General features: G+C 60.0%; 111 protein-coding genes and 1 riboswitch (2 of these 112 only partly in view). Of the genes, 69 read left to right on the top strand and 42 right to left on the bottom strand.

Annotated elements, in window-relative coordinates:
* From J5Y17_RS10955 to J5Y17_RS10910, 10 genes are all read right to left on the bottom strand, one after another.
* Positions 1-865, bottom strand: partial view of a glutamine synthetase family protein gene (locus J5Y17_RS10955; protein WP_370628922.1) — the 5' portion only. The gene continues 488 nt to the left of window position 1, outside the view; 865 of the gene's 1,353 nt are visible here — the first part of the coding sequence; it begins with the start codon at positions 863-865; its stop codon lies beyond the left edge, outside the window.
* A complete protein-coding gene (locus J5Y17_RS10950; RefSeq protein ID WP_370628920.1) occupies positions 865-1,488 on the bottom strand; it encodes a type 1 glutamine amidotransferase in 624 nt (207 codons plus the stop codon). Before J5Y17_RS10950 ends, J5Y17_RS10955 begins: the two co-directional genes overlap by 1 nt.
* 205 nt (positions 1,489-1,693) lie before the next feature.
* Entirely contained in the window at positions 1,694-3,040 is a 1,347-nt protein-coding gene (locus J5Y17_RS10945; protein ID WP_219785290.1) for a glutamine synthetase family protein, read from the bottom strand.
* Positions 3,041-3,049: 9 nt separating this feature from the next.
* Positions 3,050-3,856, bottom strand: coding sequence for an ABC transporter permease (locus J5Y17_RS10940; protein WP_219785289.1), 807 nt, complete (start codon positions 3,854-3,856; stop codon positions 3,050-3,052).
* On the bottom strand, positions 3,853-4,743 hold the full coding sequence (locus J5Y17_RS10935) for an ABC transporter permease subunit (protein WP_219785365.1): 891 nt from the start codon (positions 4,741-4,743) through the stop codon (positions 3,853-3,855). Before J5Y17_RS10935 ends, J5Y17_RS10940 begins: the two co-directional genes overlap by 4 nt.
* A gap of 76 nt (positions 4,744-4,819) precedes the next feature.
* Positions 4,820-5,539, bottom strand: a complete 720-nt coding sequence (locus J5Y17_RS10930; protein ID WP_219785288.1) for a transporter substrate-binding domain-containing protein — start codon at positions 5,537-5,539, stop codon at positions 4,820-4,822.
* 28 nt (positions 5,540-5,567) lie between these two features.
* Complete coding sequence (locus J5Y17_RS10925) at positions 5,568-6,359, bottom strand: ABC transporter ATP-binding protein (protein WP_219785287.1); 792 nt, start codon at positions 6,357-6,359, stop codon at positions 5,568-5,570.
* A gap of 224 nt (positions 6,360-6,583) precedes the next feature.
* The gene (locus J5Y17_RS10920; protein WP_219785286.1) at positions 6,584-7,024 is read right to left on the bottom strand and encodes a TerB family tellurite resistance protein; all 441 of its coding nucleotides are present in this window, start codon (positions 7,022-7,024) and stop codon (positions 6,584-6,586) included.
* Positions 7,025-7,132: 108 nt separating this feature from the next.
* Positions 7,133-8,044: a polyphosphate kinase 2 gene (ppk2, locus tag J5Y17_RS10915; protein ID WP_219785285.1), complete on the bottom strand. Its 912-nt coding sequence runs from the start codon at positions 8,042-8,044 to the stop codon at positions 7,133-7,135.
* Positions 8,045-8,125: 81 nt separating this feature from the next.
* Entirely contained in the window at positions 8,126-8,719 is a 594-nt protein-coding gene (locus J5Y17_RS10910) for a LysE family translocator (protein WP_219785284.1), read from the bottom strand.
* A gap of 83 nt (positions 8,720-8,802) precedes the next feature.
* Between J5Y17_RS10910 and J5Y17_RS10905 the strand changes: the two genes are divergently transcribed.
* The 3 genes from J5Y17_RS10905 to J5Y17_RS10895 all read left to right on the top strand — a co-directional run bounded on the left by J5Y17_RS10905 (position 8,803) and on the right by J5Y17_RS10895 (position 10,321).
* Positions 8,803-9,246 (top strand): Lrp/AsnC family transcriptional regulator, encoded by a 444-nt coding sequence (locus J5Y17_RS10905; RefSeq protein ID WP_219785283.1) that lies wholly within the window; start codon positions 8,803-8,805, stop codon positions 9,244-9,246.
* Positions 9,247-9,320: 74 nt separating this feature from the next.
* Positions 9,321-9,959, top strand: coding sequence for an FMN-binding negative transcriptional regulator (locus J5Y17_RS10900; RefSeq protein ID WP_219785282.1), 639 nt, complete (start codon positions 9,321-9,323; stop codon positions 9,957-9,959).
* Positions 9,960-10,087: 128 nt separating this feature from the next.
* Positions 10,088-10,321, top strand: a complete 234-nt coding sequence (locus J5Y17_RS10895) for a hypothetical protein (RefSeq protein WP_219785281.1) — start codon at positions 10,088-10,090, stop codon at positions 10,319-10,321.
* Positions 10,322-10,372: 51 nt separating this feature from the next.
* On the opposite strand, the gene J5Y17_RS10890 is transcribed toward J5Y17_RS10895, so the two are convergent.
* Together J5Y17_RS10890 and secG are read right to left on the bottom strand one after the other, a co-directional pair.
* The gene (locus J5Y17_RS10890) at positions 10,373-12,016 is read right to left on the bottom strand and encodes a CTP synthase (protein ID WP_219785280.1); all 1,644 of its coding nucleotides are present in this window, start codon (positions 12,014-12,016) and stop codon (positions 10,373-10,375) included.
* A gap of 260 nt (positions 12,017-12,276) precedes the next feature.
* Positions 12,277-12,639: a preprotein translocase subunit SecG gene (secG, locus tag J5Y17_RS10885; protein ID WP_219785279.1), complete on the bottom strand. Its 363-nt coding sequence runs from the start codon at positions 12,637-12,639 to the stop codon at positions 12,277-12,279.
* A 352-nt stretch (positions 12,640-12,991) separates the two neighbouring features.
* On the opposite strand from secG, the gene J5Y17_RS10880 reads away from it, so the two are divergent.
* Positions 12,992-14,287, top strand: a complete 1,296-nt coding sequence (locus J5Y17_RS10880; protein ID WP_219785278.1) for an adenylosuccinate synthase — start codon at positions 12,992-12,994, stop codon at positions 14,285-14,287.
* Between the two features lie 4 nt (positions 14,288-14,291).
* Positions 14,292-14,531, top strand: a complete 240-nt coding sequence (locus tag J5Y17_RS10875; protein WP_219785277.1) for a DUF2842 domain-containing protein — start codon at positions 14,292-14,294, stop codon at positions 14,529-14,531.
* A 68-nt stretch (positions 14,532-14,599) separates the two neighbouring features.
* On the opposite strand, the gene J5Y17_RS10870 is transcribed toward J5Y17_RS10875, so the two are convergent.
* Entirely contained in the window at positions 14,600-16,969 is a 2,370-nt protein-coding gene (locus tag J5Y17_RS10870; RefSeq protein ID WP_219785276.1) for a hypothetical protein, read from the bottom strand.
* Positions 16,970-17,101: 132 nt separating this feature from the next.
* Between J5Y17_RS10870 and J5Y17_RS10865 the strand changes: the two genes are divergently transcribed.
* Positions 17,102-17,803 (top strand): thiamine diphosphokinase, encoded by a 702-nt coding sequence (locus J5Y17_RS10865; RefSeq protein WP_219785275.1) that lies wholly within the window; start codon positions 17,102-17,104, stop codon positions 17,801-17,803.
* Here J5Y17_RS10865 and J5Y17_RS10860 read toward each other — a convergent pair.
* Both J5Y17_RS10860 and J5Y17_RS10855 read right to left on the bottom strand, forming a co-directional pair.
* The gene (locus J5Y17_RS10860) at positions 17,800-18,732 is read right to left on the bottom strand and encodes a DMT family transporter (protein WP_219785274.1); all 933 of its coding nucleotides are present in this window, start codon (positions 18,730-18,732) and stop codon (positions 17,800-17,802) included. The two genes, J5Y17_RS10865 and J5Y17_RS10860, sit on opposite strands and share 4 nt — an antisense overlap.
* A gap of 84 nt (positions 18,733-18,816) precedes the next feature.
* Entirely contained in the window at positions 18,817-19,185 is a 369-nt protein-coding gene (locus tag J5Y17_RS10855) for a YbaN family protein (protein WP_219785273.1), read from the bottom strand.
* A gap of 183 nt (positions 19,186-19,368) precedes the next feature.
* Between J5Y17_RS10855 and rpiA the strand changes: the two genes are divergently transcribed.
* From rpiA to J5Y17_RS10830, 5 genes are all read left to right on the top strand, one after another.
* Complete coding sequence (gene rpiA, locus J5Y17_RS10850) at positions 19,369-20,154, top strand: ribose-5-phosphate isomerase RpiA (RefSeq protein ID WP_219785272.1); 786 nt, start codon at positions 19,369-19,371, stop codon at positions 20,152-20,154.
* Between the two features lie 708 nt (positions 20,155-20,862).
* Entirely contained in the window at positions 20,863-22,224 is a 1,362-nt protein-coding gene (gor, locus tag J5Y17_RS10845) for a glutathione-disulfide reductase (RefSeq protein ID WP_219785271.1), read from the top strand.
* A gap of 140 nt (positions 22,225-22,364) precedes the next feature.
* Positions 22,365-23,516 carry an FtsH protease activity modulator HflK gene (gene hflK / locus J5Y17_RS10840; RefSeq protein WP_219785270.1) on the top strand — a complete coding sequence of 384 codons (1,152 nt, stop codon included), beginning with the start codon at positions 22,365-22,367 and terminating at the stop codon, positions 23,514-23,516.
* Positions 23,516-24,391 (top strand): protease modulator HflC, encoded by an 876-nt coding sequence (gene hflC, locus J5Y17_RS10835; protein WP_219785269.1) that lies wholly within the window; start codon positions 23,516-23,518, stop codon positions 24,389-24,391. Before hflK ends, hflC begins: the two co-directional genes overlap by 1 nt.
* Positions 24,392-24,764: 373 nt before the next feature.
* A complete protein-coding gene (locus tag J5Y17_RS10830) occupies positions 24,765-26,258 on the top strand; it encodes a Do family serine endopeptidase (RefSeq protein WP_219785268.1) in 1,494 nt (497 codons plus the stop codon).
* A gap of 78 nt (positions 26,259-26,336) precedes the next feature.
* Here J5Y17_RS10830 and J5Y17_RS10825 read toward each other — a convergent pair whose 3' ends face one another.
* Entirely contained in the window at positions 26,337-26,795 is a 459-nt protein-coding gene (locus tag J5Y17_RS10825; RefSeq protein ID WP_255572033.1) for a peptidoglycan-binding protein, read from the bottom strand.
* Positions 26,796-27,180: 385 nt separating this feature from the next.
* Between J5Y17_RS10825 and J5Y17_RS10820 the strand changes: the two genes are divergently transcribed.
* Positions 27,181-27,504 (top strand): 2Fe-2S iron-sulfur cluster-binding protein, encoded by a 324-nt coding sequence (locus J5Y17_RS10820; RefSeq protein WP_167602005.1) that lies wholly within the window; start codon positions 27,181-27,183, stop codon positions 27,502-27,504.
* The gene (locus tag J5Y17_RS10815) at positions 27,504-28,217 is read left to right on the top strand and encodes a VCBS repeat-containing protein (RefSeq protein WP_219785266.1); all 714 of its coding nucleotides are present in this window, start codon (positions 27,504-27,506) and stop codon (positions 28,215-28,217) included. The genes J5Y17_RS10820 and J5Y17_RS10815 overlap by 1 nt, the downstream gene beginning before the upstream one ends.
* 495 nt (positions 28,218-28,712) lie before the next feature.
* Here the strand turns inward: J5Y17_RS10815 and purD are convergent, their stop codons facing one another.
* Positions 28,713-29,978, bottom strand: a complete 1,266-nt coding sequence (purD, locus tag J5Y17_RS10810) for a phosphoribosylamine--glycine ligase (RefSeq protein ID WP_219785265.1) — start codon at positions 29,976-29,978, stop codon at positions 28,713-28,715.
* Positions 29,979-30,065: 87 nt separating this feature from the next.
* Between purD and xseA the strand changes: the two genes are divergently transcribed.
* Complete coding sequence (gene xseA, locus J5Y17_RS10805) at positions 30,066-31,637, top strand: exodeoxyribonuclease VII large subunit (protein WP_219785264.1); 1,572 nt, start codon at positions 30,066-30,068, stop codon at positions 31,635-31,637.
* Positions 31,638-31,820: 183 nt separating this feature from the next.
* On the opposite strand, the gene J5Y17_RS10800 is transcribed toward xseA, so the two are convergent.
* Positions 31,821-32,219 carry a hypothetical protein gene (locus J5Y17_RS10800; RefSeq protein ID WP_255572032.1) on the bottom strand — a complete coding sequence of 133 codons (399 nt, stop codon included), beginning with the start codon at positions 32,217-32,219 and terminating at the stop codon, positions 31,821-31,823.
* A gap of 55 nt (positions 32,220-32,274) precedes the next feature.
* Positions 32,275-33,345, bottom strand: a complete 1,071-nt coding sequence (locus tag J5Y17_RS10795) for an alkane 1-monooxygenase (protein WP_219785263.1) — start codon at positions 33,343-33,345, stop codon at positions 32,275-32,277.
* Between the two features lie 91 nt (positions 33,346-33,436).
* Here J5Y17_RS10795 and J5Y17_RS10790 point away from each other — a divergent pair, with 91 nt between their 5' ends.
* The 5 genes from J5Y17_RS10790 to J5Y17_RS10770 all read left to right on the top strand — a co-directional run bounded on the left by J5Y17_RS10790 (position 33,437) and on the right by J5Y17_RS10770 (position 37,499).
* Positions 33,437-34,072 carry a lysoplasmalogenase gene (locus tag J5Y17_RS10790; RefSeq protein ID WP_219785262.1) on the top strand — a complete coding sequence of 212 codons (636 nt, stop codon included), beginning with the start codon at positions 33,437-33,439 and terminating at the stop codon, positions 34,070-34,072.
* A 41-nt stretch (positions 34,073-34,113) separates the two neighbouring features.
* Complete coding sequence (gene ftsY / locus J5Y17_RS10785) at positions 34,114-35,472, top strand: signal recognition particle-docking protein FtsY (protein WP_219785261.1); 1,359 nt, start codon at positions 34,114-34,116, stop codon at positions 35,470-35,472.
* Complete coding sequence (locus J5Y17_RS10780) at positions 35,472-35,900, top strand: GNAT family N-acetyltransferase (protein WP_219785260.1); 429 nt, start codon at positions 35,472-35,474, stop codon at positions 35,898-35,900. The genes ftsY and J5Y17_RS10780 overlap by 1 nt, the downstream gene beginning before the upstream one ends.
* Positions 35,901-35,969: 69 nt before the next feature.
* Entirely contained in the window at positions 35,970-36,872 is a 903-nt protein-coding gene (locus tag J5Y17_RS10775) for a DMT family transporter (RefSeq protein WP_219785259.1), read from the top strand.
* A gap of 9 nt (positions 36,873-36,881) precedes the next feature.
* The gene (locus J5Y17_RS10770; RefSeq protein WP_219785258.1) at positions 36,882-37,499 is read left to right on the top strand and encodes an inner membrane-spanning protein YciB; all 618 of its coding nucleotides are present in this window, start codon (positions 36,882-36,884) and stop codon (positions 37,497-37,499) included.
* Between the two features lie 6 nt (positions 37,500-37,505).
* Here J5Y17_RS10770 and J5Y17_RS10765 read toward each other — a convergent pair whose 3' ends face one another.
* From J5Y17_RS10765 to J5Y17_RS10755, 3 genes are read right to left on the bottom strand one after another with little or no spacing between them, the layout of a single operon-like run.
* The gene (locus J5Y17_RS10765; protein WP_219785257.1) at positions 37,506-38,618 is read right to left on the bottom strand and encodes an alpha/beta fold hydrolase; all 1,113 of its coding nucleotides are present in this window, start codon (positions 38,616-38,618) and stop codon (positions 37,506-37,508) included.
* On the bottom strand, positions 38,615-39,334 hold the full coding sequence (locus J5Y17_RS10760) for a glutathione S-transferase family protein (RefSeq protein ID WP_219785256.1): 720 nt from the start codon (positions 39,332-39,334) through the stop codon (positions 38,615-38,617). The genes J5Y17_RS10765 and J5Y17_RS10760 overlap by 4 nt, the downstream gene beginning before the upstream one ends.
* Before the next feature lie 52 nt (positions 39,335-39,386).
* Positions 39,387-40,310, bottom strand: coding sequence for a DUF726 domain-containing protein (locus J5Y17_RS10755; protein ID WP_219785255.1), 924 nt, complete (start codon positions 40,308-40,310; stop codon positions 39,387-39,389).
* Between the two features lie 157 nt (positions 40,311-40,467).
* A riboswitch (SAM riboswitch) is annotated at positions 40,468-40,546 on the top strand.
* A gap of 71 nt (positions 40,547-40,617) precedes the next feature.
* Between J5Y17_RS10755 and metZ the strand changes: the two genes are divergently transcribed.
* The 4 genes from metZ to J5Y17_RS10735 all read left to right on the top strand — a co-directional run bounded on the left by metZ (position 40,618) and on the right by J5Y17_RS10735 (position 45,276).
* A complete protein-coding gene (gene metZ, locus J5Y17_RS10750; RefSeq protein WP_219785254.1) occupies positions 40,618-41,802 on the top strand; it encodes an O-succinylhomoserine sulfhydrylase in 1,185 nt (394 codons plus the stop codon).
* Between the two features lie 114 nt (positions 41,803-41,916).
* Positions 41,917-43,032 (top strand): GTP cyclohydrolase FolE2, encoded by a 1,116-nt coding sequence (gene folE2 / locus J5Y17_RS10745; RefSeq protein ID WP_219785253.1) that lies wholly within the window; start codon positions 41,917-41,919, stop codon positions 43,030-43,032.
* 69 nt (positions 43,033-43,101) lie between these two features.
* Positions 43,102-44,550 carry a TrkH family potassium uptake protein gene (locus J5Y17_RS10740; RefSeq protein WP_219785252.1) on the top strand — a complete coding sequence of 483 codons (1,449 nt, stop codon included), beginning with the start codon at positions 43,102-43,104 and terminating at the stop codon, positions 44,548-44,550.
* A gap of 3 nt (positions 44,551-44,553) precedes the next feature.
* Positions 44,554-45,276 (top strand): DUF998 domain-containing protein, encoded by a 723-nt coding sequence (locus J5Y17_RS10735; protein ID WP_219785251.1) that lies wholly within the window; start codon positions 44,554-44,556, stop codon positions 45,274-45,276.
* 60 nt (positions 45,277-45,336) lie between these two features.
* On the opposite strand, the gene J5Y17_RS10730 is transcribed toward J5Y17_RS10735, so the two are convergent.
* On the bottom strand, positions 45,337-47,100 hold the full coding sequence (locus tag J5Y17_RS10730) for a serine protease (protein WP_219785250.1): 1,764 nt from the start codon (positions 47,098-47,100) through the stop codon (positions 45,337-45,339).
* A 296-nt stretch (positions 47,101-47,396) separates the two neighbouring features.
* Between J5Y17_RS10730 and J5Y17_RS10725 the strand changes: the two genes are divergently transcribed.
* The 8 genes from J5Y17_RS10725 to glmM all read left to right on the top strand — a co-directional run bounded on the left by J5Y17_RS10725 (position 47,397) and on the right by glmM (position 58,125).
* Complete coding sequence (locus J5Y17_RS10725; protein ID WP_219785249.1) at positions 47,397-48,383, top strand: glycine--tRNA ligase subunit alpha; 987 nt, start codon at positions 47,397-47,399, stop codon at positions 48,381-48,383.
* Positions 48,380-48,907, top strand: a complete 528-nt coding sequence (locus J5Y17_RS10720; RefSeq protein ID WP_219785248.1) for a DUF6446 family protein — start codon at positions 48,380-48,382, stop codon at positions 48,905-48,907. The genes J5Y17_RS10725 and J5Y17_RS10720 overlap by 4 nt, the downstream gene beginning before the upstream one ends.
* Positions 48,908-48,909: 2 nt before the next feature.
* Positions 48,910-51,138: a glycine--tRNA ligase subunit beta gene (glyS, locus tag J5Y17_RS10715; protein WP_219785247.1), complete on the top strand. Its 2,229-nt coding sequence runs from the start codon at positions 48,910-48,912 to the stop codon at positions 51,136-51,138.
* A 120-nt stretch (positions 51,139-51,258) separates the two neighbouring features.
* Positions 51,259-53,814 (top strand): putative PEP-binding protein, encoded by a 2,556-nt coding sequence (locus tag J5Y17_RS10710; protein WP_219785246.1) that lies wholly within the window; start codon positions 51,259-51,261, stop codon positions 53,812-53,814.
* Positions 53,815-54,020: 206 nt separating this feature from the next.
* Entirely contained in the window at positions 54,021-54,701 is a 681-nt protein-coding gene (locus J5Y17_RS10705; RefSeq protein WP_219785245.1) for a cell wall hydrolase, read from the top strand.
* A gap of 149 nt (positions 54,702-54,850) precedes the next feature.
* Positions 54,851-55,756 (top strand): dihydroneopterin aldolase, encoded by a 906-nt coding sequence (locus J5Y17_RS10700; RefSeq protein ID WP_219785244.1) that lies wholly within the window; start codon positions 54,851-54,853, stop codon positions 55,754-55,756.
* A gap of 1 nt (position 55,757) precedes the next feature.
* Positions 55,758-56,789 (top strand): dihydropteroate synthase, encoded by a 1,032-nt coding sequence (gene folP / locus J5Y17_RS10695; RefSeq protein WP_219785243.1) that lies wholly within the window; start codon positions 55,758-55,760, stop codon positions 56,787-56,789.
* A complete protein-coding gene (glmM, locus tag J5Y17_RS10690; RefSeq protein ID WP_219785242.1) occupies positions 56,779-58,125 on the top strand; it encodes a phosphoglucosamine mutase in 1,347 nt (448 codons plus the stop codon). The genes folP and glmM overlap by 11 nt, the downstream gene beginning before the upstream one ends.
* Before the next feature lie 80 nt (positions 58,126-58,205).
* On the opposite strand, the gene J5Y17_RS10685 is transcribed toward glmM, so the two are convergent.
* From J5Y17_RS10685 to ilvC, 5 genes are all read right to left on the bottom strand, one after another.
* Entirely contained in the window at positions 58,206-58,670 is a 465-nt protein-coding gene (locus tag J5Y17_RS10685; protein ID WP_219785241.1) for a hypothetical protein, read from the bottom strand.
* Between the two features lie 73 nt (positions 58,671-58,743).
* The gene (locus J5Y17_RS10680; protein ID WP_219785240.1) at positions 58,744-59,151 is read right to left on the bottom strand and encodes a hypothetical protein; all 408 of its coding nucleotides are present in this window, start codon (positions 59,149-59,151) and stop codon (positions 58,744-58,746) included.
* A 49-nt stretch (positions 59,152-59,200) separates the two neighbouring features.
* Positions 59,201-60,160 (bottom strand): DMT family transporter, encoded by a 960-nt coding sequence (locus J5Y17_RS10675; protein WP_219785239.1) that lies wholly within the window; start codon positions 60,158-60,160, stop codon positions 59,201-59,203.
* Positions 60,161-60,234: 74 nt separating this feature from the next.
* Positions 60,235-61,305 carry an acyltransferase gene (locus J5Y17_RS10670; protein ID WP_219785238.1) on the bottom strand — a complete coding sequence of 357 codons (1,071 nt, stop codon included), beginning with the start codon at positions 61,303-61,305 and terminating at the stop codon, positions 60,235-60,237.
* Between the two features lie 238 nt (positions 61,306-61,543).
* Entirely contained in the window at positions 61,544-62,566 is a 1,023-nt protein-coding gene (gene ilvC, locus J5Y17_RS10665) for a ketol-acid reductoisomerase (protein ID WP_219785237.1), read from the bottom strand.
* 162 nt (positions 62,567-62,728) lie between these two features.
* Here ilvC and J5Y17_RS10660 point away from each other — a divergent pair, with 162 nt between their 5' ends.
* The 3 genes from J5Y17_RS10660 to J5Y17_RS10650 all read left to right on the top strand — a co-directional run bounded on the left by J5Y17_RS10660 (position 62,729) and on the right by J5Y17_RS10650 (position 64,549).
* Entirely contained in the window at positions 62,729-63,187 is a 459-nt protein-coding gene (locus J5Y17_RS10660; protein ID WP_219785236.1) for an Lrp/AsnC family transcriptional regulator, read from the top strand.
* The gene (locus J5Y17_RS10655; RefSeq protein WP_219785235.1) at positions 63,184-63,639 is read left to right on the top strand and encodes an Lrp/AsnC family transcriptional regulator; all 456 of its coding nucleotides are present in this window, start codon (positions 63,184-63,186) and stop codon (positions 63,637-63,639) included. The genes J5Y17_RS10660 and J5Y17_RS10655 overlap by 4 nt, the downstream gene beginning before the upstream one ends.
* Positions 63,640-63,760: 121 nt before the next feature.
* Positions 63,761-64,549 (top strand): hypothetical protein, encoded by a 789-nt coding sequence (locus tag J5Y17_RS10650; RefSeq protein WP_219785234.1) that lies wholly within the window; start codon positions 63,761-63,763, stop codon positions 64,547-64,549.
* 60 nt (positions 64,550-64,609) lie between these two features.
* On the opposite strand, the gene J5Y17_RS10645 is transcribed toward J5Y17_RS10650, so the two are convergent.
* The 3 genes from J5Y17_RS10645 to pepN all read right to left on the bottom strand — a co-directional run bounded on the left by J5Y17_RS10645 (position 64,610) and on the right by pepN (position 68,480).
* The gene (locus tag J5Y17_RS10645; RefSeq protein ID WP_219785233.1) at positions 64,610-65,206 is read right to left on the bottom strand and encodes a cytochrome b/b6 domain-containing protein; all 597 of its coding nucleotides are present in this window, start codon (positions 65,204-65,206) and stop codon (positions 64,610-64,612) included.
* Between the two features lie 17 nt (positions 65,207-65,223).
* The gene (locus tag J5Y17_RS10640) at positions 65,224-65,694 is read right to left on the bottom strand and encodes a cytochrome c (protein ID WP_219785232.1); all 471 of its coding nucleotides are present in this window, start codon (positions 65,692-65,694) and stop codon (positions 65,224-65,226) included.
* 224 nt (positions 65,695-65,918) lie between these two features.
* A complete protein-coding gene (pepN, locus tag J5Y17_RS10635) occupies positions 65,919-68,480 on the bottom strand; it encodes an aminopeptidase N (RefSeq protein WP_219785231.1) in 2,562 nt (853 codons plus the stop codon).
* Between the two features lie 188 nt (positions 68,481-68,668).
* Here pepN and J5Y17_RS10630 point away from each other — a divergent pair, with 188 nt between their 5' ends.
* The 3 genes from J5Y17_RS10630 to J5Y17_RS10620 all read left to right on the top strand — a co-directional run bounded on the left by J5Y17_RS10630 (position 68,669) and on the right by J5Y17_RS10620 (position 72,154).
* Positions 68,669-70,810 carry a malate synthase G gene (locus J5Y17_RS10630; RefSeq protein ID WP_219785230.1) on the top strand — a complete coding sequence of 714 codons (2,142 nt, stop codon included), beginning with the start codon at positions 68,669-68,671 and terminating at the stop codon, positions 70,808-70,810.
* A gap of 3 nt (positions 70,811-70,813) precedes the next feature.
* Positions 70,814-71,239 carry a heme-binding protein gene (locus J5Y17_RS10625; protein WP_219785229.1) on the top strand — a complete coding sequence of 142 codons (426 nt, stop codon included), beginning with the start codon at positions 70,814-70,816 and terminating at the stop codon, positions 71,237-71,239.
* A gap of 138 nt (positions 71,240-71,377) precedes the next feature.
* Complete coding sequence (locus J5Y17_RS10620) at positions 71,378-72,154, top strand: gamma-glutamyl-gamma-aminobutyrate hydrolase family protein (RefSeq protein WP_219785228.1); 777 nt, start codon at positions 71,378-71,380, stop codon at positions 72,152-72,154.
* 39 nt (positions 72,155-72,193) lie between these two features.
* Here the strand turns inward: J5Y17_RS10620 and J5Y17_RS10615 are convergent, their stop codons facing one another.
* The gene (locus J5Y17_RS10615) at positions 72,194-72,676 is read right to left on the bottom strand and encodes a hypothetical protein (RefSeq protein WP_219785227.1); all 483 of its coding nucleotides are present in this window, start codon (positions 72,674-72,676) and stop codon (positions 72,194-72,196) included.
* Positions 72,677-72,915: 239 nt separating this feature from the next.
* Between J5Y17_RS10615 and J5Y17_RS10610 the strand changes: the two genes are divergently transcribed.
* Positions 72,916-73,695 (top strand): SDR family NAD(P)-dependent oxidoreductase, encoded by a 780-nt coding sequence (locus J5Y17_RS10610; protein WP_219785226.1) that lies wholly within the window; start codon positions 72,916-72,918, stop codon positions 73,693-73,695.
* 34 nt (positions 73,696-73,729) lie between these two features.
* On the opposite strand, the gene J5Y17_RS10605 is transcribed toward J5Y17_RS10610, so the two are convergent.
* The gene (locus tag J5Y17_RS10605; protein ID WP_219785225.1) at positions 73,730-74,194 is read right to left on the bottom strand and encodes a GNAT family N-acetyltransferase; all 465 of its coding nucleotides are present in this window, start codon (positions 74,192-74,194) and stop codon (positions 73,730-73,732) included.
* 47 nt (positions 74,195-74,241) lie between these two features.
* On the opposite strand from J5Y17_RS10605, the gene J5Y17_RS10600 reads away from it, so the two are divergent.
* The 3 genes from J5Y17_RS10600 to J5Y17_RS10590 all read left to right on the top strand — a co-directional run bounded on the left by J5Y17_RS10600 (position 74,242) and on the right by J5Y17_RS10590 (position 77,834).
* Positions 74,242-74,709 (top strand): isoprenylcysteine carboxylmethyltransferase family protein, encoded by a 468-nt coding sequence (locus tag J5Y17_RS10600; RefSeq protein ID WP_219785224.1) that lies wholly within the window; start codon positions 74,242-74,244, stop codon positions 74,707-74,709.
* A gap of 112 nt (positions 74,710-74,821) precedes the next feature.
* On the top strand, positions 74,822-76,393 hold the full coding sequence (locus tag J5Y17_RS10595) for a Re/Si-specific NAD(P)(+) transhydrogenase subunit alpha (protein WP_219785223.1): 1,572 nt from the start codon (positions 74,822-74,824) through the stop codon (positions 76,391-76,393).
* 13 nt (positions 76,394-76,406) lie between these two features.
* Positions 76,407-77,834, top strand: a complete 1,428-nt coding sequence (locus J5Y17_RS10590; RefSeq protein WP_219785222.1) for an NAD(P)(+) transhydrogenase (Re/Si-specific) subunit beta — start codon at positions 76,407-76,409, stop codon at positions 77,832-77,834.
* 72 nt (positions 77,835-77,906) lie between these two features.
* Here J5Y17_RS10590 and J5Y17_RS10585 read toward each other — a convergent pair whose 3' ends face one another.
* Positions 77,907-78,464, bottom strand: a complete 558-nt coding sequence (locus J5Y17_RS10585; RefSeq protein ID WP_219785221.1) for a hypothetical protein — start codon at positions 78,462-78,464, stop codon at positions 77,907-77,909.
* A 186-nt stretch (positions 78,465-78,650) separates the two neighbouring features.
* Between J5Y17_RS10585 and J5Y17_RS10580 the strand changes: the two genes are divergently transcribed.
* A complete protein-coding gene (locus J5Y17_RS10580; RefSeq protein ID WP_219785220.1) occupies positions 78,651-79,847 on the top strand; it encodes an amidohydrolase in 1,197 nt (398 codons plus the stop codon).
* 155 nt (positions 79,848-80,002) lie between these two features.
* Positions 80,003-81,289, top strand: a complete 1,287-nt coding sequence (locus J5Y17_RS10575; RefSeq protein WP_219785219.1) for a DUF3422 family protein — start codon at positions 80,003-80,005, stop codon at positions 81,287-81,289.
* On the opposite strand, the gene J5Y17_RS10570 is transcribed toward J5Y17_RS10575, so the two are convergent.
* The 4 genes from J5Y17_RS10570 to J5Y17_RS10555 form a co-directional block, all read right to left on the bottom strand.
* Positions 81,222-82,286: a YeeE/YedE family protein gene (locus tag J5Y17_RS10570; protein WP_219785218.1), complete on the bottom strand. Its 1,065-nt coding sequence runs from the start codon at positions 82,284-82,286 to the stop codon at positions 81,222-81,224. The two genes, J5Y17_RS10575 and J5Y17_RS10570, sit on opposite strands and share 68 nt — an antisense overlap.
* 252 nt (positions 82,287-82,538) lie before the next feature.
* Positions 82,539-83,453, bottom strand: a complete 915-nt coding sequence (locus J5Y17_RS10565; RefSeq protein WP_219785217.1) for an ABC transporter permease — start codon at positions 83,451-83,453, stop codon at positions 82,539-82,541.
* 12 nt (positions 83,454-83,465) lie between these two features.
* On the bottom strand, positions 83,466-84,473 hold the full coding sequence (locus J5Y17_RS10560) for an ABC transporter permease (RefSeq protein ID WP_219785216.1): 1,008 nt from the start codon (positions 84,471-84,473) through the stop codon (positions 83,466-83,468).
* 68 nt (positions 84,474-84,541) lie between these two features.
* Positions 84,542-86,257, bottom strand: coding sequence for a peptide ABC transporter substrate-binding protein (locus J5Y17_RS10555; RefSeq protein WP_219785215.1), 1,716 nt, complete (start codon positions 86,255-86,257; stop codon positions 84,542-84,544).
* A 450-nt stretch (positions 86,258-86,707) separates the two neighbouring features.
* Here J5Y17_RS10555 and J5Y17_RS10550 point away from each other — a divergent pair, with 450 nt between their 5' ends.
* Positions 86,708-88,588: an ABC transporter ATP-binding protein gene (locus J5Y17_RS10550; RefSeq protein WP_219785214.1), complete on the top strand. Its 1,881-nt coding sequence runs from the start codon at positions 86,708-86,710 to the stop codon at positions 88,586-88,588.
* A gap of 45 nt (positions 88,589-88,633) precedes the next feature.
* Positions 88,634-89,797, top strand: a complete 1,164-nt coding sequence (locus J5Y17_RS10545; RefSeq protein ID WP_219785213.1) for a M20 aminoacylase family protein — start codon at positions 88,634-88,636, stop codon at positions 89,795-89,797.
* A 109-nt stretch (positions 89,798-89,906) separates the two neighbouring features.
* Here J5Y17_RS10545 and moaA read toward each other — a convergent pair whose 3' ends face one another.
* A complete protein-coding gene (gene moaA / locus J5Y17_RS10540) occupies positions 89,907-90,920 on the bottom strand; it encodes a GTP 3',8-cyclase MoaA (RefSeq protein WP_219785212.1) in 1,014 nt (337 codons plus the stop codon).
* Between the two features lie 41 nt (positions 90,921-90,961).
* The gene (locus tag J5Y17_RS10535) at positions 90,962-91,612 is read right to left on the bottom strand and encodes a DNA alkylation repair protein (protein WP_219785211.1); all 651 of its coding nucleotides are present in this window, start codon (positions 91,610-91,612) and stop codon (positions 90,962-90,964) included.
* A gap of 63 nt (positions 91,613-91,675) precedes the next feature.
* Between J5Y17_RS10535 and J5Y17_RS10530 the strand changes: the two genes are divergently transcribed.
* Positions 91,676-92,455, top strand: a complete 780-nt coding sequence (locus J5Y17_RS10530) for a hypothetical protein (RefSeq protein WP_219785210.1) — start codon at positions 91,676-91,678, stop codon at positions 92,453-92,455.
* A gap of 71 nt (positions 92,456-92,526) precedes the next feature.
* Here J5Y17_RS10530 and glmS read toward each other — a convergent pair whose 3' ends face one another.
* Both glmS and glmU read right to left on the bottom strand, forming a co-directional pair.
* On the bottom strand, positions 92,527-94,350 hold the full coding sequence (gene glmS / locus J5Y17_RS10525; RefSeq protein WP_219785209.1) for a glutamine--fructose-6-phosphate transaminase (isomerizing): 1,824 nt from the start codon (positions 94,348-94,350) through the stop codon (positions 92,527-92,529).
* A 2-nt stretch (positions 94,351-94,352) separates the two neighbouring features.
* Positions 94,353-95,705, bottom strand: coding sequence for a bifunctional UDP-N-acetylglucosamine diphosphorylase/glucosamine-1-phosphate N-acetyltransferase GlmU (glmU, locus tag J5Y17_RS10520; protein ID WP_219785208.1), 1,353 nt, complete (start codon positions 95,703-95,705; stop codon positions 94,353-94,355).
* A 171-nt stretch (positions 95,706-95,876) separates the two neighbouring features.
* Here glmU and J5Y17_RS10515 point away from each other — a divergent pair, with 171 nt between their 5' ends.
* The 23 genes from J5Y17_RS10515 to nuoL all read left to right on the top strand — a co-directional run.
* Positions 95,877-96,542 (top strand): HAD-IA family hydrolase, encoded by a 666-nt coding sequence (locus tag J5Y17_RS10515; protein ID WP_219785207.1) that lies wholly within the window; start codon positions 95,877-95,879, stop codon positions 96,540-96,542.
* On the top strand, positions 96,539-97,735 hold the full coding sequence (locus tag J5Y17_RS10510; protein WP_219785206.1) for a DegT/DnrJ/EryC1/StrS aminotransferase family protein: 1,197 nt from the start codon (positions 96,539-96,541) through the stop codon (positions 97,733-97,735). The genes J5Y17_RS10515 and J5Y17_RS10510 overlap by 4 nt, the downstream gene beginning before the upstream one ends.
* A gap of 270 nt (positions 97,736-98,005) precedes the next feature.
* Positions 98,006-98,371 carry an NADH-quinone oxidoreductase subunit A gene (locus J5Y17_RS10505; RefSeq protein ID WP_219785205.1) on the top strand — a complete coding sequence of 122 codons (366 nt, stop codon included), beginning with the start codon at positions 98,006-98,008 and terminating at the stop codon, positions 98,369-98,371.
* Positions 98,362-98,895 carry an NADH-quinone oxidoreductase subunit B family protein gene (locus J5Y17_RS10500; protein ID WP_167602075.1) on the top strand — a complete coding sequence of 178 codons (534 nt, stop codon included), beginning with the start codon at positions 98,362-98,364 and terminating at the stop codon, positions 98,893-98,895. Before J5Y17_RS10505 ends, J5Y17_RS10500 begins: the two co-directional genes overlap by 10 nt.
* Before the next feature lie 12 nt (positions 98,896-98,907).
* Positions 98,908-99,507 carry an NADH-quinone oxidoreductase subunit C gene (locus J5Y17_RS10495; RefSeq protein WP_219785204.1) on the top strand — a complete coding sequence of 200 codons (600 nt, stop codon included), beginning with the start codon at positions 98,908-98,910 and terminating at the stop codon, positions 99,505-99,507.
* 1 nt (position 99,508) lies between these two features.
* Positions 99,509-100,405, top strand: a complete 897-nt coding sequence (locus tag J5Y17_RS10490; RefSeq protein ID WP_219785203.1) for a sulfotransferase — start codon at positions 99,509-99,511, stop codon at positions 100,403-100,405.
* Entirely contained in the window at positions 100,406-101,650 is a 1,245-nt protein-coding gene (locus tag J5Y17_RS10485) for an NADH-quinone oxidoreductase subunit D (protein WP_219785202.1), read from the top strand.
* Positions 101,647-101,913 carry a hypothetical protein gene (locus tag J5Y17_RS10480; protein ID WP_255572028.1) on the top strand — a complete coding sequence of 89 codons (267 nt, stop codon included), beginning with the start codon at positions 101,647-101,649 and terminating at the stop codon, positions 101,911-101,913. Before J5Y17_RS10485 ends, J5Y17_RS10480 begins: the two co-directional genes overlap by 4 nt.
* Positions 101,913-103,040 (top strand): NADH-quinone oxidoreductase subunit E, encoded by a 1,128-nt coding sequence (locus tag J5Y17_RS10475; RefSeq protein WP_219785201.1) that lies wholly within the window; start codon positions 101,913-101,915, stop codon positions 103,038-103,040. Before J5Y17_RS10480 ends, J5Y17_RS10475 begins: the two co-directional genes overlap by 1 nt.
* Positions 103,041-103,112: 72 nt before the next feature.
* Positions 103,113-103,814, top strand: coding sequence for a helix-hairpin-helix domain-containing protein (locus J5Y17_RS10470; RefSeq protein WP_219785200.1), 702 nt, complete (start codon positions 103,113-103,115; stop codon positions 103,812-103,814).
* Positions 103,815-103,825: 11 nt separating this feature from the next.
* Positions 103,826-104,047 (top strand): DUF5337 domain-containing protein, encoded by a 222-nt coding sequence (locus J5Y17_RS10465; protein WP_219785199.1) that lies wholly within the window; start codon positions 103,826-103,828, stop codon positions 104,045-104,047.
* A gap of 13 nt (positions 104,048-104,060) precedes the next feature.
* Positions 104,061-105,359 carry an NADH-quinone oxidoreductase subunit NuoF gene (nuoF, locus tag J5Y17_RS10460; RefSeq protein WP_219785198.1) on the top strand — a complete coding sequence of 433 codons (1,299 nt, stop codon included), beginning with the start codon at positions 104,061-104,063 and terminating at the stop codon, positions 105,357-105,359.
* A 9-nt stretch (positions 105,360-105,368) separates the two neighbouring features.
* On the top strand, positions 105,369-105,878 hold the full coding sequence (locus J5Y17_RS10455; RefSeq protein WP_219785197.1) for a DUF3291 domain-containing protein: 510 nt from the start codon (positions 105,369-105,371) through the stop codon (positions 105,876-105,878).
* Between the two features lie 4 nt (positions 105,879-105,882).
* Entirely contained in the window at positions 105,883-106,305 is a 423-nt protein-coding gene (locus J5Y17_RS10450) for a DUF5333 domain-containing protein (protein ID WP_219785196.1), read from the top strand.
* Positions 106,302-106,697 carry a DUF5333 family protein gene (locus tag J5Y17_RS10445; protein ID WP_219785195.1) on the top strand — a complete coding sequence of 132 codons (396 nt, stop codon included), beginning with the start codon at positions 106,302-106,304 and terminating at the stop codon, positions 106,695-106,697. Before J5Y17_RS10450 ends, J5Y17_RS10445 begins: the two co-directional genes overlap by 4 nt.
* A gap of 6 nt (positions 106,698-106,703) precedes the next feature.
* Positions 106,704-108,722: an NADH-quinone oxidoreductase subunit NuoG gene (gene nuoG / locus J5Y17_RS10440; protein ID WP_219785194.1), complete on the top strand. Its 2,019-nt coding sequence runs from the start codon at positions 106,704-106,706 to the stop codon at positions 108,720-108,722.
* The gene (locus tag J5Y17_RS10435; protein WP_219785193.1) at positions 108,722-109,141 is read left to right on the top strand and encodes a hypothetical protein; all 420 of its coding nucleotides are present in this window, start codon (positions 108,722-108,724) and stop codon (positions 109,139-109,141) included. The genes nuoG and J5Y17_RS10435 overlap by 1 nt, the downstream gene beginning before the upstream one ends.
* 11 nt (positions 109,142-109,152) lie before the next feature.
* Complete coding sequence (nuoH, locus tag J5Y17_RS10430; protein WP_219785192.1) at positions 109,153-110,190, top strand: NADH-quinone oxidoreductase subunit NuoH; 1,038 nt, start codon at positions 109,153-109,155, stop codon at positions 110,188-110,190.
* Positions 110,191-110,685 (top strand): NADH-quinone oxidoreductase subunit NuoI, encoded by a 495-nt coding sequence (nuoI, locus tag J5Y17_RS10425; RefSeq protein WP_219785362.1) that lies wholly within the window; start codon positions 110,191-110,193, stop codon positions 110,683-110,685.
* A complete protein-coding gene (locus J5Y17_RS10420) occupies positions 110,682-111,089 on the top strand; it encodes a carboxymuconolactone decarboxylase family protein (RefSeq protein WP_167602088.1) in 408 nt (135 codons plus the stop codon). Before nuoI ends, J5Y17_RS10420 begins: the two co-directional genes overlap by 4 nt.
* On the top strand, positions 111,086-111,700 hold the full coding sequence (locus J5Y17_RS10415) for an NADH-quinone oxidoreductase subunit J (RefSeq protein ID WP_219785191.1): 615 nt from the start codon (positions 111,086-111,088) through the stop codon (positions 111,698-111,700). The genes J5Y17_RS10420 and J5Y17_RS10415 overlap by 4 nt, the downstream gene beginning before the upstream one ends.
* Before the next feature lie 87 nt (positions 111,701-111,787).
* Positions 111,788-112,093, top strand: a complete 306-nt coding sequence (gene nuoK / locus J5Y17_RS10410; protein WP_090056114.1) for an NADH-quinone oxidoreductase subunit NuoK — start codon at positions 111,788-111,790, stop codon at positions 112,091-112,093.
* 6 nt (positions 112,094-112,099) lie between these two features.
* Positions 112,100-112,927, top strand: partial view of an NADH-quinone oxidoreductase subunit L gene (gene nuoL / locus J5Y17_RS10405; protein ID WP_219785190.1) — the start only. 1,284 nt of this gene lie beyond the right edge of the window; the window shows 828 of its 2,112 coding nt (coding positions 1-828); the start codon lies at positions 112,100-112,102; its stop codon lies off the right edge, out of view.

The raw sequence follows: 112,927 nt of genomic DNA, 5'->3' as shown, positions 1-112,927 counted from the left end.
AATGCATAAACGCCTCGGATTCAGAGCCGTCCGGGTTGGAGAAAATATTTTCGCCCGTGTTGATGTCCACGACGGAGTGGTGGATGTGCATTGCCGAGCCCGGCTCGTCCTGGATGGGCTTTGCCATGAAGGTCGCAAAGCAATCGTGTCGGAGTGCGGCCTCGCGGATCAGACGTTTGAAGTAGAACATCTCATCGGCCAGCTTGACCGGATCGCCATGACGCAGGTTCATTTCGATCTGACCGGCGCCGCCTTCTTGCAGGATGCCGTCAATCTCAAGACCTTGCGCCTCGGCAAAGTCGTAGATGTCGTCGATGATGGGACCGTACTCGTCCACCGCCGACATGGAATAGGCCTGACGCTGGGCCGCGCGGCGACCGGTGCGGCCAATCGGGGGTTCGACCGGCTGGTTCGGGTCGACGTTGCGGGCGACGAGGAAGAATTCCATCTCCGGTGCGACAATCGGTTTCCAGCCCTGATCGTGGTAAAGCTGGACGACGCGTTTCAAGACGTTGCGCGGCGCGGTGGGGACCATCTCGCCTTGTTGATCAAGCACATCGTGGATGACCTGAAGCGTCAGATCGCCGGTCCAGGGCGCCGCTGTCGCGGTCTCGAAGTCGGGGACCAGAACCATGTCGGGCTCGGTAAAGGGCGCTTCTGCATCATCGACCCAATCGCCATTGATGGTCTGGAGGAAGATCGAGTTCGGTAGGTAGAAATGCGACTGTTTGGCGAATTTCGCGGCGGGCATAGCCTTGCCGCGCGCAATGCCGGACAGATCGGCGACGATACATTCCACCTCATCGAGCCTGCGCCCGTCGAGATATTCCAAAGCAGCTTCGGGAAGTTGGTCGAGAAACTCCATCAGATCAGGGCCTCCCGCCCTTGTTCGAGAAACGCGGCCATGAGATCCGCGAAGCGTTTGTCATCGGTCGGTTTGTCGTTTTCGTCCTTTGCCCGCGCAATCAGATCGGCGGGGTAGGTGGGGTCATTCGCGCGCGCCTTGAGGTAATCGGCGATGATTGGGGGGCGCAGTTCCGGGTGCGGTTGGATGGTCAGGATGCTGTCATCATAGACCAGCGCCGCGTTGGTGCAAAAATCATTGCCGCCCAGCACCTCGGCCCCTTCGGGCAGGCGCGTGACTTGATCCTGATGCCAAGCGTTGAGATGAATATGGCCTAGCGGCGGGATGTCATAGGCTTGCCGCCCAAGAGCCCAGCCGCCTTCGTATTTTTCGACCGTGCCGCCCAGAGCCTTGGCGATGATCTGATGGCCGAAACAGATACCCAACATCCTGCGGCCTGAGGCATGGATGTCGCGGATCAGCGCTTCGAGCGGTGCGATAAAGGGATGGTCCTCATAGGCGCCGTGTTTCGAGCCGGTCAAAAGCCAGGCGTCGGCGTCCTCGGGGCCTATCGGGAAGTCCAAATGCTCGACGTCCCAATATTCGTAGGAAAAATCCGGGCGATCAAACAGGCGTTTGAACATCAAAGTGAAATCCCCGTGAATTTGCGCGACGGGGTCAGGCGCGTGTCCGCATTGCAGAATGCCGAGTTTCATAAGTCACCAAAAGCGTTGGAATGCCCCGACGCTAGCGTTTCGCCGCAAGCCCGACAAGGGGGCAGGCGGCGAAACTCTGAAATTTGATCAAATTTCTCATGGCATGCTCAATATGCCTGCTGAATGTGCTGACTCATACCGTGTCGAGATAGAGTTCGACCTGTTCCTCGGGCGTCAGTTCGGTCCAATCGCGCAGCTCTTGGCGTTTCGTCAGCGTCAGGTTGCGCACGAGTTCGGCGGGGAAGATGCGCTTCATTAGGGGCGAGGCGGCAAAGGTGTCGATCGCTGTGCCCCAATCGCCGGGCATCTCCGGAAGGCCTTGCGCGTAGGCGTTGCCGGTGATCGGCGGCGGGGCTTTCATTTCGTCTTCCATGCCGATGAGCGCCGCACCCAGAATGGCGGCGATCATCAGATGCGGGTTCACGTCACCTCCCGACACACGGTGTTCGATCCGGCGGGCCTTGTGCGAGCCGCCCGGCACACGCACGGCGGCCGTGCGATTGTCATAGCCCCAGCAAATCCGCGTCGGCGCATGGGCGCCCGGCACGAGACGGTCGTAGGAATTGCCATGCGGCGCAAACAGAATGGTCGAGTCCGGAATCGCGGCAAGGCAACCCGCGATGGCGTGACGCATCATGTCGGTGCCAGCGGTTGAGCCATCGTCAAAGATATTGTCGCCGTTCTCATCGAGCATCGAGAAATGGGTGTGCATGCCGTTGCCGGCGTATTCGTCATAGGGTTTCGCCATGAAAGAGGCGGCAAACCCGTGTTTGCGGGCGAGGCCCTTGACCATCAGCTTGAACAGCCAAGCATCGTCAGCGGCTTTCAGCGCGTCCGGGGAATGGGCAAGGTTGATCTCGAACTGGCCAAGACCTGCCTCGGAGATCGCCGTGTCCGCGGGAATGTCCATCGCTTCACAGGCTTCGAACAGTTCCGAGAAGAAAATGTCGAAGGCGTCGAGCGCGCGCAGCGCCAGCGTTTCCGCACCGGGGCGGCGTTTGCCCGAGCGCGGCGAGCGGGGCACCCGTAGTTGACGTGAACTGTCGTCGACCAGATAGAATTCTAACTCGGTCGCGACAACCGGGGTCAGACCCTTCGCCTTGTAGCGTTCGAGAACGCGGGCCAGCGCTTGGCGCGGGTCGCCGTCAAACGGGCGGCCATCCTCAAGGAACATCCACATCGGCAAAAGTGCAGTCGGCGCGCCCTGAAGCCACGGCAGCGGCAGGAAACCGCGTTCGGTCGGCAAAAGCACCCCGTCCTGATCGCCGCTCTCGAACACGAGAGGGCTGTCCTCAATGTCTTCGCCCCAGATGTCGAGGTTTAGAACCGAAAGCGGGAACCGCGTGCCTTCGGTCTCGACCTTATCGGCAAAACGCGCCGACATGCGTTTGCCTCGGGCCTGACCGTTGAGATCAGCCGCTGCGACGCGAATGGTTTTGACGTGGGGGTTCTGGGCGAGCCAGCCGTGAGGGGAGATCATATCTGCACACTATCTGAAAATTTGCGACATAAGCCGGGGGCGACTTACTCGCGCCTGCGGCAGGTGACGGTTCAGCCGTTTTCCGATCAGGCCAAAGACGGTGATGATGCACAGCGTCACCAGCACGAAATAGCCAGCAAGGATCGGATAGGGGATGAAGGGGTTAAAGGTCTTGTCGGCAAAATAGGAGGCGTAATAAAGCGCGTCGCCCTTTTGCTGCAAGGCCGGAAAGCCGGAAAAGAACACCAGCGTGGTCGAATGAAAGATAAAGATCGCTTCGTTGGTATAGGCGGGCCAAGCGAGCCGCAGCATGGTCGGCCAGACGATGCGACGGAACCGCGGCCAGCCGGTGAAGCCATAGGCGTCGGCGCTTTCCAGGTCGCCTTTCGGCACCGCCATGAGCGCGCCAAAGAAGATCTCGGCGGAATAGGCGGTGGTGTTGAGCCAAAGAACGATGGCGGCACCCAGCCAGGCGTCCGTCAGGTTGTCAAACGTCGGGAAGGTCTGCTTGAGGCTCAGGAACAGGAAGTAGCCAAAGAAGAACTGGATGAACAAAGGCGAGCCGCGGAACACGAAGATGAACCATTCGGCGGGTTTGCGGACGGCCTTGTTCGAGGAGGCTTTCGCCAAGGCAATCGCCTGCGCCGAGAAAAAGCCCAAGAGGATCGCCAGAAGGCCGAAATAGATGTTCCAGATCATACCAGACCCGATCAGTGTGAACTGATCGCAGAGCGTTATGTCGGCAGTCGGCAGTCGGCGTTCGCCAAAGCCCAAAGAGCGAAATGCGTAATTTGTGATGGTGTCTGAACAGCTCATGCGCCTGCCCCCGCTTTGCGCATGGCTTCGCCTGCGGCGGTGGCCTGACCGTGGGAGAGCTTGCGGGTGATGCGGCTCAGGACCACTTCGGAGACTTTGGTGAACAGCAGGTAGAACACCAGAAGCCCGAAGAAATAATACATCCGCCAGTCGCCATGGGGATAATCCGTGAAGCGCGCAGTCTTGGTGCCGCCCAGCTCCTTGGCCCAATAAACAACATCCTCAACACCCAGAAGGAACAAGAGGGGCGTGGCCTTGATCAGCACCATCCAGAGGTTCGACAGACCCGGTAGAGCATAGGTCCACATCTGCGGCACCATGATGCGCCAAAAGGTCTGGCGCTTGGTCATGCCGTAGGCCTCTGCAGTCTCGATCTGGCCATGGGGCACGGCTTTGAAGGCGCCCGCGATCACATTGCCCGCGAAGGCACCAAAGACGATGGCAAAGGTCAGCACCGCAAGGGCAAAGCCGTAAATCTGGTGATAGACCTCGGGGGCGGAGTTCTGCGGCAGCTTGGCTGCTGCGCAGACGACGAAATCATTGCCCTGACGGATCGGCTGATCCCAGTCAGAACACAGAACCTGATGGCGCATCCACTCAAGACCTTGGTCGAGCGCGATGACGAAAAACAGGAAAAACGCGATGTCCGGCACGCCGCGCACGATGGCCATATAAAGGTTAGACAGCCATTTCACCGGAACAAGATGCGACCGCGATCCGGCCGCGGCGCCAAATCCAAACCCAAGCGCCAGAGGGGCGGTGACCGCCAAAAGCAAAAGCACCGTCCCGAAGGAGGCGTAGAAAGACATGTGCTTTCCGGTCGTAAGGTAACAGCTGAGCCAGGCGAGGCGGTCAAGCGTGTCAGGATCGGCGCAATAGGAAAAGATGGGACACCTGTTTGGCGGGGATCGGGAAAGGGAAGGGCGCGCGTTTGCGCCCCGCCCGAAAAGTCATGAGATGGGATTATTCGAAGACCGGGCTGTCTTCGCCCAGATATTCAAGGATCATCTCGTTGAGCGTGCCGTCTTCCTTCATGGAGGCGATGGCCGTGTCGAATTTGGCGCGCAGTTCCGGGTCGGATTTGCGGAAGCCCATGCCGATGCCGATGGACAGGGCGACGTCTTCACCCACCCACATGGCGGTGCCTTCCTCGACCACGGGTACGAGCGTGTCTTTGTCTGCAAAGACCGCATCCGCTTCGCCTGCGAGCATCGCGGCGAGGCTGTCCTCGAAGGACGGGAATTCCAGAAGGGTGGCGCCAGTGTCGACAACGTGCTGCGACTGGATCGTCGATGCCTGTGCCGCGATCACGCCGCCTTCGAGGTCCACACCGTCAGACATGGCGGCATAGGAGGAATAGGACGGCGGGGTATAGTTTTGGGAAAAGTCGATCTTTTCCTTGCGGGCGTCGGTGATCGACATGCCTGCGATGATGGCATCGTAGTTGCCGGACAGAAGGTTCGGGATGATCGAATCCCAGTCGTTGGTCACCCATTCACATTCCAGCTCGGCGCGTGCGCAAAGCTCGTCGCCCAGCACGCGCTCGAAACCAGCCACTTCTCCGTTGTCGTCAATGTAGTTGTACGGAGGGTAGGCGCCCTCGGTGCCCAGACGGATGGTGTCGGCGGAGGCAGCACCTGCCAAAAGGGCGAGGGCGGCGGCGGAAAGAAGGATGTTCTTCATGAATGTCTCCCGTAAATAGCGCTTATGATTAGGCCGGAACAGTCGCGCTGAGGAACTGTTTGAGCCGTTCGGATTTGGGGGCGCCAAAGAGGTCGGACGGTTTGCCCTCCTCCTCGATCAGCCCCTTGTGGAGGAACACGACATGGTCGGAAATATCCGCGGCCATGCGCATGTCATGGGTCACGATGATCATCGTGCGGCCCTCTTCGGCCAGCGCCTTGATCACCTTGATCACCTCTTGTTCAAGCTCCGGGTCGAGCGCGGAGGTGGGTTCGTCGAACAACAATGCCTGCGGCTCCATGCAGAGCGCGCGCGCAATCGCCGCCCGCTGTTGCTGACCGCCCGACATTTGCGCCGGATAAACGTCGCATTTGTCGCCGATGCCGACCTTGTCGAGATACATCCGGGCCTTTTCCTCGACCTCTTTGCGGTCACGTCCCATCACCGTGATCGGTGCTTCCATCACGTTTTGCAGGATGGTCATGTGGGACCAGAGGTTGAACTGCTGGAACACCATCGAGAGGTTGGTGCGGATGCGGGTGACCTGTTTGCGATCCGCAGGGCGGCGTTCGAGGCCCGTGCCCTTCCAGGCAATCGGTTCGCCATTGAACAGGATTTCGCCCTTTTGGCTGTCCTCCAACAGGTTGGCGCAGCGCAGGAGCGTGGATTTGCCCGAGCCCGACGAGCCGATGAGCGAGGTCACATGGCCGCGCGGAGCGGTCATGGAGACGCCTTTTAAAACCTCGAGGTCTCCGTAGGATTTGTGCAAATCACGGATTTCGATGACGGGCGTTTCGGAATTTGAATCTTTGGTCAGCATCGCCAAGAGTTAGGGCTAATCTTTCAGCAGATGCAACTATGAACGGCAGTTTGCCGCAGCGTCTTGCCCCGTTTTTGATCAAATTGGGGGCTCTCGCTTAGGGCTTAGGCGCGGTTTGGTGCAATTTTTGACGCGGTGTCGCGTTCTGGTTGTCAGTCAGCGGCCGCCTCCGAGCGGTGCCTTTGCCAAGCGATTCCCGTCAGAGGGTGGTGCAAATACCAGTCTTATTGACTGGCCTCGACCCTTTGCCGCGCCAGCGCGCTGTCTTGGTCTTTGACGCCCAACAGATTGGCGACCAACCGCAGCAAGGCGTCCTCATCCTGATCACGGACCCCGTCGGCCAGAACGACGGACCAGAGCCCCTCGATCACATGGATGCGCTCCTCATAGGGCACGGCGTCTTTCAGCGCGCGGGTGAAACGCACCGTGTCGGGCGCTTCCGCTTCAAGCTGTTCCGCCTCGGCACGGAGTGCGGAGGCCTCGAATGGGCCAAGTTGATAGCGGCTCATCAACAGCTTTTCGATCCGCTGCGCCTCTTCTGGGGCATAAACGCCATCGGAGCGCGCAACACGCACCAAAAGCGCGGCCATCGCACGGCGCGCGTCACTGTCTTTCAAAGGCGCAGGCGCCGGTTGCAGCAGGGTTTTGAGAAAATCGCCAAACATGCGAGAGGATATAGGGCGGGGGACGGCGTTGGGAAAGGGGCCGCTTCGATCACTTTGCCGCGCGCAAAGACAAACGCCCGCGAGGTTGCGGGCGTTCGATCATACGGCTCAGTATTTCCGCGGCACGTAGAGCTCCGGCGGCAACACGGCGCGCTCGTAGTCTTTCTTGTAAATCCGCTCAGGCAGGTGGACGTCCTCATGCGGGATCTCTTCGTAATCGAAGAGCGACAGCAGGTGGTCGATGCAATTCAGACGCGCGCGTTTCTTGTCGTTGCCTTCGACAATATACCATGGCGCCTCGGGGATGTTGGTGCGGAAGAAGGTGTCTTCCTTCGCCTTGGTGTAATCTTCCCACCGGATGCGCGATTGCAGGTCCATCGGCGACAGTTTCCACTGTTTCATCGGGTCGTGAATGCGCATGAGAAAGCGCATCTGCTGTTCTTCGTCGGTGATCGAGAACCAGTATTTGATCACCTTGATCCCGGAGCGCACCAACATGCGTTCGAATTCGGGAACGTCCTGAAAGAACTGTTCGACCTGATCCTCATCGGCAAACCCCATGACGCGCTCGACGCCCGAGCGGTTGTACCAAGAGCGGTCAAATAGCACCATTTCTCCCGCCGCCGGCAGGTGCGGCACGTAGCGCTGGAAATACCATTGCGACTTTTCACGATCAGAGGGCGCAGGCAGTGCGACGACGCGCACGACACGCGGATTGAGGCGCTGGGTGATGCGTTTGATCACGCCGCCCTTGCCCGCCGAGTCGCGGCCTTCGAACAGAACAACAACCTTTTGACCGGTTTCTTCCACCCAATCGTGCAGCTTGATCAACTCGGCCTGAAGCCGCAGCAGTTCGCGGAAATAGACCGAGCGCTCGAGCATGTCAGGATGCTCTTTTTGATATATCTTCTTGATTTCACGCGATAGGATGGAGTCCTCAAGCTCGATTTCCCATTCCTCGTCCAACGTGTCCGCGAGTTCCGCTTCCAACCAGTCCTGGGCTTCCTTGTCAAAGCTCATGATCGCTCCGTCTCCCTCTGTAAAACCGCATCGCGCAGCGCAAAATCATGGCTGCTTTAACCACTCATATATGACGGTTTCTTAATGGAAAAGGATCGGCAGTAAGGAGGCGACCAAAAGAGCGGCCATTGTCCAGTTAAACGCCACCAAACGGCGCGGATTGGTCAGAATTCGGCGCATTTCTTGACCGAGCCAGGCCCAGATGGTGATCGCAGGCACGTTCATAAGCATAAACCCGATGGCGACGATCCCCGCTGCCAGCCAGGTCGTGTCCTGCGCGTAGTTGGTCTGCGCACCGATGGCCATGATCCAGGCCTTCGGATTGACCCATTGAAAGGCTGCAGCTTGCAAAGTCGTGAGAGGCTTGCCACTCGTCTCGCCTTCTTTCGGCGCGGTGGCATGCGCGATTTTCCACGCGAGCCAGAGCATGTAGAGCACGGCGACGACCAGCATGACCTGACGCAACAGCGGAAAGGTCTCAAAGGCCTCCGCCAAGCCTAAGCCCACGATAAAGACCATCGAGGTAAACCCGAGCGTGATCCCGACCATATGCGGCAGCGTCCGGTTCAGGCCAAAATTGGCGCCCGAGGCCAGAAGCATCAGGTTGTTCGGCCCCGGCGTGACCGAGGTGACGAAAGCGAAAGCCAGAAGGGCGAAGAAAAGTGTCATGTCCATGGCGGCGAGATTACGCTTTCTCCGACGCAATGGGTGTGCAAATGTTGTGTGCAAGTGAGGGTATTTTGCAATGAAGCACGGTTATGGATCTCATTGACGAAAAGATATTGCGTGAGTTGGGGCGAGACGGGCGATTGAGCAATCTCGATCTGGCCGAGCGCATCGGGCTGTCGCCATCGGCCACCTCGCGGCGCGTGAGTGAACTTGAGCGCTCAGGCGTGATCCGGGGCTATCGGGCCGTCATTGATCGCGATCAGGTCGGCCAAGGGTTTCTGGCCTATATCACCGTCGGTCTCTCGGAGCACAATAAGGCGTCGCAGAAAGGCTTTGAGGCGGCGATGGAGACCGCCTTCGAGGTTAAGGAATGCCACAACATTGCGGGCGCGTTTGAGTATCTGCTGCGTGTCGAGGCTGCGGATTTGAACGCTTACAAACGCTTCCATACCGAGGTTTTGGGCACCGTTCCGAATGTGGCCTCGATCACGTCTTATATCGTAATGGAAAGCCCGAAAGACCTGCGCGGGTGATCCGCTTTTTTGAGTCTTTCTTGCTGCTATGAAGGGGCAGGCGTGATAGGGCCGGAGCAACAGGAGGCCGCGCCATGTATCGACCGAACAATTCCGCCATCGACGACCCCGCCACGCTGCGCCATGTGATGACGGAGATCGGCTTTGCCTCTCTTGTCACGCCGCATGACGAAGGCATCGAAATTTCTCATGTGCCTGTTGTGGTGCGCGAGGAGGCCGGCTCGACTGTGATCGAAACCCATCTGGCGCGTGCCAATGCGCATTGGAAACTGACGGGCGCGCGATCGGTTTTGATTTTTCAGGGGCCGCAAGCCTATGTCTCGCCGTCATTTTACCCCTCGAAACAGGTGGATGGCAAAGTCGTGCCAACCTGGGCCTATATCGTGGTGCATGCCCATGGCGCGTTCGAGGCGTTCAACGACCCGGAGGGGCTTGGCGCGCATCTCGAGGCGCTGACCAACCGGCACGAAGTGGGACGCGCGGAGCCATGGGCCGTGTCCGACGCTCCCGTGCCCTATGTGGCGGCGCTGAAACGTGGCATTGTGGGGGTGCGGTTCCGGGTGTCCAGGCTTGAGGGCAAATGGAAGGTGAACCAGCACAAAAGCGCTGCGGACCGGCAGGGCACTTATGCTGGGCTGATGCAGTCGGGCGAACAGGGCGTCGATCTGGCGCAGGCGCTTGGCAGCTTCCCTTCGGGCAGCGCCGCGGAGTGAGCTGTCGCAGTTATGGATTTCGCTCTGGCTGAAAGATTGTCGGGACGGATGCGTGAAATCAATTTTATCGCAATCATAACTGGTTAAACTGGGATCAAGTCGTCACGTCAAAGCGAAAGGGGCACGCCATGCTTCAGGATAAAAAATCCGACCTCGACTCTGAGAAACAGAAACGAACACTGACCCGCTTGGTCACGGCGCTGAGCGAGGCGCATCCTGAGCTTTACTACCAGTCGACAGCGGAGATCGCGATTCTGGTCAAAGAGGCCATTGATGAGGGCAAGGCGCTGAACGGTGAAGAGCGTCAGCTGATGCAGCGTCTGTCCTTGCGCGATATTGAGGTGCTTCTGAGCCTGCATTGAATGCAAAAAGGCGCCCCGAAGGGCGCCTTTTTCAAATCTCTATCGCCAGCCTCACACCAGCCGCGAATTCTCTTTCGCCGCGCGGATAAAGTCGCGGAACAGCGGCGCCGGTGCGAAGGGTTTGGACTTCAGCTCCGGGTGATATTGCACGCCGATGTACCAGGGATGATCCGTGGCTTCGACAATCTCAGGCAGGCGCCCGTCCGGCGACATGCCGGAGAAGATCAGCCCGCATTTTTCAAGCTGTTCACGGTATTTCGTGTCCACCTCATAGCGGTGACGGTGACGTTCCTCGATCTTGGTCGAACCGTAAATCTCGGCGACTTTCGAGCCCTCTTTGAGGCTCGCGGTATAGGCACCAAGACGCATGGTGCCGCCTTTGTCGTCATCGGCCTTGCGCTGGACGGTGTGATTGCCCTGCACCCATTCTTTGAGGTGGTACACCACCGGCTCGAAACGCTTTTTCCCGGCTTCATGGTCGAATTCCTCGGAGCCAGCGGTGGTGATCCCCGCGAGGTTCCGCGCCGCTTCGATCACGGCCATTTGCATGCCGAGGCAGATGCCGAGATAGGGCACTTTGCGCTCGCGGGCGAATTGCGCCGCTTTGATCTTGCCTTCGGTGCCGCGCTCGCCAAAGCCGCCGGGCACGAGGATGGCGTCGAAGCCCTCAAGATGCGGCGCTGCGTCTTCGCTGTCGAAGGTTTCCGCATCGACCCATTCCACATTGACCTTCACCCGGTTGGCCATGCCACCGTGGGTGAGTGCTTCTGCGATGGATTTATAGGCGTCTTCGAGCTGGACATATTTGCCGACGATGGCGACTTTGACCTCGCCCTCGGGGTTGAAAATCCGGTCGGCCACGTCATGCCAGACCGACAGGTCGGGCTTCGGCGCCGGCGCGATGTTGAAGGCGTCGAGCACGGCCTGATCAAGACCTTCGCGGTGATAGGCCAGCGGGGCTTCGTAAATGGATTTCAGATCGGGGGCCGCGATCACGTCCTCTTTGCGGACGTTACAGAACAGAGCGATCTTTTCGCGCTCTTTCTCAGGGATCGGATGCTCGGACCGGCACACAAGCACGTTCGGCTGGAGGCCGATGGTGCGCAACTCTTTTACGGAGTGCTGTGTCGGTTTGGTTTTCAGCTCGCCGGAAGCTGCGATGTAGGGCAGCAGCGTCAGGTGCATGAAGATACACTGGCCGCGCGGGCGGTCTTGGGCGAACTGGCGGATGGCTTCGAAAAAGGGCAGACCTTCGATGTCGCCCACGGTCCCGCCGATCTCGCAGAGCATGAAATCGACCTCATCATCGCCAACGGCGAGGAAGTCTTTGATCTCGTTGGTGACATGCGGAATCACCTGAATCGTCTTGCCGAGGTAATCGCCGCGACGCTCTTTCTCCAACACATTGGTGTAGATGCGACCGGAGGACACGGAATCGGTCGACCGGGCCGAGACGCCGGTGAAACGCTCGTAGTGACCGAGGTCAAGATCGGTCTCCGCACCATCGTCGGTGACGAAAACCTCGCCATGCTCAAACGGGCTCATCGTGCCGGGGTCGACGTTCAGGTAGGGGTCCAGCTTGCGCAACCGCACCGAATAGCCACGGGCCTGCAGCAATGCGCCCAAGGCGGCAGAGGCGAGACCTTTGCCAAGAGAAGAAACCACACCGCCGGTGATGAATACGTAGCGTGCCATGGGCTGGAGATGCTCCCGTGATAGTCCGAATTCTTGTTCTAAACGTTGCTCCAATGACCATTTGCGCCGATCTTTCGACCGGCTGGCCCCTGCTCAAAACAACGTTGTTCACGGGATTTAAGAAGTAACAGATTCGGCCACCCCGCGCAACCAAACCGCAACATGTTGAGGGGAATTTCCCCTCAACTCTCAAGGTCTTGTTAATCTTTGAGAAAGATCAGTCCGGGCGCGCGATGATCACCTGCCCGAAAGTCCCGCGCTTAGTCGGCGCGCGGCGGAGCCAGCGGTGCGTCCGAAGACGACGGCGGCAACAGATCGGACCCGGACGGCAACGCGGGCGCATCCGTGGAGGCCGGTGCCGCATCATCAAGCACAACCCCATCCATCACGGAGGAGCTTGCGGCCTCTTGGCGCGCCAGAACTGTCAAGGTGATCGACGTTGCGATAAAGCCGATGGCGAAAATCCAGGTCAGCTTGCCCAGAGCAGTCGCTGCCGCGCGGCCCGTCATGACGTCGCCGCCACCGCCCATGCCAAGGCCGCCACCTTCGGATCGCTGCAAAAGCACAATGCCAATGAGGCATAGCGCGAGGATCAGGTGGATGACGAGAATGACATTTTCCATGGATCAGGCCTTTGGGGACGTTCGATGGGGCTACTTAAGGGGTCTCATGCGATCGCGCAACCCCGAATGGAGGGCCAAAAGCCAAGGGCGTGGCTTTTGCGCGACCATCGCCCGCCTCGATCTCCAAAAGCGCCGTATATAACGTGTCACCGTAAGGCAGTTTAAGTTGTGTAAGGTCGAAGTGAGTGATGGATCAAAGCCTGGTTAAGAACGCTGCCGCTGTCCGCCCGGAAAGCGGCGGCAATTTTCTCTACGGTGGCCGGTCGTGATTGCGCGCTCGATTTAATGGTTTCATCAGCCGGTGTGGGTCGCTATACAGCGACGGGTTTTCATCCGATCATAAGGACTCACTATGGCTAACGTCGTCGTTGTCGGCGCCCAATGGGGTGACGAGGGAAAAGGCAAGATCGTGGACTGGCTCTCCGAGCGCGCAGATGTGATCGCGCGCTTTCAGGGCGGTCATAACGCGGGCCACACGCTCGTCATCGACGGCAAGGTTTACAAGCTGAACGCGCTGCCGTCTGGTGTGGTGCGCGGCGGTAAGCTGTCGGTCATCGGCAACGGTGTCGTGCTCGATCCTTGGCACCTCGTGAAAGAGATCGCCTCGATCCGCGAGCAGGGCGTCGAGATCACGCCGGAGACGCTGATGATCGCGGAGAACACGCCGCTGATCCTGCCGATCCACGGCGAATTGGACCGCGCCCGCGAAGAGGCTGCGTCGAAAGGCACCAAGATTGGCACCACCGGCCGCGGCATTGGCCCGGCTTACGAGGATAAAGTGGGCCGCCGCTCCGTGCGTGTGGCCGATCTGGCCGACGAAGAGACGTTGATCGCCCGCGTCGACCGTGCGCTTCAGCACCATGATCCGCTGCGCAAGGGTCTCGGCATCGAGCCGGTGGATCGCGAGCGTTTGATCAATGATCTCAAAGAGATCGCCAAAGAAATCCTGCCCTACGCAGCGCCCGTTTGGAAAGTGCTGAACGAAAAGCGCAAAGAGGGCAAACGCATCCTCTTCGAAGGCGCCCAAGGCGCGCTGTTGGACATCGATTTCGGCACCTATCCCTTTGTGACCTCGTCTAACGTCATCGCCGGTCAGGCGGCGACGGGCGTGGGTCTTGGCCCGAATGCGATCAACTATGTTCTGGGCATCGTCAAAGCCTACACCACCCGCGTGGGCGAGGGTCCGTTCCCGACCGAGCTGAAAGATGCGGATGGTCAGCGTCTGGGCGAGCGTGGGCATGAGTTCGGCACCGTCACCGGACGTCAGCGCCGCTGTGGCTGGTTTGACGCCGCTCTGGTGCGTCAGACCTGCGCGACCTCGGGCGTGACCGGGATTTCGTTTACGAAGCTCGACGTTCTCGACGGCTTCGAGACGCTGAAGATCTGCGTGGGCTATGAGCTGGACGGCAAGACGCTCGATTATCTGCCGACTGCCGCGGAAGAACAGGCGCGCTGCAAGCCGATCTACGAGGAAATGCCGGGCTGGTCCGAGTCGACTGAAGGCGCGCGCTCTTGGAACGATCTGCCGGCGAACGCGGTGAAATACGTCCGCCGCGTCGAAGAGCTGATCGAGTGTCCGGTGGCTTTGCTGTCCACCAGCCCCGAGCGCGAAGACACGATCCTCGTGACCGATCCCTTCGTGGATTGATCCGATGGCGCTGAGCTACAAAGCCCGGCGCCGTCTGGCGCTTTTGGTTCTGGTGCTGGGGCTGCCGGCCTATATCGTGCTGGCGGTCACGCTCGTGAACCTGTTTGAGCGCCCCTCGATCTGGGTCGAGTTTGGCATCTATGTCGGGCTTGGCGTGCTTTGGGCCTTTCCGCTCAAGGCGGTGTTCAAAGGCATCGGTCAGGCCGATCCGGACGCGCCGTCCAAGCAAGACCAAGACAGCTGAAGAGCAAAACCGCGAAAGCAAAAGGCCGCCCCAAGGGACGGCCTTTTTTGTTGTGATCGGCGCGAGGCTCAGTTCGGTTTGAACCGGGTGCTTTCGGCGACCGAGAATTGGCCGCGGCTCAGCTTGCGGATCTTGCCTTGGCGCAGGAGCTGACCGAAGGAACGCAGGCGCTCTTCGACCGGCAGCTCCTCGGGCATCGCCTCTTGTGCCAGATGCATGATCTGCGGGCGTGTCACGGTTTCGCGGCCCTGCACGAATTTGCAATAGGCGGTGGCCGCCTCCAACAGTTCCGGCAGGCTTTCGGCGCCCTGAGATTCGGCGAAATCGGCAAAGCTCGTGCCGCTCTCGGGGGCATTCGATGAGATGGCATCGGCTTCGTCGAAGTTCTCCGTCTCCTGCACGGCCAAGGCGCTGCGCGACACCCGGCGCGGGCGCACGGGGGTGATGTTTGCACCACCGGGGACCTCGGTCGGCGAGTCGATTCGCTGTTCGGAGACCAGCATCAGGGGCGGCAGGTTCCGACGGGTCTGTTGGATGCCTTCCGGACGGGTCGGGCGCACGACGCGGGCCAGATCTTCTTTGTAATCTTGGGCTTCGTCTTCCTCGACCTTTTTGTTTTTGTCCGCTTTCTCGGCGCGGATGGCGCCCACGGCGGCCTTGAGGTGCTGGATTGCGTTACGGCGGCGGGTGTTTTCGCCCTTTGCCATTTCGCGATCCGTCTCGTCCATCAGGCGCGACATGGAGGCGTCGGAGGCGTCGAACACATTGGTGGCGTCCGCTCCATCCTCTTCCGTGGTGTCCTCCGAGGTCGTGTTGTCTTCGAAGAGGGTCGTTTCCGGTTCTGCGTCGTCAGCGGTCTCGGTTTCGTCCGTCTCTGCGCCAATGGCGGAGACTTCGGCGAGCTCACGCATCAGATCGTCTTCGTCCTCAGCGTCGAGCGTGGAGGAACCCAACTCGCGGCTCAGTTCGGCGGCGAGAGCGTCGTCGGCGTCTGCTTCTGCAGCCGTTTCCACGCTGTCGATATCCGCGTCCTCTGCGTCGGCCTCAGCCTCTGCCTCGAAATCAGCGCGGCGCATTTTCACGACACGGGCGCGCACGCGGCGCAATGGGTCATTTGCACCCTCGTCTTCGACCTCGTCGGACGCCTCATCCGCCGGGCGGGTCGCCTCGGCGATGTCGGCGGCCAGATTCGGGTCCATTTCGTGCAGATCTGTATCGGCATCCTGAAACGGGGTCTCTTGCTCTTCGATCTCTTCGAAGGCCTCTTCCGGGGTCTCGTCCGTCAGCGAGGACAGAACGTTGCCGAGGGTCTCGTCTTCATCAGCTTCGGCCTCAACGGCGTCCTCTTCGATTTCTTCGAGTGCGACAGTTTCGACCTCTTCCGGTTCGTCCAGATCCTCAGCGGCGATCTCGGCATTCATTTCGGCCAGGATAGCTGCAGCCTCTTGAAACGGGGCTGCCGTGCTGGACACTTCTTCGGCTTCGGCTTCGGCTTCGGCTTCGGCTTCGGCTTCGGCTTCGGCTTCGGCTTCGGCTTCGGCTTCGGCTTCGGCTTCGGCTTCGGCTTCGGCTTCGGCTTCGGCTTCGGCTTCGGCTTCGGCCTCGGGGGCAGGGGCCTCCGGCGTGATCATGTCGACTTCAGGCTCGGCGTCCTGCGCCTCTTCGAGAGCAATCTCTTCGACGCTTTCCTCGATCTGAGGCTCTTCGATGTCAGCCTCTGCGACAACTTCCTCAGCGACATCTTCGGCAACCGCGTCTTCAATCGCCTCGAGGGAGGTTTCGACGGGGGACGCCTCTTCGATGATCTCTTCGGCCTCTTCCGCGACGTCCTGCACGGGCTCTTTGGCCAGCGGGGCGCCGAAATTCATGGAATCGCTTTGATCTTCGGCGAAATCGGCTTGGTTGCGCTGAGCGACGGCGGCGCGGATGCGCTCGAGTTTGTCGGCGATGGAACTGCCCGCAGCCAGAGAAGGCGTGGCAGAGGGAGCGGCAGGAGACGTGGGCGCGGTGCGGGGGGCGGGCTGAGCAGCAACCGGTTTCACATCTTCCTTGGGCGCTTCCTGAGGGGCCACGACGGAGGCAGCTTCAGGGGCCGGAGCCGGGGTCGGCGCGTTCTCGACAGGGGCGGATCGGACGGGGGCAGCGTGCGGCGCAGTTTCGGCACTTACCGCGCCTTGACCTTCGCCCATCTGACGCAGGACCAGACCTCCCTCTTGCACGCGGGCCTCGACCCGGCGCTGGATTTCTTTTTCCGCGATAGAACTCAGCATCTGCGGGTCCGGCGTCGGAGGCTCCGCGCCGAAGTACCGGTCGTCGGCTGCAAGATCGCGGAAATATTCCGCGATGGACCGCATCGTGTTGAAGGGATCGTCGAATCCCTCCAGCGTACAGGAGAAAGTCCCATAGGATACGGTCAGAATTTTACTGTCACTTACCATGCCTCAACTCGCTTTCTGACTTGCTCAGCAGCTCCTTGTTTACCATGAATTGGTTCCGAAATCGGAACAGAACAAGGAAATGGTCGTGATCTTTTCCTGTCCAAAATGTGGCAAAGGGGTTAACCGTTTCTTATGAAAACCATCGAACCCGTTCTAATCACTGAGAAAAACGTCACTTTGCTCGGAGGGGGCACAATTTGTGACAGGTTGCTGCATGACACGATTGTGCACGCGCCCTGTCTTGTCGCGGCGGATGGTGCGGCGGGGCGGGCTTTGGCGCTTGGCCATCGCCCTGAGCGAGTCATCGGTGATTTCGACAGTCTGACGGCTGAGACGCGCGCAAAGATCCCTGAAGAACGCCTGATTCATGTGCCCGAACAAGACAGCACGGATTTCGAAAAATGCCTGACGCGGGTGGTGGCGCCGATGATCTTTTGTGTGGGCTTTACCGGCGCACGGATTGATCATGAATTGGCGGTTTACGCAACACTGACACGGTTTCCGAACAAACGCTGCGTGATTTTGGGGGCGGAAGATGTGTGTTTCATGGCGCCGCCGGAGCTTGTGCTCAGAGTCGAGCGAGGGCAACGCGTGTCGCTCTTTCCGATGGCGGCGGTGACTGGGCGCTCTAAGGGACTGCGCTGGCCGATCAAGGGTTTGGATTTCGCGCCGGACGGTCGAATCGGCACCTCGAACGAGGCGGTTGAGACAGAAGTCCGTCTGGAATTTGACCAGCCGGGGATGATGGTGATTCTGCCGCGTGAAAATTGTGACGCGGAGCTGGTGGCGCGGCTGATCGCGGCGCCGGACTGGCCGGACGAATCCTCGCTTTAGAAGGCGGTCGGGTCGCCCGGCACGGCAGGCTTCTTCAGGTTCACCCGCTCGCGATGGATCAGGTAAAGCCCTGCGGCGACGATCACCGCGATGCCGAGCCAAACCATGGGCGACGGAAAATCGCCAAAGATCAACAACCCCGCGAGCGTCGAGAACGCCAGCTCCAGATAGGCCAAAGGCGCGACGGTGGCCGAGGGCGCGAGGGTGAGTGCGAGCGTTAGCCCCTGATGCGACAGCGTGGCGGCAATGCCGACGCCAATGAGCCAGAGCCAAAAAATGCCCTGTGGCATCACAGGGTCAAGGGGGCCGCCAGAACCATCGAAGATCACCAGCAAAGGCAGCGCGACGATAAGGGCGGCAAGCGCGGTGGTGCTTTGTAGCGCAACGGGATGATAGTGGCGCAAGGCCCGCGTCACCAACATGTAGCAAGAGAAAAAGAACCCGGCGGCGAGCGGCAAAAGTGCTGCGGAGCCGAAATTCAATAGGCCGGGGCGCACGACGATCAACACTCCGACAAAGCCGACCAAAGCGGCAAGGATACGGCGCGGGCCGACCTCTTCGCCAAACAACATCCAGCCGAGAAACAGGATGATGAAGGGCTCGACAAAAGTGATCGCCAGCGCATCGGCCAAGGGCATGATCGACACGGCCCATACAAAGGCAAAGGTCGCCGCCAGCGTGAACAGACCGCGCAGAAAAATCAGCGCCGCATCTCGGGCCGAGTGCAGCATCGGCAAACGCATCGTCAAGGCGATGGGCAACAACAGAGCGCCCTGCACCAGAAACCGCGCGGCAGTGATCTGGCCGACCGCATGTTCGGCGGCGGCGAGCTTGGCAAAGACGTCGATCACCGGCGCGACGGCGCAGTAAATCAGCATCATTGCCATGCCCAGAAGCGGGCGGTCTTGTTTGGGGCTGGTCTGTGTCATGCGCCCATTTGCCGCGCGCTTTGGGCCGGATGCAAGCGTTGTGGCTGTGCGTCTCTGGCCGTGAAGTGAGCGCGAACGCTCACCTCACGCGTCCGGTCGCGTCAAAATGTAGAGCGCACCGATGGCGATGAGAGTGGCTTGAAGCCCCAGAAAGAGCGGGGCGATGCGCAGGATCAACGTCGGGATAAAGCTCGACAGCATCATCGTGATCGAAAGCGCCTTGATCCGCCTTGGAATAGCGCCGGTCTCTTCCCACGCGCGGATGCCGGGGCCGAAATGACCGTGATCCAACAACCACTGGCGCAGGCGCGGCGAACCTTTGGTGAAAAAGAAGGCGGCAAGGATGAGAAAAATCGTGGTCGGCATCACCGGTAGGAACACGCCGATAAAGCCCAGCACCACGCAGAGCGCGCCAAGCGTCAGATGAATGAATTTCACGATCCGGTCCGTCATGGGGAGAGCCTGGCACATGTGTCTTTCGAAATCATCTACGCCAGTTGTCGCGGCTGTCCAGTGAGAGGGCGGGAGAATGGTCACGCGGGGCTTGAATTTATCTATCAAAACAAGCCGCGCGGGCCTATAACCGGCAGGAATGCGCCACAACCTTGCCGCCTGAGTTCAAATCGGAGTTTTCCCATGTCCGACACGCTGTCTCCTATCGACACCGCCAAGTTCGTCGCCGCGAAAAAGGCGATGGATTATGTCGAGGACGGGATGAAGATTGGGCTGGGCACCGGCTCGACCGCCGAGTGGATGGTGCGTTGTCTGGGCGAGCTGGTGCGCGAAGAGGGGCTCAATATCGTGGGGGTCCCGACCTCGTCGCGCACGGCGGAGCTGGCGCGTCAGCAGGGAATTAGGGTGATCTCTCTGGATGAGGCGAAATGGCTTGATCTGACGATTGACGGCGCGGACGAATTCGACGGCGAGTTGAACCTGATCAAGGGCGGAGGCGGTGCGTTGTTGCAGGAGAAAATCGTTGCGACCGCCTCGGATCAGATGATCGTCATCTCGGACGTGTCCAAACAGGTCGATACGCTGGGCGCCTTTCCTCTGCCCGTCGAGGTGATCCCCTTTGGCTGGCAGACGACGAAGGCGCTTGTGGAGGAAACATTGGTGGCGATGGAGGTTTTGGGTCATCAGTCGACGCTTCGAATGAATGGTGAAGCGGCTTATGTGACCGACGAAGGCAACCATATCATCGATCTTCATTTGCAACGGATCGGCAACGCGCGGCAACTCGCGCTCGTGCTCAATCAGATCCCCGGCGTGGTGGAAAACGGGCTCTTCATCGATATTTGCGACAAGGTGATCATTGGCCATGGTGACGGGCGGGTGACGATACGCGACATTATCTCCGGTGAGGAGAGCGAGGATCGGGTCGAATTCGAAGAGAGCGAAAATATTTTCGCTGATCTCGACTGAGACCCAAAAACTTGCCCTTTGGGAACCGGCTTTTGAGATGTTTCTAGGCAGGATTTTTGAAGCTAAAATTTACTCTGCGACCTGCGCAAGCGGGTGACATTTTAAAGGAGATGATATTGCGGTCTATACTATTTCTTGCCGCGCTCGGTTGTTTGAGCGGATGCCAAGGCGAGACCTTTAGTCGTTTCGAAGTGGTCTTGAAAGACGACGCGTTACATGAAGCAGAGGTCTACAGGGAAACCAAGGCTCAGCTTCTAGAGCAGATGCCCGAAATGGGAGGCCGTTGCTCTGTTGAGGAGCGCTCCACAATATGTCGCTTCCCGGATCAATTCGGACAGCCATCGACAGAGATTTCCGCGGAACATGGACAAAACGGTGAAGTGACCCTGAGCGTCGCGTCGACTTTTCGGAATAAAACGCCGCCGGTCGGAAGCGAGAGTGAGCGATATGATCTTCATATGCGTTTGGTGGCATGGGTGAAGACAAAATCTGTCAGTTTCTATAATTTGTAAGTATTTATAACAAGTCGCCGAAGTGATCTGTTCACCTTGGCGGTATATTGTGCAAGTTGCGCGTGTCGTGGAGGGCACTGCGTCTCATCGCCTGACCATAACCGCAAGGACCCCATGCGGCTTTCGCGGGGTTTTCCTTTGCGGGCAAACCGCCTACATCTGTCACAACTTTAGAATTGTTCAAAAGGCGGGACTGATGGATTTCGACTATGATCTCTTTGTGATCGGCGGTGGCTCTGGCGGCGTGCGCGCGGCGCGCTTGACGGCGGCTGGCGGGCAAAAGGTGGCGATGGCGGAAGAATTTCGCATGGGCGGCACCTGTGTCATTCGCGGCTGTGTGCCGAAGAAACTCATGGTCTTCGCCTCGCAATATTCCGGTCATGCGGAAGATGGTAAGAAATACGGCTGGGACATCCGCATCGGCCAGTTCGACTGGGCGCATTTCCAAGACAACCTGAAGGCTGAACTGTCGCGTCTTGAAGGCATCTATACCAAGAATGCCGGCAACGCGGGGGTCGAAATTTTGCACCAGCGCGCCACCGTCAAAGACCCGCACACGGTCGTGCTGGCCGATGGGACGGAGAAGACCGCGAAACACATCCTGATCGCTGTGGGCGGCACGCCCTTTGTGCCGGACAATGTGCCGGGGATCGAACTGGCGATCACCTCAAACGAGATTTTCGACATTCCCGAACTGCCGAAACGCATCCTGATTGTCGGCGGCGGATATATCGCTTGCGAATTCGCCTGCATCTTCAACGGTCTCGGTTCGGACGTGACGCAATATTACCGCGGAGCGCAAATCCTGCGCGGCTTTGATGACGAGGCACGCGGTCATATCGCGGAACTGATTGACGGGCAGGGCATCAACCTGCATGTCGGCACCGATGTGGAGCGTTTGGAAAAACGTGACGATGGCATCTGGGTCAAGGCCACGGATGGCCGCGAAGGCACCTTTGATGTGGTGCTCTACGCCACGGGCCGCAAGCCGGCGACGGCGGGGCTGGGCCTCGAAGACGCGGGTGTCGAGATGGGGCGCTATGGTGAGGTCAAGGTGGATGAGTATTCCCAGACCAATATCCCCTCGATCTTCGCCGTGGGCGATGTGACCGACCGTATCCAACTGACGCCGGTGGCGATCCGCGAGGCGGTGGCTTTCCACGAGACCGTGTTCAAAGGCAATCCGATGAAGCCCGACCACGCCAATGTGCCTTCCGCGATCTTCACCCAGCCGGAATATGGCGCCGTGGGTCTGACCGAAGAGCAAGCCCGCGAAGAGGGCCCTGTCGAGGTCTATTCCGCCGCCTTCCGCCCGATGCAGAACAGCTTTATCGAGAAAAATGAACGCGTGATGTTCAAACTCATCGTCTGCTCTGACACGCGCAAGGTTTTGGGCTGTCACATCATCGCGCCGCATGCGGGCGAAATGATCCAGCTTGCGGGTGTGGCGGTGAAAATGGGCGCCACGAAGGAAGATTTCGACGCCACCGTGGCGGTGCACCCGACCATGGCCGAAGAGATCGTCCTCATGAAAGAGCCGATCCGCGTTCATAAGTGAAGGATTGCGGGGATTTAAACGGGCTGCGACACCTTCGCCCCCTTGAAACCCGGCCCTAGAACGAACAGGTTACACAGGAGCCTTGGCCCGACAGGATTTTTCTGCCGGGCCAGACCCATACGAGAGAGGACTTGACCTTAATGGCCAGCAACAATGGCGGACCTTGGGGCGGCGGCGGTGGCAATCGCCCGACCGGAGGAGATAACCGTGGGGGAGACAACCGTGGCAACGGCGGCAATCGCCGTCCGGGCGACCAGCCGCAAATCCCCGAAATCGACGAAATGCTCAACAAGGGCAACGAGTACCTGAAGGTGCTGATGGGCGGCAAAGGCGGCGGCAATGGCCGCTCCGGCGGTCCCGGCGGCGAAGGTCCGGGCGTGTCCAAGGGCATGATCGGCCTCGCTGTGCTGGGCGCCATCGGTCTTTGGGCCTTTTCCTCTTTCTACACCGTGAAACCCGAAGAGCAGTCCGTTGAACTGTTCCTCGGTGATTTCTACAAAATCGGTCAGCCGGGTCTGAACTTCGCCCCCTGGCCGCTCGTGAGCTATGAAAAAGTCATCGTCACCGGCGAGCGTACAGAGAACATCGGCACCGCCGGTCAGGGCAGCTCGGGTCTGATGCTGACCACGGACGAAAACATCGTCGACATCGATTTCCAGGTGGTCTGGAACATCAACGATCCGGCGCAATATCTGTTCAATCTGGCCGACCCGCGTGCCACCGTTCAGGCTGTGTCGGAATCCTCGATGCGTGAGATCATCGCGGCTTCTGAGCTGGCACCGATCCTCAACCGGGACCGTGGCCTGATCGCCGACAACGCGATGACGCTTATCCAGAACACGCTCGACAGCTATGACAGCGGCATCAACGTGATCCGCGTCAACCTCGACAAGGCCGACCCGCCGCAAGAAGTCATCGATGATTTCCGCGACGTGCAGGCCGCCGAACAGGAACGCGACCGTCTGGTCCGTCAGGCCGACGCCTATGCCAACACCGTGCTGGCTGGCGCGCGTGGTACGGCGGCGCAAATCCTCGAAGAGGCCGAAGCCTACCGTGCGCAGGTCGTGAACGACGCCGAAGGTCAGGCCTCGCGCTTCTCCGCCGTTTTGACCGAATATCAGAACGCCCCCGATGTGACGCGCAAACGTCTCTATCTTGAGGCGATCGAAGAGGTCTATGGCGGCATGGATAAGATCATCCTCGACGACACCACCGGTAACGGGCAAGGCGTTGTACCCTATCTGCCGCTCAATGAACTGCGCCGCAGTACCACCGATGAGGGAGCGAACTGATGAAGAAACTTCCCATTTTTTTCGGCCTGATCTTTGTCGTGATCGTGCTGGTGATGTCCTCGCTCTTTATCGTGGACGAACGCCAAAAGGCGCTGGTGCTGCAATTCGGTCAGATTAAATCCGTGAAGGAAGACCCGGGTCTCGCCTTTAAAGTGCCCTTCATTCAGGAAGTCGTTTACTACGACGACCGCATCCTCTCGCTGGAAACACCAGAGATCGAGGTCACGCCTTCGGATGACCGTCGCCTTCTGGTCGATGCGTTCGCGCGCTACCGCATTTCCGATGTGGTGCGTTTCCGTCAGGCCGTGTCCACCGGCGGTATCGCGCTGGCCGAGGATCGTCTGCAGGGCATCCTGAACGCCCGTGTGCGTGAGGTGCTGGGTTCGGACAGTGTGACGTCTTCGACCATCCTCTCCGATGACCGGGCACAACTGATGGAACGCATTCGCGACTCTGCTCGTGCACAGGCTTTGTCTCTTGGTGTCGAGGTTGTGGACGTGCGTCTGAAACAAACCTTCCTGCCGGATCAGAACCTTGACGCGACCTTCGCCCGGATGAGCGCTGAGCGGGCCCGTGAAGCCGCCGACGAACGTGCGCGTGGTCAAGAGGCGGCACAGCGTGTGCGCGCGCAGGCCGACCGGACCGTGGTCGAGCTTGAATCCGACGCGCGTCGTCAGGCTGAGATCACCCGCGGTGAAGCCGATGCGGAAAAGAACCGGATTTATGCCGATGCCTATGGTGCGGACCCGGAGTTCTTTGAATTCTACCGGTCGCTGGATGCCTATCGTCAGGGCCTCAAAGGGTCGAACACGACGATGGTTCTGTCGCCGGACAGCGAGTTCTTTGATTATCTGAAGTCTGACGCGGGGCGCTAAGCCTCAAATCGGCAAAGTATTGAAAAGGGGCCTGTTTCGGGCCCCTTTTTTCTTTCGAAGGCGCCGTGATCAGGCTTTTTTTATCGGCATCGATTTTAGTGAGACGGGCCTGAATGGCGTCGAGACAATGGGCTTGCGGCCTGCGCAGATAGGCGATCCGCACAAGATCGCGTGAGGTGACCTCTGCGCCCCCGAATTCCCCGCAAAGCCACCGCCTTTCTCCTTGTCACACCCCGCTCACATGCTGTTGACTGAACGCGACCGACATTGAGTTGTGTCGATAAGCCCCTATTTGTACCCCTGAGGACAGTCGCCGCGCCGCAGATCGGGAGGAATGCTCCCCAAGGCGCATCATACGGAGGATATTTGACCTATGACACAGGCCGTGACACAGGCTCGCGCCGTCACTTTCACCCCTCAGGACACGCGCGCTGGTTTGCGCATGATGGTTATGGCGCTGATGGGCGCTCTCGCGATCATGTTCCAAACCATCGCGGCAGAGGCGCGCGGGGCGCCGGAAAGCTTTGCCGATCTCGCGGACAAGGTCAGCCCGGCCGTGGTCAACATCACCACCACCACCGTGGTTGAGGCGTCGACCAATCAACAGCCGATCGTGCCGGAAGGCTCGCCCTTTGAAGATTTCTTCCGCGATTTCATGGAGCGCAACGGCCCCGGCGGTCAGGCTCCGCGTCGTTCGCAGGCGCTGGGCTCTGGCTTTGTGATCTCTGAGGACGGCTACATCGTCACGAACAACCACGTGATCGAAGGCGCCGACGAGATCGAGATCGAATTCTTCGAAGGCTTCACTTTGCCCGCGACGCTGGTCGGCACTGACCCGAAAACCGACATCGCCGTGTTGAAAGTCGACAGCGAACAGCCGCTGAAATTTGTGCCTTTCGGCGACAGCGATGTCGCCCGTGTGGGCGATTGGGTCATGGCCATGGGCAACCCGCTGGGCCAAGGCTTTTCCGTCTCTGCCGGCATCGTGTCGCAACGCGGCCGTGCACTGTCGGGTGCCTATGACGATTACATCCAGACCGACGCCGCCATCAACCGCGGCAACTCCGGTGGCCCGCTCTTCAACATGGACGGTCAGGTGATCGGTGTGAACACCGCAATCCTGTCTCCCAATGGCGGTTCCATCGGTATCGGCTTCTCGATGGCCTCGAACGTGGTGACCAAAGTGGTCGACCAGCTCAAGGAATTCGGTGAAACCCGTCGCGGCTGGTTGGGTGTGCGCATCCAACGCGTGACCGATGACGTGGCCGAAGCCATGGGGCTCGAAGAGGTCAAAGGTGCTCTGGTTACTGACGTGCCGGAAGGCCCCTCGAAAGAGGCAGGCATCGAGAGCGGTGACGTGATCTTGTCCTTTGACGGCAAAGACGTCGAAGACGATCGTGGTCTCGTGCGCACCGTCGGCGAAACCGAGGTCGGCAAGGCCGTGCGCGTCGTCGTGTTCCGTGATGGCAAGACCAAGACGCTGATGGTCACTCTGGGGCGTCGCGAAGAGGCCGAGAACACCGCATTCCCGAGTGAAGGCGACGGCATGACGCCGCAAGCGCCCGAGACGGTGTCCATGATGGGCATGACGCTTCAGCCGCTTGACGACACCCTGCGCGAAGAACTGGGCGTGTCCGCCGGGACCACCGGTCTGGCCGTGGTCGAAGTGGACGAGGCCTCCGAGGCCTTCACCAAAGGCCTGCGCGCCGGTGACGTGATCACCGAGGCCGGTCAGCAAAAACTCACGAGCCTGTCCGATCTCGAGGCTCGCATCGAAGAGGCGCAGGAGGCCGGGCGCAAAACCGTTCTGCTTCTGGTGCGCCGCGCCGGTGAACCGCGCTTTGTGGCGCTCGGCGTGGGCGAGTAACTTCGCTTTGTGTGACATGCGAAAGGCGGCCTCTCGAGGCCGCCTTTTTCGTTTCGGGGCTGGGCAGCAGGTGCGGCGCTATTCTTCGCGCGGCACTTCCTTGAGGCCCAGTTGACGGGCCGCAGCCAAGGACAGCACATCGCTGTCTACTCCCTGTTCAAGCTGATAGGCCCGGATCGCTCGACGCGTACCTTGATCCATGCGGCCATGAGCCTGACCGTGGTATAGGTCGCGCGCGGCCAAGGCGCGTTGCACTGAGGCGATGAAGTCTGGCGTCCACTCTTCGCGGCAAAGCGTTTCGAACCACAATTCCTTGCGTTCGCGCACAATCTCTTGCCGGGTTTCGGTGCGATAGACCGCCGGGTAGGTGACGGCGCCCGAGACATCGATCTGCGGTGGTTGCACCAATACCTGTTCCGTGACGGTTTCAATGATCGCAGGCGTCACATGACGCGCGTAACAGGCATCGGGATCGGCGCCCGGTGGGGCGCCAGGGGTCTCTGAGGCGCGCAGGATTTCCTCATCCGTCGTGGCCATTTGGCAGGCCGCCAACACGGCACTCGCCAAAAAGAGCGCAATCGGCCTTCGTGAAACTCGTCCTGTCATCTGATCGCCTGTCTGCTTTTGCCCGCTTGTGATTTGCGGGTTGCGAAGGCATGTTACCCCGTTGCGCGGGTTTTCCAAGGGGCGAATGAGACGCGCAGACAAGGAGGCTGTCTGCACAAAAACTGGTCACAGAACGAGGATGCGCGCGTGACGCAGGCCGGACTACTGGTCGCGACGTAATGGCCCTTTTCTCACGCCCTCGGTCGCGCTAAAGCAGGTGTCGAAAACGGACCGGAGGGGCATGAGCCAAATCGGGTCATGTCGGACGAGAACAGGCTTTCAGCTTTAGGCGAGAGCAGCGGAAAGGAATAAGCCAATGGTCAAAATCACCTATGTCGAATTCGGCGGCACAGAGCATGTCGTGGATGTTCCCGTGGGGCGCACCGTGATGGAAGGCGCGCGCGACAATGGCATTCCGGGTATTGACGCCGATTGCGGCGGGGCCTGCGCCTGTTCTACCTGCCACGTCTATGTGGCGCCCGAATGGGTCGAGAAGCTCCCCGAGCGTGACGATATGGAAGAAGACATGCTCGATTTTGCCTTTGAGCCGGATCCCGTGCGGTCGCGCCTGACCTGTCAGATCAAGGTGACTGAGGCGCTCGAAGGTCTTCTGGTCAATATGCCTGAAAAGCAGATCTGATGCTGAAACTGGCCGCTTTGCTTTCCTTGGTGGCCAGTCCCCTTGCCGCCGCCACGATCAACGGCGCGCATTATGCGGAACCGACGGAGGTCTATGGCCACGGAGCCGTTGCGAACGGCGAATATGCCCGTCTTGTTGTCACGCTGGACGACGGCACCACGCGCGAGGCCTCTTTCAAGAAAAGCGTTTTCGAAGATACCGCGCCCCGGCTTCATGATTTCAATGGCGACGGCGCGCCGGAGGTGGTGACGGTCGTCAGCGGCTTTGTCACCGGCGCCTGGGTACAGGTCTGGTTCCTTGACGATCAAGCCCGCCTGATCCCGGCCAAGGCCAGCGCCCCCATCGGCCAACGCCACCGCTGGCTCGCGATCGCGGGCATTGCCGACTTCGATGGCGATGGGGTGGAGGAGATCGCCTATGTTGACCGTCCGCATCTCAAGAAAGAGCTGGTGCTTCTGCCGGTCGATCTGTCGCGAGAAGGCATGTTGGTGCCCTCGGCGCGGCTTTCCGGTCTGACCAACCATCATTTCGGCGCGGGGGATATTGAAGGCGGCGTGCGCTGGTGTCCTGATGAGACGCCTGTGATCCTCACAGCAGATGCAGATTGGACACAAATTGTCGAGACGCGCTGGCAAGCGGGTGAATTGGTTTCAACGCCAGTTGCCCCTTATGACGGCCCTGCGTCTTTCGCGCCGTTCCTGACCTGTCCTTAAAAGGGGCGCTGCCCCTCTGGCCTTTCAGGCCATTCACCCCGGGATATTTAAAGACAAAAGAAGCACGCGCCCTCATCCGATCAGAGGCCTTGGCGTTTCCCTCTGTCCCCTGAGCAAACTCACGAGGACAGAGGGCTTCTTCCGTCACGGTCATCGGCGTCCCCGCCTGTACCGTGTATGCAGCATGACGGGTTAAGGTTAATAGCTGGTGAATAGCGCTTCTTTTGTCTGGAAATATCCCGGGGGTGCGGGGGCTGGCCCCCAAATACGCGTCATTTCATAAGAAATACGGCAAAAGAAAAGGCGCGCCGTTCGAGCGCGCCTCTATTCTGTCGCGACAGCCGCAACCGGACTTGTGCACCGAAGTTTCGAACCGTGAGGGGGCAAACCAGATGGCCATTCGAGCCGTTGGTGCATTTCGCAACGTGGTTATGCCACGGGTAAGGTTAACACGGGCTTAACCGAAACCCGTGTCACCAGATTTATTTCGCCGTATTATTTCAGCGCACGCCAGCCGATATCGGACCGGTTGAAGCCTTCGGGCCAATCAATCTGATCTATCATGGCATAGGCACGGTCGCGCGCGTCTTGCAGGCTGTCGCCACGCGCAGTCACGTTCAGCACCCGTCCGCCGGTCGCGACAATCTGGCCGTCTTTTTCGGCCGTGCCCGCGTGGAACACCATGTTCATGCTGTCCTCGGGGAGCGCGTCCAAGCCCTTGATTGCAGAGCCTTTCTCATAGGTGCCGGGATAGCCCTTCGCCGCCATCACAACGGTCATCGCGTGATCGTCCGCCCAGTTCACCTTGGCCTGATCAAGCGTCCCTTCGGCGGTTGCCAGCATCAGATCGAGCGCCTGCGCGCCCAGACGCATCATCAGCACCTGACATTCCGGGTCGCCAAAGCGGCAGTTGTATTCGACAAGGCGCGGCTGGCCGTCTTTGATCATGAAGCCTGCATAGAGCACGCCCTGATAGGGCATGCCGCGTTTGGCCATCTCTTTGACGGTCGGTTTGACGATCTCGTCCATGGCTTTTTGGATCACGCCGTCGGTCATCACCGGCGCGGGCGAATAGGCGCCCATGCCGCCGGTGTTCAGTCCCGTGTCGCCATCACCAACGCGCTTGTGATCCTGCGCCGTGCCGATGGGCAGGACGTTTTCGCCGTCGCAGAGAATGAACCAGGAGGCCTCTTCGCCCTCCATGAATTCCTCGATCACGACCTCCGCACCCGCGCCGCCAAAGGCCCCGCCGAACATGTCGTCGATCGCGTCCAAAGCGGTCGCCTCGTCCATCGCCACGATCACGCCTTTGCCGGCCGCCAGACCGTCGGCCTTCACCACGATGGGCGCGCCTTGCGTGCGGATATAGGCCTTGGCCTTCTCCGCGTCGTCAAAGCGCGCGTAATCTGCAGTCGGCGCACCCGAGGCGTCACAAATCTCTTTGGTGAAGCCTTTCGAGGCCTCAAGCTGCGCAGCCAGTTTAGACGGTCCGAAGGTCAGAACCCCCGCCGCGCGCAGATCGTCCGCGACACCTGCGGCCAGCGGCGCTTCGGGGCCGATGACGACGAAATCAATGGCGTTTTCTTCGACAAAAGACACCACAGCCGGGCCGTCATTGATGTCGAAAGACGCGCATTCCGCGATCTTCGCGATGCCCGCATTGCCCGGCGCCACGATCAGCTTGTCGCATTTCGGGTTTTGCATCACCGCCCAGGCCAACGCATGTTCGCGCCCGCCGCTGCCGAGGATCAGAATGTTCATCAACGCTCTCCGCTTCACCTTTGCTTGCGCGCGTTCTAAGGTCACCGAGAGTTTGACACAAGCACGAGCAGCCCCCGGAGGCCAAACATGTCCGATCTTTTCGAGGACGAAAGCCCCAAATCTTCTAACGCGCCGGAATTTTCCGTCTCCGAGCTTTCGGGCGCGGTGAAGGCGATGATCGAGGGCGAATTCGGCTATGTGCGGGTGCGGGCCGAGGTGGGGCGCGTGTCGCGGCCTCGTTCGGGGCATTTGTATTTCGACCTGAAGGACGAAAAAGCGGTCATCAACGCCGTGAGCTGGAAAGGCCAGGTCGCGCGGATGGAGGTGCAGCCGGAAGAGGGGATGGAGGTCATCGCCACGGGCCGGATGACGACTTTCCCCGGCGGTTCGCGCTATCAGATCATCGTCGATAATGTCGAACCGGCCGGCGCGGGCGCGCTTATGGCGATGCTGGAAAAGCGCAAAAAAGCGCTGGCGGCCGAGGGGCTGTTCGATGCCTCCCGCAAGAAACCTCTGCCGTGGTTGCCGGAGGTGATCGGAGTGGTGACCTCGCCCTCAGGCGCGGTGATCCGCGATATTCTGCACCGGCTGAGCGACCGCTTTCCGCGTCATGTGCTGATCTGGCCGGTGGCGGTGCAGGGACAGAAAAGTGCCGCCGAAGTTGCGGCAGGCATTCGGGGATTTAACGCTCTGCCCGAAGGCGGCGCGATCCCGCGGCCTGACCTTATTATTGTCGCGCGGGGTGGTGGCTCGGTCGAGGACCTCTGGGGTTTCAACGAAGAAATCGTGGTGCGTGCGGCGGCAGACTCCGCAATTCCGCTGATCTCCGCTGTCGGCCACGAGACCGACACGACGCTGATCGATTTCGCCTCCGACAAACGTGCGCCGACACCGACCGCCGCCGCCGAACTGGCCGTACCGGTGCGGCGCGAATTGTGGGTCACCATTCAGGAATTGCGTGCCCGGATGGAGCGGGCTTTGAACAGTGGTGTCGAGCTGCGCCGTCAACGGTTGCGCGATCTGAGCCGGGCTTTGCCGCAGAAAGACCGCCTGCTCGATGGGCCGCGTCAGCGTGTCGATCAGATCGATCTGCGCCTGACGCAGGCCCTGATCAACGGCGTGCGCAACCGGCGGCTGGCGCTGTCCGAGGCGGCGACCGTGCTGCGGCCCTCGATGCTGCGAGGGCGGATGGCGGCCCAGAAGGACCGATTGTCCACTTTGTTCCTGCGGCTTGCACCCGCTTTGGCGCGCGGCGCGGGGCAACATCGGCGTGATCTTGATCGCTTGGCGGCGCGACTGTCGCCCGCAACGGTGTCGCGTACAACGGTTCAGGCCCGCCGCGATCTGACACAGCTCTCGGACCGGTTCGCACGCGCCGCTCAAGGCCAGACCCATCGCTGGCGGGCCGCATTGGATCAGCGCGCGGGCATGTTGTCGGCGCTGTCTTATGAGGAGACGTTGAAACGTGGTTATGCCGTGGTGCGCGATGCCGAGGGCGGGGTTGTCACCTCGGCCAAGGAGGCAGCGCGGATGCATGAGGTGCAATTCGCCGACGGTCGTGTGCAGATCGGTGGCGGCGTGGCATCGAAGCCTGCCAAGCCTAAGGCCAAGAAAGAGCCGGGTTCAGGTGGCGGGCCCGCTCAGGGCAGTTTGTTCTGAGAAACGACGCCATTTGATATGGTGGGGTTCCGCCTATCTGGCTGCGGTTCCGGCGCTCTGTCGGCGTTTCGTTGCTCTCACGCGTTAACCTTAATCTGGTTAACCTTAACACCGGCTAAGGTTAACGTGGGTAAGCTGTGGGGCGAGCCTGTCCTCCTGGCATGCCTGTGGGACGGGCGGTGCCTAGACCCCGACTTGAGGCCCCATACAGGCCAAGGGCCCGTCCGAGGCCCAGGCCTCATAAAGCTCCGTGCCGCTGTCGCCCTGGAACACGGCTTTGAGCTTGTCGCTTTCGACGAAAAACTGCCAGCATTGCGGCGCAAGGCCATCCTCGTAGACGAAACAAATGTCCTGTTCGCGTTCGTACCAAATGCCCTCTTTGCAAGTGTCCTGATCAAAGGCCCATCGCACGCGATTTCCCGGCAGATATTCCTCCGCGCCGTAAGGTTGTCCGTCTTCTGCGAAGGTCAGGGTTTTCCCTGTCGCGTAGGCGTCGAATTCTTCGCCAGTGAGAGGATCGGCAAAGGCCACCGTGGCGCTCAAGAGCGCGCAAGCGAGGGGGAGGATGCAGGTCTTCATCATTTGGCAACCATGACACAGGGCGACGAGTCGCTCCACTCACATTCTTAACAGCTGGTTAACCGGCGTGTTGTGAGGCTGTGGTCTCCTGTAGACGCGCCACGCGGGTGTCCATAACTTTGCGCCACAACGGCGGGATCAGCGCCAGCGTTGCCATGGCCGGAAGTGAGTGCGGCAGTTGCGGCATCTCGTCCGTAAGCTCCAGCGCAGGATAGGGTTTCATCGGATGGGCGTGGTGATCGGAATGCCGAGGGGCGTTGAGCATCAGAAAAGACGTGAACCATTGCGGGCTGTTCCAGCTATGCCCTGCGCCGACGGGTTCGAATTTTCCGGGAGTCATTTCGCGACGGCGGAGCCCGTAGTGCTGCACATAATCCGAAAGCATAAGCTGAGAGGAGGCATAGCCCGCGAGCAGCATGTATTTGAAAACGCCTGTGAAACCGCCAATGAGATAGGCCAGAGCGAGACAGACGACCGCGCCGCCGACATAAAGCACGTAAGGGTGCAGATCGGTCGATCCGGCATGCGCGCGCATCGCGTTTTCTTCGCGCAGACCGGCTCGGAACGACCCGAACCAGGCGCGGGGCAGAAAGCGGTAATAGCTCATGCCGAGAGGCGCGGAATTCGGGTCTCGGGCGGTGGCCGCATAACGGTGATGCACACGGACATGCGCAGTGGCGTGATGGCCGAATAACAGCGTGATATAGACCCATGTGCCCATACGGCGGAGCGTCCGATTGGAGCGATGCACCAGCTCGTGCGCGTTGGAGTTCGACACCTGTCCAAAGAACAATCCCATGCCGAAGAACACAAAGAGCCTTTCCCAAAATGCGAGGTGTCCATTGGAGAGCGCCCAGACGGCCAGAGGCAAAAGAGCGAAATGCGAAAGCGCCAGAACGGTTGAGAGCGCGTTGGCGTCGGGAAATTCGGCCTCCGGGTTTTCAGGATCACGGGCTAGGACGACGAGCTGATCGAGAGAATAAGCCAGAGCCGTCATATAGAGAAAACCCGCCACGGCCCAAAGCCCGCCAAACACTGCGCCCAAGGCCAAAAGCGCCACGGGCGCCAGCGTCGTGACCGCGAAAAAACGTATGATGTGGGCGGTCTTGCGCGGCGGAGTTTGTGTCATGGACGTCCCTTTAAATCTGTGCTGACTATAGGCATGAGCCTGTGGTCTGCAAAAGCGAAACCTGTGGCTCAGACGGCGGGGAGGGGTGATTTTGGACATAATTTTATGGGGCTTGGCTGGGGCGAGTGCTTTGGCCTACCTGCCTTTGACCGGGCGCGCGCCGGCGCTTTGGCGCAGCGGGATCAAGACAGTGCCATTGAGCCTCTTCGCGCTGATGGCGTTTCTTCATGGCGGGTCATCTTGGTTAATATTCGGACTGATTTTATCGGCGCTGGGCGATCTGGCGCTGTCACGTGAGGGGGATCGGGCTTTTCTCATCGGGCTTGTCAGCTTTGCGCTCGCGCATCTCTGCTACGTCTTTCTGTTTTGGACTGAGGTCGACGGCCTCTTTTGGCCGGGTGTTGTCATGCTTGCCGGTGTCGCGTTGTCGACGGAAGTTTGGCTGGCGCCCCATACAGGCGCTTTGCGCGGGCCAGTCCGCGTCTATGTTCTGCTCATTTCGGTCATGACGGTGCTGGCGCTCAGCCTGCCGGAGACCTGGCGTTTGGCCAGCCTCGGAGCTGTCTTGTTCTTGCTCTCCGATCTCATTCTGTCGCTCCAACTCTTTCGGATGAAGCCCGGAACGCAGACGGCGCGAGGCGCGGGCTATCTGCTATGGATCCTCTATATTTGCGGTCAGGGGGCGATCCTTTTGGCCTTTGTTCCACGCGTTTGGGGGCTTTCATAAAGGGCCAAGACCGATTAAGTGACGACAGGAACGGAGGCCCCATGTCGCTTTTTTCAAAACTGAAATCCCGTCTGATGAAAACCTCGTCGAAACTCGACGAAGGGTTGGAAGCCATTGTCGAGGACGGTGGCGAGGAAAGCAGCGTCGAGGAGGCCTATGTCGAAGAGGTCGCGGCTGAACCGAAAGCGCCGGAGCCGCCCGCTGCCCCGGATGTGACGCCGGAACCGTTGCCGACACCAGAATACGAGCCTGAGCCCGAGCCGCAGCCGATCCCTGAGCCGGCGCCGGAAACACCCCCCGCGCCTCTGCCGGAAGAACTGCCGACGGATGTGCCGCAAGAGCTTCCTGTCGATCTTCCGGGTGCTCCGGAGCCGGATGTCACGCCGCCGTCCGAAGTTGCCCCGCTTGAAATGCCCGTGCAGGTGCCGGTCGAAGTTCCTGTCGAGATGCCGGTTGAAATCCCGGTTGAGACCGTGATCGAAACACCCGCTCAAACTCTGTCCGAGACCGTCAAACCGGGCTTCTTGGGGCGCCTTCTGGGCCGTAAAGAGACAAAGACCGTCATCCGCCGCGCGCTGGATGACGATATGCTCGAACAGCTCGAAGAGTTGTTGATCACCGCCGATATGGGGGTCGAGACCTCGATGCGGGTGACCGCAGCCATGGCCGAGGGGCGCTATGGCAAGAAACTTTCGGTTGAAGAAATCAAGCGCCTGATGGCCCAGGAAGTCGCGCGGATCATGGAGCCGGTGGCCAAACCGATGCCGATCTACACGAAGACGCCGCAGGTTGTGCTGGTTGTCGGCGTGAACGGTTCGGGCAAGACCACCACCATCGGCAAACTCGCCAGCCAATTCCGCGCGGCCGGTAAATCCGTGGTGATCGCGGCGGGCGATACTTTCCGTGCGGCGGCTGTTGAACAGTTGCAGGTCTGGGGCGAGCGCGCCGGTGTGCCGGTTCTAACTGCGCCCGAGGGCTCCGATCCGGCAAGTCTGGCCTTTGACGCGATGACCAAGGCGCAGGAGACCGGCGCCGATCTGTTGATGATCGACACGGCGGGCCGGTTGCAGAACCGCGCCGACCTGATGGAAGAACTGGCCAAGATCGTCCGGGTGATCCGCAAAAAGGACGAAACCGCGCCGCACAACACTTTGCTTGTGCTCGACGCCACGACAGGGCAAAACGCGGTTTCTCAGGTCGAGATTTTCCAGAAGATCGCGGATGTCTCCGGCCTTGTCATGACGAAACTCGATGGGACCGCCAAGGGTGGGGTTCTGGTCAGTCTGGCCGATAAATTCGGTCTTCCGATCCATGCGATTGGCGTGGGCGAACAGATTGACGATCTCGCCCCCTTCGACCCCGAAGAATTTGCCGCGGCCCTGACGGGTCTGGAGGTTTGATGCTCGAAATTCTGCACGCCATTGGTCCCCAGAGCTGGGTCTCCTGTGGGAACCCGCTGGAACGACGCGAGGCGATTCAGGAGCTGTTTTTCGACCACCCGGTCTGCCCGGACGACACGGCCGAGGACTGGCCGGAGGACCGTGAGCTTTACGCCGAAATGGTGGTGGTTCAGGGCGAGCGTTTGGTGGGCACGGCCATGTTGGTGGTGGACCCTGACCGTGAAGACCGCCCGGCCCGCATCTGGGGCATGGGGGTTCTGCCGGAGTTCCGCACCGATTTCGTGATCCGCACGCTGGAAGAAGCGCTGATCACGGCGGGCTATCTGGACCCGGCCTATCCGTTTATCGAGGCGACCGACGGCATGCTGGTGCCGAATCCCTATTCTGATATGCCGGGGCTCACGCGCTCCGATCCGCGCGCGGCCTGAGGTATGCGCTCAGTCGCTGTGCGGTTTCTGGCTCTGGACCTTTTAGGGGGCTGGGGGTAGCAGGATCACATGAGCGACTTCATTCTTTCTCTTGAAGGCACGGAAACGGGCCACCAGGCAGCGCTGATTCTGGCGCTTATGGCCGCGTTTTTGCATGCGCTCTTCGGGGCGTTACAAAAGGGGCGGCACGATCCATGGCTGTCCCGCGGTGCGATGGATTTCTTTTACTGTATCATGGCCGCGCCTTTCGCGTTGTTCGTTGTGCCTTGGCCGGAGCCACATATGTGGTTGATTTTCCTCGGCATGTTCGTGATCCACATGGGCTATAAAGTCGCGCAGGGATACACCTACACCATGGGCGCCTACACGGTCGTCTATCCCGTGGTGCGTGGCTCGGGGCCGCTTTTTGCGGTGGTCGCGGCCGGATTCGTGTTTGGCGAACATTTCACCTTGGTGCAATGGCTCGGCGTCTTGGTGTTGATTTCCGGCATCTTCGGGCTCGCGATCTACAACCTCAGGACCATCACGGTCGGGCGTGAGACCATGGTTCCCGCCTTGATGCTGGCGGTTCTGACTGGCGCTTTCGTGGCGCTTTACACGACCTATGACGCTTACGGCATCCGCTCGACCGCCGATCCGTTCACGTTTTTGGCGTGGTTCTTCTTCCTCGACGGTTTGGTGATGCCTGTGGTGGCGTTTCTGCGCTATCGGAATATGGTCGAAAAGCCGGCGCTCGGGCCATTGGCAGTTAAGGGGTTCTTTGGCGGCATTGTGGCCTATTTTTCCTTTGGCTGTATCATGTTGGCGACCCGTCTTGATAACGTGGGCGAGGCGGCTGTGCTGCGCGAGACCTCCACCGTTTTCGCGGCCCTCATCGGCTGGATCGTGTTGGGCGAAAAGGTGGGGCCGAGAAGATTGTCCCTCATGGCCTTGATTGCCTTGGGCGCGGTCATAGTTGAGATGGGTGGATAAGGAGCGCGCATGTCAGACGAAAAGCAGATCAAGCCTTGGGTGAAACCGGTTCTCGAAATGGGGCCGATTTTGGCGTTTTTCGCGGGCTATATCGCGCTGCGGGACCATGTGTTCACTATCGGGGGCACGGAATATTCCGGGTTCATCGTGATGACGGCGGCGTTTATCCCGCTTTTGGCGCTCTCCACCCTGATCCTGTGGCGTCTAACCGGCAAGCTGTCGGCGATGCAGATCATGACGCTGGTGCTGGTGGTCGTCTTCGGGGGCCTCACGATCTGGCTCAATGACGAGCGGTTTTTCAAGATGAAGCCGACGATGATTTACATCATGTTCGGGGCCATTCTGGGCGTCGGATTGATGCGCTCGAAAAGCTATCTCTCATTGGTTCTGGGCGAGGTGATGCCCTTGGACGCCGAGGGATGGCGCAAACTCGAATTTCGCATGATGCTGTTTTTCTTCGGTCTGGCCGTCGCCAATGAGGTGATCTGGCGGACCCTCACGACCGACACTTGGGTGAAGTTCAAGACCTTTGGCTTGCCGATCGCTATGCTGTTGTTTTTCATGGCACAAAGCGGATTGATGGCGCGGCATTCGACCGAAGAGGCGGATAAGGACGCAGCGGAGTAATCGCGTCTAGGTCCCTGTGATCGTGTAGGGCAGATAGGCAATCGCCAAGGCGGCAGAGCCGGTGAGGCTCAGACCCTCGATCAGAATATCCTGTCCGGGTGCGCCGCCGACAATGCGGTCGACAAAGCTGCGCGAGGCGATGATCGATAAAAGCTCGGGCGATTGCATAAGCGCGGAATGCCCCAGCGGACCGGGACGGGGCGCGATTGTGGTGTCGACGACCAGAACGCCAAGCTGCCGCAACTCTTCGATATTTTCCGCCTCGCCAACGCGTGGATGCCCGCCCGTCAGAACAGAAGACAGTTTCAAAGCCCGATCCCGGCGCGAGGCGAAGACCGCGAGTTCGACGTCATAGGGGCGCAGATCGGTGACCTGTGAGCGAAACAAATCGATGTCAATGTCGGCTTGCACCAGAACCACACCGTTAAGCCGGTCCAGCGTCTCGCGGTCGCCTTCGAGCGCGAGACGTTTGAGCGCCTCCATCGTCAAAAGCCCGCCCATGGAATGTGCCAGAATGGTGATCTGTTCGGCCTGAGAACGCGCCAGATCATGCAGGGTCTGTGCCAGTGATTTACGGGCAAAAAGGACGGAATCTCGGTCATAGGCATAGCGGGAGATGCGTCCCGCAGATGGCCAGGAAAACAGCACCATCGGCTGATCCAGTTCAAAATCCGTCGCGATCTGCGCAGCGCGGAACACGGCGCCGGGGTAGGAGACGTTGTAGCCATGGACGAAGAGCACAACGCCGCGCTCGCCCTTGGGCTGGGCTCTGATGCGTTGGTTTAGGACATGTCGGAAATCGGGCTCTGCTTCAAAACGTTGGCTGTCCGCTACGAAAAACTGCCGCTCGGGATCGAGAGGCGTGCGGGGGAAGGAGAACTCGCCGGGGCGACGATCAGATGGCACAGAAATTTGATAGTCGCAAAAGAACCGCGTGTCGGAGCGGGCGGCTTCAAAGACCTGCTGCGGGTCCTGCGACACAACGCGGTTTGTGACGACCAGAAGGTCGCGCGTCTGCGTGGCCTGGGCCTCCGGCGGGGTGTTCATCAAGGGCACGGAACAGGCGCTCAAACTCAGCGCGCTGCTGCCCAGGATCATCTCCCGCCGGGTGAGGATCACTTTTGCGCTCCGCCCTGACCGAAGAGGATCTTCTGGGCCTCTTTGTCATGCGCCGTTTCCGTGCGTTTTTCGGCCGCCAAGGCGCGTCCGCGCTGCACGGCCGGGCGCGAAGCAATGCGTGCGATCCAGCGTTTCAGATGCGGTTTGTCATCGAGGCTTTGTTCCTGTTTTTCCCACAAAGACGCCCAGGGCCAGATCGCCATATCGGCGATGGAATAGAAATCGCCCGCGACGAATTCCTCCTCGGCCAGACGCCGGTCGAGCACGCCGTAAAGCCGGGCAACTTCGTTGCGATAGCGGTTTTTGGCATAGGGCAGGTCGTTCGGCGGCTCCATATTGGGCGCGTAGCTCAAAAAGTGATGCGCCTGTCCGGCCATGGGCCCAAGCCCGCCCATTTGCCACATCAGCCACTGATCGACGGCGACCTGATCGCGCTCGCCGCCGCCATAGAACTGACCTGATTTGCGCGCGAGATATTGTAGGATTGCGCCCGATTCAAAGATCGAAATCGGCCGCCCGCCCGGGCCTTCCGGGTCGACGATCGCGGGCATGCGGTTGTTGGGTGAGATTTTGAGAAACTCTGGCTCAAACTGCTCGCCCGCGCCGATGTTCACCAGTTTGACCTCGTATGGCAGGTCCATCTCTTCAAGCGCGATGGCGATTTTCCAGCCGTTGGGCGTCGGCCAGTAGTGGAGCGTAATGGGGGTGTCGATCATTTGCCTTATCCGTTGTTCTCTCCCATCCGCTCACGCGGGGATGGGGTTTGCCTCAGGATGACGCTTTGCGCGAAAAGGACAAGGGCGAAGCAAAGGAAAACACTGGCAAAAGATGTGAAAACCGCGGCGAGGGCGTGGCCGGCAGCGCCTTTTGTAACAAGCCCATCGGCAGGCGTTCGGGGTGACGCAGAGCGGTGCGGTAAAACTCGAACACGCCATCACGCAGATAGGGGGACCAGTGACAGATCTTCTTATCCGCTGCGGGAATGTCGTAGCCCAGACGGGCCAATGTGGCGCGCGTCGCCGCATCGTCGATCTGGATGTCACACCAGCCGCGATGCGATTGCCCCAACCCCGCGCCCAGTGAACGAGCGGGGGCATGATCGGGAACGAGCGCCATCTCAAAGAGCGCATCAAAGAGATCATTTTCGCGTGAGGTGACGTTCAGAACCTCCGCTTTGCGCCCGGCAGCGCTGTCGAGGGCCTGTTCGGCGGTGGAGCGGAACTCGGCGGCGGAGAGGAGAATCGCCCGCCGTACGGCTCCTTCGGGCAGATGCGGAAGGGCCGAGAGGATCACGCGCGCGCCCAAGGAGTGGCCCATCAGATGAACAGGCCGGTCGAGTTTCCAGATCAGTCGCGCCAAAGCCTCGCCGGTGGCGCGGGCCTCAGAATACGCCTGCCAGATCGAGCCGCGGGCCTGCCAACCGAGCGCGATGCACAACCCTTCGTCCGAGCGACCGGTGCCAAAGCCAAGCCCGCGCGGCCAGCTGAGCGCCTTGCGGCAGGTCAGGCCGGGATCAAGCGCGAGAATATGATCATGCGGGTCGTGTTGAGGCACGCGGGGCGAGAATTTGTAGCCATGAATGCAGATGATGATCGGCGCGCCCTGTGGCGTCTTCGCCAGAGCTTCGCGCAGCACCAAGGCGGTGCCTGCGGGCAGAAAGGGCCCATCTGTGTTGATCTTCAAAAGGGGCATGTTCGCCACCCTCTGTTGCACCCGATTGTCTTCCCTGCGTTTGATATGCGCGAGAAGTGTCACGATGCTGCGACAGGGGGGTGAATCTTTGTTAACGAGAGCGGGTGCATCGGTCATGAGCTTGACAGGATGTCGCAGGATTTGTACCCCGCCTATGAGATGACCACGTGGCGATTTGTTCTCCGGATTGCGGGCCACGCTAAAAACACCGCTAAAGAGGTCAGGACGAGACGCTGGGTTGGTCAGAACCCGCCGCGCCCCCGCTCTTGATCGAGAGGGGGCTTTTTTGTCGAAAGGGATCGCGCAAATGGCGAAAGACAGCTGGAAAACCCAAACCAAACTCATCCATGACGGCGTGCGCCGCTCGCAGTATGGCGAGGTCTCCGAGGCCTTGTTCCTGACGCAGGGCTTTGTCTATGACACCGCCGAGGCCGCTGAGGCGCGGTTCGTCAACCAAGGCGAAGACGAGTTCATCTACGCCCGTTACGGCAACCCGACGACCCGCATGTTCGAGGATCGGATGGCCGCGATTGAGGGCTGTGAAGACGCGTTCGCGACCGCCTCCGGCATGGCCGCCGTGGCGGGCGCTCTGATGTCCGTGCTGAAAGCGGGCGATCATCTGGTGTCTTCGAAGGCGCTCTTTGGCTCCTGTCTTTACATCGTCACCGAAGTTCTGCCAAAATTCGGCGTCGAGACCACTTTGGTCGATGGCACCAATCTGGACGAGTGGAAGGCCGCGATCCGTCCCGACACCAAAGCCGTGTTCTGCGAAAGCATTTCCAACCCGACGCTGGAGGTCATCGATCTCAAAGCCGTCTGTGATCTGGCCCATGCGGTCGGTGCGCTGGTCGTGGTCGACAACGCCATGTGCACGCCGATTTTCTCCTACGCGAAAGAGGCCGGGGCCGACCTGATCATCTATTCCACGACCAAACATGTGGATGGGCAGGGGCGCTGTCTCGGCGGTATCATCGCGGGCGACCGTGAGCTGATCCGTGGTCCCGTGGAGATGTATATCAAACACACCGGCGGGGCGATTTCGCCGTTCAACGCCTGGATTCAACTCAAATCCCTCGACACGCTCGACCTGCGCGTGCGGCGTCAGGCGGAGACGGCGATGAAGCTGTGCGAGGCTCTGGATGGCCATCCGGCGCTCAACTCCGTGCGCTACCCGTCCTACAAGTCGCACCCGCAATATGAGCTGGCCAAAACGCAATCCGAGGCCGCAGGCACGGTGATCACCGTGGACCTCAAGGGCGGCAAGGGGGCGGCGTTCAAATTCCTCAACGCGCTTGAGGTCTTCACCCTGTCGAACAATTTCGCCGATGCGAAATCCATCGCGACGCACCCCTGCACCACGACTCACAAGAACGTTCCAGTCGAGAAGCGCCCGGAATTGGGCCTGACCGACGGCCTGGTGCGGCTCTCGATGGGTCTTGAGGACGGCGAAGACATCATTGCGGATATTCTAAACGCACTCGAAGCGGTTTGATCCAGAAGCAAATCTCCTTCGTATTGGTAAAATGAGTGAAACCTCTTATATGAGGCTCAGCGTCAGGGCCGAGCTTTCACGCCAGCCTTTGGGCCAATCTGTGGGGATGTGCGGATGAACATGCAGACCAGCGATCTTGAAAAAAACAACCGGGCGGCCGCTGAGGCCGCTCTCGAGACCCTGCGCGATTGGGCCAAATCGGCGACGCCGACCGAAGTTGCGGAGCTTGATCCGGCCATCGCGCGGCTTTTGCCCGAGGCCAATGATTTCGCAAACTACCCGGCGCTGCGCCGCGCTTACCCGGAAGATTTCGAGGTCGACGAGGCCTATAAGGAAGGCCTGCCGGATTTGCAAAACGGACCGGAGAGCCTGATCAAGGGCGCCAAGCGGCAAATCCAGCACGTCGGCATCTCGAATTTCCGCCTGCCGATCCGGTTCCGCACCCGCGACAGCTTGAATGGTGGCGGCGATCTGACACTTGAGACTTCTGTTACCGGCACCGTGTCTTTGGAAGCAGAGAAGAAGGGCATCAACATGTCCCGGATCATGCGGTCGTTCTACAAACACGCCGAGCGCAGCTTTTCCTTCGACGTGATCCAAGCCGCGCTGCGCGATTATCAAAGCGATCTCGACAGTTTCGATGCGCGCATCCAGATGCGGTTTTCCTTCCCGGTGAAACGGCCGTCTCTGCGCTCCGGTCTTGAGGGTTACCAGTATTACGACATCGCGCTGGAGCTTGTGGAAGTCGCCGGTAAAATGACAGAAATCATGCATCTGGACTATGTTTATAGCTCCACGTGCCCCTGTTCTCTTGAACTTTCCGAACATGCCCGCCGCACCCGGCACCAGCTCGCGACACCGCATTCGCAACGCTCCGTGGCGCGGATTTCGGTCGAGGTGAAGAACCAGCAGGATACGCTTTGGTTCGAAGATCTCATTGACCTCTGTCGCAAAGCGGTGCCGACCGAGACGCAAGTCATGGTCAAACGTGAGGACGAACAGGCCTTCGCAGAGCTTAACGCCGCCAATCCGATTTTCGTCGAGGACGCGGCGCGTTTGTTCTCAGAAGTCTTGGAAAACGATCCGCGCATCGGAGATTTCCGCGTGGTCGCCTCCCATCAGGAAAGCCTGCATTCTCATGACGCAGTTTCGGTTTTGACCGAAGGGGAGACCTTTGCCGCGCAAAGCCTCGATCCCAAACTGTTTTCGACGCTTTTCCACGTCGGATAATGGACTGAGATGCCTCTGCCGCAAAGGCGTGCTTGACTTGCGGGCGCGGCCCCGCCAAGCCTTGGCCTCATGACGGATTTAAGACCTGTTGGATATGTGATCGGCACGCTTGTCGCCCTTTTGGGGCTGACGATGGCGATTCCCATGGCGGTGGACCTGTCTACGGGGTCAGGCGAATGGCATGTGTTCTTTCGCGCAGGCGTCATCACCTTCGTGATTGGCGCGGCTTTGACGCTCTCGACCCAGAACGGCCAGCAACAGGGCCTCTCGATCCAGCAAATGTTCCTTTTGACCACGCTGATCTGGCTCATCCTGCCGCTGTTCGGCGGCATTCCCTTTATCTTGGGCGCGACCGAGGCGAGCCTGACCGATGCGTTTTTCGAGGCGATGTCGGGCATGACCACCACCGGTTCGACGGTCTTCTCCGGGTTAGACGATCTGCCCGAAGGCATCCTCTTGTGGCGCTCGATGTTGCAATGGTTCGGGGGCGTCGGGATCATTGTGGTCGCTATGGTCTTCCTGCCCGAACTTAAAGTGGGCGGCATGCAGGTGTTCCGCTCCGAAGCCTTTGATACTGATGGCAAAGTCCTGCCGCGCGCCGGTGAGATTGCCTCGCGGATTTCGGTCATCTACGTGGCGCTGACCTTCCTCTGTTTCCTGAGCTATCTGCTGGTCGGCATGTCGGTGTTCGATGCGCTGAACCATGCGCTCACGACGCTCTCAACCGGAGGGTTTTCCACCCGTGACGCCTCTTTCGGCGCGTTCCAGGGGCCGGCGGAATATGTTTCGTCCTTCTTCATGATCCTCGCCTCGCTGCCCTTTGTCCGCTTCGTTCAGCTTATCGCAGGCACCGCAAAACCTCTCTGGCGCGACACGCAGATCCATGCCTATCTGATGATCATTTTCGGCCTGACCATCGCCTTTGCGGTCTACCGCCTTTTGGTCAACGCCGATCATTTCGAACATTCCTTCCGAGAGGGCCTGTTCAACGTCACATCGATCATTTCCGGCACTGGCTATGCCTCGACGGATTATCAACTGTGGGGCGCCTTCCCGGCTGTGGCCTTTTTCTTCATCGGCCTCATTGGCGGCTGCGCGGGCTCGACGGCCTGTTCTGTGAAAGTCTTCCGCTATCAGCTTTTGTGGGCCTCGATGAGGGCGCAAATCCGCAAAATCCATAGCCCCAATGGCGTCTTCACGCCCCGCTACCAAGGCCACCCGGTGACAGAGGATGTGCTGTCCTCCGTGATGGCGTTCTTTTCGTTTTTCATCGTCACTTTGGGCGTCACGGCGGTGCTTTTGGCAGCCACTGGGCTCGATTTCATCACCGCGATTTCGGGCGCTGCGACCGCTTTGGCCTGTGTGGGGCCGGGACTGGGCGACATCATCGGGCCGGCGGGGAACTTCGAAACGCTCAACGATCCGGCGAAATGGGTTTTGGCCATCGCCATGCTGATCGGTCGTCTCGAGGTCATGTCGGTCTTCGCGCTCTTCACCATCCGGTTCTGGCGGGGGTGATGCGTGGCGGAAGAGATGGCGGAAGAGAATGAGCACGTCCTGAGCTTTTACCGCGTGCGTCAGGCGCTGGGTCTCGTGGCGCTCATCCTGCCGTTTCTGTTGATCGGCGGCGGCTTGCCCCTCGACGATCATCTGCGCGATTCCGTGTCGAACTACTTCTTTTCGCCGCTCAGAGAGGCCTTCGTCGGGTCGCTTTTCGCCATCGGCGTGTTCCTGATTTCCTACAAAGGCTACCCGCGCCGTCGGGGCGAGACCTTTTCGGATCAGGTTCTGTCCAGCGTGGCGGGTGTCTCCGCGCTCTTGGTGGCGGTGTTTCCGTCTTTGGACGATTGCGTGGTGGTGAAAGCGAATGAGAGCGACAGCTGCATTTTGCCCGAGATCACCGTGACGCAAAAACTTGTTGGCGTCGATTTGTCCGCTTGGGTCCATAACCTCTCGGCGGTGGTGTTTTTCCTCTGCCTCGTGGTGTTCTGCCTCGTGCAATTCCCGAGAACCCAAAGCCGCGTGCGCCCCTATATCTACAAGGCCTGCGGCTACGGCATCCTCGTGGCACTGGCGATGATCGCCGGGTCTTTCGTCTACGCGCGCTGGGGCGGGGGGCAGGCGTTTGTCGCTCGCCATAATCTCGTGTTTTGGGGTGAGGCCATGGGCATCTGGATCTTCGCGCTGGCCTGGTTGACCAAGGGCAAGGCGGATCAGGCGGCGCTGGCGTTGTTCCGGGCCTGAGGCCAAAGAAAAACCCCGCCAGAGCGGGGTTTCGCATGTTTTTTGCTCTGAAAAATCAGATCAGTTCCAGCAGCTCACCAGAACCGTCATGTCACGCCCGATGGTGACCAGATCGCTGTCCGAAGCCCCCGCGGCGGCCTCAGAGGCCGACATGGTCACGCCGTTCTTGGACAGGAACCCGGCAATCTTTTCCATGTCATAGGCAAAGGCCACATCCGCTGGCAGGTCCCGGCCCTGCGTCAGCGCGGCAGAGGGGGCGAGCATGCCGATCACGGCGCCTGCGCTGTTCAGCAGCGGGCCACCCGCTTCGCCCGGAAGCGTGGTCATTGCGAGGCGCAGAATGTCCTCCTCGCCCGACAGGCCTTTGTGCTCGGCCATCAGACCGTAGTTCAACGTTGGCGCGCCAAGGCGTCCCTCATAGGCAAAGCCGGAGACGGAGACCTCGGACTGAAGCCGCGGCAATTGGCTGTCGAATTTGGCGATCTCGAGCGGGGCCAGAGCCTCAGTCGGGGTCAAAAGCGCCATGCCATCGGCGGTCGCGGTGACGGTGGCGTCATAAGTCTCGTCGAGGGTGATCTTGGCACAGCTCGCGACCAAATCGGCCTCGGTCAACACGGTGCCTTTGTCGTCGACATAGAACCCGCTGCCGGCTTTTTCCGGGCGGCGGATGTCGAGGCCGGCCATCAGGTCAATGTCCTGCGCTGCACCTTCGCCGTAGGCATCGGGCAAGACGCCGTCGGTGGGCGCGAAAGACGCCTGCATCGCCTCCAAAGCCATCTGGTGACGTTTCTCGTCGGTGGTGTTGCTGGGTGTTGGCCAGATCAGGGTCCAGCCTTTGACCACGCCATTCACCAATTTTGCTTCGGTGTGGGACGTGATCTGAGCATTGGTGCCGGTCAGGCTAAAGCTGTTCTGGTCGCGCGAGCGCGGGCCGTCCATCGGCACGATTTCGAGCGTCTGCATGATCTCGTAGAGACCGCCCAAAGTGGCAGCATCGCCGGTTTGTGAGATCAAAAGTACCTGCGCGTCTGAGCCATCTTTGGCCCCGTATTTTGCAAAAGGCGGGGTGTATTCGGAGAACTCCACAACACCTGTCGGCAGCGTGATCGCGATGCCTGCGACATCATCCACAACAGGGCGAAGGCCAAGGCTGTTCACCACGTCCTGATAGGCCGCCAGAACTTCGGCGCGTTGGCGGGTGGTCAGAACACCTGTCGGCTCATAGCCCTGAAGCGTTTGCCAGTCGGACATGGCGCGCCGCGTGCCGGGCCCAAAGGCGCCGTCGATGCCGGAATTATACACGCCCGCGAAATGCAGCGCGGTTTGCAGCGCCTCACGCGCCGGGCGATCCAATGCGCGCTCGGAGGCGCGGGCCTCTGCCGGGGTCTCGTCCAACTCGATAGGCTCCATTGCTGTCTCGATCACCTCTTCGGCAACGGCGTCCGTTGCGGGCGCGTCTGTCGGGGTCTCAATGGGCGCGAGAGTCGAGACATTCACACCGACCGGCCAAAACGCCGCTTGGAAGCGGGCGCCGTCGGTCAGGTAGCTGTCGCCGGGAATTCGTCCCTGAGCGCGCAGTGCCAGACGGGCGGCTTCGGCTTCGGCCTCCGTGGCGTAGGGGCCAAGCGCGATGGCGTGCCAGCGGCCCGGCAGGTTGAATCCCACGACATTCGGCAGCGCGTTGGCATAGCCTTGGGCCGCCTCGGTGGCCTCTGTCAGAGAGGGCTGTGCCTCGATCTGAATCCATTGTTCCGCGGAGAGAGCTGTGGAGAGAAACAGCGAAGCGGCAACGCCCAGAGGCGCAACAGCGAAAAACCTAGTCATGAGAACCCTTACTTCTTTTCGAACCGGTCCAAAGGGTGTCCTCCGGGTCCTGTTCGTCGTCATCTTGTCCGGGCGCTAAGAAAACAGGTTTGTGGCCGAGGTCAACATCTGGGCGGTGCCGTAAGGTCAGAAATGGAGGAGATGTGATCGAAATAAAGCGGATTGCGGGCTTTGCGGCGCAAGAGCCGGGGATTGCGCTATGGTGACATTGACGCCCCCGCCGGGCTTGCCTATTGAAGAGCCGCGTTCGATGCGTGACAACACGCCCATCACAAACCTCTGGCGAAAGACTTCCCATGTCCGAGACTGTAGACAAACCGCGTTCCTTTCAGGAAATCATCCTGAGGCTTCAGGCCTATTGGGCCGCGAAAGGCTGTGCCGTATTGCAGCCCTATGACATGGAAGTGGGCGCGGGGACCTTTCACCCGGCCACGACGCTGCGCTCTTTGGGCTCGAATGCTTGGGCTGCGGCCTACGTTCAACCCTCGCGCCGTCCGACCGACGGGCGCTATGGCGAGAACCCGAACCGGTTGCAGCACTACTACCAGTATCAGGTGCTGATCAAACCCTCGCCGCCGGATTTGCAGGACCTCTATCTCGGGTCGCTCAAAGCCATCGGCATCGACACCGAGCTGCATGACATTCGTTTCGTCGAAGACGACTGGGAAAGCCCGACGTTGGGGGCTTGGGGTCTCGGTTGGGAGGTTTGGTGCGACGGGATGGAAGTGTCTCAGTTCACCTATTTCCAACAGGTCGGCGGCCATGATTGCCATCCGGTCTCGGGTGAGCTGACCTACGGGCTCGAGCGTCTGGCGATGTATGTTTTGGGCGTCGATCACGTCATGAACATGCCCTACAACGACCCGCAGGCGCCGATCGCGCTGACCTATGGCGATGTGTTCAAACAGACCGAGGAAGAATATTCCCGGCACAATTTCGACGTTGCCAACACCGAGAAACTTCTGTCGGATTTCGTCAATGCCGAGAAAGAATGTCACGCCATTCTCGACCAGGAGCATATTGATCCCAAGACCGGCAAACGCATTATCATGGCACATCCGGCCTATGATCAATGCATCAAGGCCTCGCATATCTTCAACCTGTTGGATGCGCGCGGCGTGATCTCCGTCACCGAGCGTCAGGCCTATATTGGGCGTGTCCGCGCGCTGGCCAAAGCCTGTGCCGATGCCTTCGTTCTGACCGAGGCGGGCGGCTGGAAAGCGCTTGCGACACAAGCCGATGCTGCTGAAAAAGGCCTCGTGCCGAAAGATTTCGTGGAATGAATGGCAAACTGGTCGCAGGTGGTATCGTGATCTCCGCACTCGTGTTCGGCGCGGGCCTCTATTATTCGCAGGTCTACGCCTATTACAAACCGATCCCGGCCAATGCGCCGGCGGCTTCGGTCTCTGTGACCACCTTCGAGGGCCTGTCCGAAGACATTCTCGCCGAGAATTTCACCGGCATCGACGCCGACACCTCGCCGATCAAATTCCGCGCCTGTTTCACCACGCCCCTGTCCCTGCCGATGATGACGGAAACCTTTCAGCCCTATGAGGATGCGGCTCCTCTCGTGGCGCAGAAATGGTTCGACTGTTTCGACGCAGGCGCGATTGGCGCCGACATCGAGGCGGGCCGTGCCGTCGCCTTCCTCGGCGCAGAAAATTCTCCCTATGGCATCGACCGTGTGGTCGCCATCTACCCCGATGGCCGCGGCTTTGCCTGGAACCAGATCAACCGCTGTGGCGATGCCGTGTTCGACGGCGATCCCACTCCCGTGGGCTGTCCGCCCGCTCCTGAAGGAAACTGACTATGGCTGACTTGCTGATCGAGCTCTTCTCCGAAGAAATCCCCGCGCGCATGCAAAAACGTGCCGCCGAGGATCTGAAATCTCTGGTGACGAACGGTCTGGTCGAGGCCGGTCTGACCTATGCCTCCGCGGGCGCCTTCGCGACGCCGCGCCGTCTGGCTCTCTCCATCGAAGGGCTATTGGAGGCGTCGCCGACCACCGTCGAAGAGCGCAAAGGCCCGCGCGTCGATGCGCCCGAAAAAGCGCTCGAAGGGTTCCTGCGTGGTGCGGGTGTCACGAAAGACGAGTTGGAAATCCGCGACGAGAAAAAGGGCCAGGTCTATTTCGCCAAGATCACCAAGCCGGGGCGTCCGGCCGCCGAGATCGTGGCCGAGGTGCTTGAGGCCACCGTGCGCAATTTCCCCTGGCCGAAATCCATGCGCTGGGGCGCGGGGAGCCTCAAATGGGTGCGTCCGCTGCACTCCATCGTTTGCCTGATGACTCGCGAAGACGGCGCCGAGGTTGTGCCCCTCGACATCGACGGCATCACCTCCGGCAACACGGTCCGGGGGCATCGTTTCATGCCCTCCGGCAGCTTCAAGGTGACGTCTTTCGACGACTACGCGACCAAGCTGAAACAGAATTTCGTGGTGCTCGATGGGGCTGAGCGCGCCAATCACATCTGGCACGACGCCACCAATCAAGCCTTCGCGCAGGGGCTCGAAGTCGTTGAGGACAAAGGGCTTTTGGCCGAGGTTGCGGGTCTGGTCGAATGGCCGGTCGTGCTTTTAGGCGAGATCGGTGCCGATTTCCTCGATCTGCCGCCCGAGGTGTTGCAGACCTCGATGAAAGAGCATCAAAAATTCTTCTCTGTGCGCAACCCGAAGACGGGCCGCATCGAGAAATTCGTCACCGTTGCCAACCGCGAGACCAAGGACAACGGCGCGACCATCCTCGCGGGCAACCAAAAGGTGCTCTCCGCGCGTCTGTCGGATGCGAAATTCTTCTGGGAAAACGACGTGCGGACCGTCGAGCGTGACGGCATGGAGGCGATGTCCGCATCGCTCGCCAATGTCACATTCCACAACAAACTCGGCTCTCAGGCGGCCCGCATCGCGCGCATCGCATCGCTGGCCGAAGAAATCGCGCCCATCGTTGGTGCCGAGGCCGCTGAGGCCGGCGTGGCTGCGAAAGTTGCCAAAGCCGATCTGAGCTCTGAAATGGTCTACGAATTCCCGGAACTGCAAGGCATCATGGGCCGCTATTACGCTCAAAAAGCCGGGCTGTCGGATGCTGTGGCAGACGCCTGCCGCGACCACTATTCTCCGCTTGGCCCTTCCGACGATGTGCCGACCGAAGCTGTTTCCGTCTCTGTTGCTTTGGCCGACAAGCTCGACACTTTGACGGGCTTTTGGGCGATTGATGAGAAACCCACTGGCTCGAAAGACCCCTTTGCGCTTCGTCGCGCGGCTCTGGGCGTGATCCGTCTCTTGATCACCAACGATGTGCGTCTGAACCTCGACCGGTTCATCGACAGCCAGCTGTTGCTGCACAAGATTGCAGAGGCTGATGAGAATGATGGTATCATCGACACGTTGAAAGAAATCCTCGACGAGATCGCTGAACACGGCGTCTTCGGCGCGGCTTTCGATGCGATCGCCGACAAGCTCTCCGATGCTCAAAAAGACGCGGTGAAAAAGGCGGCTGGCAATGTTCCTGACACCTCCGAGGATCTGCTGTCCTTCTTCCACGACCGTCTCAAAGTCTTCCTCAAAGACGAGGGCATCCGTCATGACGTGATCGACGCTTGTCTGGCGATGGAAGGCAATGATGACATCACGCTTTTGGTTAAACGTGCCCGTGCGTTGCAGGCCATGCTCGACACCGAAGATGGCACCAACCTGATCCAAGGCTTCAAACGCGCGAACAACATCCTGACGCAGGCCGAGGAAAAAGACGGTGTCGAATACAGCTTTGGCCCCGATCTCAAATTTGCCGAAGTCGCAGAAGAAAAAGCGCTTTTTGCCACGCTCGATGCGGCGGAAGAGGCGATCAAGCCTGCGATGAAGGCTGAGGATTTCACCAAAGCGATGTCCGCTATGGCCGATATGCGCGCTTCCGTGGACGCCTTCTTCGAGGCGGTGCAGGTCAATGCCGACAACGAGATCGTGCGCCGCAATCGCCTGAACCTCTTGGGACGCATTCGTGACGTCTGTCTGTCGGTCGCCGATCTCACCCGGATCGAAAGCTGATCTTTCGCCGTTGCCGTGTTAAGCTGCAACGGTGTTTCATGAAATCTGTGCGCCGTTACGGTTAATGGTTGCGCTCACGCGGCCTTGAGGCGTAGCGTGCCGCAACAGGGAGGTGCCGCAGTGCAGCAAGAGAGCGACAGTCTCGGGTTCACCCGCATCCGCCGCGTCGCACCGATCGCGGTCGAAACCCATGGCGGACGGGCAAAATGCCTGCAACGCCTGATCCGTCTTGATCTGCCCGTGCCGGAAACTGTCGCTTTGTCCTTCGATGCAGTGCATCGCTTGGCGGAGGGGCATCGGTTTGACAAAAAAGCGCTGTTGCGGGTGTTTGGCGATGCGCCTTTGCTCTCTGTGCGGCCTTCGTCCGAGGACCCCGATTGGGGTGGCCCTGGAGCCATTCTCAACATTGGCATGAATGACGCACGCCATGCGGAGCTGACGCAGACCCTTGGTCCGGATGCGGCGGACACGTTATATTTGCGATTTGTGCAATCTTTTGCGGTCCATGTTGAGCGCCTTGATCCGGAGTTGTTCGAATTTGACACCTCTATGCCCGTGCGTGAGGCTCTGAAATCTGCACTGGACGCTCATGAAGATGAAACGGGAGAGCTGTTCCCTCAAGATCCCGCCGAGCAATTGGGCCAAGTCCTGCGCTCGATGGCGCGAGCCTGGGAGGGCACAACGGCGCGGCTCTTGCGTCAGGCCAAGGGGGCGCCGGCGGATGCAGGACTCGGGTTGATCGTGCAAGCCATGTCCTTGGGGCTGGGCCCTGGCGAAAGCGGGGCAGGGGTCCTGCAGTTGGTGGATTCGAACACCGGCGCGCCGCTTATCAAAGGCCGCTACAAACGCCAGTCGCAGGGCCGCGATGCGGTCAGCAATGGCGAATTCGACGCGGATGAAGCGCTCTACCTGACCCGAGACAAACGTGGGCCCTCGCTCGAAGAGGTGCAGCCAGAGCTGTTTAAGGCCTTGGTGGAAATGTCGAAACTCTGCCGCGTGCGTCTGCGCGAAGAGATGCAGGTCGAATTTACCATCGAGAACGGCAAGCTTTCGGTGCTGGACGCCGTGCGGGTTCAGCGCAGCTCGCGCGCAGCGCTGCGCATCGCGGTGCAGCTGGCCGAGGATGGCATCATCCCGCGCGAAGAGGCGATCACCCGTGTGCCCGCGCGGTCACTAACCGAGTTGTTGCACCAACAGGTTGATCCCAAAGGGAAACGTGACGTTGTGGCTAGAGGTATCGCGGCCTCGCCGGGCGGCGCGGTCGGACGGATCGTGTTCAATTCCAGTGTCGCACAAAGCTATGAATCGCGTGGCGAGCCCTGCATCCTTGTGCGGCGCGAGACCACGCCCGAGGACATTCGCGGCATGCATTCCTCCGTCGGCATTCTGACAGAACGCGGCGGTGTCACCTCGCACGCGGCGGTGATCGCGCGCGGGATGGGGGTGCCCTGTGTCGTTGGTGCTTCGATGCGGATCAACGCTCGCGAACGCACGCTGACGCTCTCAGATGGGCGCAAGCTCGAAGAGGGCGATATTCTGACGCTCGACGGCTCCGCGGGCGAGGCGCTGATGGGCGCTGTCAAGATGCTGCCGCCGGTGAAGGACCACTGGTATCTGCAATTGATGGAATGGGCCGATGCGATCCGTGACATCGGGGTGCGCGCCAATGCCGACACGCCGGCGGATGCCGCCATGGCGCGCGATTTCAAAGCGCAAGGCATCGGACTGTGCCGCACCGAGCATATGTTCTTTGAAGGCGACCGCCTGACTGTGATGCGCGAAATGATTTTCGCCTCGCGCCATGAAGATCGCGCCGAGGCGATTGCCAGGCTCCTTCCAATGCAGCGCTCTGATTTCACAGAGCTTTTCCGGATCATGGAGGGCCTGCCTGTCTGCATTCGCCTGTTCGATCCGCCCTTGCATGAATTCCTTCCCTCGGACCGCGAAGGCGCGAAGGAACTGGCCGAAGCGCTGGACCTGCCGCTCTCTGACGTGACCCGTCGCATCGAATGGCTGTCGGAATTCAACCCGATGCTGGGAATGCGCGGCGTGCGCCTGGGCATCACCTTCCCCGAGATTTACGAAATGCAGGCCCGTGCCATTTTTGAAGCCACGATCGAGGCCTCGAAACACGGTGCGCCGGTGGTGCCGGAGATCATGATCCCGCTGGTCTCTGCCAAACGCGAGGTCGAATTGGTCAAAACCCAGATCGACGGCGTTGCTGCGGCCGTGCGCAACGAGACGGGCGCGGATTTCACCTATCGCCTCGGCGTGATGGTTGAGACCCCGCGGGCAGCCTTGCGCGCGGGTGACATCGCGCAGAGTGCGGCTTTCCTGTCTTTCGGCACCAATGACCTGACGCAAATGGCCTACGGGCTGTCGCGCGACGATGCGGGGCGGTTCATGAACTCATATGTGCAGCAGGGCGTTTTTCCGGAAGATCCTTTCCACATGCTCGATTTTGAGGGAGTCGGCGAACTTTTGAAAATCGGGGCCGAGCGAGGGCGCAAAGCACGTCCTGAATTGACGGTCGCAGTATGCGGTGAACATGGCGGCAACCCCGAATCTATCGCCTTTTGTCGCGCTGCAGGATTCGATTACGTGTCCTGCTCCCCCTTCCGAGTGCCCGTGGCCCGCCTTGCCGCTGCGCAGCTTGTCGCCTACGATGCAAAATAGTCACACAAACGCAGCAAGATGCTGAAAATAAAGGCGGTTATGGTCTGCCTTTAAGTGTTTTTCGGCACTTTTGCGCTTATTTCTTGACTGTCTGGTTGATGCGTCGAGGGCCTCGGGGTGGACCTTTTGGGACATTTGACCTATCCCCCGCTCCGAAATCCACCCGTGAGGCCCTGCAATTTGGGGCGCAATGGAGGGGCAACCCTATGCAAATTCCAGCTAAGCTCAAGGCGCTCGCGCTTGTAGTCACGCTCGGCGCATCGACACTTCCGGGACAGTCCCGTGCAGAGGTGACGGTGAGCCACTCGAACGATCCGAACCCGGTGCTTGGGCTCGAACTGAACGCGCTGTTGAACCAAGAGCGCAATGGACTTGAAAACGTCGACGCAGATGCGATCGAGCGTCTCTTGGCGAGCTTCAAGCCGAAATCCAGCACCCCCGCGATCTCCTACTCGCGGGACTTCCTTGCGAGTCAGCCCGCCGCCAAGGGGGGGGAGCAATGGCAATGTCTCGCAGAGGCACTGTATTTCGAAGCGCGCGGTGAAAGCGTCAAAGGTCAGTTCGCCGTCGCCGAGGTCATTCTCAACCGCGTCTCCTCGTCGAAGTTTCCGAACACGGTCTGCGGCGTGGTGCATCAGGGCACGGGCAAGAAATACCAGTGCCAGTTCACCTACACCTGCGACGGCTACGCTGATGTCGTGCGCGAAAAGGGCGCTTGGGATCAGGTGGCGAAAGTTGCCAAGCTGATGATCGACGGCGCGCCGCGCACGCTGACGCAGGGCGCGACCCACTATCACACCCGCGCTGTGAACCCGCGTTGGGCGCGTGCTTTCGCGAAAACAGCGCAGATCGGCGTTCACATGTTCTACCGGATGCCGCAGGCGTAACGCCTCAGATCACGGAATTGTTTCAGGCCCTGCCGGTAAAACGGCGGGGTTTTGCCATTTCAGCGATGGACGTGTGCGCCGGGCGATTGGGTCTTGGCCCATCGCCGCCAAAGCTGTAGCAAAGGCCAAACTTGCAAAAGGGACCGTCAATGTCCGAGATTAGACAGGCTTTTGAGCACCCCGAAGCGCGCGCGCTGGCGACGTCTGACGCCGCACCGCTCGACCGGATTTCGTTGCGCGACCATGTGGTCGATGTCGAAATCGGTGCGTTTCAAGCCGAGCGCGGCGTGCGCCAGCGCGTGTCCTTCAACATCGTGGTCGAACTGACACCGGTGACCGGTCCGATCGATGACGACGTCGACCGCATCCTGTCCTATGACCGGCTGACCGAGGCAATCCATATCGAGTTGGAGGCCGAGCGTCTCAATCTGCTCGAAACCCTTGCCGAGCGCATCGCAGAGCGCATTCTCGCCGAGCCGCGCGCCTTTCGGGTCTTCGTGCGGGTCGAAAAACTCGACCGGGGTCCCGGCGCGCTTGGCGTCGAGATTGTGCGCAGCGCTGAACAGGGTGGGCGTGCAGAGGCTATGGAGGCCCCGGTGCCGCATCCGCTGATTGTGCATCTTGGGCCGGAGGCATTGGCGAGCGCGCAGCTCACCGCCTGGATCGACGCGCTTGAGGCCGATCCGCGACCTGTCATTCTGACCGTTGGTTTGCCCTCTGGCGACTGGCCCGAGGCGGGGCATAAGGCGGCGCAGCGGCGCATTGACCTCTTGGCGATTGAGCAAAACGCCTGGGTTCTGGCCGGGCGTGATGCCCGCTGTGTCGTGCGTGCGACCCGAACTGAGTTGGATTGGGCGATGAAGCAGGGGCAAATCTCCGTTTGGGCGCCGTCCAAAATGGTGCTCGACGCGGTGCATGGGCCGAAAGGCGACATCGCCGAGATGGTCGCTTGGTTGGCGCAAGAGCTCTCCGCGACAAAGGTTCTGAGCCTCGGCGCGGTGGAGATCGAAGGCGCCGAGCGCCGCGACGCGGATGCTGCAGTGGAGCTGTCCTGAAATGACCCAGCCATTCTACGATCGTCCGATCCCGAGCTGCGATCCGGCCCGGCCTGAGGGCGCGTTGACGCTTGCGGGCGGCTGGTGCTGGTTTACCCATGTCGAACGCCTGCGTCGTGACGCGCCGCCGGAGATTTTGCCGGTGTCTGCGCTCTCTGATGAAGCCCGCACGCGTTTGAACTCCGCCCGCGCCCCTATGGCGGGGCTTGATCTGATCGCGCCTTCGGTGATGAGCATTCTCAACGTCACGCCCGACAGCTTCTCCGATGGTGGCAAATTCGACCGCCCTGAGGCGGCACTGGCCGAAGTGCAGGACATGATCGCGTCCGGTGTCGACATCATCGACATCGGCGGCGAAAGCACGCGCCCGGGCGCCGATTACATTGCCATCGGCGAAGAGATAACCCGCACCGCGCCGGTGATTGCGGCGATCCGTGAGATCAGCGCCGTGCCGATCTCCATCGACACACGTAAAGCTCCGGTGGCGGAGGCCGCGCTCAAGGCTGGCGCGAGCCTTGTGAATGATGTCTATGCCTTTACTCATGATCCCGATCTGGCGCGTGTGAGCGCAGAGGCAGGCGCGCCTGTCTGTCTGATGCATGCGCAGGGCGACCCGGAGGTGATGCAGGACGATCCGCAATACGACAATGTGCTGCTCGATGTGTATGACTTCCTCGAAGACCGCATCAAAGTGGCCGAGGCGGCGGGTATTTCGCGTGCACAGATCCTCGTCGATCCCGGCATCGGCTTCGGTAAAACGGTTGAGCATAATCTGGCGCTTCTGGAGCGGATTTCCCTATTCCACGCCCTAGGCTGCGGCATCCTTTTGGGCGTCTCTCGCAAGGGTTTCATCGGCAAGATCGGCAAGGCTCCCGTGGCCCAAGACCGCGCGCCGGGAACGCTGGCTGTCACGGTGTCAGCGCTTGGGCAGGGCGTGCAAATTCACCGGGTGCATGATTTCAAAGAGGCAAAACAGGCGCTTGCCTTGTGGCAGGCGGTAATAAGTGTGGGGAGAGACAGCTATGACGCGTAAATTCTTTGGCACGGACGGGGTGCGCGGGCGCGCCAACAGCCATCCGATGACCGCCGAAATGGCGCTGAAACTCGGGGCGGCCGCGGGGCGCTATTTCCGACGTGACGGCTCGCGCGAGCATCGTGTGGTGATTGGTAAAGACACGCGTCTGTCGGGCTATATGTTCGAAACCGCCATGACGGCGGGCTTCACCTCGACCGGGATGAACGTGTTCCTTCTTGGCCCGGTGCCAACGCCGGCTGTGGGTATGCTCACCACCTCGATGCGCGCGGATGTCGGCGTGATGATTTCCGCCTCGCACAACCCCGCCGAGGACAATGGCATCAAGTTTTTCGGCCCCGACGGCTTCAAACTGTCGGATGAGGCGGAGAGCGAGATCGAGCGGCTGATGGAAGAGGGTGTCGAACCCGCGCAGGCGCAAAACATCGGTCGGGCGAAACGCATCGACGACGGACGTTTCCGTTACAATGAGCGGGTGAAATCGACCCTGCCGCGGGGGATGAATTTCCAAGGGCTGAAAGTGGTGATCGACTGTGCCAATGGCGCGGCCTATCGCACGGCGCCCGAAGTGCTTTGGGAACTGGGCGCAGAGGTGATCCCGGTGGGCACGGCCCCCAACGGCAAGAACATCAACGATCATTGCGGCTCGACCTATGTCCAGACCGCCGCCGAGGCTGTGGTGGCCCATGGCGCGGATGTGGGTATTTGTCTCGATGGCGACGCGGATCGGGTGATGATCCTCGACGAGACGGGCCGTGTGGCCGATGGTGATCAGCTTATGGGCTTGATGGCCAAGGCCTGGGCCGATCAGGGGCGTCTGAGCGGCGGAGCTTTGGTCGCGACCGTGATGTCGAACCTTGGTCTGGAGCGGTTTCTGGAGGCCGAAGGCCTGAGGTTGGAGCGCACCGCCGTGGGCGACCGCTATGTGGTGGAGCGGATGCGGGCAGGGGGCTTTAACCTTGGCGGCGAACAATCCGGTCATATCGTGATGAGTGATTATGCGACCACGGGCGATGGTTTGCTGGCGGGGCTTCAGTTCCTAGCGGCCATGGTGGAGACCGGCAAAAAAGCCTCCGAGCTGACGCAGGTCTTCGAGCCGGTGCCGCAGCTTTTGCAGAACGTGCGGTATGGTACCGGACAAAAGCCGCTGGATGATAGCGGCGTCAAAGCCGCAATTTCCGCAGCGGAGGCCAAGCTCAACGGTAACGGGCGGCTCTTGATCCGCAAATCCGGCACCGAACCGCTGATCCGCGTCATGGCCGAAAGCGTGAGCGAAAGCGTTTTGAACGCGGCTGTCGAGGATGTTGTGGCGGCGGTGAAGGCGGCGACACAGTAAACTTTGAGACTGTTCGAATATGACAAGAAAGGCGGCTCTTTGGGCCGCCTTAATTCGTTCGTGACAAGGATTATATGCCTTTAACGGCCCAGCGGAATGATGACGCCGGTCGAGATTACGCCATAGATATCGTCATCATAGCCCGTCGCGGCGTTGAGGAAGAGGGATTTGTAATTCAGTTGCACAGAGGGCGCAAAGCCGGTGTAACCCTCGCCAAAGGAGTGGATATAGGCGCCGACGATCCCCGCCTGTGCGTGCTCAGTAATGTCCCACATCTTGGCCGCCGACAGATGCAGGGAGGTGTCCGAACGGCTGTCGCGATAGGCCCCGGCGGTGTAGTTCAGCCCATAGGCGCGCTCCGCCCAGGTGAACATCAGCCCTGGATTGAATTCGTTGAAATCATCGCCATCATCCTCGCCCCAATCGCCATAATGATGCGAGGCCAGTGGGATGACGGCGTAATCGGGGGCAAGATCTCCCGCGAATGCGGGCGTTGTGGTTAGAGCGAGGGCGGAGAGGAGGGCTTTGATCTGCATCGGTCTCATGAACTTGGCGTGTTTCTTTGTCTTATCAACGGGGGCGGCGCGTCATTGCGGTCGTGCCAGAGCGATTGCGAGATCACGAGCCGCCTGTAAACGGCGCGTAGGCCAAGGACATCCCGGCGTTCATCAGGGTCCAAATCACGCCCACGACCTTCCACCCGAGACCTGTGTCACCTTTGGGCTTGGCGAGCCAAACGGCGCGAGCGACGAACAGGAAGTAGACCCCCAAGGCCACGAAAGACGCTGACAAAAGGAAAGAGAGAGACGGCAGAAAAGAGGCAATGGTGAAGAGGAGCACCATCAGGGGCAAGAAAAGCAGCGCGGCAAGGTAATTCCCGGCCCAAAACGTGTCACCCAGTCCCTCATGCCCGGCCAAAAGGCTTTTCCAGAAGCCGAACGTGAACATCCGCGCGCGTTCATCAAGTACCTCGCTCTCGTTCTCTGGCGTCAGATCGGCGGGGATGTGGTCGTCATGTTCGGTCATCAGAGACTCCTTTGGCGTCATCTGTTCATGATTGCCCGATGTCTGCAAGTCAGGCCCGCGCGAAAATCCGTCGTAGAATGGGCCGCAGCGCAGGCCATTGCGAAATCATCACGCCGCCGAGGATCAAAGCCAGCGCGAGGATCAAGGCCGGGGGTAGAGGTTCGCGCAAAATCCACGCGCCAAGCACCACGGACCACACGGGCACCTGATAGTTCACCAATGTCATAAAGGTCGGCCCGGCCGAACGGATCACCAGAACGCGGAGCTGGTTCATCGCGGCAGTGGACACGACACCCAGAAAGATGACGGCCAGAAAGGCCTTGAGTGGCGGCATGCTCGGGGCGCCTTCGGCAAGCACGGAAAACGGCAGGGTGATCAGTGCGGCAGAGGCCATCATGATCGTTGTCAGGGCAGTGGGATTGATCGGCGGGATGCGACGGATTGTGATTGAGTTGAACGCGTAACAAAAGGCCACCGTGAGACAGGCGATGCGGCCCCAAAACTCGAGATCTGCGCCGGAACTGTGCAGGGCGTCCTGACCGACCAAAAGGAAAACACCAATGAAGCCTAGGCTTACACCGATGAGTGCACGCAGGCTGAGACGTTCGCCCGCGACCATGAAATGCGCCATGGGCAGCACGACCAGCGGGACAGCGGCCATGGAGGTGCCGGCAAAGCCGGAGGTCACATATTGCTGACCCCAGTTGAGCAAAAGAAACGGAATGGCGGAGGACACAGCGCCGGCCCAGATCAGTGCGAGGGGGTGCGGTTTGTTGTCGGGGTCGCTGCCCATCTTGAATCCGTCGACGCCCCAGAAAGCGGCCATGACGATGGCGGCGATGGTGAGGCGGAAGGTGGCGAGCCAAAAGGGCGTCACGCCGGTGAGTGCGACCTCGATCAGCATGAAGGTCGATCCCCAGACAAAGCCGAGGATGCCGACCATGATCCAGCTGGCGGGGGTGATCTCGGGCAGGGGGGCAGGCCGGGGACGAGACTGGAGGCGGGGCATAGATGTGTCCGTGGGAAAAGCTAACGCCATCTCTTATCGCATGTCGCGACTGAGGGTCACGCCATATTCCGGGGTCAGGTCTGTTTAACGGAGGTAAACCTCTGGCCGAAAATCTGTCGCGTGAGCCAGCGCGGTGTTGCGAACAGCCAGCGCGGGCCGAACTTCGCGTTGAGCACAGAGAGAGCAATCGTCACCACAGAAGCAAGGCTCGCGATGACGGCGAGGGTGACGAGAGGCGATAAAGTTAGACCAGCGCTTGCCACGCCTGCGAAGATCAGCGCGACAAAGAATTCGTGGATCAGATAGACCTGCAACGAAAGTGCGCCGATGATGGCAAGTGTTTGACCGATCCACGGAATTTCGGCGATGAGCCGCGTGGCGCTGATGTAGCCAAGGGTCAGAGCAAAAGCGAGAAAATAGCTTTTGAGCGGAAACTCAGGGCCGGAGAGGGCGAGGAGTAGCCCTGTCAGCACGAGGCCCGCAGCAAGCGGCGCAAGCGCGCGGGAGGGCCGAGTGAAATAGGTGAGAACCGGACGGCTGAGCCAAACGCCCAGCATGAAATAGGGCACGGCATGATGCAGTAGATTGTAGAGCAGGAATTCGAAGGAGCCCGCGGTCTGAGGGCTGTCATGCCAATAAGAGAGGGCGACCATCACGCCGAGCGTCGCCAACACCTGTAGCGGCAAGGCCAGCGCAACGATCAGCCGCGCGAAGACGGACATGATCAGAATGGCCCAGACGAACCAGAGAATGCCGTAGGGCGGGAAGAAGATGCCCAAACCTTGGCGCAGGGTCGAGGTGTCCGAGGTCAGCCCCCAAGGATAGAGATCGAGGCCGGCAGTCTCAGCAGCCCAAGAGAACAGGGACCAGACAAGAATGAGCCAGACGCAGAACAGAACGCGGCTTTCCAATGTGACGGCCCAAGGTTTGGACAGTTTCGAGCGGTAGAACAGGCCGGAGCAAAAGAGAAAGGCGGGCATCCAGAAATGATCGCCGATCCAGTCGAGCCAGAACAGACGGCCCGGGATGTAGGTGATCTGGCTGCTGGCTTGGAGACTATGGTGGAAAATCACCATGAGAATGGTCAGTCCGCGAATGGTGTCGACCCAGATTTCTCGTTCTTTGACTTTCCCGTCTTTCGCCATTGGCATACCCATTTTTCACTGATGACCACTGGTCTGAGACTTAGCACGGCTGCCTGACAACTCTGTGAAAAGCCTCGCGTTTCCGTGGCTTATCCTGCGCGATTGCTCAATGATTGTTCGCCTTGGGACGCATCTGCGTGGTTTTGGGTCCGTTTGTCTTTGCGTTCGCTGTGGTTTGACCAACAAAAAAGCCCCGACGCGGAAACGTCGGGGCCAATTTTTCGGGATCAAAAAGCGCTTAGTTGCGCGATTTGTCGACCATTTTGCCGGCGGTGATCCACGGCATCATGCCGCGCAGTTTGTTGCCGGTTTCCTCGATGAGGTGCTCGTCGTTGGCACGACGGGACGCTTTGAGCGTCGGCTGGCCAACGGAGTTTTCCAGCATGAAGTCACGCACGAATTTGCCCTGTTGGATGTCGGTGAGGACTTCTTTCATGGCTTTCTTGGTCTGCTCGTAGGGCAGAATGCGCGGGCCGGTGACGTACTGGCCGTACTCAGCGGTGTTGGAGATGGAGTAATCCATGTTCGCGATGCCGCCTTCGTAGATCAGGTCCACGATGAGCTTCACTTCGTGCAGGCATTCGAAATAGGCCATTTCCGGCGCGTAGCCAGCTTCGACCAGGGTTTCGAAGCCGCAACGGATCAGTTCGACGAGACCGCCGCAGAGCACGGCCTGTTCGCCGAAGAGGTCGGTTTCGCACTCTTCGCGGAAGTTGGTTTCGATGATGCCGGAGCGGCCGCCACCGATGGCGGAGCAATAGGACAGACCGATTTCGAGCGCTTTGCCGGTGGCGTCGGTGTCAACAGCCACGAGGCAGGGCACGCCGCCGCCTTTGGTGTATTCGCCACGCACGGTGTGGCCCGGGCCTTTCGGCGCCATCATGATCACGTCGACGCCTTCTTTCGGCTCGATGAGGCCGAAGTGCACGTTCAGACCGTGAGCGAAGGCAATCGCTGCGCCCGGCTTGATGTTGTCGTGGACGTATTTCTTGTAGGTCTCGGCCTGAAGTTCGTCGGGCATGGTGAACATGATCACGTCACACCAGGCGGCAGCTTCGGCGATGCCCATGACCTTGAGGCCTTCGGCTTCGGCTTTTTTGGCGGACGGGGAGCCTTCGCGCAGAGCCACGACCACGTTCTTCGCGCCGGAGTCACGCAGGTTCAGCGCGTGGGCGTGACCTTGGGAACCGTAGCCGAGAATGGCAACTTTGGCTTCTTTGATGATGTTCACATCGCAATCGCGATCGTAATAAACGCGCATGTTCGGCGCTCCTTTGTTGTCTTGTCTTCAGGCACGGGCATTTGGCCCTAATGTCTGGGGTGGTTATCGCGCATGGAACATGCTTTTTCGTGACAAAGTTTGACCTATTTTGCATTTTGTGAAATGAAATCATTCGCCATATTCCAAAAATACGAAAATATCATGCAAGTTGATGACACGGACCGCAGAATCCTGCGTCAAATTCAGGCCGAACCCGAGGCGCAGGCCGCCGATCTGGCTGAACGCGCGGGCGTGACGCCTGCCACATTCGCCCGCCGGTTGGAGCGGATGCGCGAGGGCGGCGTGGTGAAATCCATCCGCGAAGAGGTCGATTGGCGCGCCATGGGATATGGGGTGGAGGTCAGCCTTCGGATCACGCTCGACAAGACCGAACCGCGCGCCTTTGACGAATTCATTCTGGCCGCGCGTGAGGTGCCGGAGGTGATTTCCATCGGGACCTTTCTGGGCCGGGTGGATGCGCGGCTTTTGGTCATTGCGCGGGATATGGCGGAGTATCAGCGGGTCTACCGCGAGAAAATCCTCACCCTGCCGCATATGACCGACATCGAGGCGCTGATGCAGGTGGCGACAATCAAGGACAGCCAGTCGGTGCCGCTATGATTGAGCTTGATGACATTGACCGCGCCCTCATCCGCGCCCTTTGCGAGGATGCCACGCAATCGGCGGGCGCTTTGGGGCGCGAGTTGGGCCTGAGCCAACCTGCGACTTGGCGACGGATCAAACGGCTGCGCGAGTCGGGTGTGTTCGGGCCGCGTCGGGTGGATTTGAACCTTGAGGCGCTGGGCTTTGGCGTGACCGTGTTTTTGGGCGTCAAACTCGCCACGAAAGGCCGGGTCAGCCTCGAAGATTTCGAACGTGCGGTGCGCGCGATCCCCGAGGTGCAGACGGTGCAGCACGTCTTGGGTCTTTTCGATTATCGCCTTCGCGTTGTGGCGCAGGATTTGCCGGATTTCGAACGCGTGCTGCGGCGGCGGATCATGACGCTGCCAGGTGTGGGCAATGTCGAGGCCAATGTGGTCTTGTCCGAGGAACGCCGCCCCGGGCCACTTTAAGGCAAAGCGTGAGAAGCCTGCGCGGGTCACGCGCATGTTATGGCAATGTTATCGGGTGAGGCGACGAAATCCGCCTGTGATTGCGTTATATATTAACATGTTCAACGACGGAGACACGCAGATGCCACAACATGACGACCACGCCGACCATGGATTCCGCCACGATTTCCCCCATCTTCTGGGCCGCCGCCGCTTTCTGACTGTCCTGAGCGGACTGGGGCTTTCCGCCACTGCGGGGCTTCCTGCCGCCGCGCTCGACTGTGTCGCCATTCCACGCGAAACCGCCGGTCCGTTTCCGGCGGATGGGACCAATCGTCGGGCGGGGCAGATTGTCGATGTGTTGAAACAAAGCGGTGTGCTGCGCCGTGATATCACAACCTCTTTCGGTGAGGCCGAAGGTCAGGCCGAGGGCGTGCCGATCTCTTTGGAACTGACCCTTCAAGCTCACGCCGGCTGCACGCCGCTGGAGGGCTATGCGATCTACATCTGGCATTGCGATGCGGGTGGGGGTTATTCGATGTATAACGTGCCGGAGGCCAACTGGCTGCGCGGTCTTGGTGTCGCGGATGCGGAGGGCAAGGTGGCTTTCGACACCGTTGTGCCCGGCTGTTATCCGCGCCGCTGGCCGCATATTCATTTCGAAGTCTTCGAGAGTGCCGAGGCCGCGGTCTCCGGTGCGCGCCCGGTTCTGATTTCACAGCTTGCATTCCCGGAGGGGCAGATCGGCGACATCTACCAATCTGATGCGGGCCGTTACGCGCAATCAATCCGCAATCTCGCGGGCATTCCGCTGTCGCGCGATAGCATCTTTCGCGACAATAGCGCGGCGGAACTGGCGCAGCAGACTGTGGAGGTGTCGTCCGGGGCGGGAGCCCTCAATGGGCAGGCAACGATCCCGATTGCGCTGTAAGACACAAGAAACAAAAAAGGGCGCCGCTGCGGCGCCCTTTTTCTATCTTACTCTGTGGTCTCATTCCGCCGGTGTCTCGCGCGGCGGGAGTTGGGCATAGCCTGTCACCATCGGAGTCACCAAGTTTTCGCCTTTGCGCTTCTTGTACCAGAAAATCGCGCCGATGTGGCCGATCACCATCAAGAGCAACAGAAACGACAGCGGTTCGTGATAGGACAGCGCCTTACGTGTCACATCGCTCGACACATATTGCGCCAGAGGGCCGACGTTGACGTAATCTTCTGGATCGGCCAAAAGCCCGCTCGTCACCTGCATCGCCAGAACGATCAGCACGCCGACGACGAAAATCGCCCCCACCGGGTTGTGCCCATAGGAGCGCGACGGCTTGGAGGACGGCAGCGTCCGGGCATAGGCCATGACCTTGCCCGGACCTTTGACGAAATTGGCGAAACGCGCAGTGGTAAATCCGACAAACCCCCAGATCACCCGCAACACCACAATAACGGCCACGGCATAGCCCGCGTAGAAATGCAGCGTCATCTGGTCGGGGCCGAATTTGCCAAGCCCGAAGGCGGTGAAGAAGGCAATCACCAGCGCCCAGTGCAGCACACGCACCACCGGGTCCCAGAGATAGGTTTTCTCAAGCTGTTCCGACATGTCTCGCCAAGTCCTGATCAAAAATCAGCGGCGCGGTAGTCGTCGTGGCAGGCCTTGCAGGTGCCGCCCACTTTGCCGACCGCCGGACGCAGCGCGTCCAGACCGGTGCCTGCTACGTCGTTCAGCTCGACCACAGCTTGATAGAAGGCCATGCTTTTTTCCTGAACGCCTTCCATGTCGTCCCAGATATCGGCCTTGGCGCGGGTCTCGCCCGGCAGGTCTTCATTCGAGGTGCCCGGCGCGAAATAATCGGCGGTGTGGAGGCTGGCGAGCGACAGAAGATCGCCAGCGGATTGGCTGGCAAGCTCGGCGTCATAGTCGATTTTGCCCTGCGCGATGCCGCCCAGCGTGGACATTTCAAAGCCGACGAGCGTGAAGAAGGCACGGCGTGCTTTGGCCACGTCGGAGGGGGATTGAGCAAAAGCGCCGGTGGCAGCGGTGGTGGCCGCAGTGGCCGCGATCACGGTGGAAAGGATAAGTTTACGCATTGGATAGGGATTCCCTGTCTGGTCACTAAAGTAAAAGGCGTGTCGCCCGCGCGATAAAAACGATAATGACACAACTTTCATGAAATTGAATGTGACAATCTCGCGCTGCCGATGCCTCAACCTGCGGAAACGGTTCAACTTTCTGTTATGGCCTGCGTGATGTTTGCGCAAACGGTCGATGTTTGCGCAAACAACTTTTGCGAGCATTGCGGGTAAAGGCGGCGTCAGGCCGAGAGAATCCGCGACACCATTTCCGTGGTGTCTCGAGACAGGTTCGGTGTGGCGAGAATGCGCTCCAACTCCGCGCGGATCATCGCCTGACGGTCGGCGTCATAGCGTTTCCAGGTCTCGAAGGCTCCGCTCATCCGCGCGGTGGTTTGCGGATTGAGCGCATCAAGGGCGATCAGATGATCGGCCAAAAGCCGGTAGGCTGCGCCGCTGGCATGGTGGAAACCGGCGTGGTTGGCTGTCAGGGCACCGAACACCGCACGGAAGCGGTTCGGGTTCTTGATGGTGAAGGCTGGATGTTGGCTCAGATGTTGAGCCACCTCGGAGGCCTTTTCTGGCGCCGCAAATGCCACCTGCATCATGAACCATTTGTCCATCACCAGACGATCGTCTTTCCATTGCGATTCAAAGGCTTGCAACTCTTCCGCGCCCAGTCCGGCAGAGAGCAGGGCTTGCAAGGCGCCCGCCTGTTCGGTCATGTTGTCGGCGCGTTTGAACAGGGCCTTCGCCGTCGCGCCGCTGTCTTGCAGGCTCAGAAGTCCAAGCACAGTGAGGCGCAAGCTGCGTTTGCCGGAGCCCTCGGCATCCGGCACGAAAGCGCCGGTTTCGTTCTCTTGATAGAGCTCAGGCAGCACGTCTTGCAGGTGATCGGCCAAGATATGGCGCAGCTGTTCGCGGGCCTCGTAGATGCGCTGCGGATCGGGGGAGACGCCGGCGTCGACCAGCGTCTGTGCCAGATCGTCCTGCGACGGTAGACCCAGAGACAGGGCGCGGAAGGCGGGGTCGAGACTGTCGTCCACCAACACCGATTTGATCGCGTCGAGATAGGCATGGCTCGGCTCTGTGCCGTCGACGATCATCGCAATCAGCGTGTCTTTGGCCAGCGCCCGGCCCATCTCCCATTTCTGGAAGGGGTCGGTGTCATGCGCCAAGAGGAAGGCGCGGGTGTCGTTGTCGATCTCACGTTCGAGGATCACAGGCGCGGAGAAATCTCGCAGCACGGAGGCCACGGGCCGCGCGCCCAGTCCCTCAAAGGTGAAGCTCTGCGTGGCTTCGGTCATCTCCAATACGGTGGTCGGCACCACCTCGTCGCCATTCGGGCCGATAAGGCCGGCGGCGATCGGGATGACCTGCGGGTTCTTCTCGTTTTGCCCCGGGGTAGGCGGCGTGGTCTGGTTGAAGGTCAGCGTCAACGTGCCGTCCTCCCAGCTTTCCTCCATCTTCAGTCGCGGCGTGCCGGCTTGGGAATACCATTGTTTGAATTGTGCAAGATCACGACCTGTGACCTCTTCGAAAGAGGCCAGCCAATCCTCGATGGTCACAGCCTGACCGTCGTGCCGTTCAAAATAGAGGTCGCAGCCCTTGCGGTAAGCCTCATCGCCAATCAGACGGCGCAGCATACCGATGATCTCGGCGCCCTTCTCATAGACCGTGGCGGTGTAGAAATTGTTGATCTCGACAAAGCTTTCGGGCCGCACCGGATGCGCCAGAGGGCCGTTGTCCTCGCGGAACTGACGGGCACGCAAAGTGAGCACTTCTTCAATCCTTTTAACAGCATGGCTGCGCATGTCGCCGGAGAACATTTGGTCGCGGTAGACCGTCAGGCCCTCTTTCAGACACAGCTGGAACCAGTCACGACAGGTGATGCGGTTGCCGGTCCAGTTGTGGAAATACTCATGCGCGATGATGCCTTCGATCCGTTCGAAATTGGCATCCGTCGAGGTTTCTTTCGAGGCCAACACGCAAGAGGAGTTGAAGATGTTCAGCCCCTTGTTCTCCATCGCCCCCATGTTGAAGTCGTCCACGGCCACAATGTTGAAAATGTCCAAGTCGTATTCGCGCCCGTAGGTGTCTTCGTCCCACTTCATCGAGTCCTTGAGCGCCTGCATCCCAAAGGCGCATTTGCCCTCGTCGCCGGGGCGGACCCAGATGTTCAGCTCGACCTCTTTGCCGGATTTCGTGGTGAAGGCGCCCGGATGGTTAATCAAATCGCCCGCCACCAGTGCGAAAAGATAAGAGGGTTTCGGCCAAGGATCGTGCCAGACGGCAAAGCCCTCGCCGCGCTCCACCGGGTTGCCGTTGGACAAGAGCACCGGCAGATCGCCCTCGACGCGCACTGTGAAGGTCGCCATCACATCGGGGCGGTCGGGGTAATAGGTGATCTTGCGAAAGCCCTCGGCCTCGCATTGCGTGCAATACATGCCGTTCGACATGTAAAGGCCTTCGAGCGCGGTGTTGGTCTCCGGCGAAATCTCCACCTCGGCCTCCCACACGAAGGGCGCGTCGGGCACATCCACCTCAATGCCGCCCGCGACGTCGCGTGGCGTGACGGGCACGCCATCGATCTTGGCAGAGATTAGGTTTAGCTCTTCGCCATGAAGGAAAAAACGCTTGCCATCTGTGGTGTCGGGCGCCTCAGGGTTCGGCGCGAAAGCGATTTTCGAGAGCACTCGCGTCGCGGTCTGATGCAGCTTAAAGGTCAGTTCGACACCGTCGATGCGATAGCCGAAGGGCGTGTAATCTTTAAGATAAATCGTGTGGGGGGCGGCGTCTTTCATCGGGCGACTCTTTCTGGCTGTGATCTCCGGAAGGTAGGCCGCACGGGGCGGGGCTGCAACGCCAGACACGGGAAATTGCGAGGGCTTTCGACCGAGTCCGTGTCGCGTCAGCACGGCCTTTGGCTTGTGTCCCGGGGGCAGCAGGGTAGTCTGCGCGGTGAAATCCTACACAATCAGGTGATTCCCATATGACGCGCGTCGACAAATCCGGCCTCAAGGTCGCCCACGAGCTTGCCCAATTCATCGAAACAGAGGCCCTTCCGGGCACGGGTATGACGGCGGAGGCGTTTTGGGACGGTCTGGCGGGAATGGTGCGCGATTTTGGGCCGAAAAACCGTGCACTTCTGGCGAAACGCGAGGAGATGCAGACGCAGATCGACGATTGGCATCTGGTCCGAAAAGGCCAAGCGTTTGACGCGGCAGCCTATACGGAGTTTCTGAAAGAGATCGGCTACCTCATCCCCGAGGGGCCTGATTTCCAGATCGAAACCAGCAAGATCGACCCGGAATTCGCGACCAAACCGGGGCCGCAGCTTGTCGTGCCGATCACCAATGCGCGCTACGCTTTGAACGCCGCCAATGCGCGTTGGGGGTCTCTTTATGATGCGCTTTACGGCACCGATGCGCTGGGCGATCTGCCTGCTGGAAAGGGCTATGATGCCGAGCGCGGCGCGCGGGTGATCGCTTGGGCCAAGGCGCATCTGGACGCGATTGCGCCGCTTGCGGGAGGCTCTTGGGCCGATGTGTCCACGCTCACCGTGACGAACGGGATGTTGATTGTGGACGGCACAATGGGCGAGACCGGCCTGGCCGATCCGGCGCAATTCGCGGGGTCCTCAGAGGGGCACGTGCTCCTCGAGAAAAACGGGCTCTACATCGACATCGTGATTGATCCAAGCACTCCGGTCGGCGGGCAGGACAAAGCCGGGATTTCCGACATTCTGCTTGAGGCCGCCGTCTCCGCGATCATGGATTGCGAGGACTCCGTCGCGGCTGTGGATGCCGAGGAAAAGGTTGGCGCCTATCGCAACTGGTTGGGCCTGATGAAAGGCGATCTGACCGAAGAGGTCGCGAAAGGCGGTAAGACCTTTATCCGTGCGCTCCATGGCGACCGCATGTTCACCGCGCCGGATGGATCGGAGATCACCCTGCAAGGCCGCGCGATGATGTTGGTGCGCAATGTCGGGCATTTGATGACCAACCCGGCCATTCTCGATGCCGAAGGTCTTGAGATCGGCGAGGGCATCATGGACGCGCTCGTGACCGCGATGATCGCCATGCACGACCTGCAAAAGTCCACCGGCCCGCGCAACTCCCGTGAGGGCTCCGTCTATGTGGTGAAGCCGAAAATGCATGGCCCTGAAGAGGTCGCCTTTGCGGATGAGATTTTCTCCCGCGTCGAAGAGGTTTTGGGCCTCGAACCTAACACCGTGAAGCTTGGCATCATGGACGAGGAACGCCGGACTTCTGCAAACCTCAAAGAGTGCATCCGCGCCGCCAAACACCGGGTGGCCTTCATCAACACCGGGTTCCTGGACCGTACCGGCGACGAGATCCATACCTCGATGGAAGCGGGTCCGATGATCCGCAAAGGCGAGATGAAGGATCAGCCGTGGATCAAATCTTATGAGGAGCGCAATGTCGATATCGGCCTCGCCTGTGGCCTCAAAGGCAAAGCGCAGATCGGCAAGGGTATGTGGGCTATGCCCGATCTGATGCATGCGATGCTTGAGACCAAAATCGGCCACCCGAAAGTTGGCGCAACCTGCGCCTGGGTGCCGTCGCCCACGGCTGCGACCCTGCATGCAACGCATTATCATAAGGTCGATGTCTTTGCCGTTCAGGATGAGATCGCAAAAGGCGGTGCGCGCGGCACTTTGGACGATCTTTTGACCATTCCGGTCGCCAAGGGCGTCAACTGGTCCGAAGACGAAATCACAGCCGAGGTTGAGAACAATGCTCAGGGCATCCTCGGCTATGTGGTGCGCTGGGTCGATCAGGGCGTGGGCTGCTCGAAAGTGCCGGACATCCATGATGTGGGCTTGATGGAAGACCGCGCCACCTGTCGGATTTCGTCACAAGGCCTCGCCAACTGGCTGCACCACGGCGTTGTCTCCGAGGCGCAAGTCATGGAGGCCATGAAAAAAATGGCCGCCGTTGTGGACCGGCAGAATGCGGGTGACCCGCTCTACAAACCGATGGCGCCGTCCTTTGATGGCATCGCCTTCAAAGCCGCCTGTGATCTGGTGTTCAAGGGCCGGGTTCAGCCGTCGGGGTACACCGAACCGGTGCTCCACGCGCGGCGGTTGGAACTCAAGGCGCAGGGGTAAGCCATGGCGCCGATCTCGCTGGGGCAAGCCCAGTGCATCATCGCAGAGGCGATGGCGCATGGGCAGGCGCAGGGCTGGAACCCTTTGAGCGTTGTGGTGGTGGATGCGGGCGGCCATGTTCAGGCCTTCGCCCGCGCCGACTCCGCGCCGCCGGGGCGGTTCGATCTGGCTTATGCCAAGGCCAAAGGCGCCGTGCTTATGGGGCTCAATGGCGCTGAACTGGCGGATCGCGCGGACCGGATGCCGCAACTTATTTCGGGCGCGCAGTCGGCCTTTGGCCAGCTTGTGGCGCTGCCCGGAAGCGTGTTGGTTCTGTCAGAGACGGGTGAGGTGATCGGTGCCGTGGGCGTCGCGGGCGATACGCCCGAACACGACGCAGAGGCCGCGCGAGCGGGCATCAAGGCGGCGGGGCTTACGGCGCGCGCCTGAGCGATTTCGTGTTTGATCAAAAAACGAGCTGATCAGTCCCGCGCACAACCGTTGTGCTTTCGCCAACGTAGCTCCGAGCCGCTGCCCCCTTTTTTCTCCTCTCAAAGCGCCTATTGTAGTGCCAAAAGGGAGTAGAACATGACACGACCAGTCGTTGGCATCATCGGCAACACGGACCTGCTGAACGGGAGCTACCCGGCCTACACCGGCGGGCGAATGAATGCCGAGGCTGTGGCGGAAGTGTCGAACTGCATGCCTTTGTTGATCCCGGCGCACCCCAGCTTCGTGTCTGTCGCCGAGTTGATGGAGACCTGCGACGGCTTTCTTTTCACCGGCGGTCGCCCGAATGTGCATCCTGAGGAATATGGCGAGGCGGAGACCGAAGCGCATGGCGCGTTTGATCGCTGCCGCGATGCTGTGGCCCTGCCGCTCATCCGCGCCTGTGTCGAGGCGGGGCAGCCGTTTCTGGGCATTTGTCGCGGGTTCCAGGAGGTCAACGTCGCCATGGGCGGCACGCTCTATCCGGAAATTCGCGACCTGCCGGGGCGGATGAACCACCGCATGCCGCCGGATGGCACCTTGGAGGAAAAATTTGCCCTGCGTCACCCGGTGCGCCTGTCGGAAGATGGCGTGTTCCACAAACTCTTGGGCGCTGATGAGGTTATGACCAACACGCTCCACGGGCAGGGGATCAAGAAACCCGGCGCCCGCATCGTGGTGGACGGATATGCCCCCGATGGCACCCCCGAGGCGATCTATGTGAAGGATGCGCCAGGGTTCACCTTGTCTGTGCAATGGCACCCGGAATACCGCGCGGGCGAGGACCCGGTCTCGCGCCCCTTGTTCGAGGCCTTTGGCCAAGCGGTCTATGCATTCGCCGAAGCACGACGCGGCAAAGTGACCGAATTGGCGTGACGACGAACTCCGCGGAGCGACGCTTGATGGCAGATAGATTTAGCTGAAAATGCCGCCGAAGATGTCGCCGATATTCTCGATAATCGCCACAATGATGATGACGGCGGTGACGAGAAGGGCGACCCACCAGAAAAACTGAAAGATGATTGCCATAATGCCAAGTGACACGGCATAGGCCGCATAGCGCCAGTTTTCGCCTTTGACGCCGGAGATAACGCCGAGGATGACTGCGAGCGCGCCGAGCGCGGGTCCGATCATCGCCAAGATGGCTTGCCACTGTGTTCCTGCTGGGACCGGTTCTGGGTCTGGTGATCCCAAACCGAAAAATCCCCGCCACGCGGCACGGCGCATGTCGCCTGCGATTTCGCCGATCTGTGTGCCGACGGAGGGTTTCGGTTCCATCATGGGTAAGCCGATTCCGATAAACACGATCACAAGTCCCAGCGCTGCGGCGACGAGTGCCCAGAAACCGACATGACGAAAGGGGCTCGGGGCAAGGGGAGAGGGAACTTGGGGTGTCATAGTAGCATCCAATACGCACGAAACTCTGTCATCTGAACCGAATCTGCTCTGTCATGAGCATCCGCTATTATAGGGGGCTCGCGTCAAAAATTGTTTTTTCTTGGGCTTATCTGGAATGTTTTGTGGAAAGTGCTTCTCTGAAACTGTCCTTTTCCGCCCAAGACGGCCCATTAGGTAAAGGGCAATGACTCCGCGATGCTTGCGGGGACAATCGACTGAAATCATTGGAGATACGCATCATGAAGATCGACCTTTCTGGGAAAACCGCCATCGTGACCGGCTCGACCGGCGGCATCGGGCTTGCCATTGCCCAAGGGCTGGCCGAGGCCGGGGCAGAGGTTGTCATCACGGGGCGCTCTCAAACCGGTGTCGATGCGGCACTGTCTGCGATCACTGGCTCTGCACGCGGCGTCGTTGCCGATCTCGGAACGGCGGAGGGCTGCGAAGCGCTGATTGCGGCGGAGCAGGAGGCGGATATTCTCGTCAACAACTTGGGCATCTATGGCCGTCAGGATTTCTTTGACCTGACGGATGACGAATGGGAGCGCTATTTCCAGATCAACATCATGAGCGGCGTGCGCCTGTCGCGCCATTATGCCCAAGGGATGCGGGATCGTGGCTGGGGCCGGATTCAATTCATTTCAAGCGAATCTGCGCTGAACATTCCTGCGGATATGGTGCACTACGGCGTGTCGAAATCGGCGCTGCAAGGCGTGTCGAGGGGGCTTGCCAAAGTGCTTGCGGGAACGGGCGTGACCGTCAACACCATCCTGCCGGGGCCGACGCGCACTGAGGGTGCGGTGTCGATGATCAAAGGCATGGCCGACGATCGCGGGGTGACGCCCGAGGAAATGGAGGCGCTGTTTCTACAAGAAAAACGCCCCTCTGGCCTCTTGGGTCGGTTCGCCTCTCCCGAAGAGGTGGCCGCCATGTGCGTCTACGCCGCCTCGCCCCAGGCCAGCGCCACCACTGGCGCTGCTTTGAAGGTCGAAGGCGGGATTGTCGAAAGCATTTCTTAAAACGAAAGGGCGCGGCGTGAGCCATGTCGCGCCCTTAAAGCTGTTTTTGCATCCGGAAATTTTCGATCGCGACGCCGTCGCGGATCACAGTTTGGCGGGCCATGACCTGCCAGTCGCGTTTCTCGAAAAAGCGACGCGCGAGGTGGCTGGCTTCCGTGTCCATATGTGACATTCCCAGACGGCGCGCCTCCGCCTCGCAAGCGTCATAAAGCTGTGAGGCTGTGCCTTTGCCCATGTCTTCCAGCGCAACATAGGCAAAGTCGATATGGCCATCGTGCCCCATGGTGAAAAAACCACGGATCTTGCCCCAGCGTGTGGCGCAGATCGCATAGCCGCTGGTCAAACGCTCAGGCCAGCTGTCGGGCGCATGTTCGCGCGCTGGTGCCCAGGCCGCGCGCTGTTCCGGCCCGTAAAAGGCGCTCGTGCCGCCGTGTACGGTTCGGTGGAAGAGCGCATAGCAGGCATCTGCGTCTTTTGGTGTCAAAGGGCGAAGTTTCATGCGCGGCCTTCTAGCCGGTGTCGCATTCCGGGGCTAGGCTCATTGCTATGAAAAGACTCGATTATCCACCGATTTGGCTCTTAGGGTTTATGGCGCTGGCCTGGACGCTGAGCTGGGCCCTCAATTGGGCGCTGGCCAAAGTCGGGCTTGGCTTTGAGGTGCCCTTCGTTCTCAAACTTTTGGGCGGTGTGCTGATCGCTATCGGGCTTTCGCTCATGGCGTTGGCGGTTTTTGCTATGCTGCGGCATCGCACCACGGTGGTGCCGCATCGGGTGCCTTCTGCCATTGTGACGGATGGCGTTTACAGATTGACAAGAAACCCGATTTATCTGGGGGATGCCTTTACACTTGTGGGCTTTTCTTTACTGTTCGCCAATTCGGCAACCGTGCTTTTGGCCCCCGTTTTTATGGCGGTGATCCAAAAGCGTTTCATTGTCGAGGAAGAAACCTGGCTCAGGACGAAATTTCCGGAGGAATTTCAAACCTGGGCAGAACAAACGCGGCGTTGGCTGTGACTTTACGTCCTACTTTTGGCGATGTTTGCGCAATAATGTTGCGCTGCACTGCTGCAATTGGGTAAGGAAGAGGTCAACGAAGGACTAGGACTGGGGAAAAGAGGATCAACACGTGAAATTCGGTGTTCCTAAGGAAGTCTTTGAGGGGGAAGCGCGAGTCGCGCTGACGCCTGAAAGCGCCAAGCAACTTCAAAAGCTTGGATATGACTGCGCCATCGAGACCGGAGCGGGTGCGCTCGCCGGGTTCTCGGACAAGGATTATGAAGAGGCTGGCGTTGAGGTCATCAAGACCGCGCCCGCGCTCTGGAAGGATTGCGACATCGTCGCCAAGGTCCGCCAGCCCAACGAGACGGAAATGAAACGTCTCAAAAAGGGCCAGACCTTGATCTCCTTCTTCAATCCGGGTGGCAATGAAGAGGGCATGGAGACTGCCAAGGCCAAAGGTGCCAATGTCATCGCCATGGAAATGGTGCCGCGCATCTCGCGCGCGCAGAAGATGGACGCTCTGTCGTCGATGGCCAACATCGCGGGCTACCGTGCGGTCATCGAAGCGGGCAACAACTTTGGCCGTTTCTTCACCGGTCAGATCACCGCTGCGGGTAAAGTTCCCCCGGCGAAGGTTCTGGTTGTTGGTGCGGGTGTGGCGGGTCTGGCTGCCATCGGCACCTCGACCTCTTTGGGCGCTGTGACCTATGCCTTCGACGTGCGGCCCGAAGTGGCCGAACAGGTCGAGTCCATGGGTGCCGAATTCGTCTATCTCGACTTCGAGGAAGAGCAACAGGACGGCGCGGCCACTGGCGGTTATGCCTCGGTCTCCAGCCCTGAGTTCCGCGAAGCGCAGCTGGCGAAGTTCCGCGAATTGGCGCCGGAGATGGACATCGTGATCACCACGGCTCTCATCCCGAACCGCGAAGCGCCGGAACTTTGGACCAAAGACATGGTCGAAGCGATGAAGCCGGGCTCGGTGATCGTCGACTTGGCGGCGGAAAAAGGCGGCAACTGTAAGCTGACCGTCAAGGACGAGAAAATCGTTACCGACAATGGTGTGACCATCATCGGCTACACCGATTTCCCGTCCCGCATGGCAACGCAGGCCTCGACGCTTTACGCCACCAACATCCGTCACATGATGACCGACCTGACCCCTGAAAAAGACGGTCAGATCAATCACAACATGGAAGACGACGTGATCCGTGGCGCGACCGTGACCTACGAAGGCGAGATCACCTTCCCGCCGCCGCCGCCGAAAGTGGCTGCGATCGCCGCGAAGCCGAAGGAAAAGGTCAAGGAAAAGACGCCTGAGGAAAAACGCGCCGAAGAGGTCGCCGCCTTCAAAGCGCAGACCAAACAACAGGTGACGCTGATCGCCGTGGGCGCCGTGCTTTTGCTGGGCGTGGGCCTAGTTGCGCCTGCATCGTTCATGCAGCACTTCATCGTCTTTGTTCTGTCGGTGTTTGTCGGCTTCCAGGTGATCTGGAACGTGTCGCATTCGTTGCACACGCCGCTGATGGCCGTGACCAATGCGATCTCCTCCATCATCATTTTGGGTGCTCTGCTGCAAATCGGCTCGGGCAACTGGTTGGTGATCCTTTTGGCCGCGCTTTCCGTCTTTATGGCGGGGATCAACATTTTCGGCGGCTTCCTCGTGACACGGCGCATGCTCGCCATGTTCCAGAAATCGTAAAGGAGCAGAGGCAATGGATTTCGGATTTACGACGGCGGCCTATGTGGTCGCGGCGGTTCTCTTCATCCTCTCCCTGGGCGGTTTGTCGGGGCAGGAAAGCGCGAAACGCGCTGTGTGGTACGGCATCGCCGGCATGGCTTTGGCGGTGTTTGCAACGCTCATCGGGCCGGGCGCGGGGCTTTGGCTCCTGTCCCTTATTCTGATCGCGGCGGGCGGTATCATCGGCTGGTATGTGGCCAATAAGGTCGAGATGACCGAGATGCCGCAGCTTGTCGCGGCGATGCACTCGCTCGTTGGTCTTGCGGCTGTGTTCGTCGGCTTCAATGCGCATTTCGTGATGGGCCATGTGGCTGGTCTGCATGGTGGTGAAGACCTCGGCACCTTTGCAGCGCTCGTGGCGCATAAATCGCCGGTTGAGCTGAACATTCTCAAGGTTGAGCTGTTCCTCGGCATCTTCATCGGTGCGGTGACCTTTACCGGGTCTGTGATTGCCTATGGCAAACTCGCGGGCAAAGTGTCCTCGGCTGCGAAAAAGCTTCCGGGTGGGCATGCTCTCAACGCGGGCGCAGCTGCGCTCTCGCTGATCTGTCTGATCTGGTACTTCAACACCGGCGGGTTGTTCCCGGTCATCCTGATGACGCTGGCGGCGCTCTTCATCGGCTACCATCTGATCATGGGCATCGGCGGCGCCGACATGCCGGTCGTGGTCTCCATGCTCAACTCCTACTCGGGCTGGGCCGCGGCGGCGATTGGTTTCTCGCTGTCCAACGATCTGCTGATCGTGGTCGGCGCGCTGGTGGGCTCCTCTGGTGCGATCCTCTCCTACATCATGTGTAAGGCCATGAACCGCAGCTTCGTTTCCGTGATCTTGGGCGGCTTCGGAGGCACGGCAGGTCCGGCGATGGAGGTCGAAGGCGAACAAGTTGCCATCGACGCCGACGGCGTGGCCACCGCCCTTAATGAGGCTGACTCTGTGATCATCGTTCCGGGCTACGGCATGGCGGTGGCGCAAGCGCAGGGTGCTGTGTCCGAGCTGACCAACAAGCTGCGCGCCAAGGGCAAGAACGTCCGCTTCGCGATCCACCCGGTCGCAGGCCGTCTGCCGGGGCATATGAACGTGCTCTTGGCAGAAGCCAAAGTGCCCTACGACATCGTGCTGGAAATGGACGAGATCAACGAGGACTTCCCGGACACCGACGTGGTGATCGTGATCGGCTCGAACGACATCGTGAACCCCGCCGCACAAGAAGACCCGAACTCGCCGATCGCAGGCATGCCGGTGCTCGAGGTGTGGAAGGCGAAGCAAGTGTTCGTGTCGAAACGCGGTCAGGGCACCGGTTACTCCGGCATCGAGAACCCGCTGTTCTACAAAGAGAACACGCGCATGTTCTATGGTGACGCGAAGGCGTCCATGAATGCCCTGTTGCCGAAACTCGACTGAGATTAGGACTATGGAATTGAGAAAGGGCGGCCCTCGGGTCGCCCTTTTTCGTGGCAAGCTGTGGGGGGGCGATCAATACAACGTCGCACCGCCCTCAAAGAGCGCTTTGCGCAGCATCACGGCAAAGCCCGCAACGGTGTCGTTGTAGTCCTTGACGGCCGGCGGCGCGCTCATGGCGCCGATGATGCCGCCCCAGCGCATTTCGTCATCCATGCCCGAAAAGACCTTTGGCGCAAGGATCGGGGTGCCATCAGATACGCGCGTGACCGAGACCTTCGCGTCGATAAAGCTCTGACCACCCGCGACAAGCGACAATTCCGGCCCTTTGAGCAACACGCGCGTCAGATCAATCTGCATGTCGGCATTGCCGTTTCGCGCAAGATGTGGCGCGAGTTCCCGACGGATTGCGACGTCAAGATCGGCGACAAGCTGTTCCTTCGTGATCGGCAGGTTGCGCACCGACATGGATTTCAGGTTTGCGGTGCTGTAGCTGATGTTTCGAATGCTCAACCCCTGTGCCACCTCGGGTGTCATGAGGGTCTGGGTACAGGCCGCCAGTCCGATGGCCAGCCCCATCCCCAGAAGCGCGCGACGGGTCAAGCGGGTTGATTTAGGTACTTTCTGTGTCATGGTGGTCCTCCTCCTCCATGCCCCATTATTTCATGAATACGATTTTTTCTGTTTGTTCTGGCTCAAATGGCATGGAAGCGTTGTTTTGAGCCCAGTGACAGACGCCGATGCACATGCCCTATGCGTGTCGGTCCTCTTCCCTTTTCGAAGGCCTTGAAACACTCTAATACGAAAAAGGACTGTTCGATGAAGCATGTGACCCCAGAAGACATTTCGAAAGATCAAGAGTTTATCGCGCGTCTGACCGCGATCCGCCAAGACATTCACGCCCATCCCGAAACCGCCTATGAGGAGGTGCGAACCTCGGCCATCGTGGCGGCCTTCCTCGAGGGTTTGGGGCTGGAGGTGCATCGGGGGCTGGGTCAAACGGGCGTTGTGGCCACGCTCAAAGGCACGCGTCCGGGACAAAAATCCATCGCGCTGCGCGCCGATATGGATGCGCTTCATATCACAGAGGACACGGGCGTTCCCTACAGTTCGACAGTGCCGGGGAAGATGCATGCCTGTGGTCACGACGGCCACACGACGATGCTCTTGGGAGCGGCGGAGAAACTCGCCGCGACCCCGGATTTCGCAGGTACGGTGCACTTCGTCTTCCAGCCCGCCGAGGAGGGCGGCGGTGGCGCCGATGCGATGATCAAAGACGGGTTGTTCGACCTGTTCCCCACGGATGCGATCTACGGCGTGCACAATGATCCGATGCAGCCGCTCGGCCAGTTGACCACGCGTGTCGGGCCCTACACCTCTGCCTCCGACGAGTGGGAGGTGGTGTTTGAGGGCACGGGCGGCCATGGCGCCTCGCCGGAGAGCGGCACGGATCCGACTGTGGCCGCCGGGCAATTCATGGCAAGCCTTGGCAATGTCGTCTCGCGCAAGGTGGCGCTGACGGATTGGGCGGTGGTCTCTATCGGTCATGTCGCGGGCGGCGAGCGGCAAAGCCCGAACATCATTCCGGCAAAGGTCATGGTCGCAGGCACGGCGCGCAGCTACATTCCCGAGGTGCGCGACACGTTGGAGCGCGAGATCACGCGGCTGGCCGAGGGTTGTGCCGTGGCGGGCGGCGTTGCGGCGCATGTGAGCTACGAGCGGGGCTATCCGCCTCTGTTGAATACAGCGGGCGAAGTTGCCGTGACAGGCCGCGCGCATACGGCGGCTGTGGGCGAGGCGCTGACGATGACGGAGGCGCCGGCCATCGGGGCCAGTGAGGATTTCGCCTACTATCTGGAAAAGATTCCAGGGGCTTACGTCTCAATCGGCAATGGCGACGGGCCGGGGGCGGCCTTTATTCACACGCCGAAATTCAATTTCAACGACGATTTGATCCCCATCGGCGTGGCGTTCTGGATGAATGTCGTGGCGGAGGAATTGGGGGCGGTGGACTAGGCGCGTTGTCGAGATGTTACCGCTCGCGGGCGTGCCTTGAGACGAAAGTATACCGTTGCATTCCGATAAGTCTTTGAAATAGAATGAAAATATTATTTGCTTTGAAGGGTGTGCGCAGGCTATAGGCGTAAAACAACGCTGAATAAGAGACGCATATGGCCCCTTTGCAAGACCACCCACGCCGCTATGAACTGGCCAATGAACTGCACGCCCGTCCTTTCCCGGAGGTAAGCACCAATGCGCGGGCCGCCTATCTGGCGATCCGGGCGGCAGGCGATGCTGCGCGCCGGGACCGCGATCTGGACCGTGCGCATCTCTTGGCGCTTTTGGACCGCTATGGGGCTGCACATCCGGCGCCGGGGGCAACGCATTACATTGGGCCCTTGGGCAAATACCGCCTCAAATGGGAAAGCCACACAGAATTCGTGACCTACACGATTTTCGCCGATGGCGTGGCGGATCGGGCCTTTGACAAAGGCACCTTCGATCTCTTCCCGGAAGAGTGGTTGGCCGAGGCGCCGGGGCAGCGGATCACCTCTGCGCTCATTCGGGTGGAAACCGTTGAGACGGACGCGCAGATCGTTGAGCGGATCGACAATTGGTTCGAACGTGAAAGCCTCGCCGTTGCCGACGTCCTCGACGGGGCGCTGACGGTCGCGGGGGATTTTCGCATCGATGAGGCCGGGCATATGCGCTTTGCGATTTTCCCGGAACCCGATTGTGGCCGCCGCCGGATCGGGCGGGTGCTGCAGAGGCTTTGCGAGATCGAGACCTATAAGGCGATGTCGATGCTGGGCCTCGTGCAGGCGCGCAAAGTGGTGCGGGAATTGGCCGACATCGAACAGGAGCTGGCGGAGCTGATGGCGACCTTGACGTCGAAACAGGATGTCTCTGCGGAGGAACTGCTTGAGGATATTCTGGGGCTGTCGACGCGGATCGAGGGCATCGTGACACGGACGAATTTCCGCTTTGGTGCGACCGGGGCCTATGAGGCTATCGTCAACCAGAGGATCGAAGTGCTGCGCGAAAGCCGGTTCATGGCGCGTCAGCTTTTCGGCGAGTTTATGATGCGCCGCTATGATCCGGCGATGCGGACGGTGCAAGCGGCCAAATCGCAGCTTGAAAGCCTTGCCGAACGCACAGCGCGGGCGGCGAACCTGTTGCGCACAAAGGTCGACGTGGGGCGACAGGCGCAAAACCAGGCGCTTTTGGAGAGCATGGACAAGCGCGCTGATCTGCAACTGCGCTTGCAGGAGACGGTTGAGGGCCTCTCGGTGGTGGCGATCAGCTATTATGCCGTGAGCCTCGTGGGCTATCTGGTCTACCCGTTCCTCGAGCCTCTACACCTGTCGAAAGGGCTGGCGCTTGCTCTGATCACTCCGCTGGTTGTGCTTGCGGTGTGGCTTGGCCTGCGGCGGATAAAGAAACACCATCTCGGATGATCCGGGCGGCGAGTAGGCCGCCCAGAGCAATCGAGATCAGCGCGAGGATGGCGGCCAGAGACAGGCTCGGCACGCCCGCGAGACCCGCGCCCACGGTGCAGCCACCGGCCAACACACCGCCCACACCCATCAGGGCCGCACCGGCCATGTAACGCCCGGTTTGACGGGGGCTCTCGAAACTCTGCCACCGGAAGCGGTCAGACAACAGCGACGAGACGAGAGCCCCCAAAATGACACCACCGATAAGGCCGGTGCCAAATCCCGCAGGGATAGAAGACGCCGCGATGGACCAGAACAGGGTCTCGGCGGCGGGGGAGGTAAACGACAGGCTTTCCATCGCGATCGGGTCGAATTCGTCGAAGAGGATAAAGCCGGTGCCGAGCCACGCAGCGGGCACCAAAAGGCCGATCAAGGCGCCGAAGGCGAGATCGCGTTTGGACGTGGAGAGACGCAACGCGGCAATGCCCGCAGCTCCGACAATGAGCACAGTCCAGATCAGCGCAGAGCCGGGCAGGGCGGCATTGCCCAGCGACAGCGTGAAGCCACCCAACGTGGTGCGGATCGGCGCAAGCACACCTTTGAGCGTGGCGTGGGCCACAACGGCGAAGACCGCGAGGACGAGAACGGCACGCAGGTTGCCGGAGCCCGACAGCACGGTGAGGCGCGAGACGCAGCCACGGGTCAACACCATGCCGATGCCGAACATTAGCCCGCCGATCACAATGGCGAGCCACGGCAGATCGGGTGTCAGGAAACGGTGGTCGGCAAAGGAAATCAGGCCTTGGGACACGGCGAGTTGTGTGCCGAGGACGGCGGTTGCGAGACCGGCGAGCCAGGCGCCCGCGGCGGCACCGCGTTCGCCCTTTGGTCCGGCGACAGAGCGGCGGAAACAAAAGCGCGACACTTCTGCCAATGCGCCAAAGAGCACACCGATCACAAGGCCTAGGATCACCGCCGCTTGGCGTGGGGCCAGGTCCAGTCCGAGGGTCTCATACATGACGCGTCCTTCCAGAATTGTGGGCTAAGATTGAGGGCGGGAGGAAATTTGTTCCTCATATGCAGGAAAATAGATGCGAGGCAATCTTGAGAGGCGGTAGCTGAGTGGTGAGGTGCAGAACAATATTCCAGTCCGGTGTCGCGGGAGGAACAGGTGTTCGGTTTGTGGTGCGGGACATGGGATCAAAGAAAAACGCGCCGGGGCGACGGCGCGTTTTTTGTTTTTATTTGGCTATAAGGCCAACCTTTTGGCTCAGCGACCCCGAATGCGCGGATCAAGCGCATCGCGCAGCCCGTCGCCGATATAGTTGACCGCGAGAACGGTCAAAGAGATCGCCAGACCGGGCCAGATGACGCGTTCGGGGTATTGCTGGATGAAATCCTTCGAGTCGTAGAGCAGGCGGCCCCAGGTCGGGTAATCCGGCGGGAAGCCGAGGCCCAGAAACGACAGCGCGGACTCCGTGATGATCGCATTCGCGATGCCCAAAGTGGCCGAGACCATGATCGGCGACATGATGTTGGGCAGGATATGCCGCGTGACGATCCGGTCCGAGGGCGTGCCGATGGAGCGGGCGGCCAGCACATATTCACGTTCCTTGAGCGCCAAAACATCGCCGCGCACGATGCGGGCGGTCTGCATCCAGCTGGTGATGCCGATGACAAAGACGATCAGGATGAAAATCCCGGTCTCAAGGCCAAAGACGGACCGCAAAGGGTCGCGGAACAGCATGATGATCACCAAGAGAAGCGGCAAAAGCGGCAGGGCCAGAAACAGGTCGGTGAGCCGCATCAAGATGCCGTCGAGTTTCTTCCAATAGCCAGCGAGGACGCCCACGAAGGTGCCTAGAACCAAAGATAGTGCCATGGCGGTTAGGCCGACGGAGATCGAGACCTGACCGCCTTGCAACATGCGGGCAAGCACATCGCGGCCCAGTTGGTCGGCGCCGAAAGGATGCGCCAGAGACGGGCCTTGGTTGCGGGCGCGGATGTCGATATGGCCGGGATCAATGGTCCAAATGAACGGGCCGAGATAGACGGCAAGCACGATGAAGACGAAAAAGACCAGCCCGGCCATGGCACCTTTGTGGGTCTTGAACTGGTCCCAGACGTCCCACCACTGGTTGCGGGGTTTCTCATCGGGGGCGGGGATGGTGGTTGCATCAGTCATGATCAGCCTCCCTTAATCGTAGCGGATGCGCGGATCGAGCACGCCGTAGATGATGTCCGCAATGAGGTTGAAGAGCACGATGAGCACCGCGAAGATAAACGTCAGCGTTTGCACCATCGGCGCGTCGGAAGCATAGATCGCTGTGATCAGCATTTGGCCGAGACCGTTCACTTGGAACACCTGCTCGGTGATGATGGCGCCGCCAAAGATGTTCGGCACGCCGAGCGCGATCACGGTCACCACCGGGATCATCGAGTTGCGCAGCACGTGCATAAGCACGACGACACGTTCCGACAGGCCCTTGGCCCGCGCGGTGCGGACGTAATCCTGATTGAGATTGTCGAGCATGGAGGCGCGCATGAAGCGGCTCACCTGCGCGGCGTTGTAGAGTGTCAGGACGAAGACGGGCATCGCCATCTGACGCACTTGAAACCAAAATGACGGCCAATCAGTGATCTCATGGGTCGTGTCGTAGATCGACGGGAACCAGCCCAAAGTCACGGAGAAGACGACGATCAAAAGCACGCCGGAGAAGAATGTCGGGATGGAGAAGCCGACCATCGAGACGAAGGTGCCGAGCTGGTCGAACCAGCTGTACTGCCGATATGCGGAGATGATGCCAATCGGCACGGCGATCAGCGTCGCGAAAATGTAGGACAGGCCCACGACCCAGAGCGTCTGCGGCATGCGTTCGGCGACGACAGACATCACCGGGGAACGGGACTGAAACGAAATAATCCGTTGTTTGCCCTCGGCAAAATTGGTGCCGAAGATATGGTCAAAGGCGACCTGCGGTTCAACCACGAAGAACTGGTAAAGCCAGTTCAGAAACCGGATGTGCACGGGTTCGCCAAGGCCCAGAGCCTCGCGCATTTTCTCTTTCACCTCGGGCGGCACGGTGAGCGGGATCGAGGCCATCGGATCGCCTGGGGCCAGATCGAGCAGCAGGAAGATCACCAAAGAGATGAACAGCAGCGTCGGAACGGCGAGGATCAGACGACGGATCGTGAAATGAAGCATGAAGGCTGCCTTGCGGTCTTATGTCATTGAAGCGGGCGCCCCGGAAAACCGGAGCGCCCCACAAGAGATCACTCTTTGATGCGATACCAATCGGCCGCATTCCAGAGCTCGGAATCCCAGGTGTTCAGAATGACACCGCCCAGCGAATTCGCGTGTGCCGACAGGCGGCCACGGTCGACGAGCGGGATGATGACATATTCCTGCATCAGCATGTCGTTCATGGATTTCGCCAATTCCGCGCGCTCGTTGATGTCACCGGTTTCGGCCATTTCGGCCACAAGCGCGTCATACTCTTCGGAGCAGAAACGCGGCATGTTGTTGCCCTGCCACTGGGTTGCCGGGCGCGGGGCCTGGTTGCATTCCCAGTTGGCCATATAGGCTTCTGGGTCCGTGCCGTCGAAGTTGTTGGCGTACATTTCCACGTCCGCGTAGAACTTCTGGAAGGTGTCGGGCGAACCCGCGTCCCCGCCGAAGAACACCGAGGCGTCGATGTTGCGCAGTTCGACCTCAAAGCCGACTTCTTCCCACCACTGTTTGATGATGGCTTGGAAATCCTGACGGATCGCGTTGGTCGAGGATTGGAACAGCAGAGACAGTTTCACGCCGTCTTTCTCACGGACACCATCGCCATCGCTGTCGACCCAACCGGCTTCATCGAGCACGGCCTTCGCGCCTTCGATGTCCTGCGTCAGACAGGCGTCGTTGGCGGAGGATTTGTAGATCTCCGGCGCCGGAAGCACGTTACAGGTCGGGCGACCCGCATCGCCATAGCCGATCTCGGTCAAAAGCGCGCGGTCGATCGCCATGGAAAGCGCCTTGCGCACAGCGATGTCGGAGAGGAACGGGTGCGGATGGTCCGCGGTGGCGCGCTCATCGCCCAGTGCCGGGTTCGGGTCGGTCATGTTGACCATGATCCGCTCGACGAGGGTGCCGAAGGCGCTGACGAGTTGGCCTTGGCCCTTGGCAACCATGGCTTCCAAAAGATCGGGCGCCACTTGGGTGTTCCAGGCGTAATCGAATTCGCCGGTCTCAAGCACGGAGCGGGCCGCAGATTGCGCATCGCCGCCACCTTTCAGAGTTGCGGTTGCAAAGGCCGGTTTGGCCGGGTCGCGGTAGTTCGTGTTGGCGGAGAGGGAGACCACGTCGTTGGTCTTGAACTCATCGACCACAAACGGACCGGTGCCGATGGGCGAAAAGTTCTGGTCGGTGCAGGACGCCATCGCTTCGCCGGTACAATCCGCGAATTGGGCCTTTTGGATGATCGGGGCCTGCGCGCCCACGAAGGGACCATAGGGGAAGGGCTTCGGCACGCCGAAGGTCACCACAACGGTCAGCGGGTCCGGGGTCTCTACGGAGACAACGTCATTGTATTTCTCGGATTGAGCACAACCGCCCCCCTCAGAGGTACAGTATTCCCATGTGAATTGAACGTCCTCGGAGGTCAGGTCGGAGCCGTCGGACCACTTGAGGCCTTCTTTGAGTTTCCACGTAATGGTGGTCAGATCTTCGCTTACGCCGCCGTTTTCGACGGTCGGCACAGATTCGGCCAGAAACGGCACAATGGCGCCGGTCTCGTCGTAACGCGCCAGCGGTTCCAGCACGAGAGACGCCGCCTCAAGCTCTTTGGTGCCGCCCGACAGATAGGGGTTCATCGTCGACGGTGCTTGGTAATAGATGATGTTCACATGGCCGTCGGCTCCGCGTTCCGCAAAGGCGGCGGGCGCCATCGACAATGTGGCGACTGTGCCCAGAACTGTGCCCATCAGGGCAGTTTTGAGTTTCATTATAACAACCTCTCCTTGTTGAACCGGCATCGGGCCCTTCTAATTCAATCAGAGTTTGGACCAGTGCGTGAACCGCACGTTTTAAGATATCCCGCCGGACTTCCTTGAACTCGTTCCTTTTTATCGAGCCTGACGCAACCTGAGCGAGCGGTCTTGCCGAGGGCAAGGCGACTCGCCGGGCTGCGCGGCTATAAATTTATCGAATGATAAAATCTTAGGCGAAGCAAGGCGGTTTCTTTGAGAAAATCGGCACAAGCTCCATACCGTTACGTTATCCTTGCATGCGGTTTTAGCGAATGCTCGTATTTCAGACAAACCGATTTGACACTTCCAGCGCGGCAGGCTTAGCGTCGAGGGACAGGTCCTCATGACGTCGTCATGGGGACGGCTCTGGCCACCGTTGAGCCGCGCGGGGGCCGTTCTCAATCCACCAGACCCGAAAGGCGATCCATGCTCGACACCACTCCCGATACGCTGCCAGAGACGCCGAGAGACACGCCCGAGACCCGTGCCCTGATCGACGTTTCGCATCTGCGGGTGGAGTTCCCGACCCGGGGCGGCTTGGTTGTGGGCGTCAAGGACGTGTCCTTCACCATCGCGCCGGGGGAGACGCTCTGCGTCGTGGGCGAATCCGGCTCGGGCAAATCCGTGTCCTCGCTGGCGATCATGCGGCTCATCGAATTCGGCGGAGGCAAGATCGCCGAGGGTGACATCAAGCTGCGCAAAGAGGACCAGATTATCGACCTGACGGCGATGAACCCGGAAAAGATGCGGGCGCTCAGAGGCAATGAAATCGGCATGATTTTCCAAGAGCCGATGACCTCGCTGAACCCGGTGTTCACCATCGAACGCCAGCTTTGCGAGGGGCTGCGGCTGCACAAGGGTATGACCAAGGATCAGGCCCGTGCGCGCGCCATCGAGTTGATGAAAGACGTGCGCATTCCCGAACCGGAACGCCGTCTGAGTCAATATCCGCACGAGCTGTCCGGCGGCATGCGTCAGCGCGTGATGATCGCCATGGCGATGGCCTGTGAGCCGAAACTCTTGATTTGCGACGAGCCGACCACGGCGCTCGACGTGACGATTCAGGCGGAGATTCTGGCGCTTATCGACCGGTTGAAACGCGAACATGGCACCGCCGTTCTGTTTATCACCCATGATATGGCGGTGGTGGCTCAGATGGCTGACCGCGTGTTGGTGATGTTCCGCGGCGATGTGGTCGAAGAGGGCCGTGTCGAAGAGATTTTCGAAGCCCCGAAAGAGGATTATACCAAGGCGCTTTTGGCGGCCGTTCCGAAGCTCGGCGAGATGACCGGCAAGCCCGCGCCAGAGCCGATGCGTCTGATCGGCGTGCCGCAGGGTGAAATCAAACCTGTTCCCTATGCGCCTGAAGGCACCGCGCCCGTGCTGGAGGTCAAGAACCTCGTCACGCGCTTTCCCGTGAAGGCGGGGCTGTTGCGCAAGACGGTCGCCAATGTGCATGCCGTCGAGGATGTGTCTTTCTCGATCAAACCGGGGGAAACCTTGTCACTGGTGGGCGAAAGTGGCTGTGGCAAATCGACGTGCGGGCGCTCTGTTTTGCGTTTGGTTGAGCCGCAATCTGGCTCCGTGCTTTTGGAGGGCAAAGAGGTGCTCGCCCAAGGTCCGGGCGATCTGCGCCGCTTGCGCCAAGACATGCAGATGATCTTTCAGGACCCCTTCGCGTCCTTGAACCCGCAGGTGCGTCTGATCGATCAGGTCGCCGAACCGCTGCGCAATTATAGCCTGGCCCATGGCTCCGAGATCACCGACCGTGTCGCCAACCTCTTCGACCGTGTCGAGCTGCCGCGCTCTTTTATGAAACGCTACCCGCACGAACTTTCGGGCGGGCAACGCCAACGGATCGCCATCGCCCGCGCGCTCTCGATCAACCCAAAACTGGTGATCGCGGACGAGGCGGTCTCCGCGCTCGACGTCTCGGTGCAGGCGCAGGTGGTGAATCTGTTGATGGAGCTTCAGGCCGAGCTTGGCATCGCGATGCTCTTTATCAGCCACGACATGGCCGTGGTCGAACGCGTCAGCCACCACACGGCTGTGATGTATCTGGGCCGGATCGTCGAGATCGGCCCGCGTCAGGCGGTGTTTGAGAACCCGCAGCACGACTATACCAAATCGCTGATGTCCGCCGTGCCGATTGCCGATCCGCGCAACAAAAAGATCAGTTCGAACCTCTCGTTCAAACCGATCCCTTCGCCGATCTTCCCGGCGGATCACACGCCCGCCAAATCCACCTACCGCGAAGTGGCGAAAGATCACTTCGTCTTGGAGCCAATCGAAGGCTTTGCATATTGAACGCGTTTTCGACTGCGTTCGGACTTGACCAGAAAAGAGACTGAAATGCCCATCAAGAACCGCCTTGCCGAATTGTTGCCGGAAATCACCGCATGGCGACGCGACATTCACGAAAACCCCGAGCTGATGTTTGAGCTGCCGCGCACCTCGAAAAAGGTCGCCGACTTGCTGCGCGAGTTTGGCTGTGACGAGGTGGTCGAAGGCATGGCCAAGACCGGCGTCGTGGGCGTGATCAAAGGTAAATCGGATAGCAGAGGCCGCACCATTGGGCTTCGGGCCGATATGGATGCGCTGCCGATCCTGGAGGAAACTGGTTCGGAATTTGCCTCTAAGAACCCGGGCGTGATGCATGCCTGCGGCCATGACGGTCACACCGCGATGCTCTTGGGCGCGACGAAATACCTTTGTGAGACCCGCAATTTCGACGGCACCGCCGTGGTGATTTTCCAACCCGCAGAAGAGGGCGGCGGCGGCGGTCGTGTGATGTGCGAAGAGGGGCTGATGGACCGCTTTGGCATCGATGAGGTCTACGGAATGCACAATTGGCCGAACCTGCCGACGGGCACCTTCGCGATCCGTCCGGGGCCGTTCTTTGCGGCCGCCGACGAGTTCGAGATTTACGTCAAAGGCAAAGGTGGCCACGCAGCGAAACCGCATGAAACGGTCGACAGCACGGTGACCGCCGCGCATCTGGTTCTGGCGCTGCAAACCATCGCGTCCCGCAACGTCGATCCGACGAAACAGGTGGTGGTCTCCGTTTGCACCGTAGAATCCTCGTCCAAGGCTCATAACGTGTTGCCCGCTCAGGTCTTGTTGAAAGGCACAGTGCGGACGCTGGATGCCGAGGTGCGCAAACAGGCCGAAGAGCGCCTGAAAGAGATTTGCGCCGGTGTTGGCGCCACCTACGGCGCGGAAATCGTTGTGGACTATCACCTCGGCTACCCGGTCATGGTGAACCATGATCAGGAAACCGAATACGCCATCGAGGCCGCCACGAAGGTGGCGGGCGGATGCGAAGAATATCCGCTCGTCATGGGCGGCGAGGATTTCGCCTACATGTTAGAGGAACGCCCCGGCGCCTATATCATCGTCGGCAACGGCCCCGGCGCGCCGGTGCACCATCCGAAATATATGTTCAACGACGAGGCCCTGCCTGCAGGCTGTTCGTGGTATGCCGAAATGGTGGAAAGCCGGCTGCCTGCGGCGTGAGCCTGAGTATTTGGGCTGCAATGAAGAGAGGGCGCTCCCGGTTGGGGGCGCTTTTCTTTTGTCCTTTAAGTATCCCGGGGGTGAGCCGCAGGCGAGGGGGCAGCGTCCCCTAACCTCCAGTGTGCGACATATGCCGAGACACCTGACCGTCGGGTTTTTGCCGCGAATAGTCGAAATCATGGCCTTCGGGTTTGCGGGCAATCGCAGCCTCGATGGCGCGCACCAGCGGCGCGTTGTCGTCAGGATGCGCGCGTAGGATGTCGCGGAGCGAAGCATTGTCCTCTTGGCCTAGACACATGAACAACTCGCCCGTGCAGGTCATGCGCACCCGGTTGCAGCTTTCGCAGAAGTTATGCGTCAGAGGCGTGATGAAACCGATTTTTTGCCCGGTTTCCATCAGCCGCACATAGCGCGCCGGACCGCCTGTGTTCTCGGGCAGATCGGTGAGAGTATAGCGGCTGGCCAGATCTGTGCGCAGGTCATCCAGCGACCAATATTGCCCGACGCGGTCCTCGTTGCCCAAATCGCCCATCGGCATGACCTCGATGAAGGTCAGGTCCATATCTTCGCGGGCGCACCAGTCAGTGAGGGCGAACAATTCGTCCTCGTTGAAGCCCTTGAGCGCCACCGTGTTGATCTTGACCCGCAGGCCCGCGTTGCGCGCGGCTTCGATGCCGCTCAGCACTTGTTCAAGGCGGCCCCAGCGCGTCACTCGTTGGAATTTCGCAGCATCCAGCGTGTCGAGAGAGACGTTGATCCGGCGCACACCGGCAGCATAGAGGTCCTTGGCAAAGCGGTCGAGTTGAGAGCCATTGGTGGTGACCGTCAGCTCCTTCAACGCGCCGCTGTCGAGGTGGCGCGACATGGCGTCAAAGAACGTCATAATTCCGCGCCGCACCAAAGGTTCGCCCCCCGTAATCCGCAGCTTCTCGACACCCAAATCGATGAAGGTCGAGCACATCCGGTCCAACTCTTCGAGCGTCAGCAACTCTTTCTTCGGCAAGAACGTCATGTGTTCCGACATGCAATAGACACAGCGGAAATCGCAGCGGTCCGTGACCGACACACGCAAGTAGGTGATCGGGCGGGCGAAAGGGTCGATGAGGCGGGGGGCGTGGGACATGATGCTCAATCTAGGGTGCGACAGCCGGGCTGCCAAGCGTTTCAGTCGGACTTTGTGCGCGATTGGACGACACGACGCACCATGCTCGCGCGTTTGCGATCATGTTTGCCGAGGCTCTTGAGCCAGCTGTCGGCCATGCGCGAGACGTCCTTGTCCGGGTCCTGAAGCGCATAGGTCAGCCAATAGAGCACGTCGTCGATGGCGTTCACCTCGTCCTCCGTCGGATGCGCGAGTTTCGCCAAGGGCAGGGACAGTCCCAAAGCCGCACGACGGTCTAGCGCGCGTTCGGATTTGGCGAGCTCATGCACCATGGCCATCCGCGAGAGATCGACCGCAATACGACGTGCGCCGGCGCTGGCCAAAGCATCGAGTTCGGCCCAAGTTTCTGCCTCGGAAATCCAGGCGCAAATCTGATCCCAGACAGCGGCATCGTCACTGATGCGCGCCTGAGTGAGAAGTTTCGCGGCCATCAGGCGGGCTTCGAATACGGGCTGGGTCCATAGCGCGCGCGCCAGATCGAGACGCTCGGGGAAGCCGACGTCCTGGCGCCAGCTTCGGGCCAGATCTTCAAGCGTTTGGGGCGAAACCCCCAAGGCCTCCGACGTGCCCGTGCGGCCGATTATTGCCGACGCCTTCTCCGGATCGGCGGAATGATGCAAGGTCTCCATGGCCGTTTCTGCGGTGATCGACATTTTTTTGCCTTTTTGTAGAGGTAAGTCTTGTTCAGCCAAAACCACAAGAGAGCCATAGGGACAATGAAAAACCTCATCAAACTGGTCTTGACCGCCTCCGCCTTTGCTTACGCGATGCCTATCGTGACGGCAGATTTCGGCGGTCTTAACGGTGCAGAAGCACGCAGCGAAAACTCCAATGGGGGCAACTCCGGTGACCGTGGAAACTCCGGCAATCGCGGGAACTCCGGTGATCGCGGCAATTCCGGCAAGGACGCAAGTGCCGAACGCGGCAATTCCGGAAAACCGGCTGGTAAACCTCTGGCCGCGTCGCTCAAGTCTTTGAATTCCTTGGGTCGCAATATGAACGGCATCATGAATTCCTCCGATCCGAAGATGGTGCCGATCAAAGAATATTTGAGCGCAGTCGCCGCAAATGAGGAAGCCGAGGATGCTTACGATACGGCCAATGCGGCTTATGCGGACAGCTATGCCGATCTTGCGGCCTCTGCTGCAGCTCTCAACCTGTCTTCCGACCCGGCTGACTGGGCAGATGAAATCGACCAGTTGAGCGCCGACCTTGAGGCGAATCCTGTCGCGGAAGGCGAAGAGGGGTATCAGGAATACCTCGATCAGGTCGCAGCCGTGGAGCAAGCCAAGGCTGAGCTGGAGCAGGCATTGGCTGACAAAGCCGTTCTCGATGCAGCTGAGGCGACATTGGCTGAAACAGAAGAAGCGATTTCTGACGAGGCTTTGACCGAAGCACTTGTGGCCGCTCAAAATGCGACCGGCAACGGTCCGATCACCGCGGATGATATCACGCCGGAAATGTTGGCCTACGCGCGGTCCAAACTCGACGTCTAAGCCTTAGAGCGCACTGACCCCAGAGGTCCACGTCGAAACCGCCCCCTTCCGGGGCGGTTTCTTTTTGAACGTTATTCGACCGTTACGGATTTCGCGAGATTGCGCGGCTGATCGACATCCGTGCCCTTTGCGACCGCTGTGTGATAGGCGATGAGCTGGGCCGGAATGGCGTAGAGCAGGGGAGCGAAAAAGTCCGGCGCTTCGGGCATTTGCACCGCCTGCCAAACCCCGTCGGAGGCGATCTCCAGTCCTTTTTTGTCAGAGACCAAAAGTACCTTTCCGCCGCGCGCCATCACCTCTTGCATGTTCGACACCGTTTTGTCGAACAATGCATCATGCGGCGCGAAAACGATCACGGGTGTGTGGCTGTCGATCAGAGCAATTGGTCCGTGCTTCAACTCGCCTGACGCATAGCCTTCGGCGTGGATGTAGCTGATTTCCTTGAGTTTCAGGGCGCCTTCGAGGGCCAGGGGATACATCGGGCCACGGCCCAGGAACAGCACGTCGGTGGCTTCGGACAGCTCGTTGGAGACGGCGTTGAGGCGGTCGTCCAGATCGAGCGCGCGGGTCAAAAGCCCCGGCAGCGTGCGCAGCTCAGCGAGGCGCTGGGCCAGCGTCGCATCGTCGATCTCGCCGCGTTGATGCGCGGCCTCCAGCGCCAAAAGTGCGAGCACCGTCAGCTGGCAGGAGAAAGCCTTGGTCGAGGCCACGCCGACCTCGACACCCGCCAAAATCGGCAGAGCGATGTCGCTTTCGCGCGCGATGGAGCTTTCCGCGACGTTGACGACAGAGACGATCTTGTCGGCCTTGCCGGACATGTATCTGAGAGCTGCCAAAGTGTCGGCGGTCTCGCCCGATTGGCTGACGAAAATCGCCAGCGTCCGCGGCGCAACCGGCGGTTCGCGGTAGCGGAACTCGGAGGCCACGTCGATCTCGACCGGAATGCGCGCCACCTGTTCGAGCCAGTATTTCGCCGTGTAACAGGCGTAATAGGCCGTGCCGCACGCGACCATGATGATCCGGTCGAAGGCCCCGAAATCTATCCCCGGATCGGGCAGCACGATGCCGGTGTCATCTGCGTTGAGATAATAGGCCAGAGCCTCGGAAATCACGGTGGGCTGTTCGGCGATTTCTTTCGCCATGAAATGTTTGTGCCCGGCTTTTTCAATGCGGGCGGCGTTCATGGCGATGGTGCGGCGTGCGCGTTGCACCTGAGCGCCGGTCTCGTCGAAAATCTCGAGGCTGTCGCGGGTGATCACCGCCCGGTCGCCTTCGTCGAGATAGGTGACCTGATCTGTCATGGGAGCGAGCGCGATGGCATCGGAGCCCACGAACATCTCGCCCTTGCCGTGACCGATGGCCAGCGGCGAGCCTTTGCGCGCGGCAACCAAAAGGTCCTCCTCGCCGTCAAACAGGAAACAGAGCGCAAAGGCGCCCTCAAGCGTGTCGATGGTCGCCATCGCGGCCTCCACCGGCGCTTTGCCCGCGTCCATGAAGCTCTGGCACAGAAGGACAACGGTTTCCGTGTCCGTCTGGGTCCCGAATTGATAGCCTTTTTTGCCAAGTTCTTCGCGCAGTTCGCGGAAATTCTCGATGATGCCGTTGTGGACCACGGCCACAGGACCGGCCTTGTGCGGATGGGCGTTGACCACGGAGGGCGCGCCGTGCGTGGCCCAGCGGGTGTGACCGATGCCGGATTTGCCCGCGAGCGGCTCATGCACCAACAGATCGGACAGGTTCACCAGCTTGCCGACCGCACGACGGCGGTCCAGCTTGCCGTTCGACACGGTGGCGATCCCGGCGCTGTCATAGCCGCGATATTCCAGCCGTTTGAGCGCTTCAACGAGGATCGGCGCCGCTTCGTGATTTCCCAAAACCCCTACAATACCGCACATTTTTACTGCCCTTTTTGCTTTTTAGCCTTCAAAGACTTTAACTTTTCGAACATTCGCACCGCGAGCATCGGTTTGTTCACCTGTTTCGCCCGCGCAATCGCCAAGGCGCCCGGCTCGATGTCGGAGGTGATCACCGATCCGCTGGCCGTCATGGCTTCATCGCCGACGGTGACGGGCGCGACCAGCATGGTGTTTGACCCGATGAAGGCATCGCGGCCCACAACAGTGCGATGTTTGAAGACGCCGTCGTAATTACAGGTGATCGTGCCCGCGCCCACATTCGTGCCGTCGCCGATGTCTGCATCGCCAATGTAGGTCAGGTGATTCACCTTGGTGCCTTCGCCGATCTGGGCGTTTTTCACCTCGACGAAATTGCCGATATGCGCGTTGTTCGCCAGCTCTGCACCGGGACGCAGACGGGCGAAGGGACCGACGGTCGAGCCCATCGAGACATGGCAGCCCTCGAAGTGGCTGAAGGCACGGATGCGGGTCTGGGATTCCACGGTCACACCGGGGCCAAAGATCACGTTGGGCTCCACCACCGTGTCGCGGCCGATATAGGTGTCGAGCGAGAAAAATACTGTTTCGGGCGCCATTAGCGTGACGCCATTCTCAAGCGCTTCCGCGCGTTTCGCCGTTTGAAAAATGCCTTCGGCACGGGCCAGTTCAGCGCGGGTGTTCACGCCAAGCGTTTCGGATTCGTCACAGGCGACCGCGGTCGCCGTCTTGCCGGTTTTCCACGCGATTTCAACGATGTCCGGCAGGTAATATTCCCCCGCGGCATTGTCATTGCCGACCTGTTCGAGCAGATCAAACAACACAGTCGCATCCGCCGCCACCAGACCTGAGTTGCAGAAGGTGATCGCGCGCTCGGTCTCTGTTGCGTCTTTGAATTCCACAATGCGGGTGAGCTTGTCGCCCTCCATCACCAAACGCCCGTAACGCGCCGGGTCTTTGGCCCCAAACCCAAGCACGACCACATCGGCCGACTTGCGCGCCTCCGCCATGCGCAGGATCGTGTCCTCGGAAATGAACGGCGTGTCGCCATAAAGCACGATGGCGTCGCCTTCGAACCCCTCAAGTGCCGCTTTTGCCTGCAACACGGCATGCGCCGTGCCGAGCTGTTCTTCTTGGCGGGCGATCACGATTTCCTCGTCGATCTTTGCGGCTTCTGCCGCCACCTGATCGCCGCCGTGACCCACGACCAAGACCGTGCGTTCAGGGTCGAGAGCTGCGCCCGAAGCCAGTGCATGGGCAAACATCGGCGCGTTGCCGATCGGGTGCAGGACCTTGGGCAGGTCGGAATTCATCCGTGTGCCTTGGCCGGCGGCCAAAAGAATGAGGGCTGTTGCCATGGTGTTCGTCCCGATCTGCTCTTTTCTTTATCTGTTTGCCGTTTTACCCATGACACGCAGCACCGCAAGGTCCCACAGGGCTGAGGGGCTTCACTTATTCTGACGCCAGATTACATCGTTCAGCGGGAGTTTGCCCAAAACAGACCCGCCGTTGTCGAAAAAGGACCAGACATGCGCACAGTGATTTTCGATCTCGACGGCACGCTTGCGGACACCTCCGCCGATTTGATCGCGGCGGCCAATGCCTGTTTCCGCGGCTTGGGTTACGGCGATGTGCTGGACGCGCAAGCAGATGCTCATACGGCCTTTCGCGGCGGCCGGGCGATGCTGACACTTGGGTTTTCTCGGGTGAAACCCGGGTTCATGGATGATGACATCATGGCGCAATATCCGGTGTTGTTGGAGGCTTACGCCGAAGACATCGACACCCACACGCAACTCTACGAGGGCGCGGAGGAGGCCATTGAGGCGCTGCGCAGCGGCGGCTATGCAGTGGGTGTTTGCACGAACAAGCCCGAGGATCTGGCGGATCGGTTGCTCACACGTTTGGGCGTGCGCGATCTTTTTGGGTCGATGATCGGGGCAAAAACGGTTGGCGTCTCTAAACCCGATCCGAAACCCTATCTGGCCGCGGTCGAAGAGGCCGGCGGCGTGCTGTCGCAATCTTTCCTCGTGGGCGATACCGAAACGGATCGGTCCACCGCCAAGGCGGCAGGCGTGCCTTGCGCTTTGGTGACCTTCGGACCCGATGGCGATGGGGTGAAACGGTTGGAGCCGGAGGCGCTGCTGACGCATTACAACGACTTGGGTCGGCTGACGCGGGAGTTGATCGGATGAGTGGCGAGGTTTTTAAAGGCAATTTCACCCAGCAAGAGCCAATCCCCGAAGAGGCCATTAAGGCCGCTGTGGCGGTGATGCGCTCGGGGCGCTTGCATCGCTACAACACCGCGCCGAATGAGGCGGGGGAGGTGGCCCTGCTTGAACAGGAATTCGCCGCCTATACGGGGGCGAAATATTGCCTTGCGGTGGCATCTGGCGGCTATGCCCTGGGCTGTGCCTTGCGCGCCTTGGAGGTCCAGCCCGATGAGCCGGTCCTGACCAACGCCTTTACGCTAGCCCCCGTGCCCGGTGCGATTGCGAGTGTTGGCGCCAAGCCGGTTTTCGTCGGTGTGACCGAAGGGCTGGTGATTGATCTCGATGATCTGCAGGTGAAGATCGCGGAGACGGGCGCCAAGGTCCTGATGCTATCCCACATGCGCGGCCATATCGTCGATATGGATGCGCTGATGTATATCTGTAATGGCGCGGGCGTGGCGGTCATTGAGGATTGCGCCCATACGATGGGGGCGCATTGGGATGGTGTGCCGTCGGGGCGGCATGGCGTCATCGGCTGCTATTCTACACAGACCTACAAACACATCAATTCGGGCGAGGGCGGTTTCCTCATCACCGATGATGAGGAGATCGCCGCGCGCGCCATCATGTTGTCGGGATCGTACATGTTATATGGTAAGCACTTGGCCGGTCCTGCCCCTGAAGTGTTCGAAAAGGTCAAATATACCACGCCGAATGTCTCGGGTCGAATGGACCATCTGCGGGCTGCGATCCTGCGTGTGCAGTTGCGGAGCTTGGATGCTCAGGTCGAGAACTGGAGTGCGCGGTATCGCGTGGTCGAGGAGGGGCTGCGGGACACGCAGAGTCTCACTTTGATAGAGCGACCGCAGCAAGAACATTATGTTGGCTCGTCGTTTCAATTCCTGCTGATGGATTGGCCGGACGCCAAGATCGAAGCGCTGGTCGCCGCCTGTCTCAAACGTGGTGTCGAGCTGAAGTGGTTTGGGGCGCCGGAGCCGGTGGCCTTTACCTCGCGCTATGAAAGCTGGCGTTATGCCGAACCGCAGAGCCTGCCTGACAGTGATCGGGTGCTGCGCGCGATCATGGATATGCGTCTGCCGCTGACCTTTAGCCTTGAAGATTGCGCAATGTTGGCGCGGATCATTCGAGATGAGGTAACGCGCTTGGCGCTCTGATCTCGCGTGCAAGCGATCATTTTCCTAGTTTTTTTGTCGGGATAGGCGTTCGAATCGCGGCATGGAAATTTTTGCCGCGGTGCGGCTGAGAAAACATGCGTCACAGGTGAAAAAACTTCGCAGCCCCCTTGAAACAAGGGGCTTTCTCAGGTCCGCGTTGGTTGACCATATTGTCGCAGAGGGCTAAACCACCCAAAGCTAGCAAAGCAGCGCGCCTGCGATCGCCTGACATCCGTCCCGCGAAGAAGCGCGCCTATCAAGGAGCCGCTCGTGGAAGACTTGCTTCGGGAATATCTCCCTATCGTCATTTTCATAGGCCTCGCCATCGCGCTGGGTCTTGTGTTCATCTTCGCAGCTCTCATCCTCGCCGTTCGCAATCCCGACCCTGAAAAAGTGTCGGCCTATGAGTGCGGGTTCAACGCATTCGACGACGCGCGGATGAAATTCGACGTGCGGTTCTACCTCGTGTCGATCCTGTTCATCATTTTCGATCTCGAAATCGCTTTCCTCTTCCCCTGGGCCGTCGCGTTCAAGGACATCGGAGTGGTGGGCTTTTGGTCGATGATGGTGTTCCTCGCTGTGCTGACCGTGGGCTTTGCCTATGAATGGAAGAAAGGGGCGCTGGAATGGGCGTGACGACCGGAGCCAACACCGCAGGTGTGGACAAGGAACATTCCACGCAGGTTCTCAACAAGGAACTGCAGGACAAGGGCTTTTTGCTGACGTCCACGGAAGACATCATCAACTGGGCGCGCACAGGCTCTTTGCACTGGATGACCTTTGGTCTCGCCTGCTGCGCCGTCGAGATGATGCACACCTCCATGCCGCGTTATGACCTTGAGCGTTACGGCACCGCCCCGCGCGCCTCTCCGCGTCAGTCCGACCTGATGATCGTTGCGGGCACGCTGACCAACAAGATGGCGCCTGCGTTGCGCAAGGTCTACGACCAGATGCCGGAGCCGCGTTACGTGATCTCCATGGGGTCCTGCGCCAACGGTGGCGGTTACTATCACTACAGCTATTCGGTGGTGCGCGGTTGCGACCGCATCGTGCCCGTGGACGTCTATGTCCCCGGCTGCCCGCCGACCGCAGAGGCGCTGATGTATGGCATTCTGCAGCTGCAACGCAAAATCCGCCGCACCGGCACGATTGCCCGCTAAGGAGAGCATGAGATGAGCGAAGCCCTCCAAGAACTTGCCGCGCATATTGAGATCAAGCGTCCGAATGATGTGCTGAAAACCGAGGTGGCTTACGGCGAGCTGACCGTTACGGTCACCTCCGCAGGCATCGTCGATTTCATCGAGTTTCTGAAGACCGACAGCACCTGTAAATTCTCCTCGCTGGTGGACATCACGGCGGTCGATCACCCGAGCCGCGATCAACGGTTTGACGTGGTTTATCACTTCCTGTCGATGTACCAAAACCAACGCATCCGCGTCGTCGCACCCGTGCGCGAAGAGGAAACCATCCCGTCGATCATCTCGGTCCACCCCTCTGCGGGCTGGTTCGAACGCGAGACCTTCGACATGTTCGGGATCATCTTCTCCGGTCACCCGGACCTGCGTCGCCTGCTGACGGATTACGGTTTCCGTGGCTACCCGCTGCGCAAGGATTTTCCGGCAACGGGCTACACCGAAGTGCGTTATGACGAAGAGCTGAAACGCGTCGTCTATGAGCCGGTGAGCCTCGTGCAGGAATACCGCCAGTTCGACAACCTCTCCCCGTGGGAAGGCGCGAAATATATCCTTCCCGGCGACGAGAAGGGAGCCTGATGTGAACGGCGATCCGGCCATCATGATCTGCGTTGGCGCGACCAAAGCGGGCACCAGCTCGCTTTATCGCTATTTGCACGATCATCCGGATTGCCACCTGCGCTCGATCAAGGAAATCCACTATTTCGACACCGTTGAGAACAACGATTACGCGTTTCAGTTCGACGTCTTCTCGCGGCTGCGCGCGGATTTGATTCAGCGGCAGGACATCGCAAAGAAGAACGCGAACAAGTGGAAGACCGAGAACCTGCAACGCCAGATCGACGATGTCGACGAGATGGTGCGCATTCTGGAACTGGGTGCGGAGGGGGTCTCCGACTATCTCTTCTACCTTCTGGACGGGATCGGCACGCGCAAACTCGCGGGCGACATTACGCCGGGTTACGGGTTGCTCTCCGAGGAGCGGCTGCGCGACATGGCCCATATGGCGCCGGACGTGCGGTTCGTCTTCATGATGCGCGATCCGGTGGACCGGCTGTGGTCGCATGTGCGGATGCAGGCCACGCGCCAGCGCCGCCCCGGCGAAGAGGTTGCGGTCAAGGCCAAGCGGATCATGAACCGAGTGGTCAACCGCGAGCTGGAAAAACACATTGCGCCGCGTGGCGACTACGAAGGCATCGTGGAAAAGCTCAAACGTGCGGTGCCCGAAGACAAGCTTTTGGTGGGTTTCACCGAAGATCTTTTGACGGGCGAGGGGCTAAAGACGCTCTGCGCCTTTTTGGGGATCGCGGAAAAACCCGTGGACCGAGAACCGCACGCTCATGAGGGCGTGAAACTGCAACTGAGTGACAAACAACGGCATGAGGCGGCGCGCTTTTTGGCCCCGCAATATGCCTATGTGGAAAAGACCTTTGGCGAGCTGCCCGCGCGGTGGCAAGCGAATATGGCGAGGATCTGAATGATGGACGGCGACATCCGGCAAAACACCTATGATGATGGGTCTCAGGACGCGGGCAGCGGCGAACAGAAGATCCGGAATTTCAACATCAACTTCGGGCCCCAGCACCCTGCGGCCCACGGTGTGTTGCGGATGGTTCTGGAACTCGATGGCGAGATCGTGGAACGTGCCGACCCGCATATCGGGCTTTTGCACCGCGGCACCGAAAAGCTGATGGAAAACCGCACCTATCTGCAAAACCTGCCGTATCTCGACCGCCTCGACTACGTGGCGCCGATGAACCAGGAACATGCCTGGTGTCTGGCGATCGAACGTCTGGCCGGTGTCGAAATCCCGCGCCGCGCGTCTCTCATCCGCGTGCTCTATTCCGAGATCGGCCGTGTGCTGAACCACCTCCTGAACGTCACCACCGGCGCGATGGACGTGGGCGCTTTGACGCCGCCGCTCTGGGGCTTTGAAGAGCGTGAAAAGCTCATGATCTTCTACGAGCGCGCCTGTGGCGCCCGTCTGCACTCCGCCTATTTCCGCCCGGGTGGCGTCCATCAGGACCTGCCGCCGGAGCTGATCGACGATATCGAGGCCTGGGCCGACGCCTTCCCGAAGGTTTTGGACGACATTCACTACCTGATCTCCGACAACCGCATCTTCAAACAGCGGACCGTCGACATCGGTCTGATCACGGAACAAGAAGCGCTCGATTGGGGCTTCTCCGGCGTGATGGTGCGTGGCTCCGGCATGGCTTGGGACCTGCGTCGCAGCCAGCCCTACGAATGCTACGACGAATTCGACTTCCAGATCCCTGTTGGCACCAATGGCGACTGCTACGACCGCTACATGGTGCGGATGCAGGAGATGACCGAGGCGACGAAGATCATAAAACAATGTGTGGCCAAGCTGCGTGAGCCGGAAAATCAGGGTGACGTTCTGGCCCGCGGCAAACTCACGCCGCCGAAGCGCAAGGATATGAAGACCTCCATGGAGGCGCTTATCCACCACTTCAAACTCTACACCGAAGGCTTCAAACTGCCCGAGGGCGAGGTCTACGCCGCCGTGGAAGCGCCGAAAGGCGAATTCGGCGTCTACCTCAATTCGGACGGCTCGAACAAACCCTACCGCGCCAAGTTGCGAGCGCCGGGCTTCCTTCACTTGCAGGCGATGGATCACATGGCGAAGGGTCACCAACTGGCAGACGTCTCCGCCCTCATCGCCACCATGGACATCGTTTTCGGGGAGGTCGACCGTTGACCCGCTATCTTACTCTCGCCGCCATGTTCGGCATGGCTGCGCCTGCGGCTTTTGCCGAGACATCCCTCGCGGATATGGTGTCGAATTCAATCGGCTATGTGATGGTGCGTGAGAACGTGATCCTGATCGAAGGCGAATATGATGCGAACCTGTGCCGGATCGAAGCCGGCAACGATGCTTTCGACGCCTATGCCGCCGAAGGAAAACTGGCCGATGACATGGTGTCGGTCACCTGCATTCCTCTTGAGGAGTTCAAAGACTAATGCTGCGCCGTCTTCATTCTGAACAACCCGCCTCTTTCGAATTTACGCCCGCGAACCTCGCCTGGGCGGAGGGGCAGATCGCGAAATACCCCGAAGGGCGTCAGCAATCTGCGGTGATCCCGCTGTTGTGGCGCGCGCAAGAGCAAGAGGGCTGGCTCACCAAACCGGCCATCGAATATATCGCCGATATGCTGGGCATGGCCGATATTCGTGTGCTCGAAGTCGCGACCTTCTACTTCATGTTCCAGCTGCAACCGGTTGGGTCTGTGGCGCATATTCAGGTCTGCGGCACCACCACCTGCATGATCTGCGGCTCGGGCGACATCATTTCGGTCTGCAAAGAGAAAATCGCGCCGAAGCCGCATATGCTGTCGGCTGACGGCAAGTTCTCTTGGGAAGAGGTCGAATGCCTTGGTGCCTGCGCAAACGCGCCAATGGCCCAGATTGGCAAGGACTATTACGAGGACCTGACCGCCGAGAATTTCTCCAAACTTCTGGACGATATGGCGGCGGGCAACGTGCCGGTGCCGGGTTCGCAAACCGGGCGCTATTCCTCCGAACCCGCCGGCGGTCCGGTGGTTCTGGCCGAGTACAAAGGCACGGGCGCGCAGTATAACGGGTCTGTGCAGCGCGCAGTGGACATTGGCGACGGTTTGAAACGCATCGACGGCACCGAAGTGCCGCTTTTGACGCCGTGGATATCCAAAGGCGCGGGGCATGGTGGCGCGGGCAAATCCGTGCCGAAACCGGCGCCGACGCCGAAATCCGCTGTGCAACAGGCGGCGGAAAAGAAAGCTGCTGAGAAAGCCGAGGCTCCGAAAGCCGAAGCCGCTTCAGTTGCGGTCGAGGTCGCGGAGAAGAAACCGCGCACCATGAAAGCGCCGCGCAAGGCTGGCGCCGATGATCTGAAAAAACTCAAAGGCGTTGGGCCGAAGCTTGAGCAGACGCTCAATGAGCTTGGCTTCTGGCACTACGATCAGGTCGCGAAATGGACGGCGGAAGAGATCGCCTGGGTCGACAGCCGCTTGAAGTTCAAAGGCCGGATCGAACGCGATGGCTGGATCGAACAAGCTAAAATCCTCGCCGAAGGCGGCGAGACCGAATTCTCTAAACGTGCGAAATACTGATACTTAAAGCTCGAGAGGCCATAAAAATCCGGCCCGAATGAGTGACCAACAGGGATATTTCAGGAGTAACACATGACGGAAGCACAGCAGGCTAAGACGCCTAAAATCGGATTGATCGCCGCGATCTGCGGTGTGATCGCCTTTTTGGCACTGATGTGGGTCGCGGGCTATTCGACGGGGGCTTCGGTCATCGTCGGCGTTCTCGTGGCGCTCTTGGTGGCGATCCTGCTGTGGATCGGTTGGTATGAAGACACGACGGAGGCCAATGTCGGCCATCCGGAAGCCGATGTCAGCGCCTCTGGCCTGATGGCGACCTCTGGCATCGGCGATGAGCCGGCGTCGGCGGCGGATGAGATTGCGGTCGAGCCGCACGCAGCGGACACCCGCGAAGTGCGCTCGGCGGCTGCGGCGGCAACGCCGGAGGCCCATCCGGTCGATGAACCGGAAGCGGTCGAAGAAGAAGTTGAAGACAAGGTGGAGGCAGCCCCGGTTGCCTTCGCTGACGTTCCAGAAGCCGCCGTTGTGGCAGAGCCTGATGATCTGAAGACGATCAAGGGCGTGGGGCCGAAAATCGAGGTGCAGCTGCATGAGCGGGGGATCACCACCTTCGCGCAGGTGGCCGCACTGAGCGCCGATGAAATCGAGGCCTTGGGCGCAGCCCTCAAAGGCACCTCGGCTGCGCAGCTGACGAAATGGGCCGAACAGGCCAAAATTCTCGCCGCTGGCGGGGACACGGAATTCTCGAAACGCGTCAAGGATGGCGACGTTTATTGAGGAGTAAGGAAATGGTGCCTGACAAGGACCAGCATTTGGCGAAAAAGGCGCGCATGGTCGCCGTCGTGATCGCCGTCACGATGTTAGTCTGGTTGGGGACACAATGGTTGGGTGGGAAACTCGGATTGCCGTCGCGCTACGCGTTTCTCCTCGATCTTGCCGCTTTGGCCGGGTTCGTCTGGTCGTTTGTGGTGATGTATCAGATTTGGCGTGACACGCGCCGGAAAGACTGAAGGGACAAGAGCGATGCTCAAGGATCAGGATCGGATCTTTACCAACCTCTACGGCATGCATGACCGTAGCCTTGCGGGCGCCAAAAAGCGCGGGCATTGGGATGGCACGGCGGGCATTCTCGCCAATGGACGCGACTGGATCATCGACCAGATGAAGGCCTCCGGTCTGCGTGGTCGTGGCGGCGCGGGCTTCCCGACGGGTCTGAAATGGTCCTTCATGCCGAAAGAAAGCGACGGTCGCCCGGCCTATCTGGTGATCAACGCCGACGAATCCGAGCCCGCGACCTGTAAGGACCGCGAAATCATGCGCCATGACCCGCATACGCTGGTCGAAGGGGCCTTGATTGCCGGTTTCGCCATGGGCGCTGTAGCCGCTTACATCTACATCCGCGGCGAATATATCCGCGAGAAAGAGGCGCTTCAGGCCGCGATCGACGAGGCCTATGACGCCGGTCTCATTGGCCGCAACGCCTGCAAATCCGGCTATGATTTCGACATCTATCTGCACCACGGGGCAGGGGCCTATATCTGTGGCGAGGAAACCGCCCTCATCGAGTCTCTCGAAGGCAAAAAGGGTATGCCCCGGATGAAACCGCCCTTCCCGGCGGGCGCGGGTCTTTACGGTTGCCCGACCACGGTGAACAACGTCGAATCCATCGCCGTCGTGCCGACGATCCTGCGGCGTGGCGCCGAGTGGTTCGCCTCCTTCGGTCGTCCGAACAACGCGGGCACCAAGCTCATGGCGCTCACCGGCCACGTCAACACGCCCTGCGTGTTCGAGGAAGAAATGTCGATGTCCGTGCGCGAGATCATCGAGAAACATGGCGGCGGCATTCGCGGCGGCTGGGACAACCTCAAGGCCATCATTCCGGGCGGGGCGTCCTGTCCGGTGTTGCCGAAAGAGGCGCTGGAAGACGCGATCTTTGACTTCGACTGGATGCGTGAGAATAAGTCCTCCTTCGGCACCGGCTGTATGATCGTGATGGACAATTCCGTCGATGTGGTCAAAGCGGTCTGGCGTCTGTCGGCCTTCTTCAAGCACGAGTCCTGCGGCCAGTGTACTCCGTGCCGCGAAGGCACCGGCTGGATGATGCGCGTGATGGACCGTCTGGTGACGGGCGATGCGGAGATCGAAGAGATCGACATGTTGCTCGACGTGACCAAACAGGTCGAAGGCCACACCATCTGTGCGCTTGGCGACGCGGCGGCTTGGCCGATTCAGGGTCTGATCCGTCACTTCCGTGATGACATCGAAGAGCGCATCAAAATCAAGAAAACCGGTCGCGTGTCGGCGGCTTTTGCGGCGGAGTGATCTGATTTCATGACCTCTTCTGTGACCTCGACCAAACATATCGCGGAGCTCAACATCGGGCGGCTTGTGGCCGAACCCGGTGACGCGCGCGTGGCCGAGTTCATGGGCGCGCTCGACAAGATCAACGGCATGGGCAAACGCATGCCGGGGTTTGTCTGGATGGCCGAGGGCTCGGGTGAGCCGGGCACCGGGAATACGGAAAACAACATTGGCAATGATCCGAAATTCGTCGCCAATCTCACCGTGTGGGAAGACGTTGAAAGCCTTGAGCATTTCGTTTTCAACACGGTGCACAAACAATTTTACGACCGCCGCGAGGAATGGTTCGAGCTGATGCAGGACCAGCATTTCGTGATGTGGTACGTGGAACCCGGGCATAAGCCCACCTTGGACGAGGCGCTCGAACGTCTCGCCTACAAACAAAAACATGGGGACAGCGATCAGGCCTTTGGCTGGTCGTACATCAAAGAGGCCAAGCTTTTCCGTGAGAAAAGCTGTCGGCCCGTTGCTGCGGAGTAGTCCCATGAATTTGACAAAACATATCGCCCTCGCTTTTGCGTTTACGGCCCCCCTGATGGCCGGTGCCGCCGCTGCGGCGGAGCTGCCGCCGCTGCGAGAGGTGCAAGAGATCGACCAGAACATGCTTTGGGCCGGTCTTGCCGTCGAAGTGTCGGATGAATGCTCGACCATCGAGGTCAAGAAAATCAAAGGCATTTCCTTCCTCTGGGGCCTGAAAAACAAGGCCTCGGCCATGGGCTACACGGATGACGAGATCCGCGCCTATGTCGAAAGCGACGATGAGGAAGCCCGCATTCGCCGTCTGGGCGAGGCCTATGTGCGTCAGGCCGGGTTCGATCCGAAAACCCCCGAGGGCCTTTGTGCCTTTGGTGAGGCGGAGATTGCTCGCGGGTCCGTCATTGGCTCTTTCCTTAGGAGCACAAAATGACCCGTCGTATCACATATGCCGCTCTGATCGCTCTGTTGGCGACGCCTGTGATGGCGCAAGACATCATAGCGGACGAAGAGATTTCCGCCGTGCTCGTCGACAATATGATTGTCACGGAACTGACGACGATCTGCCCCAAACTGGCCCCGCGCCCGGCGCGCGTGAACCAGCAGGCGAAAGACATGATGAGCGTGATCACGGCCAAGGGCTATGGCGCGCAGGACATTCAATCGCTGCAAGACCCGGCGTTTATCGCCACGCTTGCCGCGAAATCGGAACGCTTCTTTGCCGCCAACGGCATTGAAAAACGGGATACGGAGGCGATGTGCGCCTTCGGCAAAGCGCAGATTGCGAAGCGGACGCCGCTTGGCAAACTCATGAAGAACAGGTGATGCAGAATGGCAGACAAGCGCAAAATCATCATTGACGGGACCGAGGTCGAAGTCGATCCGGCCATGACGATCCTTCAGGCCTGTGAAGTGGCCGGGATCGAAGTGCCGCGGTTCTGCTATCACGAACGGCTGTCCATCGCGGGCAACTGCCGCATGTGTCTCGTCGAGGTCGTGGGCGGCCCGCCGAAACCGGCGGCCTCCTGCGCGATGCAGGTCAAAGACATGCGTCCGGGGCCGGAAGGCCAGCCGCCGGTGGTCAAGACCAACTCGCCGATGGTGAAAAAAGCGCGCGAGGGCGTGATGGAGTTCCTCCTGATCAACCACCCGTTGGATTGCCCGATCTGCGACCAGGGCGGCGAATGCGACCTGCAAGACCAGGCCATGGCTTATGGCGTCGATTTCTCCCGCTACCGCGAACCGAAGCGCGCCTCTGAAGAGTTGAACCTCGGGCCGCTCGTCGGCACCGCGATGACGCGCTGTATCTCTTGCACCCGCTGCGTGCGCTTCACGACCGAGGTCGCGGGCATCACCCAGATGGGCCAGACGGGACGTGGCGAAGACAGCGAGATCACCAGCTATCTGAACGAAACGCTGGCCTCGAACCTTCAGGGCAACATCATCGATCTCTGCCCAGTCGGCGCGCTGACCTCGAAACCTTACGCCTTCACCGCCCGTCCGTGGGAATTGACCAAGACCGAGACCATCGACGTGATGGACGCGCTCGGCTCGAACATTCGCGTCGACACCAAAGGTCGCGAAGTGATGCGCATTCTGCCGCGCAACCATGACGACGTGAACGAAGAGTGGATTTCCGACAAAACCCGCTTCATCTGGGACGGTCTGAAACGCCAGCGCATCGACACGCCCTACATCCGCAAAAACGGCAAGCTGACCAAGGCCACTTGGGTCGAGGCGCTGTCCGCTGCGGCTGCGGCGATGAAGGGCAAAAAGGTTGCGGGTCTCGTCGGCGATCTGGCGCCGGTCGAGGCGATCTATGCCTTGAAAGGTCTGGTCGAAGGTCTTGGCGGCAATGTCGAGTGCCGTGTCGACGGCGCCAAACTGCCCGCGGGCAACCGTGGCGTTTATGCTGGCACCGCCTCCATCGCCGACATCGACGATGCGAAATACATTCAGCTGATCGGCACCAACCCGCGCGACGAAGCGCCGGTGTTGAACGCCCGTATCCGCAAGGCTTGGGCCAATGGCGCCAAGGTCGGTCTCGTCGGCCAAGCCGTTGATCTGACCTACGATTACGCCCATGTCGGCACTGACCGCGCGGCGCTCGAAAGCCTTCTCGGTCATAACTACGGCGATGTGTTGAGCCAGCCCTCGCTGGTCATCGTCGGCGCCGGTGCAATCAACGAAGCCGATGGCGAAGCGGTTCTGGCGACAGCTCAGAAACTTTGCGAAGCGACCGGTTCGAAACTCATGGTGCTCCACACTGCCGCCAGCCGCGTGGGTGCGATGGATGTGAATGCTGTGACCGAAGGTGGTCTGGACGCTGCGACCAACGGGGCAGAGGTGATCTACAACCTCGGCGCCGATGAGGTGGAAATCGCCGACGGTCCTTTCGTGATCTACCAAGGTTCGCACGGTGATCTGGGCGCGCACCGCGCCGATGTGATCCTGCCGGGCGCCGCCTACACCGAAGAAAACGGATTGTTTGTGAACCTCGAAGGACGTCCGCAGCTTGCACTCCGTGCAGCCTTCCCGCCGGGTGAGGCGAAAGAGAACTGGGCGATCCTGCGCGCACTCTCTGCCGAGCTTGACGCCACGCTGCCCTACGACTCGCTGGCGCAACTGCGTAACGCGTTGATCTCTGAGGTGCCGCATCTGGCGCAGATCGACGAGGTGCCGGAGAACGATGTGGTCGCATTGCCGGAGAAATCGTTGGGCAAGGCCTCCTTCCGCAACGCGGTCAAGGATTTCTACCTGACGAACCCGATTGCGCGCGCCTCTGTGCTGATGGCGGAACTGTCCGCCATGGCGAAAGCCCGCGCCGAGACGCCGGTGGCGGCTGAGTGATGGCGCTGAGCGGGGCACATATGGCCGCTCTCGGGCTAGTGGCAGTGGGCTTGTCCGGTTGTGACAAGACCTGCTGCGCCGCACCCGAGGCACATGTGTCGCGCGCGGCGGCCTCCGAATATCTCGGGGTCGAGACCCGTCTTTTGGACGGTGATCTGGTTAATTTTCTCGTCTCCGCCAAGGGAGACAGGGCGAAAACAAATGTGGTGGCCTATGCCGATTGCGCGGCTGCCCAATATGCGCTGATCCGGGGTTTCGGGTTTGCGCGACATGTGCGGACAAATGTCGCACAAGAGGCTGGAATTTGGCGCGCGGATGCTGTTTACACCATCTCGCCAGCGCTCCCCGAAGGTTTGCGCAAGCTCGACGCAGAAGTCGTCGTCGCAAACTGTCGGGACAACGGAATACCGACGGTGTGAAAGGCTGAAAAATGGTCGAATTTTTCACGACAACTAATCTGGGGATCTTCCTGCTCACCCTTGGGCAGATCTTGTTGGTCCTCGTGCCACTCTTCGTGGCGCTCGCCTTCCTGATGTATGGCGACCGGAAAATCTGGGCGGCAGTCCAGATGCGCAAAGGCCCCAACATCGTTGGCGTTTTCGGCCTCTTGCAGTCCTTCGCGGACTTCTTGAAATACCTCGTCAAAGAGGTGGTCGTGCCCGCAGGCGCTGACAAATTCGTCTTTTACCTCGCGCCGATGATCACCTTCATCACCGCAGCCATCGCCTGGGCGGTGATCCCGTGGAATGACGGCTGGGTGATCTCGGATCTGAACATCGCGATCCTCTATATCTTCGCTGTCTCCTCTTTGGAGGTTTACGGCGTGATCATGGGTGGTTGGGCGTCGAACTCGAAGTATCCGTTCTTGGGCTCGCTTCGTTCCGCAGCCCAGATGATTTCTTACGAGGTTTCGATCGGCCTCATCATCATCGGCGTGGTGCTGTCGTCAGGCTCCATGAACTTTGGCGACATCGTCGCAGCGCAAGACGGCAACGGCATCTTCTCCTGGTACTGGCTGCCGCATTTCCCGATGGTCTTCCTGTTCTTCGTCTCGGCACTCGCGGAAACCAACCGCCCGCCGTTCGATTTGCCCGAAGCGGAATCGGAACTCGTCGCCGGCTACCAGGTGGAATATTCCTCGACGCCGTTCCTCTTGTTCATGATGGGCGAGCTGATGGCCGTCGTTCTGATGTGCGCGCTGGTGTCGATCCTGTTCTTCGGCGGTTGGAACTCTCCGGTGGAATTCCTGCCTGACGGCATCATGTGGCTGATCCTCAAGATGCTGATCGCGTTCTTCGTCTTCTCGATGGTGAAAGCCATCGTGCCCCGCTACCGCTACGACCAGCTGATGCGCATCGGTTGGAAAGTCTTCCTGCCGCTTTCGCTGGGCTGGGTCGTTCTGGTCGCGTTCTTTGCTCAATACGGTGCGTTCTGGGGAACCTATGCGCGCTGGACCGTTGGAGGCTAACTGATGGCTCTCGATTACACCCGCGCCGCCAAGTATTTCCTGATGATGGACATCTGGGCCGGCTTTAAAATCGGTCTGCGGTATTTCTTCGCGCCCAAGGCGACGATCAACTACCCGCATGAAAAGGGGCCGCTTTCCCCGCGCTTCCGGGGCGAGCACGCGCTGCGTCGTTATCCGAACGGCGAGGAACGCTGCATTGCCTGTAAGCTTTGCGAAGCGATCTGCCCGGCGCAGGCCATCACCATCGATGCCGAACCCCGTGAAGACGGCTCGCGCCGCACCACGCGCTACGACATCGATATGACGAAGTGCATCTACTGCGGCTTCTGTCAGGAAGCCTGCCCGGTGGACGCTATCGTCGAAGGCCCGAATTTCGAATTCTCCACCGAGACGCGTGAGGAACTGTTCTACGACAAGGAGAAACTCCTTGAGAACGGCGCGCGTTGGGAGGCGGAGATCGCCCGCAACCTCGAACTGGATGCACCGTACCGATGAGTGATTTCACCAAGCTTTTCGAACAGATGATGGAGCAGAGCCACAAGATGGCTTCTGCCTGGAACCCGGCAATGGAGACCTTTCAGGTGCCGGCGTTCGACAAGCTTTGGCCGACCATGTCCAAGGATTGGATGGAGATGGTTTGGGGAACGACCTTCAACAAGGACGGGCTCGATGCGAAAACACGACTTCTTGTGGTGGTCGCCGGGCTGACCGTGCTTGGTGCGCAGGCCGAAGCCCCGTTCAAACTGACCGTGCGCCACGCTTTGGAGGCGGGTGCCACCGAAAAAGAGATCGCGGAAGTGATTTACCAGATGTCGATGATGGGCGGTGTGCCCGCCATGACGAAGGCGCTTGAGCTGGCTCAGGCGGTCTTCAACGAAAAGCAGGAGGGCAGTGAATGACTGTCGCAGATTACGCATTTTACCTTTTCGCCATCGTGATGCTGGTGGCCGGGGTGTTCACGGTTGTGTCGCGCAACCCGGTGCACTCCGTGCTCTGGTTGATCGTCACCTTCCTGACCGCCTCCGGTCTTTTCGTCCTGCTGGGGGCGGAATTCGTCGCGATGCTTTTGGTCATTGTCTACGTCGGCGCGGTGATGGTGCTTTTCCTCTTCGTGGTGATGATGCTCGACGTCGATTTCGCGGAGCTCAAGGCGGGGATGGCGAAGTACCTGCCGTTCGCACTTTTGATTGGTGTGGTTCTGTTGCTTCAGATGGGGTTTGCCTTTGGCGACTGGCACGCGGCCGAAGGCGCCGACGCGCTGCGCCGTTCCGTGACGCCCGATGCGGCCGAGGTGCACAACACCGCCGCTCTGGGCCAGCTCATGTATGACGATTACCTGATGCTCTTCCAACTGGCGGGTCTGATCCTTTTGGTTGCGATGATCGGTGCGATCGTCCTGACGCTGCGCCACCGTTCGGATGTCAAACGCCAGAACGTGCTGAAACAGATGTATCGCAAGCCCGAAGAGTCTTTCGAGATGAAAGACATCAAACCGGGGCAGGGGCTTTAAGCCTCAGATGAATGACCGGGGCGAGGTCCTCCCGCCCCGATGAAAAAGGCCGCAAAAGCGGCGAGAGAGAAAGAACTGAGGGACGACATGGTCGGACTTGAACATTACCTGACAGTGGCCGCGGCGCTGTTTGTCATCGGCATCTTCGGGCTCTTTTTGAACCGGAAGAACATCATCATCATCCTGATGTCGATCGAGATGATCCTGCTGTCGGTCAATATCAACCTTGTCGCCTTCTCCTCCTTCCTGGGGGATCTGACGGGACAGATTTTCACGATGCTGGTTCTGACCGTGGCCGCCGCCGAGGCCGCCATCGGGCTTGCCATTCTCGTGAGCTTCTTCCGCAACCGCGGCACGATCGACGTCGAAGACGTCAACGTGATGAAAGGGTAAGGGCACATGGAAACGATCATCCTCTTCGCGCCGCTGGTCGGCGCCCTCGTCGGCGGCTTTGGCTGGCGTGTGATCGGCGAGAAGCCCGCGCAATATCTGACCACGGGTCTGTTGTTTCTGGCCGCCATCCTGTCCTGGATCGTGTTCCTGACGTTCGATGGCACGACCGAGCATGTGACCATCCTGCGCTGGATCGAAAGCGGGTCTTTGTCCGTCGATTGGGGCATTCGCCTCGACCGTCTGACGACGATCATGCTGATCGTGGTGAACACGGTCTCCGCGCTGGTGCACCTCTACTCGCTGGGCTACATGGCGCATGACGAGAACTTCGGCGACGACGAGCCCTATCGCGCGCGCTTCTTTGCCTATCTCTCTCTCTTCACCTTCACCATGTTGATGCTGGTGACCTCTGACAACCTGATCCAGATGTTCTTTGGCTGGGAAGGTGTGGGTCTGGCCTCTTACCTGCTGATCGGTTTCTACATCAAGAAACCCTCCGCCGGCGCCGCTTCGATGAAGGCCTTTATCGTCAACCGCGTGGGTGACTTCGGCTTTATCCTCGGCATGGCCGGTCTGTTCCTTTTGACCGACAGCGTGCGGTTCGACGATGTGTTTGCCGCAGGCCCGATGCTTGCGGACACGTCGCTGCATTTCCTCTGGACCGAATGGAACGCCGCCAACCTTCTGGCTTTCCTCTTGTTCGTCGGTGCGATGGGCAAATCGGCACAGCTGTTCCTTCACACCTGGTTGCCGGACGCGATGGAAGGCCCGACGCCTGTGTCGGCGCTTATCCACGCCGCGACCATGGTGACCGCGGGCGTCTTCCTCGTCTGC

It is taken from the genome of Celeribacter sp. PS-C1 (assembly GCF_019429625.1).
Classification (GTDB): Bacteria; Pseudomonadota; Alphaproteobacteria; order Rhodobacterales; family Rhodobacteraceae; genus Celeribacter.
The sequence above is the reverse complement of the archived record's forward strand: the minus strand, read 5'-3'. Positions and strand labels throughout refer to the sequence as shown.

Bases quoted from the DNA above. Each gene is read 5' to 3' on its own strand.
- J5Y17_RS10740 (WP_219785252.1), top strand. From the start codon at position 43,102: ATGACGGATTTAAGACCTGTTGGATATGTGATCGGCACGCTTGTCGCC.
- J5Y17_RS10550 (WP_219785214.1), top strand. From the start codon at position 86,708: ATGCTCGACACCACTCCCGATACGCTGCCAGAGACGCCGAGAGACACG.
- J5Y17_RS10940 (WP_219785289.1), bottom strand. From the start codon at position 3,856: ATGAGCTGTTCAGACACCATCACAAATTACGCATTTCGCTCTTTGGGC.
- ilvC (WP_219785237.1), bottom strand. From the start codon at position 62,566: ATGCGCGTTTATTACGATCGCGATTGCGATGTGAACATCATCAAAGAA.
- J5Y17_RS10880 (WP_219785278.1), top strand. From the start codon at position 12,992: ATGGCTAACGTCGTCGTTGTCGGCGCCCAATGGGGTGACGAGGGAAAA.
- moaA (WP_219785212.1), bottom strand. From the start codon at position 90,920: ATGTCCCACGCCCCCCGCCTCATCGACCCTTTCGCCCGCCCGATCACC.
- J5Y17_RS10575 (WP_219785219.1), top strand. From the start codon at position 80,003: ATGGCCCCTTTGCAAGACCACCCACGCCGCTATGAACTGGCCAATGAA.
- nuoG (WP_219785194.1), top strand. From the start codon at position 106,704: ATGGCAGACAAGCGCAAAATCATCATTGACGGGACCGAGGTCGAAGTC.
- J5Y17_RS10610 (WP_219785226.1), top strand. From the start codon at position 72,916: ATGAAGATCGACCTTTCTGGGAAAACCGCCATCGTGACCGGCTCGACC.
- J5Y17_RS10495 (WP_219785204.1), top strand. From the start codon at position 98,908: ATGAGCGAAGCCCTCCAAGAACTTGCCGCGCATATTGAGATCAAGCGT.
- gor (WP_219785271.1), top strand. From the start codon at position 20,863: ATGGATTTCGACTATGATCTCTTTGTGATCGGCGGTGGCTCTGGCGGC.
- glyS (WP_219785247.1), top strand. From the start codon at position 48,910: ATGGCTGACTTGCTGATCGAGCTCTTCTCCGAAGAAATCCCCGCGCGC.
- folP (WP_219785243.1), top strand. From the start codon at position 55,758: ATGACCCAGCCATTCTACGATCGTCCGATCCCGAGCTGCGATCCGGCC.
- J5Y17_RS10645 (WP_219785233.1), bottom strand. From the start codon at position 65,206: ATGTCGGAACAGCTTGAGAAAACCTATCTCTGGGACCCGGTGGTGCGT.
- purD (WP_219785265.1), bottom strand. From the start codon at position 29,978: ATGAACATTCTGATCCTCGGCAGCGGCGGGCGCGAACATGCGTTGGCC.
- J5Y17_RS10730 (WP_219785250.1), bottom strand. From the start codon at position 47,100: ATGACTAGGTTTTTCGCTGTTGCGCCTCTGGGCGTTGCCGCTTCGCTG.
- hflC (WP_219785269.1), top strand. From the start codon at position 23,516: ATGAAGAAACTTCCCATTTTTTTCGGCCTGATCTTTGTCGTGATCGTG.
- J5Y17_RS10485 (WP_219785202.1), top strand. From the start codon at position 100,406: ATGATGGACGGCGACATCCGGCAAAACACCTATGATGATGGGTCTCAG.
- J5Y17_RS10545 (WP_219785213.1), top strand. From the start codon at position 88,634: ATGCCCATCAAGAACCGCCTTGCCGAATTGTTGCCGGAAATCACCGCA.
- J5Y17_RS10465 (WP_219785199.1), top strand. From the start codon at position 103,826: ATGGTGCCTGACAAGGACCAGCATTTGGCGAAAAAGGCGCGCATGGTC.
- nuoF (WP_219785198.1), top strand. From the start codon at position 104,061: ATGCTCAAGGATCAGGATCGGATCTTTACCAACCTCTACGGCATGCAT.
- J5Y17_RS10455 (WP_219785197.1), top strand. From the start codon at position 105,369: ATGACCTCTTCTGTGACCTCGACCAAACATATCGCGGAGCTCAACATC.
- J5Y17_RS10650 (WP_219785234.1), top strand. From the start codon at position 63,761: ATGCCACAACATGACGACCACGCCGACCATGGATTCCGCCACGATTTC.
- J5Y17_RS10795 (WP_219785263.1), bottom strand. From the start codon at position 33,345: ATGACACAAACTCCGCCGCGCAAGACCGCCCACATCATACGTTTTTTC.
- J5Y17_RS10415 (WP_219785191.1), top strand. From the start codon at position 111,086: ATGACTGTCGCAGATTACGCATTTTACCTTTTCGCCATCGTGATGCTG.
- J5Y17_RS10890 (WP_219785280.1), bottom strand. From the start codon at position 12,016: ATGGCACGCTACGTATTCATCACCGGCGGTGTGGTTTCTTCTCTTGGC.
- J5Y17_RS10820 (WP_167602005.1), top strand. From the start codon at position 27,181: ATGGTCAAAATCACCTATGTCGAATTCGGCGGCACAGAGCATGTCGTG.
- J5Y17_RS10685 (WP_219785241.1), bottom strand. From the start codon at position 58,670: ATGAGACCGATGCAGATCAAAGCCCTCCTCTCCGCCCTCGCTCTAACC.
- J5Y17_RS10780 (WP_219785260.1), top strand. From the start codon at position 35,472: ATGCTCGAAATTCTGCACGCCATTGGTCCCCAGAGCTGGGTCTCCTGT.
- J5Y17_RS10535 (WP_219785211.1), bottom strand. From the start codon at position 91,612: ATGTCGATCACCGCAGAAACGGCCATGGAGACCTTGCATCATTCCGCC.
- J5Y17_RS10800 (WP_255572032.1), bottom strand. From the start codon at position 32,219: ATGATGAAGACCTGCATCCTCCCCCTCGCTTGCGCGCTCTTGAGCGCC.
- glmM (WP_219785242.1), top strand. From the start codon at position 56,779: ATGACGCGTAAATTCTTTGGCACGGACGGGGTGCGCGGGCGCGCCAAC.
- rpiA (WP_219785272.1), top strand. From the start codon at position 19,369: ATGTCCGACACGCTGTCTCCTATCGACACCGCCAAGTTCGTCGCCGCG.
- J5Y17_RS10700 (WP_219785244.1), top strand. From the start codon at position 54,851: ATGTCCGAGATTAGACAGGCTTTTGAGCACCCCGAAGCGCGCGCGCTG.
- J5Y17_RS10705 (WP_219785245.1), top strand. From the start codon at position 54,021: ATGCAAATTCCAGCTAAGCTCAAGGCGCTCGCGCTTGTAGTCACGCTC.
- J5Y17_RS10565 (WP_219785217.1), bottom strand. From the start codon at position 83,453: ATGACTGATGCAACCACCATCCCCGCCCCCGATGAGAAACCCCGCAAC.
- J5Y17_RS10555 (WP_219785215.1), bottom strand. From the start codon at position 86,257: ATGAAACTCAAAACTGCCCTGATGGGCACAGTTCTGGGCACAGTCGCC.
- J5Y17_RS10615 (WP_219785227.1), bottom strand. From the start codon at position 72,676: ATGACACCCCAAGTTCCCTCTCCCCTTGCCCCGAGCCCCTTTCGTCAT.
- J5Y17_RS10560 (WP_219785216.1), bottom strand. From the start codon at position 84,473: ATGCTTCATTTCACGATCCGTCGTCTGATCCTCGCCGTTCCGACGCTG.
- J5Y17_RS10770 (WP_219785258.1), top strand. From the start codon at position 36,882: ATGTCAGACGAAAAGCAGATCAAGCCTTGGGTGAAACCGGTTCTCGAA.
- nuoH (WP_219785192.1), top strand. From the start codon at position 109,153: ATGGTCGAATTTTTCACGACAACTAATCTGGGGATCTTCCTGCTCACC.
- J5Y17_RS10865 (WP_219785275.1), top strand. From the start codon at position 17,102: ATGAAAACCATCGAACCCGTTCTAATCACTGAGAAAAACGTCACTTTG.
- J5Y17_RS10905 (WP_219785283.1), top strand. From the start codon at position 8,803: ATGGATCTCATTGACGAAAAGATATTGCGTGAGTTGGGGCGAGACGGG.
- glmU (WP_219785208.1), bottom strand. From the start codon at position 95,705: ATGGCAACAGCCCTCATTCTTTTGGCCGCCGGCCAAGGCACACGGATG.
- J5Y17_RS10620 (WP_219785228.1), top strand. From the start codon at position 71,378: ATGACACGACCAGTCGTTGGCATCATCGGCAACACGGACCTGCTGAAC.
- J5Y17_RS10670 (WP_219785238.1), bottom strand. From the start codon at position 61,305: ATGGCGAAAGACGGGAAAGTCAAAGAACGAGAAATCTGGGTCGACACC.
- J5Y17_RS10875 (WP_219785277.1), top strand. From the start codon at position 14,292: ATGGCGCTGAGCTACAAAGCCCGGCGCCGTCTGGCGCTTTTGGTTCTG.
- J5Y17_RS10600 (WP_219785224.1), top strand. From the start codon at position 74,242: ATGAAAAGACTCGATTATCCACCGATTTGGCTCTTAGGGTTTATGGCG.
- J5Y17_RS10870 (WP_219785276.1), bottom strand. From the start codon at position 16,969: ATGGTAAGTGACAGTAAAATTCTGACCGTATCCTATGGGACTTTCTCC.
- J5Y17_RS10775 (WP_219785259.1), top strand. From the start codon at position 35,970: ATGAGCGACTTCATTCTTTCTCTTGAAGGCACGGAAACGGGCCACCAG.
- ftsY (WP_219785261.1), top strand. From the start codon at position 34,114: ATGTCGCTTTTTTCAAAACTGAAATCCCGTCTGATGAAAACCTCGTCG.
- J5Y17_RS10760 (WP_219785256.1), bottom strand. From the start codon at position 39,334: ATGATCGACACCCCCATTACGCTCCACTACTGGCCGACGCCCAACGGC.
- folE2 (WP_219785253.1), top strand. From the start codon at position 41,917: ATGAACATGCAGACCAGCGATCTTGAAAAAAACAACCGGGCGGCCGCT.
- J5Y17_RS10530 (WP_219785210.1), top strand. From the start codon at position 91,676: ATGAAAAACCTCATCAAACTGGTCTTGACCGCCTCCGCCTTTGCTTAC.
- J5Y17_RS10720 (WP_219785248.1), top strand. From the start codon at position 48,380: ATGAATGGCAAACTGGTCGCAGGTGGTATCGTGATCTCCGCACTCGTG.
- J5Y17_RS10640 (WP_219785232.1), bottom strand. From the start codon at position 65,694: ATGCGTAAACTTATCCTTTCCACCGTGATCGCGGCCACTGCGGCCACC.
- J5Y17_RS10900 (WP_219785282.1), top strand. From the start codon at position 9,321: ATGTATCGACCGAACAATTCCGCCATCGACGACCCCGCCACGCTGCGC.
- J5Y17_RS10450 (WP_219785196.1), top strand. From the start codon at position 105,883: ATGAATTTGACAAAACATATCGCCCTCGCTTTTGCGTTTACGGCCCCC.
- J5Y17_RS10855 (WP_219785273.1), bottom strand. From the start codon at position 19,185: ATGACGGACCGGATCGTGAAATTCATTCATCTGACGCTTGGCGCGCTC.
- J5Y17_RS10930 (WP_219785288.1), bottom strand. From the start codon at position 5,539: ATGAAGAACATCCTTCTTTCCGCCGCCGCCCTCGCCCTTTTGGCAGGT.
- J5Y17_RS10475 (WP_219785201.1), top strand. From the start codon at position 101,913: ATGCTGCGCCGTCTTCATTCTGAACAACCCGCCTCTTTCGAATTTACG.
- J5Y17_RS10920 (WP_219785286.1), bottom strand. From the start codon at position 7,024: ATGTTTGGCGATTTTCTCAAAACCCTGCTGCAACCGGCGCCTGCGCCT.
- J5Y17_RS10510 (WP_219785206.1), top strand. From the start codon at position 96,539: ATGAGTGGCGAGGTTTTTAAAGGCAATTTCACCCAGCAAGAGCCAATC.
- hflK (WP_219785270.1), top strand. From the start codon at position 22,365: ATGGCCAGCAACAATGGCGGACCTTGGGGCGGCGGCGGTGGCAATCGC.
- J5Y17_RS10675 (WP_219785239.1), bottom strand. From the start codon at position 60,160: ATGCCCCGCCTCCAGTCTCGTCCCCGGCCTGCCCCCCTGCCCGAGATC.
- J5Y17_RS10815 (WP_219785266.1), top strand. From the start codon at position 27,504: ATGCTGAAACTGGCCGCTTTGCTTTCCTTGGTGGCCAGTCCCCTTGCC.
- J5Y17_RS10860 (WP_219785274.1), bottom strand. From the start codon at position 18,732: ATGACACAGACCAGCCCCAAACAAGACCGCCCGCTTCTGGGCATGGCA.
- J5Y17_RS10580 (WP_219785220.1), top strand. From the start codon at position 78,651: ATGAAGCATGTGACCCCAGAAGACATTTCGAAAGATCAAGAGTTTATC.
- J5Y17_RS10945 (WP_219785290.1), bottom strand. From the start codon at position 3,040: ATGATCTCCCCTCACGGCTGGCTCGCCCAGAACCCCCACGTCAAAACC.
- J5Y17_RS10655 (WP_219785235.1), top strand. From the start codon at position 63,184: ATGATTGAGCTTGATGACATTGACCGCGCCCTCATCCGCGCCCTTTGC.
- J5Y17_RS10660 (WP_219785236.1), top strand. From the start codon at position 62,729: ATGCAAGTTGATGACACGGACCGCAGAATCCTGCGTCAAATTCAGGCC.
- J5Y17_RS10590 (WP_219785222.1), top strand. From the start codon at position 76,407: ATGGATTTCGGATTTACGACGGCGGCCTATGTGGTCGCGGCGGTTCTC.
- J5Y17_RS10585 (WP_219785221.1), bottom strand. From the start codon at position 78,464: ATGACACAGAAAGTACCTAAATCAACCCGCTTGACCCGTCGCGCGCTT.
- J5Y17_RS10830 (WP_219785268.1), top strand. From the start codon at position 24,765: ATGACACAGGCCGTGACACAGGCTCGCGCCGTCACTTTCACCCCTCAG.
- J5Y17_RS10515 (WP_219785207.1), top strand. From the start codon at position 95,877: ATGCGCACAGTGATTTTCGATCTCGACGGCACGCTTGCGGACACCTCC.
- J5Y17_RS10435 (WP_219785193.1), top strand. From the start codon at position 108,722: ATGGCGCTGAGCGGGGCACATATGGCCGCTCTCGGGCTAGTGGCAGTG.
- xseA (WP_219785264.1), top strand. From the start codon at position 30,066: ATGTCCGATCTTTTCGAGGACGAAAGCCCCAAATCTTCTAACGCGCCG.
- J5Y17_RS10420 (WP_167602088.1), top strand. From the start codon at position 110,682: ATGAGTGATTTCACCAAGCTTTTCGAACAGATGATGGAGCAGAGCCAC.
- nuoK (WP_090056114.1), top strand. From the start codon at position 111,788: ATGGTCGGACTTGAACATTACCTGACAGTGGCCGCGGCGCTGTTTGTC.
- J5Y17_RS10950 (WP_370628920.1), bottom strand. From the start codon at position 1,488: ATGTTCAAACGCCTGTTTGATCGCCCGGATTTTTCCTACGAATATTGG.
- metZ (WP_219785254.1), top strand. From the start codon at position 40,618: ATGGCGAAAGACAGCTGGAAAACCCAAACCAAACTCATCCATGACGGC.
- J5Y17_RS10605 (WP_219785225.1), bottom strand. From the start codon at position 74,194: ATGAAACTTCGCCCTTTGACACCAAAAGACGCAGATGCCTGCTATGCG.
- J5Y17_RS10925 (WP_219785287.1), bottom strand. From the start codon at position 6,359: ATGCTGACCAAAGATTCAAATTCCGAAACGCCCGTCATCGAAATCCGT.
- J5Y17_RS10445 (WP_219785195.1), top strand. From the start codon at position 106,302: ATGACCCGTCGTATCACATATGCCGCTCTGATCGCTCTGTTGGCGACG.
- pepN (WP_219785231.1), bottom strand. From the start codon at position 68,480: ATGAAAGACGCCGCCCCCCACACGATTTATCTTAAAGATTACACGCCC.
- J5Y17_RS10625 (WP_219785229.1), top strand. From the start codon at position 70,814: ATGGCGCCGATCTCGCTGGGGCAAGCCCAGTGCATCATCGCAGAGGCG.
- J5Y17_RS10910 (WP_219785284.1), bottom strand. From the start codon at position 8,719: ATGGACATGACACTTTTCTTCGCCCTTCTGGCTTTCGCTTTCGTCACC.
- J5Y17_RS10825 (WP_255572033.1), bottom strand. From the start codon at position 26,795: ATGGCCACGACGGATGAGGAAATCCTGCGCGCCTCAGAGACCCCTGGC.
- J5Y17_RS10755 (WP_219785255.1), bottom strand. From the start codon at position 40,310: ATGCCCCTTTTGAAGATCAACACAGATGGGCCCTTTCTGCCCGCAGGC.
- ppk2 (WP_219785285.1), bottom strand. From the start codon at position 8,044: ATGAGCTTTGACAAGGAAGCCCAGGACTGGTTGGAAGCGGAACTCGCG.
- J5Y17_RS10680 (WP_219785240.1), bottom strand. From the start codon at position 59,151: ATGACCGAACATGACGACCACATCCCCGCCGATCTGACGCCAGAGAAC.
- J5Y17_RS10895 (WP_219785281.1), top strand. From the start codon at position 10,088: ATGCTTCAGGATAAAAAATCCGACCTCGACTCTGAGAAACAGAAACGA.
- J5Y17_RS10500 (WP_167602075.1), top strand. From the start codon at position 98,362: ATGGGCGTGACGACCGGAGCCAACACCGCAGGTGTGGACAAGGAACAT.
- J5Y17_RS10630 (WP_219785230.1), top strand. From the start codon at position 68,669: ATGACGCGCGTCGACAAATCCGGCCTCAAGGTCGCCCACGAGCTTGCC.
- J5Y17_RS10570 (WP_219785218.1), bottom strand. From the start codon at position 82,286: ATGTATGAGACCCTCGGACTGGACCTGGCCCCACGCCAAGCGGCGGTG.
- J5Y17_RS10725 (WP_219785249.1), top strand. From the start codon at position 47,397: ATGTCCGAGACTGTAGACAAACCGCGTTCCTTTCAGGAAATCATCCTG.
- J5Y17_RS10470 (WP_219785200.1), top strand. From the start codon at position 103,113: ATGACGGAAGCACAGCAGGCTAAGACGCCTAAAATCGGATTGATCGCC.
- secG (WP_219785279.1), bottom strand. From the start codon at position 12,639: ATGGAAAATGTCATTCTCGTCATCCACCTGATCCTCGCGCTATGCCTC.
- glmS (WP_219785209.1), bottom strand. From the start codon at position 94,350: ATGTGCGGTATTGTAGGGGTTTTGGGAAATCACGAAGCGGCGCCGATC.